General features: G+C 76.3%; 87 protein-coding genes, 1 other RNA gene and 1 pseudogene. 44 read left to right on the plus strand and 45 right to left on the minus strand.

The window, feature by feature from the left end; all coding sequences use genetic code 11:
• The 7 genes from ACYVOF_RS05300 to ACYVOF_RS05330 all read right to left on the minus strand — a co-directional run.
• A partial coding sequence (locus ACYVOF_RS05300) for a hypothetical protein (protein WP_460864489.1) occupies positions 1 to 575 on the minus strand: 575 nt, incomplete at its 3' end.
• Positions 572 to 1,549, minus strand: a complete 978-nt coding sequence (gene rsmH, locus ACYVOF_RS05305) for a 16S rRNA (cytosine(1402)-N(4))-methyltransferase RsmH (protein WP_460864490.1) — start codon at positions 1,547 to 1,549, stop codon at positions 572 to 574. The genes ACYVOF_RS05300 and rsmH, both read right to left, overlap by 4 nt.
• A gap of 236 nt (positions 1,550 to 1,785) precedes the next feature.
• Positions 1,786 to 2,223: a division/cell wall cluster transcriptional repressor MraZ gene (mraZ, locus tag ACYVOF_RS05310; RefSeq protein WP_460864491.1), complete on the minus strand. Its 438-nt coding sequence runs from the start codon at positions 2,221 to 2,223 to the stop codon at positions 1,786 to 1,788.
• 500 nt (positions 2,224 to 2,723) lie between these two features.
• Complete coding sequence (locus ACYVOF_RS05315) at positions 2,724 to 3,128, minus strand: DUF3040 domain-containing protein (RefSeq protein ID WP_460864492.1); 405 nt, start codon at positions 3,126 to 3,128, stop codon at positions 2,724 to 2,726.
• 152 nt (positions 3,129 to 3,280) lie between these two features.
• Complete coding sequence (dinB, locus tag ACYVOF_RS05320; protein ID WP_460864493.1) at positions 3,281 to 4,603, minus strand: DNA polymerase IV; 1,323 nt, start codon at positions 4,601 to 4,603, stop codon at positions 3,281 to 3,283.
• A gap of 7 nt (positions 4,604 to 4,610) precedes the next feature.
• The gene (locus tag ACYVOF_RS05325; protein WP_460864494.1) at positions 4,611 to 5,333 is read right to left on the minus strand and encodes a methyltransferase; all 723 of its coding nucleotides are present in this window, start codon (positions 5,331 to 5,333) and stop codon (positions 4,611 to 4,613) included.
• Complete coding sequence (locus ACYVOF_RS05330) at positions 5,330 to 5,860, minus strand: SAV_6107 family HEPN domain-containing protein (RefSeq protein ID WP_460864495.1); 531 nt, start codon at positions 5,858 to 5,860, stop codon at positions 5,330 to 5,332. Before ACYVOF_RS05330 ends, ACYVOF_RS05325 begins: the two co-directional genes overlap by 4 nt.
• Before the next feature lie 213 nt (positions 5,861 to 6,073).
• Between ACYVOF_RS05330 and ACYVOF_RS05335 the strand changes: the two genes are divergently transcribed.
• The 4 genes from ACYVOF_RS05335 to ACYVOF_RS05350 are packed head-to-tail and all read left to right on the plus strand — an operon-like array spanning position 6,074 to position 10,141.
• A complete protein-coding gene (locus ACYVOF_RS05335; RefSeq protein WP_460864664.1) occupies positions 6,074 to 6,604 on the plus strand; it encodes a GNAT family N-acetyltransferase in 531 nt (176 codons plus the stop codon).
• Positions 6,601 to 8,223 carry a phytoene desaturase family protein gene (locus tag ACYVOF_RS05340; protein WP_460864496.1) on the plus strand — a complete coding sequence of 541 codons (1,623 nt, stop codon included), beginning with the start codon at positions 6,601 to 6,603 and terminating at the stop codon, positions 8,221 to 8,223. The genes ACYVOF_RS05335 and ACYVOF_RS05340 overlap by 4 nt, the downstream gene beginning before the upstream one ends.
• Positions 8,220 to 9,020 carry a carotenoid biosynthesis protein gene (locus tag ACYVOF_RS05345; protein ID WP_460864497.1) on the plus strand — a complete coding sequence of 267 codons (801 nt, stop codon included), beginning with the start codon at positions 8,220 to 8,222 and terminating at the stop codon, positions 9,018 to 9,020. The genes ACYVOF_RS05340 and ACYVOF_RS05345 overlap by 4 nt, the downstream gene beginning before the upstream one ends.
• Positions 9,017 to 10,141 (plus strand): glycosyltransferase family 2 protein, encoded by a 1,125-nt coding sequence (locus ACYVOF_RS05350; RefSeq protein ID WP_460864498.1) that lies wholly within the window; start codon positions 9,017 to 9,019, stop codon positions 10,139 to 10,141. The genes ACYVOF_RS05345 and ACYVOF_RS05350 overlap by 4 nt, the downstream gene beginning before the upstream one ends.
• Here the strand turns inward: ACYVOF_RS05350 and ACYVOF_RS05355 are convergent.
• Together ACYVOF_RS05355 and ACYVOF_RS05360 are read right to left on the minus strand one after the other, a co-directional pair.
• The gene (locus tag ACYVOF_RS05355) at positions 10,074 to 10,739 is read right to left on the minus strand and encodes a CDP-alcohol phosphatidyltransferase family protein (protein ID WP_460864499.1); all 666 of its coding nucleotides are present in this window, start codon (positions 10,737 to 10,739) and stop codon (positions 10,074 to 10,076) included. The genes ACYVOF_RS05350 and ACYVOF_RS05355 overlap by 68 nt on opposite strands.
• Positions 10,732 to 11,661, minus strand: coding sequence for a methylenetetrahydrofolate reductase (locus ACYVOF_RS05360; protein ID WP_460864666.1), 930 nt, complete (start codon positions 11,659 to 11,661; stop codon positions 10,732 to 10,734). Before ACYVOF_RS05360 ends, ACYVOF_RS05355 begins: the two co-directional genes overlap by 8 nt.
• Before the next feature lie 225 nt (positions 11,662 to 11,886).
• Between ACYVOF_RS05360 and ACYVOF_RS05365 the strand changes: the two genes are divergently transcribed.
• The 4 genes from ACYVOF_RS05365 (at position 11,887) to ACYVOF_RS05380 (ending at position 17,327) form a co-directional block, all read left to right on the plus strand.
• Complete coding sequence (locus tag ACYVOF_RS05365; protein WP_460864500.1) at positions 11,887 to 13,017, plus strand: polyprenyl synthetase family protein; 1,131 nt, start codon at positions 11,887 to 11,889, stop codon at positions 13,015 to 13,017.
• Between the two features lie 4 nt (positions 13,018 to 13,021).
• A complete protein-coding gene (crtI, locus tag ACYVOF_RS05370) occupies positions 13,022 to 14,575 on the plus strand; it encodes a phytoene desaturase family protein (protein ID WP_460864501.1) in 1,554 nt (517 codons plus the stop codon).
• Positions 14,576 to 14,688: 113 nt separating this feature from the next.
• On the plus strand, positions 14,689 to 16,365 hold the full coding sequence (locus ACYVOF_RS05375) for an alpha-(1->6)-mannopyranosyltransferase A (protein WP_460864502.1): 1,677 nt from the start codon (positions 14,689 to 14,691) through the stop codon (positions 16,363 to 16,365).
• Positions 16,362 to 17,327 (plus strand): phytoene/squalene synthase family protein, encoded by a 966-nt coding sequence (locus ACYVOF_RS05380; protein ID WP_460864503.1) that lies wholly within the window; start codon positions 16,362 to 16,364, stop codon positions 17,325 to 17,327. Before ACYVOF_RS05375 ends, ACYVOF_RS05380 begins: the two co-directional genes overlap by 4 nt.
• A gap of 35 nt (positions 17,328 to 17,362) precedes the next feature.
• On the opposite strand, the gene ACYVOF_RS05385 is transcribed toward ACYVOF_RS05380, so the two are convergent.
• A complete protein-coding gene (locus ACYVOF_RS05385) occupies positions 17,363 to 17,734 on the minus strand; it encodes an Rv2175c family DNA-binding protein (protein WP_460864504.1) in 372 nt (123 codons plus the stop codon).
• Between the two features lie 125 nt (positions 17,735 to 17,859).
• On the opposite strand from ACYVOF_RS05385, the gene pknB reads away from it, so the two are divergent.
• Entirely contained in the window at positions 17,860 to 19,815 is a 1,956-nt protein-coding gene (gene pknB, locus ACYVOF_RS05390; protein ID WP_460864505.1) for a Stk1 family PASTA domain-containing Ser/Thr kinase, read from the plus strand.
• 10 nt (positions 19,816 to 19,825) lie between these two features.
• Here the strand turns inward: pknB and ACYVOF_RS05395 are convergent, their stop codons facing one another.
• Together ACYVOF_RS05395 and ACYVOF_RS05400 are read right to left on the minus strand one after the other, a co-directional pair.
• Positions 19,826 to 21,211, minus strand: coding sequence for a class II 3-deoxy-7-phosphoheptulonate synthase (locus tag ACYVOF_RS05395; protein ID WP_460864506.1), 1,386 nt, complete (start codon positions 21,209 to 21,211; stop codon positions 19,826 to 19,828).
• Positions 21,212 to 21,254: 43 nt separating this feature from the next.
• On the minus strand, positions 21,255 to 21,749 hold the full coding sequence (locus ACYVOF_RS05400; RefSeq protein WP_460864508.1) for a polyadenylate-specific 3'-exoribonuclease AS: 495 nt from the start codon (positions 21,747 to 21,749) through the stop codon (positions 21,255 to 21,257).
• A gap of 92 nt (positions 21,750 to 21,841) precedes the next feature.
• Between ACYVOF_RS05400 and ACYVOF_RS05405 the strand changes: the two genes are divergently transcribed.
• Complete coding sequence (locus ACYVOF_RS05405; RefSeq protein WP_460864667.1) at positions 21,842 to 22,633, plus strand: alpha/beta hydrolase; 792 nt, start codon at positions 21,842 to 21,844, stop codon at positions 22,631 to 22,633.
• Positions 22,630 to 23,133 carry a hypothetical protein gene (locus ACYVOF_RS05410; RefSeq protein ID WP_460864509.1) on the plus strand — a complete coding sequence of 168 codons (504 nt, stop codon included), beginning with the start codon at positions 22,630 to 22,632 and terminating at the stop codon, positions 23,131 to 23,133. The genes ACYVOF_RS05405 and ACYVOF_RS05410 overlap by 4 nt, the downstream gene beginning before the upstream one ends.
• Before the next feature lie 11 nt (positions 23,134 to 23,144).
• Here the strand turns inward: ACYVOF_RS05410 and ACYVOF_RS05415 are convergent, their stop codons facing one another.
• The 5 genes from ACYVOF_RS05415 to ACYVOF_RS05435 all read right to left on the minus strand — a co-directional run bounded on the left by ACYVOF_RS05415 (position 23,145) and on the right by ACYVOF_RS05435 (position 26,652).
• Positions 23,145 to 24,110 (minus strand): ROK family protein, encoded by a 966-nt coding sequence (locus ACYVOF_RS05415; RefSeq protein WP_460864511.1) that lies wholly within the window; start codon positions 24,108 to 24,110, stop codon positions 23,145 to 23,147.
• Positions 24,107 to 24,529 (minus strand): hypothetical protein, encoded by a 423-nt coding sequence (locus ACYVOF_RS05420; protein WP_460864512.1) that lies wholly within the window; start codon positions 24,527 to 24,529, stop codon positions 24,107 to 24,109. The genes ACYVOF_RS05415 and ACYVOF_RS05420 overlap by 4 nt, the downstream gene beginning before the upstream one ends.
• Positions 24,526 to 25,734, minus strand: a complete 1,209-nt coding sequence (locus tag ACYVOF_RS05425) for an ArsA family ATPase (RefSeq protein ID WP_460864513.1) — start codon at positions 25,732 to 25,734, stop codon at positions 24,526 to 24,528. The genes ACYVOF_RS05420 and ACYVOF_RS05425 overlap by 4 nt, the downstream gene beginning before the upstream one ends.
• A 99-nt stretch (positions 25,735 to 25,833) precedes the next feature.
• Positions 25,834 to 26,268, minus strand: a complete 435-nt coding sequence (locus ACYVOF_RS05430) for an SRPBCC family protein (RefSeq protein ID WP_460864515.1) — start codon at positions 26,266 to 26,268, stop codon at positions 25,834 to 25,836.
• A gap of 9 nt (positions 26,269 to 26,277) precedes the next feature.
• Positions 26,278 to 26,652, minus strand: a complete 375-nt coding sequence (locus ACYVOF_RS05435; RefSeq protein WP_460864517.1) for a polyketide cyclase / dehydrase and lipid transport — start codon at positions 26,650 to 26,652, stop codon at positions 26,278 to 26,280.
• A 148-nt stretch (positions 26,653 to 26,800) separates the two neighbouring features.
• On the opposite strand from ACYVOF_RS05435, the gene ACYVOF_RS05440 reads away from it, so the two are divergent.
• Complete coding sequence (locus ACYVOF_RS05440) at positions 26,801 to 28,597, plus strand: AMP-dependent synthetase/ligase (RefSeq protein ID WP_460864669.1); 1,797 nt, start codon at positions 26,801 to 26,803, stop codon at positions 28,595 to 28,597.
• Positions 28,598 to 28,644: 47 nt separating this feature from the next.
• On the opposite strand, the gene ACYVOF_RS05445 is transcribed toward ACYVOF_RS05440, so the two are convergent.
• The 4 genes from ACYVOF_RS05445 to ACYVOF_RS05460 all read right to left on the minus strand — a co-directional run bounded on the left by ACYVOF_RS05445 (position 28,645) and on the right by ACYVOF_RS05460 (position 32,631).
• The gene (locus tag ACYVOF_RS05445) at positions 28,645 to 29,775 is read right to left on the minus strand and encodes a glycosyltransferase family 4 protein (protein WP_460864519.1); all 1,131 of its coding nucleotides are present in this window, start codon (positions 29,773 to 29,775) and stop codon (positions 28,645 to 28,647) included.
• A 9-nt stretch (positions 29,776 to 29,784) separates the two neighbouring features.
• Positions 29,785 to 31,083: a hypothetical protein gene (locus tag ACYVOF_RS05450; RefSeq protein ID WP_460864521.1), complete on the minus strand. Its 1,299-nt coding sequence runs from the start codon at positions 31,081 to 31,083 to the stop codon at positions 29,785 to 29,787.
• A 68-nt stretch (positions 31,084 to 31,151) separates the two neighbouring features.
• A complete protein-coding gene (locus tag ACYVOF_RS05455) occupies positions 31,152 to 32,255 on the minus strand; it encodes an NlpC/P60 family protein (protein ID WP_460864522.1) in 1,104 nt (367 codons plus the stop codon).
• A 118-nt stretch (positions 32,256 to 32,373) separates the two neighbouring features.
• Positions 32,374 to 32,631 (minus strand): hypothetical protein, encoded by a 258-nt coding sequence (locus ACYVOF_RS05460; protein WP_460864524.1) that lies wholly within the window; start codon positions 32,629 to 32,631, stop codon positions 32,374 to 32,376.
• A gap of 205 nt (positions 32,632 to 32,836) precedes the next feature.
• Between ACYVOF_RS05460 and ACYVOF_RS05465 the strand changes: the two genes are divergently transcribed.
• Together ACYVOF_RS05465 and ACYVOF_RS05470 are read left to right on the plus strand one after the other, a co-directional pair.
• The gene (locus tag ACYVOF_RS05465) at positions 32,837 to 34,609 is read left to right on the plus strand and encodes a DEDD exonuclease domain-containing protein (protein ID WP_460864671.1); all 1,773 of its coding nucleotides are present in this window, start codon (positions 32,837 to 32,839) and stop codon (positions 34,607 to 34,609) included.
• 73 nt (positions 34,610 to 34,682) lie between these two features.
• Positions 34,683 to 34,964 carry an Lrp/AsnC family transcriptional regulator gene (locus tag ACYVOF_RS05470; protein ID WP_460864526.1) on the plus strand — a complete coding sequence of 94 codons (282 nt, stop codon included), beginning with the start codon at positions 34,683 to 34,685 and terminating at the stop codon, positions 34,962 to 34,964.
• Here the strand turns inward: ACYVOF_RS05470 and trpD are convergent.
• The 3 genes from trpD to ACYVOF_RS05485 form a co-directional block, all read right to left on the minus strand.
• Entirely contained in the window at positions 34,961 to 36,046 is a 1,086-nt protein-coding gene (trpD, locus tag ACYVOF_RS05475; protein WP_460864527.1) for an anthranilate phosphoribosyltransferase, read from the minus strand. The genes ACYVOF_RS05470 and trpD overlap by 4 nt on opposite strands.
• Positions 36,039 to 36,467: a hypothetical protein gene (locus ACYVOF_RS05480; protein ID WP_460864529.1), complete on the minus strand. Its 429-nt coding sequence runs from the start codon at positions 36,465 to 36,467 to the stop codon at positions 36,039 to 36,041. The genes trpD and ACYVOF_RS05480 overlap by 8 nt, the downstream gene beginning before the upstream one ends.
• Before the next feature lie 74 nt (positions 36,468 to 36,541).
• The gene (locus ACYVOF_RS05485; protein WP_460864531.1) at positions 36,542 to 36,994 is read right to left on the minus strand and encodes a hypothetical protein; all 453 of its coding nucleotides are present in this window, start codon (positions 36,992 to 36,994) and stop codon (positions 36,542 to 36,544) included.
• Positions 36,995 to 37,103: 109 nt separating this feature from the next.
• On the opposite strand from ACYVOF_RS05485, the gene ctaE reads away from it, so the two are divergent.
• From ctaE to ACYVOF_RS05510, 5 genes are all read left to right on the plus strand, one after another.
• Entirely contained in the window at positions 37,104 to 37,724 is a 621-nt protein-coding gene (gene ctaE / locus ACYVOF_RS05490) for an aa3-type cytochrome oxidase subunit III (RefSeq protein WP_460864533.1), read from the plus strand.
• Positions 37,725 to 37,788: 64 nt separating this feature from the next.
• Positions 37,789 to 38,658, plus strand: a complete 870-nt coding sequence (gene qcrC / locus ACYVOF_RS05495; RefSeq protein WP_460864535.1) for a cytochrome bc1 complex diheme cytochrome c subunit — start codon at positions 37,789 to 37,791, stop codon at positions 38,656 to 38,658.
• Positions 38,655 to 39,785: a cytochrome bc1 complex Rieske iron-sulfur subunit gene (qcrA, locus tag ACYVOF_RS05500; protein WP_460864537.1), complete on the plus strand. Its 1,131-nt coding sequence runs from the start codon at positions 38,655 to 38,657 to the stop codon at positions 39,783 to 39,785. Before qcrC ends, qcrA begins: the two co-directional genes overlap by 4 nt.
• Positions 39,782 to 41,419 (plus strand): cytochrome bc1 complex cytochrome b subunit, encoded by a 1,638-nt coding sequence (gene qcrB / locus ACYVOF_RS05505; RefSeq protein WP_460864539.1) that lies wholly within the window; start codon positions 39,782 to 39,784, stop codon positions 41,417 to 41,419. The genes qcrA and qcrB overlap by 4 nt, the downstream gene beginning before the upstream one ends.
• Before the next feature lie 515 nt (positions 41,420 to 41,934).
• Complete coding sequence (locus ACYVOF_RS05510; RefSeq protein ID WP_460864541.1) at positions 41,935 to 42,681, plus strand: maleylpyruvate isomerase N-terminal domain-containing protein; 747 nt, start codon at positions 41,935 to 41,937, stop codon at positions 42,679 to 42,681.
• A 136-nt stretch (positions 42,682 to 42,817) separates the two neighbouring features.
• Here the strand turns inward: ACYVOF_RS05510 and ACYVOF_RS05515 are convergent, their stop codons facing one another.
• Positions 42,818 to 43,216 carry a cytochrome c oxidase subunit 4 gene (locus ACYVOF_RS05515; protein WP_460864543.1) on the minus strand — a complete coding sequence of 133 codons (399 nt, stop codon included), beginning with the start codon at positions 43,214 to 43,216 and terminating at the stop codon, positions 42,818 to 42,820.
• 34 nt (positions 43,217 to 43,250) lie between these two features.
• Complete coding sequence (ctaC, locus tag ACYVOF_RS05520) at positions 43,251 to 44,366, minus strand: aa3-type cytochrome oxidase subunit II (RefSeq protein ID WP_460864673.1); 1,116 nt, start codon at positions 44,364 to 44,366, stop codon at positions 43,251 to 43,253.
• Between the two features lie 58 nt (positions 44,367 to 44,424).
• Between ctaC and asnB the strand changes: the two genes are divergently transcribed.
• Positions 44,425 to 46,347 (plus strand): asparagine synthase (glutamine-hydrolyzing), encoded by a 1,923-nt coding sequence (asnB, locus tag ACYVOF_RS05525; protein WP_460864546.1) that lies wholly within the window; start codon positions 44,425 to 44,427, stop codon positions 46,345 to 46,347.
• A 30-nt stretch (positions 46,348 to 46,377) separates the two neighbouring features.
• On the opposite strand, the gene ACYVOF_RS05530 is transcribed toward asnB, so the two are convergent.
• Both ACYVOF_RS05530 and ACYVOF_RS05535 read right to left on the minus strand, forming a co-directional pair.
• On the minus strand, positions 46,378 to 47,355 hold the full coding sequence (locus ACYVOF_RS05530; RefSeq protein ID WP_460864548.1) for a carbohydrate kinase family protein: 978 nt from the start codon (positions 47,353 to 47,355) through the stop codon (positions 46,378 to 46,380).
• A gap of 237 nt (positions 47,356 to 47,592) precedes the next feature.
• The gene (locus ACYVOF_RS05535; protein ID WP_460864549.1) at positions 47,593 to 47,973 is read right to left on the minus strand and encodes a HesB/IscA family protein; all 381 of its coding nucleotides are present in this window, start codon (positions 47,971 to 47,973) and stop codon (positions 47,593 to 47,595) included.
• Between the two features lie 166 nt (positions 47,974 to 48,139).
• Between ACYVOF_RS05535 and ACYVOF_RS05540 the strand changes: the two genes are divergently transcribed.
• Positions 48,140 to 48,754, plus strand: a complete 615-nt coding sequence (locus tag ACYVOF_RS05540) for a DUF3043 domain-containing protein (protein WP_460864550.1) — start codon at positions 48,140 to 48,142, stop codon at positions 48,752 to 48,754.
• Here the strand turns inward: ACYVOF_RS05540 and ACYVOF_RS05545 are convergent.
• A complete protein-coding gene (locus ACYVOF_RS05545; protein ID WP_460864552.1) occupies positions 48,751 to 48,948 on the minus strand; it encodes a hypothetical protein in 198 nt (65 codons plus the stop codon). The two genes, ACYVOF_RS05540 and ACYVOF_RS05545, sit on opposite strands and share 4 nt — an antisense overlap.
• 67 nt (positions 48,949 to 49,015) lie before the next feature.
• On the opposite strand from ACYVOF_RS05545, the gene ACYVOF_RS05550 reads away from it, so the two are divergent.
• Genes ACYVOF_RS05550 through ACYVOF_RS05560 form a run of 3 tightly spaced genes read left to right on the plus strand, consistent with a single transcriptional unit; the run spans position 49,016 to position 51,452 of the window.
• A complete protein-coding gene (locus ACYVOF_RS05550; RefSeq protein ID WP_460864553.1) occupies positions 49,016 to 49,543 on the plus strand; it encodes a bifunctional adenosylcobinamide kinase/adenosylcobinamide-phosphate guanylyltransferase in 528 nt (175 codons plus the stop codon).
• Between the two features lie 44 nt (positions 49,544 to 49,587).
• Positions 49,588 to 50,700 carry a nicotinate-nucleotide--dimethylbenzimidazole phosphoribosyltransferase gene (cobT, locus tag ACYVOF_RS05555; protein WP_460864554.1) on the plus strand — a complete coding sequence of 371 codons (1,113 nt, stop codon included), beginning with the start codon at positions 49,588 to 49,590 and terminating at the stop codon, positions 50,698 to 50,700.
• Positions 50,697 to 51,452, plus strand: a complete 756-nt coding sequence (locus tag ACYVOF_RS05560) for an adenosylcobinamide-GDP ribazoletransferase (RefSeq protein ID WP_460864556.1) — start codon at positions 50,697 to 50,699, stop codon at positions 51,450 to 51,452. The genes cobT and ACYVOF_RS05560 overlap by 4 nt, the downstream gene beginning before the upstream one ends.
• Positions 51,453 to 51,465: 13 nt before the next feature.
• On the opposite strand, the gene ACYVOF_RS05565 is transcribed toward ACYVOF_RS05560, so the two are convergent.
• Positions 51,466 to 52,575, minus strand: coding sequence for a branched-chain amino acid aminotransferase (locus ACYVOF_RS05565; RefSeq protein WP_460864558.1), 1,110 nt, complete (start codon positions 52,573 to 52,575; stop codon positions 51,466 to 51,468).
• Between the two features lie 64 nt (positions 52,576 to 52,639).
• Positions 52,640 to 53,749: a glycine cleavage system aminomethyltransferase GcvT gene (gene gcvT / locus ACYVOF_RS05570; RefSeq protein WP_460864560.1), complete on the minus strand. Its 1,110-nt coding sequence runs from the start codon at positions 53,747 to 53,749 to the stop codon at positions 52,640 to 52,642.
• Positions 53,750 to 53,845: 96 nt separating this feature from the next.
• Between gcvT and ACYVOF_RS05575 the strand changes: the two genes are divergently transcribed.
• Positions 53,846 to 55,357, plus strand: a complete 1,512-nt coding sequence (locus ACYVOF_RS05575) for a leucyl aminopeptidase (protein ID WP_460864561.1) — start codon at positions 53,846 to 53,848, stop codon at positions 55,355 to 55,357.
• A gap of 22 nt (positions 55,358 to 55,379) precedes the next feature.
• On the opposite strand, the gene ACYVOF_RS05580 is transcribed toward ACYVOF_RS05575, so the two are convergent.
• Positions 55,380 to 55,715, minus strand: a complete 336-nt coding sequence (locus ACYVOF_RS05580) for an oxidoreductase (RefSeq protein ID WP_460864674.1) — start codon at positions 55,713 to 55,715, stop codon at positions 55,380 to 55,382.
• Between the two features lie 263 nt (positions 55,716 to 55,978).
• On the opposite strand from ACYVOF_RS05580, the gene lpdA reads away from it, so the two are divergent.
• The 7 genes from lpdA (at position 55,979) to ACYVOF_RS05615 (ending at position 64,407) form a co-directional block, all read left to right on the plus strand.
• Positions 55,979 to 57,361, plus strand: a complete 1,383-nt coding sequence (lpdA, locus tag ACYVOF_RS05585; RefSeq protein WP_460864675.1) for a dihydrolipoyl dehydrogenase — start codon at positions 55,979 to 55,981, stop codon at positions 57,359 to 57,361.
• Positions 57,362 to 57,447: 86 nt separating this feature from the next.
• Positions 57,448 to 59,502, plus strand: coding sequence for a 2-oxoglutarate dehydrogenase, E2 component, dihydrolipoamide succinyltransferase (sucB, locus tag ACYVOF_RS05590; protein ID WP_460864563.1), 2,055 nt, complete (start codon positions 57,448 to 57,450; stop codon positions 59,500 to 59,502).
• A 110-nt stretch (positions 59,503 to 59,612) separates the two neighbouring features.
• On the plus strand, positions 59,613 to 60,500 hold the full coding sequence (locus ACYVOF_RS05595) for a TIGR01777 family oxidoreductase (RefSeq protein WP_460864566.1): 888 nt from the start codon (positions 59,613 to 59,615) through the stop codon (positions 60,498 to 60,500).
• A 1-nt stretch (position 60,501) separates the two neighbouring features.
• Entirely contained in the window at positions 60,502 to 61,767 is a 1,266-nt protein-coding gene (locus ACYVOF_RS05600) for an NAD(P)/FAD-dependent oxidoreductase (RefSeq protein WP_460864569.1), read from the plus strand.
• Between the two features lie 10 nt (positions 61,768 to 61,777).
• Entirely contained in the window at positions 61,778 to 62,533 is a 756-nt protein-coding gene (gene lipB / locus ACYVOF_RS05605) for a lipoyl(octanoyl) transferase LipB (protein ID WP_460864571.1), read from the plus strand.
• Positions 62,534 to 62,595: 62 nt separating this feature from the next.
• Complete coding sequence (lipA, locus tag ACYVOF_RS05610) at positions 62,596 to 63,600, plus strand: lipoyl synthase (protein ID WP_460864573.1); 1,005 nt, start codon at positions 62,596 to 62,598, stop codon at positions 63,598 to 63,600.
• A 69-nt stretch (positions 63,601 to 63,669) separates the two neighbouring features.
• On the plus strand, positions 63,670 to 64,407 hold the full coding sequence (locus ACYVOF_RS05615) for a DUF4191 domain-containing protein (protein WP_460864575.1): 738 nt from the start codon (positions 63,670 to 63,672) through the stop codon (positions 64,405 to 64,407).
• Between the two features lie 6 nt (positions 64,408 to 64,413).
• Here the strand turns inward: ACYVOF_RS05615 and ACYVOF_RS05620 are convergent, their stop codons facing one another.
• Positions 64,414 to 64,893: an RDD family protein gene (locus ACYVOF_RS05620; protein ID WP_460864677.1), complete on the minus strand. Its 480-nt coding sequence runs from the start codon at positions 64,891 to 64,893 to the stop codon at positions 64,414 to 64,416.
• A 249-nt stretch (positions 64,894 to 65,142) separates the two neighbouring features.
• Here ACYVOF_RS05620 and glnA point away from each other — a divergent pair, with 249 nt between their 5' ends.
• The 4 genes from glnA to ACYVOF_RS05640 all read left to right on the plus strand — a co-directional run bounded on the left by glnA (position 65,143) and on the right by ACYVOF_RS05640 (position 69,292).
• Complete coding sequence (gene glnA / locus ACYVOF_RS05625; RefSeq protein WP_460864679.1) at positions 65,143 to 66,552, plus strand: type I glutamate--ammonia ligase; 1,410 nt, start codon at positions 65,143 to 65,145, stop codon at positions 66,550 to 66,552.
• A 240-nt stretch (positions 66,553 to 66,792) separates the two neighbouring features.
• Positions 66,793 to 67,416, plus strand: a complete 624-nt coding sequence (locus ACYVOF_RS05630; RefSeq protein WP_460864578.1) for a TetR/AcrR family transcriptional regulator — start codon at positions 66,793 to 66,795, stop codon at positions 67,414 to 67,416.
• Positions 67,413 to 68,762: a molybdopterin-dependent oxidoreductase gene (locus ACYVOF_RS05635; protein WP_460864580.1), complete on the plus strand. Its 1,350-nt coding sequence runs from the start codon at positions 67,413 to 67,415 to the stop codon at positions 68,760 to 68,762. Before ACYVOF_RS05630 ends, ACYVOF_RS05635 begins: the two co-directional genes overlap by 4 nt.
• Positions 68,759 to 69,292, plus strand: a complete 534-nt coding sequence (locus ACYVOF_RS05640) for a hypothetical protein (RefSeq protein ID WP_460864582.1) — start codon at positions 68,759 to 68,761, stop codon at positions 69,290 to 69,292. Before ACYVOF_RS05635 ends, ACYVOF_RS05640 begins: the two co-directional genes overlap by 4 nt.
• On the opposite strand, the gene ACYVOF_RS05645 is transcribed toward ACYVOF_RS05640, so the two are convergent.
• The 4 genes from ACYVOF_RS05645 to ACYVOF_RS05660 all read right to left on the minus strand — a co-directional run bounded on the left by ACYVOF_RS05645 (position 69,262) and on the right by ACYVOF_RS05660 (position 76,276).
• Positions 69,262 to 72,252, minus strand: a complete 2,991-nt coding sequence (locus ACYVOF_RS05645; RefSeq protein WP_460864584.1) for a bifunctional [glutamine synthetase] adenylyltransferase/[glutamine synthetase]-adenylyl-L-tyrosine phosphorylase — start codon at positions 72,250 to 72,252, stop codon at positions 69,262 to 69,264. The two genes, ACYVOF_RS05640 and ACYVOF_RS05645, sit on opposite strands and share 31 nt — an antisense overlap.
• 37 nt (positions 72,253 to 72,289) lie before the next feature.
• Positions 72,290 to 73,036 (minus strand): type 1 glutamine amidotransferase, encoded by a 747-nt coding sequence (locus tag ACYVOF_RS05650; protein ID WP_460864586.1) that lies wholly within the window; start codon positions 73,034 to 73,036, stop codon positions 72,290 to 72,292.
• A gap of 194 nt (positions 73,037 to 73,230) precedes the next feature.
• Positions 73,231 to 74,571 (minus strand): glutamine synthetase family protein, encoded by a 1,341-nt coding sequence (locus ACYVOF_RS05655; protein WP_460864587.1) that lies wholly within the window; start codon positions 74,569 to 74,571, stop codon positions 73,231 to 73,233.
• 61 nt (positions 74,572 to 74,632) lie between these two features.
• A complete protein-coding gene (locus ACYVOF_RS05660; protein WP_460864589.1) occupies positions 74,633 to 76,276 on the minus strand; it encodes an alpha/beta fold hydrolase in 1,644 nt (547 codons plus the stop codon).
• Positions 76,277 to 76,430: 154 nt separating this feature from the next.
• Between ACYVOF_RS05660 and panB the strand changes: the two genes are divergently transcribed.
• Positions 76,431 to 77,324, plus strand: a complete 894-nt coding sequence (gene panB / locus ACYVOF_RS05665; protein ID WP_460864590.1) for a 3-methyl-2-oxobutanoate hydroxymethyltransferase — start codon at positions 76,431 to 76,433, stop codon at positions 77,322 to 77,324.
• Between the two features lies 1 nt (position 77,325).
• Here the strand turns inward: panB and ACYVOF_RS05670 are convergent, their stop codons facing one another.
• The gene (locus ACYVOF_RS05670; RefSeq protein ID WP_460864592.1) at positions 77,326 to 78,885 is read right to left on the minus strand and encodes an LCP family protein; all 1,560 of its coding nucleotides are present in this window, start codon (positions 78,883 to 78,885) and stop codon (positions 77,326 to 77,328) included.
• 79 nt (positions 78,886 to 78,964) lie between these two features.
• On the opposite strand from ACYVOF_RS05670, the gene pip reads away from it, so the two are divergent.
• A complete protein-coding gene (gene pip, locus ACYVOF_RS05675) occupies positions 78,965 to 79,930 on the plus strand; it encodes a prolyl aminopeptidase (RefSeq protein ID WP_460864593.1) in 966 nt (321 codons plus the stop codon).
• A 3-nt stretch (positions 79,931 to 79,933) separates the two neighbouring features.
• Here pip and ACYVOF_RS05680 read toward each other — a convergent pair whose 3' ends face one another.
• Complete coding sequence (locus ACYVOF_RS05680) at positions 79,934 to 80,107, minus strand: SPOR domain-containing protein (protein WP_460864595.1); 174 nt, start codon at positions 80,105 to 80,107, stop codon at positions 79,934 to 79,936.
• A gap of 43 nt (positions 80,108 to 80,150) precedes the next feature.
• Complete coding sequence (locus tag ACYVOF_RS05685) at positions 80,151 to 80,474, minus strand: putative quinol monooxygenase (RefSeq protein WP_460864596.1); 324 nt, start codon at positions 80,472 to 80,474, stop codon at positions 80,151 to 80,153.
• Between the two features lie 85 nt (positions 80,475 to 80,559).
• On the opposite strand from ACYVOF_RS05685, the gene ACYVOF_RS05690 reads away from it, so the two are divergent.
• From ACYVOF_RS05690 to ACYVOF_RS05700, 3 genes are read left to right on the plus strand one after another with little or no spacing between them, the layout of a single operon-like run.
• Positions 80,560 to 81,090, plus strand: coding sequence for a GNAT family N-acetyltransferase (locus ACYVOF_RS05690; protein ID WP_460864597.1), 531 nt, complete (start codon positions 80,560 to 80,562; stop codon positions 81,088 to 81,090).
• The gene (locus ACYVOF_RS05695) at positions 81,087 to 81,404 is read left to right on the plus strand and encodes an antibiotic biosynthesis monooxygenase family protein (protein WP_460864599.1); all 318 of its coding nucleotides are present in this window, start codon (positions 81,087 to 81,089) and stop codon (positions 81,402 to 81,404) included. Before ACYVOF_RS05690 ends, ACYVOF_RS05695 begins: the two co-directional genes overlap by 4 nt.
• Before the next feature lie 21 nt (positions 81,405 to 81,425).
• Positions 81,426 to 81,641 carry a hypothetical protein gene (locus ACYVOF_RS05700; RefSeq protein WP_460864600.1) on the plus strand — a complete coding sequence of 72 codons (216 nt, stop codon included), beginning with the start codon at positions 81,426 to 81,428 and terminating at the stop codon, positions 81,639 to 81,641.
• Between the two features lie 168 nt (positions 81,642 to 81,809).
• On the opposite strand, the gene rnpB is transcribed toward ACYVOF_RS05700, so the two are convergent.
• Positions 81,810 to 82,219: RNase P RNA component class A (gene rnpB, locus ACYVOF_RS05705), an RNA gene on the minus strand.
• A gap of 247 nt (positions 82,220 to 82,466) precedes the next feature.
• Between rnpB and ACYVOF_RS05710 the strand changes: the two genes are divergently transcribed.
• The 3 genes from ACYVOF_RS05710 to ACYVOF_RS05720 are packed head-to-tail and all read left to right on the plus strand — an operon-like array spanning position 82,467 to position 85,748.
• The gene (locus tag ACYVOF_RS05710) at positions 82,467 to 83,684 is read left to right on the plus strand and encodes an MFS transporter (protein WP_460864601.1); all 1,218 of its coding nucleotides are present in this window, start codon (positions 82,467 to 82,469) and stop codon (positions 83,682 to 83,684) included.
• Between the two features lie 11 nt (positions 83,685 to 83,695).
• Positions 83,696 to 84,451 (plus strand): sulfite exporter TauE/SafE family protein, encoded by a 756-nt coding sequence (locus ACYVOF_RS05715; RefSeq protein WP_460864603.1) that lies wholly within the window; start codon positions 83,696 to 83,698, stop codon positions 84,449 to 84,451.
• 4 nt (positions 84,452 to 84,455) lie between these two features.
• Positions 84,456 to 85,748 carry an ArsB/NhaD family transporter gene (locus ACYVOF_RS05720; protein ID WP_460864604.1) on the plus strand — a complete coding sequence of 431 codons (1,293 nt, stop codon included), beginning with the start codon at positions 84,456 to 84,458 and terminating at the stop codon, positions 85,746 to 85,748.
• A 6-nt stretch (positions 85,749 to 85,754) separates the two neighbouring features.
• Here the strand turns inward: ACYVOF_RS05720 and ACYVOF_RS05725 are convergent, their stop codons facing one another.
• The 4 genes and pseudogenes from ACYVOF_RS05725 to ACYVOF_RS05740 all read right to left on the minus strand — a co-directional run.
• Complete coding sequence (locus tag ACYVOF_RS05725; protein ID WP_460864606.1) at positions 85,755 to 86,879, minus strand: bifunctional RNase H/acid phosphatase; 1,125 nt, start codon at positions 86,877 to 86,879, stop codon at positions 85,755 to 85,757.
• A complete protein-coding gene (locus tag ACYVOF_RS05730) occupies positions 86,876 to 87,634 on the minus strand; it encodes a zinc ribbon domain-containing protein (protein WP_460864608.1) in 759 nt (252 codons plus the stop codon). The genes ACYVOF_RS05725 and ACYVOF_RS05730 overlap by 4 nt, the downstream gene beginning before the upstream one ends.
• A 67-nt stretch (positions 87,635 to 87,701) precedes the next feature.
• Positions 87,702 to 88,844, minus strand: coding sequence for a Nif3-like dinuclear metal center hexameric protein (locus ACYVOF_RS05735; RefSeq protein WP_460864609.1), 1,143 nt, complete (start codon positions 88,842 to 88,844; stop codon positions 87,702 to 87,704).
• Positions 88,841 to 89,110 (minus strand): annotated as a pseudogene (locus ACYVOF_RS05740) (Rv2231c family pyridoxal phosphate-dependent protein CobC); the annotation flags it as partial. The pseudogene ACYVOF_RS05740 and the gene ACYVOF_RS05735, both read right to left, overlap by 4 nt.

Below are 89,110 nucleotides of genomic sequence, written 5' to 3' on the forward strand. Positions count from 1 at the left end.
GGGGCGGCGCTGGGCGTGCCGGGGCCGACCGCGACGGGGGCGGGCGCCGGCGCCGCCGTGGGGGCGGGCACCGGCAGCGGGACCGCCGCGGTGGGCTTGCCGACGACGGTCACGGCGCCGTCGGGGGCGACGACGAGGTGGGCGACGGTGCCGCTGGGCACCATCCCCAGCGAGGTCGCGCGCTGCGCCAGGGCGGGGGCGGCGTCGAGGGAGGCGACGTCGCGCCGCAGCGCCTCGGCCTGCTCGTCGAGCTGCTGGGCGGTGGACCGGGCCGCCCCGAGCGCGTAGGAGTCCTCGGCGGCCCGGGTCGAGAGCCACAGCGTGCTCACCAGCCCCGCGGCGAGCAGCCCGATGACCAGCGCCACGAACGGCACCCGCGACACCACCGAGCCCGTCGGCGCCGTCCGGGCCCGGTCGGCCCAGCGCTGCGTGCGCTGGGTGCGCCGGGTGTAGGCCCGCGACGCCGCGGTCGCCGTGCCCGCCCGTGCGCCGGGGCCGGTGCGCGGGGCGACGCGTCCCCCCCGGGCGGGGGTCTCGGGGCGGGGCCGGGTGCGGGTGCGGACCGGTGCGCTCAACTCGTCCTCCAGGAGACGCGGGCCGCAGCCCGCAGCCGGACCGGTGCGGCCCGGGGGTTGTCGTCGATCTCGGCGTCGGTGGCGCGCTCGGCGCCCCGGGTCAGGGGGGCCAGCTCGGGCCCGAGTCCGGGCAGCTCCACCGGCAGGTCGGCGGGGGTGCGCGAGGAGGTGCGCGCCGCGAGCTCGCGCTTGACGATGCGGTCCTCGAGGGACTGGTAGGCCAGCACGACCAGCCGCCCGCCCACCGCGAGGGCGTCGACCGCCGCGGGCAGGGCCCGCTCGAGGGCGGCCAGCTCGCCGTTGACCTCGATGCGCAGGGCCTGGAAGGTGCGCTTGGCCGGGTGGCCACCGGTGCGGCGGGTCGCGGCGGGCACGCTGCGGTAGATGACCTCGACGAGGCGGGCGCTGGTGGTGAAGGGCTCCTTCTCCCGCTCGCGCAGCACCTCCGAGGCGATGCGGCCGGCGAACCGCTCGTCGCCGTAGCTGCGCAGCACCCGGGCCAGCGCGCCGTGCGGGTAGGTGTTGAGCACGTCCGCGGCGGTGGGACCGGTCGTGGGGTCCATCCGCATGTCCAGCGGGGCGTCCTGGGAGTAGGCGAAGCCGCGCTCGGCCCGGTCGAGCTGCATGGAGGAGACCCCGAGGTCGAACAGCACGCCGGCGAGGCTGCCGGTGCCGGCCAGCCCCGCGGTGTCCAGCGCGTCGGCGATGCCGTCGTAGACGGTGTGGACCAGGGTGACCCGGTCGGCGTGCGGGGCCAGCCGCTCCCGGGCGGCGGCGAGGGCGTCGGGGTCGGTGTCGAGGCCGACCAGGCGCAGCCCGGGGAAGCGTCCCAGCAGGTGCGCGGCGTGCCCGCCGAGGCCGAGCGTCGCGTCGAGGACCACGGCCCCCGGCGCGTCGAGCGCGGGCTCCAGCAGCGCGGTGACCCGCTCGAGCATCACGGGCACGTGGCGGGGACCGCTCACCGTCGGTGACACCCCCTGCTCCTGCGTCCGGTGGGCCCCGCGGGGCGGTGGTCGGTGGTGGCCCGACCTGCTGGTGGTCGTGCTGGTGGCGGTCGTGCCGGTGGTGCGGTCGGGGGCGGGGACGGTGTCGTCCGGTCCCCGCCCGGTGGGGGACCTGGCGCAGGGGAAGTGCGTCAGGGCCCTCCTCGGACGGAGGCCGCACGGCACCGGGTGGTCGCCCGGGCGTGGTCGTGGTGGTCGTGGGCCGGCTACAGCAGCCCCTCGAAGGCCCCTTCCTGCGCGGTGGAGAACGTCTCGCCGGTCTCGCTGAGGTAGGTCTCCCAGGTCCGCTGGTCCCAGATCTCGAAGAAGTCGAACGCACCGCTGACGACGCACTCGCGGTCGATGCCGGCGTAGCTGCGCAGCAGCGGGTTGATCGACACGCGACCCTGGCTGTCCACGCTCTGCGGGTCCGCCCCGGAGGCGATCTGGCGGCGCACGATGCGTGCCGTCTGCGTGCCGGGGGCTGCGGTGACGCGGGCGACGATCCGCTCGAACTCGGCCTCGGGGTACACCGCGATGCTGTTCTCCTGCCCTCGGGTGAGCACCACGTCCCCCTCCAGGTTGGACCGGAACCGGGCCGGCAGCGTCAGCCGGCCCTTGTCGTCGAGGCGGGGCGTGAAGGTGCCGATGAACGGGCTCGCCACCGGTCACCTCCTGCCCGGTCGCGGCGGGCCCCGTGCCCGGTCACGACCTCGGGGCTCCACTCTGCCCCACTGCGCCCCACCATACCCCACCCAGCCCCACATGGAAGCCCCTCGACCCGTGTCGCAGCCGGGTGTCGTGCCGCGTCGTCGCAGGTCAACGTCACGGGGGTGAGGGTGGGGGACGGTGGGGGATGCAGCCCGGAGCGAGCCCGGGACGAGCCCGGCACGGCCCCACCAGACCGGCGCACCGCCGTCCACGGGCGCGGTGCGGGGCGGGTGTGCGGCAGGTGGGCCCGGTCGGAGCACCCCCGGGGTCCCGGACGACGGCGCCCCACCGGGCCGAGGGGCCGGGTGGGGCGCGGTGGGGGGAGGTCGGGAGGTGGGGCGCGAGCCGGGTGGGGCGCGGTGGGGAGAGGTGCCCGGACGGACCTCAGGCCGCCGACGCGGTGCGTCGACGGCCTGGGGACGTCCGGTGGGCCGAGCTGCGGCCCGGGGACCAGCTACTCCTGGTCGAAGCGCTTCTTGAAGCGCTCCTCCATGCGGGACGACAGACCGCCGGGCTTGGGCTCGCCGCGGCCGGGGCCACCCTTGCCGCCGCCACCGCCGTCGGAGCCGGGGGCCGCGGGGCCACCGCGGCCGAGGACGGCCAGCACCCCGCCGCCGAACATGACCAGGAAGCCGAGCACGCTGACCACCGGGAAGCCGCCCGGGCGCAGCGGCAGCGCGATGCCGACGATGAGCAGGACGAGACCGAGGATGAAGATCGCCGCGGCTTGCACCCGCCGGCGGCGGGTCGCCGAGCGCATCCGGGCGCCGCGCACGTTGGACGCGAACTTCGGGTCCTCCGCGTAGAGCGCGCTCTCGATCTGGTCGAGCAGACGCTGCTCGTGCTCGGAGAGTGGCATCGTCCCTCCCCCGGCACTGGGTCATGGTCGACCGGCCCGCGGACAGCGGGCCGGCGGACGCGCGGTCGTCGTGCGTCTGCGTCGATAGTACGAGTCCGGCGGGTGCGGGACCACCCGTGGCACGGGCGGGTCCCCCGGGCGTGGTGGGTGGCTCAGCCGCGGGGCTCGCCGGGGCGGCCGTCGGGGCCCCGCCGCCCGTCCCGGACGGCCCCGGGCCGGGGCGCACCGGGCAGCAGCGCGGCCGGGGCCACGGCCGCTGCGCCGAACCGCGCGCGGAGCCGGTCGGCCGCGCGCTCGGCGTCGCGCCAGCCGTGCTCCGGCTCGTCGAGGCGCAGCTGGGTGGCGACCTCGTCGCCCGCCACGAGCTGCTCCGCCCGCACCCCGAGCAGCCGCACCGCCTGCGGGAAGGGGTGCAGCGCGGTCAGCAGCTCCCCGGCGGTGGCGTAGACGAGCTGGGCGACGTCCGTCGGGTCGGTCAGCGTGCGGGACCGGGTGATGGTGGTGAAGTCCGCCCACCGCACCTTGATCGAGACGGTCCGGGCCAGCAGGCCCTTGCGGCGCAGCCCGGCGGTCACCCGCTCCGACAGCCGCAGCAGCTCGCGGCGCAGCGCCACGCCGTCGGCCGAGTCGGTGGCGAACGTCTCCTCCGCCCCCACCGACTTCTCCCCCACCCCGGCGACGACCGGGCGCGGGTCGTGGCCGTGGGCCAGCGCGTGCAGGTGCGCCCCGCTCGACCGCCCGACCCAGGACTGCAGCACGGCCAGGTCCGTCCCCGCGAGGTCGCCCACGCTGCGGAGCCCCTTCTCGGCCAGGCGCTCCCCGGTGCGGGCCCCCACCCCCCAGAGCGCGGAGACGGGCAGCGCGTGCAGGATCTCCCGCTCCCGGGCCAGCGGCACCAGCGCGACCCCGTCCGGCTTGCCCAGCCCGGAGGCGATCTTGGCCATCGACTTCGTCCGGGCCAGGCCGACGGAGCAGGTGATGCCCTCGGCGGCGACGACGTCCGCCCGGATGCGGTGGGCCACCTCGAGCGGGGTCGCGCCGAGGCGGCGCAGCGCGCCCGCCACGTCGAGGAACGCCTCGTCGAGGCTGAGCGGCTCCACCAGCGGCGTCACGTCGCGGAAGACGGCCATGACGGCCCGCGACGCGGCGGTGTAGAGCGGGAACTGGGGCGGCACGAACACCGCGTGCGGGCACAGCCGCCGCGCCCGCGCCCCGGGCATGGCCGCCCGGATGCCGTAGCGGCGCGCCTCGTAGGTGGCCGAGAGCACGACCCCGCGCCCGCCCGCGCCCCCGACGACGACCGGCAGCCCGCGCAGGTGGGGGGCCTGGCGGACCTCGACGCTGGCGTAGAAGGCGTCCATGTCGACGTGGAGCACGGTGGCCCCGGTGTCGTCGCCGGTGGCGAGCGCGGCCAGGTCGAGCCCGTGCCGGGTGCGGCCGGAGCCGCCCCCGGCGAGGTCGCTGCTGCGTCCCACCCGCGCCTCAGCCGCCGGCGGCGCGGCGGGCGAGGACGTGCAACCGGCTGGCCACGGCCCCGAGCGCCTGCGACGCGGCGGCCGTCTGCTCCAGCTCGGCCAGCTCGCCCGCCGAGCTGGCCTCCCGGACCAGCCCGGGCAGCAGGTCGGCCAGCACGCCGTCGCCGGTGGTGCGCTCCACCGCGAGCCCGGCCGCGGTCAGCTGCTCGTGCAGGTCGGCGGCGTCGAACCGGCGCAGCAGGACGTCCGTGGGCCCGGACCGGCCGTCGGGGTCGTCCAGGATGTGGCGGGACTCGGCGATCCGGCCCGACACGGCGCGCTGCAGCGCGGTGCCCGCGCGGCAGGAGACGAGCACCGACAGCACGCCGCCGGGCTCGAGCAGGCCGGCCAGCGCCCGCAGCGCGGTGGGCACGTCGTCGACGACCTCGAGCACGCCGTGGGCCAGCACGAGGTCCGCACCGCGCCCGGCCACGCTGTGGTGCGGCTCGGGGCCCAGCAGGCTGTCCACGTCGCCCTGCACGCCGGAGACCCGGTCGGCCACGCCGGCCTCGGCCGCGCGCCGGGCCAGGGCCGCGAGCGAGTTCGGGCTGGGGTCGACGACGACGACCTCGCAGCCCGCCTGGGCGAGCGGGACGGCCCACACCCCGGTGCCGCCCCCGACGTCGACGACCCGGCACGGGGCCACCCGCAGCAGCGCGCCGATCACGCCGAGCCCGGTCGACTGGCTCACGTGCGTCCCCCCGTCGTCCCCGGCCGGCGCGGGTCGCCACCGGGCCTGCCGTGCGCGTCCACAGTAGTGCGCACCGCTGCAGCGCTCAGGTCCCGGCAGGCCCGCCGCAGCGGGGCGGCGAGCAGGTCGAGGAACTGCGCCACCTGGCGCAGCAGGTCGTCGGCGTCGCGCTCCCCCACGTGGCCGCGGCCCGTCGTGGCCAGGGTGAGCGGGGCCGTGCTGGCGAGGAACCACGCCCACTCGGTGAGCTCCGGTGCGCGCTCGGCGAGCAGCGACCACACCGTGCGCTGCGGCGCGGGCGCGGCAGTGGGCCGCGCGAGCAGGCCCGTGGCGGCGACCGCGCCGCGCACCGCGGCCAGGTGCGCCCGGTGGTAGCGGGCCACCGGGTCGGCCAGCCCGTGGGCCTCGGCCAGGGTCCGCCGCGCGCCGTCCAGCACGTCCCCCGGCCCGTCCGGGCGGCCCGCCGGGCCCGGTGCTGCGCCCGTGGTCGCCGCCGCGCCCGTGACCGCTCCTGCGCTCGTGTGCACCGCGTCCTCCTCCCGCTGCGACCGGCGGCCCCGGTGGTGCACGCTTCCCTCGCCCACCACCGGGACCCCGGCTCGTCGAACACCTGTTCGAACGACGCCACGCTAACCCCGACCGGGCCGCGGCGCCAGCCCCGCACCGCGGGCGCAGCCGTCGGTGCGCGGTGGTGTGATGGGACCGTGCCGATCGCCGTGGAGCCGCTGTCCCGCGCGGACATGACCGGCCGGCTGCCGGAGGCGCTCGCGATCTACGTCGCGGCCATGGGCTACCCCCGCGGCACGGAGGCGCAGCGCAGCCCGGTGTGGGAGTCGCACACCCTGCGCCCCGGCTGGTCCGCGGTGGCCGCGGTGGAGACCGGGCCCGGCCCGCGGACCCTGCGCGGCATCGCCTACGGCTACCGCGGCTCGGCCCAGCAGTGGTGGGGCGGGCAGGTCCGGGCCGGGCTCGTCGCGTCGGGCCGCTCCCCCGCGCAGGCCGACGCGGTGATGGACGACTACTTCGAGCTGACCGAGCTGCACGTCTCGCCCGACGCGCAGGGCCGGGGCCTGGGCGACGCGCTGCTCGCCGCGCTGCTCGACGGGTGCGACGGGGGCCGCGTCCTGCTCTCCACCCCGGAGGTGCGCGGCGAGGCCAACCGCGCCTGGCGGCTCTACCGCCGCCGCGGGTTCACCGACCTGCTGCGCGGCTTCACCTTCGCGGGCGACCCCCGCCCGTTCGCGGTGCTGGCCCGCGACCTGCCGCTGTGAGCCCCCGCGCGGCGGCCGGGCCGGACGCGGTCGTCGTCGGGTCCGGGCACAACGGCCTCGTCGCCGCGGCCTACCTGGCCCGGGCCGGGTGGGACGTCGTGGTGCTGGAGGGCGACACGGTCGCCGGCGGCGCGGTCTCCACCGTCGAGCGGTTCCCCGGCCACCGGGTCGACCGGGGCTCCTCGGCCCACCTCATGGTCCGCCACACCGGCGTCGTCGAGGAGCTCGACCTCGCCGCGCACGGCCTGCGCTACCTCGACGCCGACCCGTGGGCGGTGGCCCCCGCCCCCGCCGGCTCCGACGCCCCGGCGATCGTCTTCCACGCCGACCTCGCGCGGACGTGCGCCTCGATCGCCGCGGCGTGCGGGCAGCGCGACGCCGACGCCTACGGCCGGTTCGTCGCCGAGTGGGGCCCACGCAGCGCGCGGGTGCTGCGCGCCTTCGGGTCCGCGCCCACCGGAGCGTCGCTGCTGCGCGCGTTCTGGGGCATGCCGACCCCCCACGGCCCGGGCGCGCTGAGCCGGTCGTTCCTCACCTCCGGCGACGCCCTGCTCGACGAGTGGTTCGACGACGAGCGGCTCAAGGCCGCGCTGGCCTGGTTCGGGGCGCAGTCGGGGCCGCCGACCTCCGAGCCCGGGACCGCCCCGATGGTGGGCTTCGCCGCCGCGATGCACGACGTGGGCCCCGGCCGCGCGGTGGGCGGCTCCGGCGCGCTGACCGAGGCCCTGGTGGCCCGGCTGCGCGCCGCCGGGTCCGCGGTGGACCTCGGCGACGCGGTCACCGCGCTGCACCGCGGCCCGTCGGGGTGGACGGTGCGCACCGCGGCCGGCCGCGCGCTGCGCACCCCCGTCGTCGTCGCGGGCTGCCACGTGCTGACCACCGTGGGCCTGCTGCGCGCCGGCGGGCACGACTCGGCGGCGCTGCGGCGCTGGGAGCGGGGGGTCCGGGTGGGCCCGGGCATCGGGATGGCCGTGCGGCTCGCGACCACCGCGCTGCCGGAGTACCCCAGCGCCGCCGGCCAGGGCCCGGTCGCCACGGGGCTGCAGCTGCTGGTGGCCGACCGCGCCCAGCTGCGCGCGGCCCACGGCGCGGCCCTGGCCGGGGACCTGCCGCCCCGCCCCGCCGTGCTCGCCATGAGCTTCTCCGCGCTGGGGGACGGCACCACGCCCGACGGCGAGCACGGGCTGACGCTGTGGGCGCAGTGGCACCCCTACCGGCTGCGGGACGGCCGCAGCTGGGACGACGTGGGGCAGGCCGAGGCGGACCGGGTCGTGGCCGAGCTCGAGGCCCTCGCCCCGGGGGTCGCCGCCACGGTGCGCCACCGGCACGTGCAGACCCCGCTGGACCTCGAGCGCGAGCTGGGCCTGCTGGGCGGCAACGTCATGCACGTGGAGATGAGCCTCGACCAGATGTTCTCCTTCCGGCCGGTCCCCGAGCTGGGGGGCTACCGCGTGCCCGACGCCCCCGGGCTGTACCTCACCGGGGCCTCGACGCACCCCGGGGGCGGGGTGTCGGGCGCCAGCGGGCGGACCTCCGCCCGGCTGGTGCTGCGCGACGCCTCGGGCGGGGTGCTGCGCCGCGCGGGCGCACGGGTGCGGGTCCCGCTGCGGCCGCGGTGAGCCCGACCGCACCCGCGCGGGTGCTGCTCGCCGCCGGGGTCGCGGCCCAGGTGGCGTACCCGCTGACCCAGGGCGCGGCCCGGGACCGGGTCAGCGTCGCCGTCGTCGTGCTGCTCGCCGCCGCCTGCACGGCGCACGCCGGCGCCACCCGCGGGGCCCGGGCGGCCGTCGGGCTGCTCGCCGTCACCGCCGGGGTGGGCCTGCTGGTCGAGCTGGTGGGCACCCGCACGGGGGTGCCGTTCGGCTGCTACGCCTACGCCCCCGGCCGGCTCGGCCCGGAGGTGGCCGGGGTGCCGCTGGTCATCGCGGCCGCGTGGACCACGGGGGCGTGGCCGGCGTGGTGCGCCGCCCGCCGGGTCGTGGCCCGGCGGGGTCCCCGGGTGCTGCTGGCTGCGACCGGGCTGGCGGCGTGGGACCTCTACCTCGACCCGCAGATGGTGGCCGACGGCCGGTGGCGGTTCTGCGGCGGCGGGGCCACCCTGCCCGGCCCGGCCGGGGTGCCGCTGACCAACCTCGCCGGGTGGGTGGTCGTGGCCCTGGTCATGGCGGCCGGGCTCGCCGCGCTCGACCACCACCGGCCCACCCCGCCCGCCGACGCGGTCCCCGTCGCGCTGCTGCTGTGGACCTGGCTCGGCTCCGGCCTGGCGCACCTGGTGTTCCTGGACCTGCCCGTCTCCGGGGTCCTCGGCCTGCTCGGCATGGGTGTGCTGGGCGTGCCCCTGCTGGTGGCGCTGCGCCGCGAGCGCGTCGCCCGCGCGGAGCCCGCCGGCCCCCCGGTGACGGCGCGGGCCCCGTGAGGGCCGTGCTGGCGCTGACGCTGGCCGGTGCGGCGGGGGTGGGCGCCGGGCTGGGCTTCGCGCTGGTGAACCGGCGCGCCCTGCTGCGCCCGCCGGACCCGGTGCCGCCCACGGCCGAGCGGGTGGCGGTGTGCGTCCCGGCCCGCGACGAGGCCCGCCGGCTGCCGGGGCTGCTGGCCGACCTGCGCGCCCAGGTCGGGGTCGACGTCCTGCGGGTGTGGGTGCTCGACGACGGGTCGACCGACGCGACGGCCGCCGCGGCGCAGCACGCCGCCGGGGACGACCCCCGCGTGGTCGTCGTCCGGGGCGACGGGGTGCTCCCCGCGGGCCGGCTGGGCAAGCCCACCGCGTGCGCCCGGCTCGCCGGGCTGGCCGGGGACGCCGAGGTGCTCGTGTTCGTCGACGCCGACGTGCGGCTGGCCCCCACCGCCGTGGCCGCCGGGGTGGCGCTGCTGCGCGGCCACCACCTGGACCTGGTGTGCCCGTGGCCCCGCCAGGTCGCCGTCACCCCCGTCGAGCGGCTGGTGCAGCCGCTGCAGCAGTGGTCGTGGTTCGCCAGCCTGCCGCTGCCCGTCGCCCAGCGCTCCCGGCGGCCGAGCATGGCCGCGGCGTGCGGGCAGCTGCTGGTGCTCGACGCCGCCGCGTACCACCGCGCCGGCGGGCACGACGCGGTGGCGGGCGAGGTGCTGGAGGACCTGGCGCTCACCCGCGCGGTGCGCCGCGCCGGGGCCCTCGCGGCCCCCGCGGCCGGTGCGGGGCTCGCGGCGTGCCGGATGTGCGCCGCCGCGGCCGCGCTGCGGGCCGGCCTCGGCCGCTCGCTGTGGGCGGCCTTCGGCTCCCCCGCCCAGGCGCTGTCCCTCGGCGCCGCGCTGCTCGTGGTCGGCCTGCTGGCCGAGCTGGCCGCGGCGGCGGGGCGGGGCCCGGTGCGGCGCTGGGGCCTGCTGGGGGCGGGGGCGTCGCTGGCGGGCCGGGTGGTGGCGGCCGGGGCCACCGGGGACCGGGCGTGGCCCGACGCGCTGGCCCACCCGTTCGGGGTGCTCGCCGTGCTGGGCCTCACCGTGGACTCCCACCGCAGCCGCCGTCGGGGGACGCTGCGGTGGAGGGGGCGCGCGGTCGGCTGACCCCGAGCACGCCGGCCGCGGCGAGGCCGACGCCGACGACGCCGGTGGCGCGCCCGGTCGTCCGCCGCGCGCCCGGGGCGGCCGCGGCCGCGGTCAGGCCCACCACCGCGAGCACGACCCGCGACGGCCGCTCCCAGGCGGTCAGCCGGACGTGCCCGCCCGCGCGGCGGCGGGTCAGCTCGAGCACCGCGGTCAGCCCGAGCAGCGCGGCCCCGGGCACGGTGCCCACCCCGACGTGGCGCAGCGCGGCCAGGTGGGCGAGCTCGGACACCCGGTCGCAGGACGAGTCCAGCGCCCGGCCGTGGCCGGACACCCGGCCGGCTGCGGCGGCCACGGCACCGTCCACGCCGTCGAGCACGCCCGAGACGACGACCAGGGCGGCGGCCGTCCCGGGGCGCCCCGCGCGGGCCACCCGGCCCGCGGCCACGGCGGCGGCCACCCGGGCCGCGCTCACCGCGTCGGGTGGCACCCGCCGCAGCGGCCGGGCCAGTGCCTCGACGAGGCGCAGCCAGGGCGTGAGCAGCAGCACCCCGGCGGGGTCGATCCCCCCGTGGCGGGCCGACCAGTCGACGGCCCCGGCTGGGGAGGGGTCAGCCACGCGCCCCGGCGAGCGCGTCCGACCGGGCCGGGGCCATGCCCAGCCCGGCGAGCACCTCGCGCGTCGCCCGGGCGAAGTTCAGCGTGTAGTAGTGCAGGCACGGCACGCCCTCGTCGAGCAGGCGCTGCGAGAGCTCGACCGCGATCGCCACCCCCTCGGCGCGCACCGCGGCGCGGTCCTCCTCCGGGCCGGTGCCCGCGGCGCGCTCGAGCCGCTCGAGCACCTCGGGGGGCACGGTGCCGCCGGAGAGCTCGGCCATCCGGCGCACGCCGCGCAGCGAGGTGACCGGCATGATCCCGGGGACGATCTCCTTGTGCGCCTGGTCCGGCGCCACGCGGGCCACCGAGTCGCGCATCCGCAGGAAGTCCTCGGCCCGGAAGAACAGCTGGGTGATGGCGTAGTCGGCCCCGGCGCGGAGCTTGCCGACGAAGTGGCGGACGTCGTGGTCGAGGTCCGGCGAGCGGTGGTGGCCCTCGGGGAAGGCGGCCACCCCGACGGTGAAGTCGCCCAGCGAGCGCAGCAGCCGCACCAGCTCGTCGGCGTGGGTGACGCCCTCGGGGTGCGCCGTCCAGTCCCCCAGCGGGTCGCCCGGCGGGTCGCCGCGCAGCGCGAGCACGTTGCGGATGCCGGCGTCGGCGAACGCCCCGGCGACCGCGCGGATCTCGGCCACCGAGTGGTTGACCGCCGTGAAGTGCGCGACCGGCAGCAGCGTCGTCTCCCGCGCCAGCTGCCCGGTGATGCGCACGGTCCGGTCGCGGGTGGACCCGCCCGCGCCGTAGGTCATGGACGCGAAGGCGGGGTCGAGGGCTTCCAGCTCGCGCACCGTGCGCCACAGCTGGGCCTCGCCCGCCTCGTCGCGGGGCGGGGAGAACTCGACCGAGAAGCGGGGCCGCCCACCGTGGCCGGAGGTGATGCGGTCCACCACCGACGGCGCGGCCGGCGGCGCGGCGACCGGCTCGTCGCCGGGGCCGGCCGGGGCGGTCTCGTCACGGGGGGTCACGCCCACGAGCATAGGCAGCCGCACCCGGGCGCACCCGGTGGTCCCGCCCTAGGCTCGGGGCCGACGTGGCACCACGCCACCCCCCGCCGGCGCCCGTGCCGGCCCGGCCCCCGCGCTCGTCCCCGGCCCACCCTGGAGGCTCCCCGCGTGACCGCCCAGCAGCCCGCTCCGACCCAGGTCGCCGGCCGCACCGACCTGCGCCCGGCCGCCCGGGTGGACCTCCCGAGCGCGGTCACCGCCGAGCTCGTGGGGTTCTTCGCGCGCCGCCGGCCCGACGCGGTGCGCGTCTCCCCGCGCTACGCCGAGGCGGTCGACGCCCTGGAGACGTTCGTCACCGACGGTGGCAAGCGGGTGCGGCCCGCGTTCGCCTGGTGGGGCTGGGTCGGGGCCGGCGGCGACCCGGGCGGCGAGACCGCCCCCGCCGCGCTGCGGGCCTTCGCCGCCCTCGAGCTCATCCAGGCCTGCGCGCTGGTCCACGACGACCTGATGGACGACTCCGACACCCGGCGGGGCAACCCCACGGTGCACGTCGCCTTCGCCGACCGGCACCGCGCGCACGGCTGGCGCGGTGACCCGGTGCGCTTCGGCACGGCCGCCGCGCTGCTGCTCGGCGACGTCGCGATGGCGTGGGCGGACGACCTGCTGCGCGCCTCGGGGCTGCCCGCGGCCGCGCTGGCCCGGGCCGAGCCGGTGTGGGAGGCGATGCGCCTGGAGGTGCTGGGAGGGCAGTACCTCGACGTGCTGGCCGACGCGGCCGGGGACGAGAGCCCCGAGGCGGCGCTGCGGATCGACCGGTTCAAGACCGCCGCCTACACCGTGGAGCGCCCGCTGCACCTCGGCGCGGCCGTCGCGGGGGCGGACGCGGACCTCGTGGCCGCCTACCGCAGCTTCGGCACCGACATCGGCACCGCGTTCCAGCTCCGCGACGACTTGCTCGGCGTGTTCGGCGACCCGGCCGTCACCGGCAAGCCCGCAGGCGACGACCTGCGCGAGGGCAAGCACACCCTGCTCGTCGCCCTGGCCCTGCAGCGCGCCGACGCGGCCGACCCCGCCGCGGCGCGGCTGCTGCGCTCGGGCCTGGGCACCGCCCTCGACGCCGCCGGGATCGACCGGCTCCGCGCGGCCCTGCTCGACCTCGGCGCCGTCGACGAGGTGGAGGCCAGGATCACCGAGCTGGCCGACCGCGCGGCGGCGACGCTGGCCGTGGCCCCCGTCACCGAGCCGGCGCGCGACGCGCTCGCCCGGATGGCGCGCTCGGCGACCAGCCGCACACACTGACCGGGTGCCCACTCCCCGCACCACCACCGGACCCTCGGACCACGTCGTCGTCGTCGGGGCCGGGCTGGCCGGCCTGAGCACCGCGCTGCACCTGCTCGGCGCCGGGCGGCGCGTCACGCTGCTCGACCGGGCGGAGCACCCGGGCGGGCGGATGGGCCTGCTGGAGCGCGACGGGTACCGCATCGACACCGGCCCGACCGTGCTGACGATGCCCGACCTGGTCGACGAGGCCCTGGGGGCGGTCGGCGAGACGCTGGCCGACCGGGTCGTGCTGCACCGGCTCGACCCCGCCTACCGGGCCCGCTTCGCCGACGGCTCCACCCTCGAGGTGCACGCCGACCCCGAGGCGATGGAGACCGAGCTGCGCGAGCAGGCCGGGGCGGCGACGGCCGACGGCTACCGCCGGCTGCGCCGCTGGCTGACCAACCTCTACGACACCGAGATCGGCCGCTTCATCGGCTCCAACTACGACTCCCCGCTCGACCTCGTCACCTCCGCCGCCGCCCGCGCGGACGTCGCCCGCCTGGTGCGCCTGGGCGGGGTCGGCTCGCTGGGCCGGGCCGTGGCCGCCCGGATCCCCGACGAGCGCGCGCAGCGGCTGTTCTCCTTCCAGGCGCTCTACGCCGGCGTCGCCCCGCAGCGCGCGCTGGCCGCGTACGGCGTCATCCCCTACATGGACACCATCGCCGGGGTCTACTTCCCGGAGGGCGGCATGCACGCGGTGGCCCGCGCGCTGTGGGACGCCGCGGTGGCGGCGGGGGCCGACGGCCGCCTCGGCACCGAGGTCACCGCGCTCGAGCGGTCCGGGGACCGCGTCGTCGCCGTCCGCACCGCCGACGGCGAGCGGCTGGCGTGCGACCAGGTGGTGCTGACCCCCGACCTGCCGCTGGTCGACGGGCTGCTGGGCCACCCGCACCGCCGCCGCGCCGGGACCCGGTGGTCCCCCTCCGCGGTGGTCCTGCACGGCGGGGTCGACGCCGCGGTGGCCGCCCGCTGGCCGGCCACCACCCACCACACGATCGACTTCGGCGAGGCGTGGGACGAGACGTTCCGCGAGATCATCCCGACCGGCCGCAACCGCCGCGGCGCGGGCCGGCTGATGAGCGACCCGTCGCTGCTCATCACCCGTCCCACCGTCACCGACCCGTCCCTGGCCCCCGAGGGCAAGGACCTCTGCTACGTCCTCGCGCCGTGCCCCAACCTGGAGTCGGCCCCGCTGGACTGGGACACCGTCGGCCCGGCCTACCGCGACGAGCTGCTCGGGGTGCTCGAGGCCCGCGGCTACACCGGCATCGCCGACGGCCTGACCGTGCACGAGCTGGTCACCCCCGCGGACTGGGCCGCCCAGGGCATGGGGGCGGGCACCCCCTTCTCCGCGTCGCACACCGTCGCCCAGACCGGTCCGTTCCGGCGCGGCAACCTCGTCCCCGGGCTGGCCAACGCGGTGCTCGCGGGCTGCGGCACCACCCCCGGGGTCGGCATCCCCCCGGTGCTCATCTCCGGCCGGCTGGCCGCGGAGCGGGTCGTCGGGGCCGCCGCGCTGCGCCGCAGCGCCTGACCACACCGCACCGCCCCTGACCAGAAGCGCCTGACCACCAGCGCGGGACCGGGCCCGCGCCGCACGGGCCCGGTCGCCCGTGCCCGTCCCGGGGATGGGGGATGATGGCCCGGATGGCCGCTCCCACCACGCCGCACGTCGGCACGACCCCCGCCGGGCGCCGAGGCGACGCGGGTCGCGGCCCCGTGCGCGCGGACGCCGCCACCCCGTGGCCCGGTGGCCTGCTGCGGCGGGCCCGGGACTTCTCCCGCACCCGGGCCGGGGCCGCCGCCCGGCTCGGCCTGCTCGGCTCCGGGGCGGTCCTGCTCGGCGGGCTCGGCGCGGGCAGCGTCCGGGTCCGCGACCCGTTGCTCGAGGCGGGCCACCTGTCGTGGCTGCGCTACGGCCACGGCCACGACCTGTCGGTGGCGCTGGTCTACCTCGGCGTCGGGCTGATGCTCCTGGCCTGGGTGCGGCTGGGCCGGCTGGTGCTCACCGGGCGGGTGGACGCCGCCGGGCTGCGGCTCACCGTGGCCGCGTGGGTGGTGCCGCTGCTGGCCGCACCGCCGATGTTCAGCCGCGACGCCTACTCCTACCTCGCGCAGGGGGCGCTGCTGCGCGACGGCTTCGACCCCTACGCGGTGGGACCCGTCGCCAACCCCGGGGTGCTGCTGGACAACGTCAGCAACGTCTGGACCACCACCACCGCCCCGTACGGCCCGGTGTTCCTGCTCATGGCCGACGGCGTGACCTCGCTGACCGGCGACGACGTCGTCACCGGCACCATCCTGCTGCGGCTGCTCATGCTCCCCGGGCTGCTGATGCTGCTGTGGGCGCTGCCGCGGCTCACCGCGCACCTCGGCGGGCAGCACACCGTCGCGCTGTGGGTGGCCGTGCTCAACCCGCTGGTGCTGGTGCACCTGGTGGGCGGGGTGCACAACGAGATGCTCATGGTCGGCCTGCTCGCCGCCGGGCTGGCCCTGGCGCTGGACCGCCACCACGCCGCGGGGATCGCCGTCATCGCGGTGGGCGCGGCCGTCAAGGCGACCGCGGGGGTCGCGCTGCCGTTCGTGGTGTGGATCTGGATGGCCCACCGGGCGCAGGACCGCCGCCGGCTCCGCCAGGGCGAGGCCGTCGGGCAGGCCGCCCCGGTGCCGTCCACGGGGTCGCGGCGCACCCTCGCCGAGTTCGCCCGCACCGCCGGTCCGGGGGCCGCGGTCGTCGTCGCCGTGTTCGGGGCCGCCTCGCTCGTCGCCGGGGTGGGCGTGGGCTGGCTGGGCGCGCTCTCCGGCTCCGCGAAGATCATCAACTGGCTCTCGGTCCCCACCATCCTCGGCCACCTCGTCACCCTCGCGTTCGGCTGGCTCACCGGGGTGCGGCTGGAGACGGTGCTGCCGCCGCTGCGCGCGCTGTGCGGCGCGGTGCTCGGGCTGGTGCTGCTGGCGGTGTGGTGGCGCAGCCGGGGCAGCGCGCTGCGGGCCGCCCGGGCGATCCCCGTCGCGCTCGTGGCGATCGTCGTGCTGAGCCCGGCCGCGCTGCCGTGGTACTACGCCTGGCCGCTGGCGATGGCGGCCGGGATGCCGTGGCGCACCAGCTCGCTGGTGTGGGTCGCCGGGCTCTCGACCTGGCTGGTGCTCGTCTTCCGCCCGGCCGGCGACATCGGGATGTACACCTGGTTCGACGTGGTGGTCGCCACGGCGCTGGCGGTCCTCGCGGCCCGCTCGCTGACCCGCGTCGACCCCCTCGACCTGCGCCGCCGCGTGCTGGGCCGCCCCGCCCGGGACGACGCGGGCGTCGGGTCGGGCCCGTGAGCGGGGCCGCCGAGCTCGACGCGGCCGGCGTCACCGACCCCGTCGCCCGGGCCGGCTACACCACCGCCCGCGAGCTCAACGCCGCCCACGGGCGCACCTACTTCCTCGCCACCCGGCTGCTGCCCGCCTCCCGGCGCCCCGCGGTGCACGCCCTCTACGGCTTCGCCCGGCTGGCCGACGAGGTCGTCGACGACCTGGCCGACACCCGCCCCGCCGCCGAGCGGCTCGCCGAGCTGGCCGGGCTCCGCGACCAGCTGCGCACCGCCCTGGCCGGGCCCCCCGCACCCGGCACCCACCCGGTGCTGCTGGCGCTGGCCGACACCGTGGGCCGGTTCGGCATCGACCCCGGGCTGTTCGACGAGTTCTGCGCCTCGATGCTCATGGACGCCCCCGGCTCGCCCACGGCGGTGGCGGAGTACGCGAGCCTCGCGCACCTGCGGACCTACACGCGCGGCTCGGCCGAGGTCATCGGGCTGCAGATGGTGCCCGTGCTGGGCGTCGTCGGAGACCCGGAGCAGGCCCGGGACTGCGCCGCGGCGCTCGGCCTGGCCTTCCAGCTGACCAACTTCCTGCGCGACGTGGGCGAGGACCTCGACCGGGGCCGGGTCTACCTGCCCGCGGACGAGCTGGCCGCGTTCGGCGTCGACCGCGCGCGGCTGGAGGCGAACCGGGCCGCGGGCCGCACCGACGCCCGGACCCGCGCCGCGCTGGCCCACCTGGTGGCGCTGACCCGGGCGGTGTACCGCCGGGCCGAGCCCGGGGTGGCCCTGCTGGCGCCGGAGTCCCGGCCGTGCGTGCGCACCGCGCAGGTGCTCTACGCCGAGATCCTCGACCGGATCGAGGACGCCGACTTCGCCGTCCTCGAGCGCCGGGTGAGCGTCCCCCCCGCGCGCCGGGCCGCGGTGGCCGGGCCCGGCCTGGCGCGCGCCGTGTGGGCCCGCCGGGGAGCCCGGGCCCGCTAGGGAGCCCGGCCAGGGACCCCCGCTGGATACCCCGGCTAGAAGGCCAGGGCCTGCGCGCGGCGGGTGATCTCCTTGCCGCGGTTGCCCGCGAGGGCGTCGACCGGCGTGCCGGGCAGGCTCTCGTCCGGGGTGAACAGCCAGCCCAGCACCTCCGCGCGGGACCAGCCGCCGTCGAGCAGCACCTTGATCGTGCCGGGCAGGCCCTTGAGGACCCGCTTCTCGGTGCCGTCGAGGAACACCGCGGGCACCACGACGGCCCGGTCCCGGCGCACCGCGAGCAGGTCGTCGTCACGGACGTGCTGGGCGACGCGGCTCTGCGCGACCCCCAGCACCCGTCCGGCGGCGGGCAGGGTCAGGGTGGGGACGGACGGGTCGAGCACGTCGTCGACAGCGGGAACCGGGCTCACGGCGGTCACGATAACGCCACACCCCGCCCGCACCGACCGCTGCGCCCGGCCCGGGGGGTCACCCGCCGCTACCATCGGGGGTCGGCCCGCAGGGGGCACGGGCGTGGCGACGAGAGGGGACCCGGGTGGTCGGCAGCGGCACCGACGTCCTCGGCGCGCTCGTCGACGGCCGCTACCGCGTCGAGCACCACCTGGCCCGCGGGGGCACGTCCACGGTCTACCGGGGCACCGACACCCGGCTGGACCGCCCCGTCGCGATCAAGGTGATGGACGCCCGCTTCGCCGACGACCCGGAATTCCTGGCCCGCTTCGAGCGCGAGGCGCGCTCGGTGGCCCGGCTCTCGCACCCCGGCCTGGTGGCCGTGCACGACCAGGGCAGCGACCGCCACGGCACGCCGTTCCTGGTCATGGAGCTCGTCGAGGGCGGCACGCTGCGCGAGCTGCTGCGCGAGCGCGGCCGCACCGGGGTGCCGATGGCCCTGGCCGTGCTGGAGCCGGTGCTCGAGGCCCTGGCCGTGGCCCACCACGCCGGGCTGGTGCACCGAGACGTGAAGCCGGAGAACGTGCTGGTCTCCGACGACGGGGCCGTCAAGGTCGCGGACTTCGGCCTGGTGCGGGCGGTCGCCGCCGCCGGGGCCACGGCCAGCGGGATGATCCTGGGCACCGCGGCCTACCTCTCCCCCGAGCAGGTCACCACCGGGGACGCCGACCCGCGCAGCGACGTCTACTCCGTCGGCGTGCTGGCCTTCGAGCTGCTGACCGGGGGCCCGCCGTTCCGCGGCGACAACGCCCTCGCCGTGGCCTACCAGCACGTCCACCACGACGTCCCCGCGCCGGGCACCTGGGTGCCGGGGGTGCCGCCGGAGCTCGACGAGCTGGTGCTGCGCGCCACCCACCGCGACCCTGCGGAGCGCTTCGCCGACGCCACCGAGATGGCCGAGGCTCTGGCCGTGCTGCGCCGCCGCCTCGGGGTGCCGCACGTGCGGGTGCCCGCACCGACCCGCTCCGCGACCCACCCCGCGCCCGGGTACCGCACCCCCCGGGCGGTCGGGCGCGGCGAGACCATGGTCGAGCCCCGCGCCACGGGGACCGCGGTGCTGCGGCCCGTCCACCACGACCCCCGCCCCGGGGGCCCGGCGGCCGGCGCCGAGGTGGACACCGGGGTCGGCCCCCGGGGCGGCCAGCCCTGGCACGACGCCCGGCGGCGCGGCCGCCGCACCGCCGCGGTGTGGCTGGTGGTGATCGCCGTGCTCGCGGCCGCCGTCGGCGTCGGGGCCTGGGTGCTCGGCACCGCCACGGTGGCGGCCGTGCCCGCGGTCGCGGGGCTCGACCGGGACGCGGCCACCCGGGTGCTGGCCGACGCGCGCCTGGCCCCCGTGGTGGCCACCGGCTACGACGACACCACCCCGGCCGGCGCGGCCCTGGGCACCGAGCCCGCGGCCGGGTCCCGGGTGGACGAGGGAACCCGGGTGACGCTGCGGGTCTCCGCCGGGCGCCCGGCCGTCCCCGTGGCCCCGGTCGGCACCCCGCTGGACGCCGTCGAGCAGCAGCTGCGCGAGGCCACGCTGGTGCCGGTGGCCGGGCGCGACGACTACAGCGACACCGCCCCGCTGGGCACCGTCATCGGGCTCGACCCGCCGGCGGGCACGACCGTGGCGGTGGGCAGCACGGTCGCCGTCGCCCGCAGCCTCGGCAGTCGGCCGGTCGTGCTGCCGGAGGTGGCCGGGTCGTCGGCCGACGCGGCGACCGCGACGCTCACCGCGGCCGGGCTCGTCGTCACCGGGCAGGACGAGGTCTTCGACGCCGGCGTGCCCGCGGGTGGGGTCGTCGGCACGGTCCCGGCGCAGGGCACCGCGGTGCCCGCGGGCAGCCAGGTCCGGCTGCAGGTGTCGGACGCCGTCACGGTGCCGCAGGTGCGCGGGATGTCGGTGGGCCGGGCGCGGTCCGTGCTGGCCGCGGCCGGCCTGGAGGTCACCGTGTCCCAGCTGTTCCCCACCGACGCCGGCCTGGTCGTCGGGCAGACGCCGTCGGGCACCCGGGTCGCCCCGGGCACGACCGTCCGGCTCACCGCGCTGCCCTGAGCGCCGGGGCTCAGTCGCGCAGCATCTCCGCGACGAGGAACGCCAGCTCCAGGGACTGCTGGGTGTTCAGCCGCGGGTCGCACGCCGTCTCGTAGCGGCCCGCGAGGTCGGTGTCGGAGATGTCCTGGGCGCCGCCGAGGCACTCCGTGACGTCGTCGCCGGTGATCTCGACGTGGATGCCGCCGGGGTGGGTGCCCAGGGCGTTGTGCACCTCGAAGAAGCCCTGCACCTCGTCGACGATGCGGTCGAAGTGCCGCGTCTTGTACCCGGTGGTCGACTCGTGGGTGTTGCCGTGCATCGGGTCGCACTGCCAGATCACCTGGTGCCCGGTGGCCTGCACCTTCTCGATGATCGGCGGCAGCAGCTCGCGCACCCGGTGGTTGCCCATCCGCGCGACCAGCGTCAGCCGGCCCGGCTCGTTGGCCGCGTCGAGGCGCTCGACGTACTCCACCGCCATCTCCGGGGTGGTCGAGGGGCCGATCTTCAGCCCGATCGGGTTGGCGATCATCTCCGCGAACGCCACGTGCGCGCCGTCGAGCTGGCGGGTGCGGTCCCCGATCCACAGGAAGTGGGCCGAGAGGTCGTGCAGCCGCGGCACGTCGCCGGAGGTGTCCAGGCGCAGCATGGCGCGCTCGTAGTCCAGGACCAGCGCCTCGTGGCTGGCGAAGATCTCCGAGGTGCGCAGCGACGGGTCGGAGACCCCGCAGGCGCTCATGAACCGCAGGCCGCGGTCGATCTCCCCGGCCAGCTCCTCGTAGCGGGCGCCGGCGGGCGAGGCGGCCACGAACTCGCGGTTCCAGTCGTGGACCTTGTGCAGGTCCGCCATCCCGGCCCCGGTCAGGGCGCGCACCAGGTTCATCGCGGCCGAGGAGTTCGCGTAGGCGCGCACCAGCCGGGACGGGTCGTGGAAGCGGACGGCCTCGTCGGCGACGAGCGAGTTGACCATGTCGCCGCGGTACGAGGGCAGGCCCAGCGCGTCGGTGCCTGCGCTGCGGGGCTTGGCGTACTGCCCGGCGATGCGCGCGACCTTGACCACGGGCACGGAGGCGCCGTAGGTCAGCACGACGGCCATCTGCAGCAGGGTGCGGATGTTGCCCTTGATGTGCGGCTCGGTGTTGTCGGCGAAGGTCTCGGCGCAGTCCCCGCCCTGCAGCAGGAAGGCCTGGCCGGTCGCGACGAGGGCGAGCCGCTCGCGCAGCGCGTCGACCTCGGAGGCCACGGTGATGGGGGGCACGCTCTCCAGCACGGTGCGCATCGCGGCGGCCTGGTCGGCGTCCCACTCCGGTTGCTGCGCGGCCGGGCGGGCCAGGGCGTCGGCCAGCCGCTCGCTCATCTCACCCGGCAGCGGCGGCAGCTCGGGCAGCGTGTCGATGGGCACGTCGACGGTCCAGTTCACGGCGTCCAGCGTAGGCGGTGGGCGGTGCGTCCCGAGCCGCCGGTCAGGCCCCCGCGAGGTGGCGGGCGACGACGTCGTAGCGGTCGCGGTTGTAGCGGGCGTCGGCGAGCGCGTCGTGGGTGTCGGCGGGCTTGGGCGGCAGGGCGGGGCTGCCCGCGTCCTCCCAGTGCTGGCGCAGCTCGCGGGTGAAGCGCGGGACCACCCGCGGCAGGTCCGGCATCGCCCCCCACAGCTGGCACAGGGCCACGTGGTCGTAGGCCGCGATCCACGCCCACAGCTGCACCGGGGTGCCGTCGTCGACCTCGGTGAGGAAGGCGAGCAGGTCCTCCCGGATGCGGGCCCGGCTGCGCCACGCCTGCGACGCCGGGCCGGGCAGCCGGGGCAGCACGTGGGCCCGGACCCACGGCCCGGCCCGCTCCGGGTCGAACTCGGTGGACACCGCGTAGAGCTCGCGACCGTCCTGCGCTACGACCCCGATGGAGACCAGCTCGATGGTGGTCCCGTCCTCGATGAACTCGCAGTCGTAGAAGAAGCGCACGGCGAGACCCTAGGCGCCGCACCGCCCCGGGCCCGGCCCGCGCCCACTCCCCCGGCGGCGGCCGCCGTGCCACCATGGACCGCGTGGCAGTGATGGACGGGGCGGGCCCCTTCACCCACGCCGGCGACGCGGGCGCGCCCGGGGTGCTGCTGTGCCACGGCTTCACCGGCTCCCCGCAGAGCATGCGGCCCTGGGGGGAGCACCTGGCCCGCGAGGGGTTCGCCGTCCGCTGCCCGCGGCTGCCCGGCCACGGCACGCGCTGGCAGGAGCTGAACACCACCCGCTGGCCGGACTGGTACGGCTGGGTGGAGGCCGAGCTGGCGGTCCTGGCCGAGCGGGGGGCGCCCGTCCTCGTCTTCGGCCTCTCGGTGGGCGGGGCCCTCGCGCTGCGGTTGGCGGCCCGCCACCCCGAGGTCGCCGGGGTGTGCGTGGTCAACACCTCGCTGGCCACCCGGCGCCGCGACGCGCCCCTGCTGCCGCTGCTCTCCCGCCTGGTCCCGTCGCTGCCCGGGGTGGTCGGCGACATCGCCAGGCCCGGGGTGACCGAGCTGGGCTACGACCGGCTGCCGCTGCGGGCGGCGCGGTCGCTGACCGAGCTGTGGCGGGAGGTGCGGGCCGACCTGCCGCGGGTGGTGCAGCCGCTGCTGGTGTACCGCTCGGCCGTCGACCACGTGGTCGAGCCGGTCAGCGGGGAGGTCCTGCTCGCCGGGGTGGGGTCCACCGACGTCACCGAGGTCGTGCTGCAGGACAGCTACCACGTGGCCACGCTGGACAACGACGCCCCGACGATCTTCGCGGGCAGCGTCGAGCACGCCCGCCGCGTGGTGGCGGGAGCGGGCGCCGCGCGCACCGGCGGGCGCGGCGAGCTGGCGGTGGACCCGTGAGCGTGGCCGGCGCACCACCGCCGGAGGACGAGCCCACCGGGGCGGCGCGCGACGGGGCCCGGCCGGAGCCGGGGCAGGCCGAGGTCGACGCCGCGTTCGCGGCCCTCGTCGCGGGCTGGGACACCCCCGCCCCGGTGCGCCCGGAGCGCAGCACCGACGACCACCGGCCCCGCCCGGCCCCGCCCCCGGCCGCACCGCCCCCGGCCCCCGCGACGGTCGGGGACGAGGCCGACGCCGCGGAGGAGGACGAGGACGAGGGGCACTTCGAGCCGCCGGAACCCCCGGCGCTGCCCCGGCTCTCGGCCCGGGCGCTGGGTGGGCTGGTGCTGCTGCTGGCGGGCGTCACCCTGCTGGTCACCCCCGGGGTGCTGGGCCTGACCGACGGGGTCGGCCTGCCGCTGGGCCTGCTGGTGGCCGCGGCCGGGCTGGGCGTGCTGCTCTCGCGGCTGCGCCCCGGCCCGGACCCGGACTCCGGCTGGGACGACGGCGCGCGGCTGTAGCCCCGGCCCCGTCAGGGCAGCGCGGCGCGGGCCAGGTCGCCGGCGCCGACGAGGCCGGCGCCCTCGCCGAGCTGCGCGGTCCGGATGCGGGCCAGCGGTCGGTGCCCGGCCCCGGTGACGGCCCGGGCGTACTGCTCGCGGGCGTCGTCGAGGAACAGCGGGGCCGACTCGCCCACCCCGCCGCCGACCACCACGAGGTCCGGGTCGAACACGTCGGCCACGATCGCCAGGCCCTCGCCGAGCCAGTGGGCGAGGTCGGCCACCGCGGCCAGGGCGACCGGGTCGCCGTCGCGCGCGGCCCCGGTGACGCGGCGCCCGGTCAGCGAGCCGGGGTCGGCCGCCGTCTCCGCCCGCAGCACGCTGCGCCGACGCGGCTCGGCGGCCAACAGCTCCAGCGCGGTCGCGGCGAGCGCGGTGCCGCTGCAGTAGCGCTCCAGGCAGCCCGACTTCCCGCACGGGCACGGCCGCCCACCGGGCACGACGCTCAGGTGCCCGAGCTCGGGGGCGGTGCCGTGGGCGCCGCGGAACAGCGCGCCGTCGACGAGCAGCCCGGCCCCGATGCCCGTGCCCAGCGAGACGAACGCGACGACGCGCCCGCGGGTGGCGGCCCCGAAGCGGCGCTCCGCCCAGGCCGCGGCGTTGGCGTCGTGCTCGACGACCACCGGCAGCTCGAGCCGGGCGGCGAGCAGCTTGGCCACCGGGGCGTCGCGCCAGGCGAGGTGCGGGGCGAAGCGGACCTTCTGCCTGCCGCGGGTGACGAACCCGGCCACGGCCAGCCCCACCGCGGCGACGGGGTGCCGGGCGGCCAGCTCGCGCACGCAGCCGACGAGGACGTCCTCCAGCGCGGCCGCGGACGCCGGGGTCGGCGCGGAGACGGAGTCGAGAACCGCGCCCCCGTCGTCGACCACCCCGGCCCGCACCGAGGTGCCGCCGACGTCGATCCCGACGGTGAGCGCCTCCCGGCGGGCGCGGCTCACCGGGGCGGACCCTCGGACACCCGGACCGGGATCCGTTGCACGCGAGCTGCTCCCGCGCTCCGGCCGGGGCCGGCGGCGGACCCGGACGGGTCGTCGGGGGCCGGGGCGCCCCCGTGCTCGTGGTCCTCCAGCAGCGCGCGCAGGGCGGCAGCGAGCCCGGCACCCTGCTCGCCGAGGCGGCGGGTCAGCTCGGGGCGCTCGCCGCGCAGCGCGGCCACGACGGCGCACACCGGGCACCAGCCGCAGTCCGGGGCGCGGCCGTCGCGGGCGCCCTCCCCCGCCGTGCCCGCGGTGCCGGTCGCCGGCACCGCGGTGCCCGCCCGGTCGACGACGGCGTCGAGCAGGCGGCGCAGCTCCTCGGCGAGCGGGCCCGTGGTGTCGCCCGCCGGTCGGGACCCGGGCTCGTCGGTGCTCGTCACCGCATCCACAGCGTCTCGTCGGGGGTGAAGCGCACCAGCAGGCTGCCCGCGCTGACCTCGGCGTCGGTGACCGTGCAGCGGCGCAGGACGGGCGGCAGGCTCAGCCGCCGGCGCAGCCCGACGGCGCCGACGAGCAGGTCGTCACCCACGCGGCTCAGCTCGACCCCGGCGTCGTGGGCCAGGGGCAGCGCCAGCCGCCACAGGTACACCGAGTCCAGCCCGCTGCCCGACTCCAGGGTCACCGTGGGCCCGGTCGAGCCCGGCGCGACGGGCTCGGTGTCGGCGGCGAGGTGGCGGCCCAGCTCCGCCAGCGCCTCGAGCCCCACCGGCTCCGCGGCCCGGTGCTCCACCGTGGTCAGCGCGAGCTCGGCGGGGAGCTCCGCGGCCAGCCGGGCCAGCACCTCGCGCTGCTCGCCGACGCGCGTCGCCAGCCACGCCAGCCCGGGGTGCTCCGGGGCCCCGGGCGCCCCGGGGACGTCCGGCAGCACCCGGTTGGCGACGACGCCGTCGACCCGCAGGCCGTGCAGGGCGAGCGAGGTCAGGGTGCGCCGCGTCTCGGCCAGCACCACCCGCTCGGGGGTCAGGACGAGCCGGACCGAGGTGGTGGCCGGGTCGGAGAGCAGCGTGCGCAGCCCGCGGGCGGACTCGTCGACCCGCTCCAGGGCGTCGGCCAGGCGGGCGACGCGGGCGCCCTGGCGGCCCAGGGCGCCGTGCACGATCCGCCGGTGCCGCGGCCACGCCTGCTCGAGGTAGCCGGAGACCGCCTCGGGCAGCGCGAGCATCCGCACCGTCTCGGCGGTCGGCCCGCAGTCCAGCACCAGGGTGTCCCACACCCCGGCCTCGACGAGCCGGCGCACCTCGCCCAGGGCCAGGAGCTCCTCCACCCCGGGCAGCACCGTCAGCTCGTCGGTGGCCACGTCGGCCAGCCCGGAGTCGGGGCCCAGCACGTCACCGAGGGCGGCGGTGACCTCCGCCCACCGGTCCTCGAGCAGCCGACGGGTCGCCAGCTGCACCCCGGCCAGCCCCGTGTCGAGCTCGGTGGGGCGGTCGGTGAGCGGCTGGCCCAGGGCGTCCGCCAGCGAGTGGGCCGGGTCGGTGCTGACGACGAGGACCTTGCGGCCCAGGCCGGCCAGGTGGACGGCCGTCGCCGCGGCGAGCGTCGTCTTGCCGACGCCGCCCTTGCCCGTGAACAGCTGGACCCGCACCTGGTCAGACCCCTCCCGTGCGCCCCCGACGCCGGTCGCGACGGAGCGCCGACCCTACCCGCGACGCGGGGCCGGGCGGGCGGGGGCGGGGGCGGTCGCTCAGCGCTCGACGCGCCGCTTGAGCTCCTTGAGCGCGGTGTCGGTGATGATCTTCTGCGCCCGGCGCTTGAACATCCCGATCATGGGGATGGCGAGGTCCACGGCGAGGGAGTACGTCACCTCGGTGCGCCCGTCGCGCTCGACCACCCGGTAGGACCCCTGCTGGCTGCGCTGGATCTGCCCGGACACCAGCTCCCAGCTCACCCCCGAGCCGTCGTCGGCCCAGTCGTAGCGCAGCTCGTAGGAGTCCTTGACCATGCCGGCGTCGAGCACGAAGGCCACCCGCGCGGCGCGGCCGTCGGGCCCGTCCTCGACGACGGTCGCGGACTTCACCGCCCCGGCCCACTCGGGGTAGGCGTCGAAGTCGGCGATCACGGCCATGACGGTCGCCGCGGACGCGTCGACGACGATCGACTGGGTGGTCTGGTCGGGCATGCGGGCAACCTACCGCCGGTCGGGCGGCTCGCCGGGAGCCCGCCCCGCCTCGAGCTCGCGCTTGAGCTCGCGGGCGACCTGCTTGCCGGTGACGCGGCGGCGGTGGGTCTCGGCGGCGGCGGCCGCGGGGGACGCGTCCAGCTCGCCGCGCAGGAAGTAGTGCAGCACCGTGCCGTCGAGCACCGGCTCCAGCCAGACCTCGGCGCTGCCGGTCAGCGCCCCGGTGACCCGCCAGCGCAGCCCCTCGGGGCCCCGGTCGTGGTGCACGGTGAGCTGCAGGTCCGGCCACCACCGCCGCCAGCGCTCCGGCCGGGCCACCGCGGCGGCCACCTGCTCCGGGGCCACGGCCAGGAAGGTCTCGTCCGCCACGTCCACGCTCGCCACCCGGGCACGGTCGCACACCTGCGCCCCGGCCGGGCGCGGGCCTGGTGCGGCACCCGGTCGGCGCGTCACGATAGATTGATCCTGAGTGACCCAGGTCGCAGGCCGGGCCGGGTCCGTCCCCGTTCCCACCCCGAGCCCGGAGGTCACCGTGCGCGAGTTCACCGCCCCCACCAGCGTCGAGGTCGGGGAGGACGACCGGCTCACCGACACCCCCGCGGGCTTCGCGGGCAGCGGCGGCTCGGCGACGCTGTTCCGCCGCCGCGAGTACGGCCGGTGGCAGGACGTCAGCGCCGGCGACTTCCTCGACGACGTGCGCGGCGTGGCCAAGGGCCTCCTCGCGGCGGGCGTCGCCCACGGCGACCGGGTGGGCCTGCTGTGCGCCACCCGCTACGAGTGGACCGTCGTCGACTACGCCATCTGGTGGGTCGGCGCGGCGACCGTGCCCATCTACGAGTCGTCCTCCGCCGGCCAGCTGCAGTGGATCCTCAGCGACTCCGGCGCGGTCGGCCTGGTCGTGGAGAACGACACCCACCGCGGGAAGCTCGACAAGGTCCGCGACGAGTGCCCCGACCTGGCCCACGTGTGGCAGGTCGACGACGGTGACGACTCCGCCGTGGCCGTGCTCACCGCCGCGGGCGCCGACGTCAGCGACGACGACCTCGAGGCGCGCCGCACCGCCGTCGGCCGCGACGACCTGGCCACCCTCATCTACACCTCGGGCACGACCGGGCGCCCCAAGGGCTGCGAGCTGACCCACGAGAGCCTCATCGCCGAGGCGCGGGCCTGCCAGCAGGCGTTCGACGACTTCTTCGCCGCCGGGGAGTCGACGCTGATGTTCCTGCCGCTGGCGCACGTGTTCGCCCGGGCCATCGCGGTCGGCTCCATCGAGGCCGGCGTCGTCGTCGGGCACACCGCGGACGTGAAGAACCTGCTCTCCGACCTCGGGGAGTTCCAGCCCAGCTTCATCCTGTCCGTGCCCCGGGTGTTCGAGAAGGTCTACAACGGCGCCCGGCAGAAGGCGCACAGCGACGGCAAGGGCGCCATCTTCGACCGCGCCGAGGCCACGGCCGTGGCGTGGAGCAAGGCGCAGGACACCGGCGGGCCCGGCCTGCTGCTCAAGGCCCAGCACGCCGTGTTCGACAAGCTGGTCTACGGCAAGCTGCGCGGCGCCCTGGGCGGGCGCTGCCACTCCGCGGTGGCCGGTGGTGCCCCGCTGGGCGAGCGGCTCGGGCACTTCTTCCGCGGCATCGGGGTGCCGGTGTTCGAGGGCTACGGCCTGACCGAGACCAGCGCGGCCGCCACCGCGAACACCCCGCAGCACAACCGGGTGGGCACGGTGGGCCGGGCCATCCCGGGCATGGCGATCCGCATCGGCGACGACTCCGAGGTGCTCATCAAGGGCCCCGTGGTGTTCCGGCGCTACTGGAAGAACGAGGACGCGACCGCCGAGGCGCTGACCGACGGCTGGTTCCACACCGGCGACCTCGGCTCGCTCGACGAGGACGGCTTCCTGCGGATCACGGGCCGCAAGAAGGAGATCATCGTGACCGCCGGCGGCAAGAACGTCGCCCCCGCGGTCATGGAGGACAAGATGCGTGCCCACGCCCTGATCAGCCAGTGCATGGTGGTCGGCGACCAGAAGCCGTTCATCGCCGCGCTCGTCACCATCGACGAGGAGGCCCTGCCGGGCTGGCTGGAGCGCGCGGGCAAGCCGAAGGACACCGCGATGGCCGACCTCGTCGACGACGACGACCTGCGCGCCGAGGTGGAGAAGGCCGTCGCCGAGGCCAACGACCTGGTCTCCAAGGCGGAGGGCATCAAGAAGTTCCGCATCCTGGCCGACGACTTCACCGAGGACACCGGCGAGCTGACCCCGACCATGAAGCTCAAGCGGAACGTGGTCAAGGACAACCACTCCGGCGACATCGAGGCGCTCTACGCCTAGCCCCGCACACCCGCGGCCGAGGCCCGTCCCGCTCGCCGGGGCGGGCCTCAGCCGTCGAGCAGGTGACGCAGCCGCGCCCCGAGGGTGTCCCAGCGCCACTCCCGGCACGCCCACTCCCGCCCGGCGCGGCCCATCGCCGCGGCCCGCTCGGGGTCGGCGAGCAGGTCGGCGACCCGGCCGGCGACCTCGGTGACGTCCGTGCCGTCCACGACGTGCCCGGTGGTGCCGTCGAGCACCGTCTCCGGCGCCCCGCCCGAGCGGCCCGCGACGACGGGCACCCCGGTCGCGGACGCCTCGAGGAAGACGATGCCCAGGCCCTCCACGTCCAGCCCGGCCCCGCGGGTGCGGCACGGCATCGCGAACACGTCGGGCACCGCGTGGTGCGCGGGCAGCTCGTCACCGGGCACGCCCCCGGTGAGCACCACGTGCTCGGCCACCCCGACCTCGGCGACGAGGCGGCGCAGCCGCTCCGCGTCGGGCCCCCCGCCGACCACCAGCAGCGCAGCGCCGGGGACGCGACGGCGGATCTCGGGCAGCGCCCGCACCAGCACGTCCTGGCCCTTGCGCGGCACCAGCCGGGAGATGCAGCCGACGACGGGGCGCTCGCCCAGGCCGTAGCGGGCCCGCAGCGCCGCCCGGCCGGCGGGGTCCGGGGCGAAGCGCTCGGTGTCGACCCCCGAGGGCAGCCGCTCCAGGGCGGCGCGCGGGCCGAAGGCGGCCGCGAACCGGTGCCGGGTGTAGGTGCTCACGTGGGTCACCACGTCGGCGTCCTCGCCGATGCGCCGCAGCGCCGAGCGGGCCACGGGCAGCATCGACCAGCCCACCTCGTGGCCGTGCGTGCTGGCCACCACCCGCTGGGCGCCGGCGCGGCGGGCGACCGGGCCGAGCAGGGCCAGCGGCGCGGCGGCGCCGAACCACACCGTCCCCACCTCGTGCTCGCGGACGAGCCGGGCCACCCGCCGGGCGACGGCCGGGGTGGGCAGCATCAGCGTGCTCGGGTGGCGGACCACCTGGTAGGGCTGGTGGGCGTCGAAGACGGTGTGGCTGTCCCCCCGCCAGCGCGGCGCGTGGACCACCAGGTCACCCGGGGGCAGCTCGGCCGCGAAGCGGTGCAGGTAGGACTGGATGCCCCCGGTGCGCGGCGGGAAGTCGTTGGTCACCAGCAGGGTCCGTCGCACCCCGCGACGCTAGCCGAGCCGGGCGGCCAGCCAGCCTCCCCACTCGGCTCGGGCCGGGGCGAGCGGCGCGCCCAGCACCGGGGTCACCGCCGCGTCGAGCTCGGCCTCCGTGGGGGTGACGAGCACCCCGACCGCGGCCTGCAGCCGGCGCAGCGCGTCCTCGCCGCGGGTGTCGGCGACGAACGCCCCGAACGTCCAGGCCAGCTGGTAGGCCACGTCCACCCCGGGGCCCGAGGCGAAGTCGACGTCGGTCGGCAGCTGGTCGGGCGGCCCGTACTCGGCGACGAGGGCCGCGACGCGGGGGGCGCCGACGGCCACGGTCGTGCCGGTGCCGCGGTAGCCGACGTACTGCGCCACCCCCTCGAGCAGCCACAGCGGTGCCTGCTCGCTGGTCCGGGCGCGGGTGGCGGCGTGGCTCAGCTCGTGGCGCAGCAGCACCCCGGCCGTCACCGGGGTCAGCCGGTCGAGCGCCGCCGGGCTGATCACGACGCGCTGCCCGGTCGCGGTGCCCGCGGCGCGGTCCACCGAGTCGGCTGTGGTCACCGCGGCGGAGGCGTTGGACACGGGGCCGCCGACCAGGGCGCGCAGCTCGTCGGGGCTGCCGGCGACCCACACCGCGGCCTGCTGCGACCAGCCGGGGCCCCAGAACCCGGTGACCGCCCCGACGGCGGTGTCGAGGGCACCGCCGAGCAGCTCGAGCGCGGCGGCCTGCGCCGGGTGGGCCAGGACGACCCCGCCGGCGGCGCCGCGACGGGTCAGCAGCGGCCCGAAGTCCCACGGCCCACGCCACGTGGCTCGGCCCCGGTCGGCGACGGCGGTGTCGGACACCAGCGCCCAGCTCGCGCCGCGCCGGGCCACCACCAGCCCCACCGGCCGGGTCGTGGGGCGGGGGTCGGCCCCGGCCAGGGCGTAGTGCAGCTCGACCGGCGGGGCCCACACCTCGTCGGCGCCGAGGGCCGCGGTGGTGGCCGGGTCGACCACGGGGGCGAGGCCGTCACCGATCCGGTAGCCGAGGTCGGTGAGCTCGAGGGTGCCCAGCACCTGCGTCCGGGCCCGCTCGGAGGCGGCGAAGGCCGGGTCGGCCCGCGGGTCCAGCAGCGCGGCGACGGCGTCGACGTCCCCGGCCCGTGCCGCCGCACCCCACCGGTCGAGCAGCGCGGTGACGGCCGTGGCGCGCGCCGTGGCGGCGTCCGCGGCGGGGGCCGGGGCGGTGACGGGGGCGGGCGCGCTCGTACCGGGTGGGTCCGCGGCCGGCGCCGGGGTGGTGCACCCGGCGAGGGGGGCGAGGAGGCCGGCGACGAGCAGCACCGCCGCCCCCCGGGCGGCGCGGCACCGGGGTGCCCGGGTCGCGGCCCGGGCCGTGCTGGGCCCGGGGGTCAGAGCCGCCGCGCGTCGTTGATCGGCTGGTTCCCGATCGGGGCGACCTTGACGGGGATGCCGTAGTCGCTGGCGTGCACGATCATCCCGTCGCCCGCGTAGATGCCGACGTGGGTGGCGCCCGGGTAGAAGGTGACGATGTCGCCGGGCTGCAGGTCGGCGGGGTCGACGTGGGTGCCGACCTGGCCCTGCGCCTGGCTGGTGCGGGGCAGGGAGACCCCGGCCTGCCGGTAGGACCACTGCACCAGGCCCGAGCAGTCGAAGGCGTCGGGGCCGGTCGCACCCCAGGAGTAGGGGGCGCCGAGCCGGGTCAGGGCCGCCTGCAGCGCCGCGTACCCGACGCCGCTGCCGGGCGGAGCGGTGTAGCCGGCCGGGGTGGTGGCCCCGGCGTACGCGCTCTGCTCGCCCGGGCTCAGCGCGGCGAACTGGGCGCGGACCAGGGTGGTGCGCCGGCCCAGGTCGTCGCGGGAGGCGGTGAGCTCCTGCGCCACGCGGGCGGCGTCGGCGGTCGCGGTCGCGGCCTGCGCCGCCGCGGCGGTGGCGTCGTCCCGGGCCCGGGTGGCCGCGGCGGACGCGTCGGCGAACGACCGGACCTGCTGCGTGGTGTCGGCCGCGAGGGCCTGCAGGCCGGTCATCTGGTCGAGGAGCTGCTGCGGCGAGGTGCTCACCAGCACCGCGGTCAGCGGGGTGATCCGGGCGCCCTGGTAGCTGGCCGAGGCCAGGGCGTCGACCGTGGGCTGGAACTGCGCCTGGTCGCGCTCCGCCCCGGCGAGGGCGGCGGTGGCCGCGGCGACCCGGTCGCGGGCCGCGCGCTCGACCCCCTGGGCCTCGGTGAGCGCGTCGGTGGCGCGCAGCACCTGCTCGTTGAGGTCGGACGCCTGGTGGCTGAGCTCGGCCAGCTGCTGCTGGGCCTGGCTCGCGTCCACCGGGAGCACGGGGTCGGCCGCCGCGGTCGGCGCGAGGGCGGCGGGCACCAGGGTCGCGGGCAGCAGGGCGGCGCCGAGGGCGACGACCCCGGCGGCGAGGGCGCGCCGGAGCGCGTGGGACGTCGACACCACGGTGGTCGGGTTCTCCTTCGAGCGGGACGAGCGGGGCAGCCCCACGAGGGACGGCGCACGGTCGGGCCTCGGGCCCGGCCAGGTCTCGGGCAGGTTACGGATCCGCGGGCCCCGGCGTCCACCTGCCGGGCGTGTCCCGCCCCGGCGGGTCCCGGACGGGCGCTCAGCCCGCGCGGCGCGGGGGTGCGAGCCCGTCGCCCGGCCCGGCCGCGTCCGGCCGGGTGCTGACCAGCCGCAGCCGCGGCACCAGCCCCGCCTCGGCCAGCACGTCGATGGCGCGGTGGTCCTCGGCGCCGAGGTCGATCGGCGCCCCGCCGGGTGCACCGGGGCGCGCGGGCGAGGGCACGCCCAGCAGCACCGACACCACGCAGTCCCCGCACGCAGGGCCCCGCACGGCACAGCTGTCGCAGTCGATCACCACGGTGGGCTCCTCCTCGTCGTCGCGCCGCCGGGGGTCCTCCCCCGGGGCTCGACGGCGACGCTAGGAGCACCCCCCGACACTTCCGGCGCCCGCGGCACCCGGGGGTGCTGCGACGGGTGGGGCGCAGGAGGTCGGCGGGACGGACGTGTCGGGGGTCGTCCCTAGGTTGCGCGCCGTGCCCACCCCCGCCGCACCCCACCGCTCCGTGCCCGGTCCCGCCGCACCCCACCGGGCCGCGACCACCCGGGCGTCCACCGTCGAGCAGCTGGCCTTCGACCAGCTCGGCACCCCGCTCGCGGAGACCACGTTCGTGGTGGTCGACCTCGAGACCACCGGGGGCAGCGCGGCGGCGGACGCGGTCACCGAGATCGGCGCGGTCAAGGTCCGCGGCGGCCGGGTGCTCGGCGAGCTGGCCACCCTGGTCGACCCGGGCCGCGGCGTGCCCCCGCAGATCGTCGCGCTCACCGGCATCACCGACGCGATGCTCGTGGACGCGCCACCGATGACGCAGGTCCTGCCCAGCTTCCTCGAGTTCGCCGCCGGCGCGGTCGTCGTGGCCCACAACGCCCGGTTCGACACGGGCTTCCTCCGCGCCGCCTGCGAGCGCCAGGAGCTCGCCTGGCCGCGCCCCACCGTCCTGTGCACCGTCACCCTGGCCCGCCGGGTGCTCACCCGCGACGAGGCCCCCTCGGTCCGCCTGGGGGTGCTGGCCCCGCTGCTGGGGGCCCGGACCACCCCCACCCACCGCGCGCTGGACGACGCGCGCGCCACGGTGGACGTGCTGCACGCGCTGCTCGAGCGGGTCGGCAACCTCGGGGTCCACACCCTCGAGGAGCTCCTGGCCTACCTGCCGCACGTGACGCCCGCCCAGCGGCGCAAGCGCTCGCTCGCGGCCGACCTGCCCCGCTCGCCGGGGGTCTACCTGTTCCGCGGCCCGTCCGACGAGGTGCTCTACGTCGGCACCGCGACCGACCTGCGGCGCCGGGTCCGCAGCTACTTCACCGGCTCGGAGACCCGCGGGCGGGTCCGGGAGATGGTCGGCCTGGCCGAGCGGGTCGACCACGTGGTGTGCGCGCACCCGCTCGAGGCCGGGGTGCGCGAGCTGCGGCTGCTGGGCGCGCACCGCCCGCCCTACAACCGCCGCTCCACCCAGCCGCACCGCGCCTGGTGGGTGGTGGCCACCGACGAGGCGTTCCCCCGGTTGTCGGTCGTGCGCACGGCACGCGACGGCGCGCTGGGGCCCTTCACCCGCCGGGCGGCCGCGACCGAGGCGGCGGCGACCCTGGCCGAGGCCTGCGGGCTGCGCACCTGCACCAGCCGCATCCCCCGCCGGGCGCCGCGGGCGCAGCCGTGCTCGCTGCACGAGATGGGGCGGTGCGCCGCCCCGTGCGCGGGGCTGCAGGCCGTCGAGCACTACGCGGGCGCCGCGGTGCGCTTCGCCGGCCTCGTCGCGGGCACCGACGGCGCCGTGCTGGCCACGCTGCTCGCGCGGGTGGAGCGGCGCGGGGCGGCGGGCCGCTACGCCGGGGCCGCGGACCTGCGCGACCGCACCGCCGCCCTGGTCACCGCCCTGCGGCGCGCCCAGCGGCTGGCCCGGCTCGCGGCCGTGGACGAGCTGGTGGCCGCCCGGCCCGACGGCGAGGGGGGCTGGCAGCTGGCGGTGCTGCGGTGCGGCCGGCTGGCCGCCGCGGGCACGGCTCCGCGCGGGGTGCCGCCGATGCCGGTGGTCGCCGCGCTCGTGGCGGGGGCGGAGACGGTCGAGCCCGGCCCGGGTCCGCTGCGGGGCGCCCCGGCGGAGGAGACGGCGCTGCTGGCGCGGTGGCTGGAGCAGCCCGGCACGCGCCTGGTCGCGACGAGCTCGCCGTGGTCGGAGCCGGCCCGGGGGGCGGGGCCGTGGCTGGCGTGGCGGGACCGCGCCGTGGCGGCCGCCCGGTGGCACACCCACCCCGACCCGCGCACGGCCGTGCGGGCCGGGTGAGGCGGGCGCTGGCTACGCTCGGCCCGGGTCGGTGCGCGCCGAGCCGTCCGCAGCGCCCGAGGAGGGGTCACCCGTGATCACCGCGTTCGTGCTCGTGCACACCGCCGCCGACCAGATCCCCGACGCCGCGCAGGCGATCGCCGACGTGCCGGGGGTGGCCGAGGTGTACTCGTGCGCCGGCGACGTCGACCTCATCGCCGTCGTCCGGGTGCGCACCCACGAGGAGATCGCCGACGTCGTCACCGGTGGGGTGAACCGGGTCACCGGGGTGGTGCGCACCGTCACCCACATCGCCTTCCGCTCCTACTCCCACGCCGACACCGACGCGGGGTTCGAGATCGGCGCCGACTCCTAGCCCGGCTCCCCGCGCCCCGCGAGCTCCCGGGTCAGCCGGGCCCACCGCTCGAGCAGGTCCAGCGCCGCCCCCGAGTCGACGGCCCGGGCCGCCCGCCCCAGGTTGGCCCCGACCGCCGCGGTCAGCCCGCCCGGCTCCGGCGCCCCGGCGGTGACGGCGTCGTGGGCCAGAAGGGCCGCGGCCACGTTGAGCAGCACCGCGTCCCGGACGGGCCCGTGCTCGCCGCCCAGCACCGCGCGGGCCACCCGGGCGTTCTCCGCCCCGTCGCCGCCCTGCAGGGCGGCCAGCGGCACCCGGTCCAGGCCCAGCTGCGTCGGGTCGACCTGCTCGGTGCGGACGGTGCCGCCGTGGACCACCTGCACGGTCGACGTGGCGGTGGTGGTCAGCTCGTCGAGCCCGTCGTCGCCGCGGACCACCAGGGCGGACGTGCCCCGCCCGGCGAGGACGGCGGCCAGCACCGGGGCCATCCGGGCGTCCGCACAGCCGATCAGCCCTGCCGCGGGCCGCGCCGGGTTGGTCAGCGGGCCGAGCACGTTGAACGCCGTCGGGATGCCGATCTCGCGGCGCGGGGCCGCGGCGTGGCGCAGCGCCGGGTGGAAGACGGGGGCGAAGCAGAAGCCGATGCCCACCTCGGCGACGCACGCGGCCACCTGCTCGGGGCCGAGGTCGGGCACCACGCCGAGCGCCTCGAGGACGTCGGTCGCCCCGCTGCGCGAGGAGGCGGCCCGGTTGCCGTGCTTGACCACCCGGGCCCCCGCCGCGGCGACCACGACGGCGGACATGGTGGAGATGTTGACCGTGCCCGACCGGTCGCCCCCGGTGCCCACGACGTCGACGGCGGGCGCGGCGACCGTCACCGGCCGGGCGTGGGCGAGCATCGCCTCGGCGAGGCCGGACACCTCGGCCGCGGTCTCGCCCTTCGTCCGCAGCGCCACGCCGAACGCGGCGATCTGGGCCGGCGTGGCGGCGCCGGACATGATCTCGTCCATCGCCCACGCGGCCTCCGCCGCCGCGAGGTCCTCGCCGGCGACCAGGGCGCCGAGCACGGCGGGCCAGGCGCGCCGCCCGGCCGGCTCAGCCACGGACGACGGGCAGCGCCGAGCCCCGCAGCACCTCGGCGACGGTCTCGGCCGCGGTCAGCGGGTCCAGCGGGTGGACGAGCACGGCGTCGGCCATCGACCACGTCGCCAGCCACCGGTCGTCGGGCCGGCGGACGACCACCACGACCGGCGGGCACCCGGTCACCTCGTGCTTGACCTGCCGGCACAGCCCCATGCCGCCGGTCGGCTGGGCCTCCCCGTCGAGCACGGCCACGTCCACCCCGCCCTCGTCGAGCGCGGCCAGCACCTCGGCGATGGTGCCCACCTCGAGGAAGCGGACCCGGCCGACGTCGGCGGACGGGCGGGTGCCCACGGCGGAGGTGATCTGCTCGCGCACGTGCGGCAGGTGGCTGAACACCAGCACGGTGCGTCGGCTCGCGGGGCTGCTCGCTGTGGGGCTCATCGCGGGGTGGTCCTCAGCTCGTCAGTGGGTGGCGGCGGCCCGGTCGCGCGGCCGCCCGCGGGCGTGCGGCGATGCTATCGAGCCCCGCCCGGGTCCGGGGCCACCGGCTGCAGGGCGTCCCACCCCGTCACCCGCCCGTCGAGGCGCTGGGCCAGCCCGGCCATCCGCGAGCGCTCCTGCGAGCAGTGCAGCGCGTCGAGCAGCTGCACCCGCTGCAGGGTCAGCCGCTCGAGCCCGGCGACCCCGGCCCCGGGCAGCCCGGGTGCGTCGGCCGGCGCCGGGGCGTAGCCGTCCTGCGCCGCCGTCTCCGCCGCGCCCCCCGCCGCCCCGGCCGGCAGCAGGAGGTGGTGGCGCAGCAGCACCTCGCGCCCCGCGACGAACCCCGGCGAGCGCTCGAGCGCCGCCGAGCAGGCCTCGGCGGCGTCGTCGGAGGTGACGACCACCACCAGGTCCGGGTCGGCCGGGTCCAGGGGTGGCTCCCCGGCCCCTCCCAGCGCCGCACGCACCCGCGCGACCAGCCTCGACACCGCTCCCACGACCGTCCTCCCGTCCCCACCTCACGACACGTTCACGCGACGCGCCAGCACGTGCGACCCCGGCAGGACGCCCGGGCACGCACAGGTCATACTCAGACTCGTGACGACCGCAGCAGCGAACTCCGGAACGGCCATCACCCAGCGGGTGCACTCGCTGAACCGGCCGAACATGGTCAGCGTGGGCACCATCGTGTGGCTGTCCAGCGAGCTCATGTTCTTCGCCGGGCTGTTCGCCATGTACTTCGTGGCCCGCGCCCAGATCGCTCCGGTCGAGGGCTGGCCGACCGAGCCCACCGAGCTCGACCTGCCGTACTCGTTGTTCTTCACGGTGATCCTCGTCGCCTCCTCGTTCACCTGCCAGCTGGGGGTGTTCGCGGCGGAGCGCGGCGACGTGTTCGGCCTGCGCCGCTGGTACCTGGTGACCCTCGGGATGGGCGCGCTGTTCGTCGCCGGCCAGGCGAACGAGTACCACACCCTGGTCACCGAGCACGCGACGACGATCTCCAGCAGCGCCTACGGGACCGTCTACTACATGACGACCGGCTTCCACGGGCTGCACGTCATCGGCGGCCTCGTCGCCTTCGTCTTCCTCATCACCCGCACCCGGCTGAGCAAGTTCACCCCCGCCCAGGCCACCGCCGCCATCGTCGTGTCCTACTACTGGCACTTCGTGGACATCGTCTGGATCGCCCTGTTCGCCACCATCTACTTCGTCCGTTGACCGGCAGCCCCGGCCACACCACCGACAGCGCGGCCCACCGGCCCCCTGGCACCGAAGGACACCGATGACGACCTCCCCCACCACCCCGGACCCCGTGGGCGGTCCGGACCGTCGACCCGGACGGGTCACCAGCTCCCGCGGCGGCCGCAGCAAGCTGCGCCGTCGCGTCTCGGGCTTCCTCGTGCTCGTCATGGCGCTCGTCGGTGCCGGGTTCCTCGCCGCGGTGGTGACCCCGACCCCGCAGGTCGCCGTGGCCCAGACCGACCCCGCGCAGGTCCGCGACGGCCAGCAGATCTACAACAACGGCTGCATCACCTGCCACGGCCAGAACCTGCAGGGCGTCGAGGGTCGCGGGCCGAGCCTGATCGGCGTCGGCGAGGCCGCGGTGTACTTCCAGGTCTCCACCGGCCGCATGCCCGCCGTCCGCGGCGAGGCGCAGGTCGAGCGCAAGCCCGCCAAGTACGACGCGGCGGAGGTCGACGCGCTCGGCGCCTACATCCAGGCCAACGGCGGCGGCCCCGAGGTCGTGCGCAACCCGGACGGGTCCATCGCGCAGGCCTCGCTGGTCGGCAACGACCCGGCCCGCGGCGGTGAGCTGTACCGGCTCAACTGCGCGTCCTGCCACAACTTCACCGGCAAGGGCGGCGCGCTGGCCTCCGGGCAGTACGCCCCCGCGCTGAACCAGGCCAACGAGCAGACCATCCTCACCGCGATGCTCACCGGCCCGCAGAACATGCCGAAGTTCTCCGACCGGCAGCTCTCGCCGGAGGAGAAGGCCGACATCATCGCCTACGTCAACACCGCGACGAACTCGACCGACCCCGGCGGCTACGGCCTCGGCGGCATCGGCCCGGTGTCCGAGGGCCTGTTCATCTGGATCGTCGGCATCGTCGCCGTCGTCGGCGCCACCCTGTGGATCGGAGCGCGTTCATGACCACCAGCCACGACGGCGGTCCCCGCACCCCCTCGGACGACGAGCTGGCCGAGATGACGCCGGAGCAGCTGGTCCGGCTCGGCACCTCGCTCGACGGCGTCGAGGTCGTGCACCGCCCCGTCCGGTGGCCGGTGCCCGGCACCAAGGCGGAGAAGCGCGCCGAGCGCTCGGTGGCCCTGTGGTTCACCATCGCCGGCGTCGCGGCCATCGCGTTCGTCGGGGTGTACCTGTTCTGGCCCTGGGAGTACGTCCCGGTCGGCGGCGAGGGCAACACCCTGTTCTCGCTGTACACCCCGATGCTGGGGCTCACGATGGGCATCGCCATCACCGCGGTCGGCGTCGGCGCCGTGATCTACACCAAGAAGTTCATCCCCGACGAGGTCGCCGTGCAGGACCGCCACGACGGCGGCTCGAGCGAGGTCGACAAGAAGACCGTGGTCGCCGAGCTCGGGGACGCGTTCACCTCCTCGACCATCGCCCGGCGCAGCATGATCAAGCGCACCCTCGGGTTCGGCGCCGGGGCCCTCGGCCTCATGGCGCTGATGCCGCTGGGCGGGCTGATCCGCAACCCGTGGGAGGGCGGCGACGACGCCCCGCTGTGGGTGTCCGGCTGGACCCCGGCGGACTACGAGAAGACCTACCTGCGCCGCGAGACCGGCGACCCCGAGGACGTCGTGCTCGTCCGGGCCGAGGACCTCGAGGCCGGCGCGCTGGAGACGGTGTTCCCGTTCCGCGAGTCGATGCGCGACAACCCGGAGGAGCTCTCGAGCACCCTGCGGGCGTCGGACAACCCTGTCATGCTCATCAGGCTCCGTCCTGACGACGGGGCACGGGTGGTCAAGCGGGCCGGTCAGGAGGACTTCAACTATGGCGACCTCTACGCGTACTCGAAGATCTGCACGCACCTCGGCTGCCCCGTGTCGCTCTACCAGCAGCAGAGCAACATCATCCTCTGTCCCTGCCACCAGTCGCAGTTCGACGTGCTGACCTACGCGAAGCCGGTGTTCGGGCCCGCGGCCCGGGCCCTGCCGCAGCTGCCGATCACCGTCGACGAGAACGGCTACCTCGTCGCCAAGGGGAACTTCATCGAGCCCGTCGGCCCGGCATTCTGGGAGCGCAAGTCATGACAACGCAGACCAAGCTCAACAAGGTGGCGGCCGGAGCGGCGACCGACGTCGACGACCGCTACCACCTGTCGTCGGGCCTCCGGCGCCAGATCAACAAGGTCTTCCCGACGCACTGGTCGTTCCTGCTCGGTGAGATCGCGCTGTACAGCTTCGTCGTCCTGCTCATCTCCGGCGTGTACCTGACGCTGTTCTTCGACCCCTCCATGGAGGAGGTCACCTACAACGGTGCCTACTCCGTGCTCCGCGGGGTGGAGATGTCGCGGGCGTACGAGACCTCGCTGGACCTGTCCTTCGAGGTCCGCGGCGGGCTGTTCATGCGCCAGATGCACCACTGGTCGGCGCTGCTGTTCATGGCCGCGATCGTGGTGCACATGTTCCGCACCTTCTTCACCGGTGCGTTCCGCCGCCCGCGCGAGGCCAACTGGATCATCGGCGTGCTGCTGCTGGTGCTGGGCATCGTCGAGGGCTTCATCGGCTACTCGATGCCCGACGACCTGCTCTCCGGCACCGGCGTCCGGATCATGTCCGCGATCATCATGTCGATCCCCGTCGCCGGCACCTGGCTGCACTGGGCGATCTTCGGCGGCGAGTTCCCGGGCACGCTGTTCATCCCCCGCTTCTACATCGCCCACGTGCTGCTGATCCCCGCGATCCTGCTGGGGCTGATCGGGGCGCACCTGGCCCTGGTCTGGTACCAGAAGCACACCCAGTTCCCCGGGCCGGGCCGCACCGAGAACAACGTGGTCGGCGTCCGCATCCTCCCGGTGTTCGCGGTCAAGTCCGGCGCCTTCTTCGCCATCACCTTCGGCGTCCTGGCCCTGATGAGCGGGCTCTTCCAGATCAACCCGGTCTGGCAGCTCGGCCCGTACAACCCGGCCAAGGTCTCGGCGGGCTCGCAGCCGGACTGGTACATGGGCTTCACCGACGGCATCGCGCGCATCTACCCCGCCTGGGAGATGTACATCTTCGGCCACACCATCCCCAGCATCGTGGTGCCGGTCATCTTCATCATCTCGCCGGTGTTCGTGCTCCTGATGGCCTACCCGTTCATCGAGCGGAAGTTCACCGGGGACACGGCGCACCACAACCTGCTGCAGCGTCCGCGCGACGTGCCGGTGCGCACCTCGCTGGGGTCGATGGCCGTGGCGTTCTACGTCGTGCTGCTGATCTCGGGCGGCAACGACCTGATCGCGTTCCACTTCAACATCTCGCTCAACGCGATGACCTGGGCCGGCCGCGTCGCCATCCTGGTCGTCCCGCCGATCGCCTACTGGGTCAGCTACCGCTTCTGCCTGGCCCTGCAGCGCTCGGACCGCGAGGTGCTGGAGCACGGCATCGAGACCGGCATCATCAAGCGTCTCCCCCACGGCCAGTTCGTGGAGGTGCACCAGCCGCTCGGTGGCGTCGACTCCCACGGCCACGCGATCCCGCTCGAGTACCAGGGTGCGTCCGTGCCCAAGAAGATGAACAAGCTCGGGTCGGCCGGCACCGCGGCCCGCGGTGGCCTGCTGCGACCGGACCCCGAGGAGGAGACCCGCGCCCTGCAGGAGGCCGAGCACCACGAGGAGACCCAGGGCCGTCGTGCCCTGTCGGGTCGCCCCGACGCCGGCCGCCCGCGCGACGAGCGCGAGTAGCCGCACCGCACCTCCTCCGGAGCCCCGCACCCCACCAGGTGCGGGGCTCCGGTGCGTCCGGGGTGTGGTCGGCCCCCTTGGGATGCGGGTCCGCCGGGCTCCGGTTCCGGGCCGAAGCGGCAGCACCCGTCGTCACCACGACCCCTCCCGCCGCCCGATCGCGCCCACCGGCAGGACCGCCGGCCCCGCTCGCCTGCGGCCCTCAGCGCCCCCAGCACCGACCGATCCGGCAGCATCCGTCGTCACCACGACCACTCCTGCTGCCCGATCACGCCGCCAGCGAGAACACCTGCCACCCTCGGCGGGCCCAATGCCCCCGGCGTCGCCCGATCCGGCACCACCCGTCGTCACAACGACCACTCCTGCTGCCCGATCACGCCGCCAGCGAGACCACCTGTCACCCGCGGCAGCCCCATGCCTTGGGAATCGACCGATCCGGCAGCACCCGTCGTCACCACGACCACCCCCGCTGCCCGATCACCCCGCGAGGCGCACTCCGCCTAGCCTCCGTGCTCGTGAGCGGCCTGCAGATCGACCACGGCACCGGCCGAGACGCGTTCGTGGCCCAGCTCGAACGCTTCCAGGAGGCCGTCGAGGCACTCGACGACCGGCAGCTCCTCACCGCGAGCCGGTGCCACGGGTGGACCGCCCTCGAGGTGCTCGTGCACGTGCGCACCGGGTTGCAGGAGATGGTCGGCGGCGCGGTCTCCCCCACCACAGCCACCCCGGACCGGGACGCGGCCAGCTACTGGGGGGCGTTCGCTCCCGGCGCGAGCAGCAGCGGGGCGAAGGTGGACGACGTCCCCGCGATCCTGTGGACCCGGCGCACCGCATCGGCGTACGGCCGGCCCCGCGGTGCGCTCGAGCACCTCGGGATGGCCGCTGAGACGGCCGCAGCCGCCGTCCGGGCGATGTCCGAGGCCCCGGTGGCGTTCCAGGGGCACGTGCTGCGCAGCGGCGACTTCCTCGCCACCTGGGCCGTCGAGCTGGCCGTGCACCACCTCGACCTCGGGCCCGACCTCGACGTCACGCCCCCGGTGCCCGGAGCGCTGCGCCTGGCTCGGCGCACCGTGGAGGCACTGCACGGCACTGCCCTGCCCGCGTCGTGGACGGACGAGCGGTGCGTCCTGCTCGGGACGGGACGGTCGACACCGACCGCCGCGGAGGCGGCCGAGGCGGGCACCGGCAGCCTCGGCCGTCCTCGGCTGACCACGCCCCACGGACCGCACACTGCCCGCAGTGTGGCCCCCGACGGCCCGTAGGACCGCACACTGCCTGCAGTGTGGCCCCTGACGGCCCGCAGGAGCGCACACTGCCCGCAGTGTGCGAGAGCAGGACGCGCCTCGGGCACCACGACGCCCCCGGACCCTGGGGGGTGCGGGGGCGTCGGCGGAGCGGTCAGTGCTTCTCGGGGCCCACGTGGTACTCGAAGACCAGGCCGGCGGCGACGACGATGACGACGACCGCGGCGATGGAGATGAGCCAGATCTGGAAGAACGCGACCGCGACGGCCATGAGGCCCGCGGACGCGGCCAGCCCGATCGGCCAGTAGCTGCCCGGGGAGAAGAACCCGAGGTCACCGGCACCGTCGGACACCTCGGCGTCGCCGTAGTCCTCCGGGCGCAGCTCAAGGCGCCGGGCGACGAACCGGAAGTACGTCCCGACGATGAGCGTGAGGCCCGCCGAGAGCGCGATGGCCGTGATGCCCACCGGCTCCCGCGAGAAGATCGCGTAGATGATCGCCACGATGATGAAGAACACCGTGAGCAGCTCGAAGATGCGTGCTTCGACCTTCATGTCCCAGCCCTCCTGGTCCGGACCGCCGGGGCGGTCAGTTGCCCTCGGCCACGGCGAGACCGGCGTCCCGGTTGGCCGTCCGGCTCGTGTCGAAGGGCTTCGTCGTCACCGAGGTGGGCGTGCACAGCTCGCCGCAGCCCATCTGCGACAGCGCCTCGGCCGCGGTGTACGGCGCACCCGTCGCCTGGTTCACCTGCTGCCGCAGGTCCATGTACTGGCCGAACAGCTCGGGGCTCAGCGCGCGGACCTCGAAGTTCATCATCGAGTGGTACGTGCCGCACATCTCGGTGCAGCGCCCGACGAAGGCACCCTCGCGGTCGATCGAGGAGATCTGGAAGTTCTTCTGCGTGTCGTTGTTGTCCGGGTACGGGAACACGTCGCGCTTGAACAGGAACTCCGGCACCCAGAACGAGTGGATGACGTCGCGGGAGGCGAGCGTGAACTGGATGCGCTTGCCGGTCGGCAGGACGAGCAGCGGCACCTCGGTGGACGACCCGGTGGTGGTGACCTGGTCACCGGTCGGGGTCTGCGCGCCCTCGTAGCCGAACTGCCAGTTCCACTGGAACGCGGTCACGTCGACCTTGACGTCCGGGTTCGCCTCGTTCGTCGTCACGTAGTTCTGCGTGGTGGTGGTGAAGTAGAACAGCACCGCCACGATGATGAACGGGATGACCGTGTAGACGACCTCGAGCGGGTTGTTGTACTGCGTCTGCCGCGGCAGCTCGGAGTCCGTCTTCTTCTTGCGGTGGAACGCGGTGGTCCAGAAGATCAGGCCCCACACGATGACCCCGACCGCGAGCGCGGCGATGACCGAGTAGGTCCACAGGTCCCGCATGCGCGTGGCCTGCGGGGTGATGCCCTCGGGCCACCCGAAGCGCAGCACCTCGCTGGTGGAGCAGCCCGAGACCAGGACCGCGGTGACGGCCAGCAGCCCCACCAGTCCTGCTCGCCGGGTCGTCCGACTCCGAGCCACGGTCACGTCCTCCCGCTCGCTGGACCCGCGCCAGGCGGCTCGGGACGCCTCGAAGGGTAGCCCAGCACCCCACCGCCCGCCCCGCGGCCCCGCGGCCCCGCGCCGCCCCGGGCACGTGTCCTCGCCCACCCCGCCGGGCCCCCTCGGGTGCGCCGCCGCGGGCCCGCCGGCGGGCATGATGGGCGCCACCGCGTCGCCCGCCCGGCGACCGGCGACGAGAGGTGCGGACGAGACCGTGTGTGGACTGCTGGGCCTGCTGACCCCCGACGGCTCCGCGGCGCGCTGCGCCGAGGCGGTCGGGGCCGCGCTGCACTGCCAGCGCCACCGGGGCCCGGACGAGTCGGGCACCTGGTCCGACGACGACGTCGTGCACGGCTTCAACCGGCTCTCCATCATCGACGTCGAGCACTCCCACCAGCCGCTGCGCTGGGGGCCGCCGGAGCAGCCCGAGCGCTACGCCCTCGTCTTCAACGGCGAGATCTACAACTACCTCGAGCTGCGGGCCGAGCTCGTCGAGACCGTCGGGGCGCAGTTCGCCACCGAGGGCGACTCCGAGGTCATCGTCGCCGCCTACCACCACTGGGGCGAGGCGGCGGTGCCGCGGCTGCGCGGGATGTTCGCGTTCGCCGTGTGGGACACGGTGGAGCGCTCGCTGTTCCTGGCCCGCGACCCGTTCGGCATCAAGCCGCTCTTCCTGGCCACCGGCCCGGGCGGCACCGCCTTCGCCAGCGAGAAGAAGAGCCTGCTCGAGCTGGCCGACGTGCTCGGCGTCAGCACCGAGGTCGACCCGCGCGCGGTGCAGCACTACACGGTGCTGCAGTACGTGCCGGAGCCCGAGACGCTGCACCGCGGCATCACCCGGCTGGAGTCCGGCACCACGGCCCGGGTGTTCCCCGGCGGGGCGCCCCAGCTGCACCGCTACTTCCGGCCCACGTTCCCCGCGCGGCCGTTCCGCGCCGGCGAGGCGCAGGCCCGCTACCGGGAGATCACCGAGGCCCTCGAGGACTCGGTGGCCAAGCACATGCGGGCCGACGTGACGGTGGGGGCGTTCCTCTCCGGCGGCATCGACTCCACCGCGATCGCCGCGCTGGCCAAGCGGCACAACCCCGACCTGATCACCTTCACCACCGGGTTCGAGCGCGAGGGGTACTCCGAGGTCGACGTGGCCGCGGAGTCCGCCGAGGCCATCGGGGTGCGCCACGTCGTCCGCACCGTCGGCCCGGAGGAGTTCGCGGCCGCCATCCCGGAGATCGTCTGGTACCTCGACGACCCGGTGGCCGACCCGGCGCTGGTGCCGCTGTGGTTCGTCGCCCGGGAGGCGCGCCGCCACGTCAAGGTCGTGCTGTCCGGCGAGGGCGCCGACGAGCTCTTCGGCGGGTACACCATCTACCGCGAGCCGCTCTCGCTGGCCCCGTTCGACAGGCTGCCGCCCCGGCTGCGCCGCGGGGTGGGTCGGCTGGAGAAGCTCGTCCCCGAGGGTCGCCGCGGCAAGGACCTGCTGCGCCGCGGGTCCAAGCCGCTCGAGGAGCGCTACTACGGCAACGCCCGCAGCTTCCGCGACGAGCAGCTGCGCGCAGTGCTGCGCGACTTCCGGCCCGAGTGGGGCCACACCGACGTCACCGCCCCGATCTACGCGCAGTCCCGCGACTGGGACCCGGTGGCCCGCATGCAGCACCTGGACCTGTTCACCTGGCTGCGCGGGGACATCCTCGTCAAGGCCGACAAGATGACGATGGCCAACTCGCTCGAGCTGCGGGTGCCGTTCCTCGACCAGGAGGTCCTCGAGGTGGCACGGACGCTGCCGCAGGAGGAGAAGATCACCCCCGCGACGACCAAGCACGCGCTGCGCCGCGCCCTGGACGGGATCGTCCCCGAGCACGTGCTCAACCGGGCGAAGCTCGGCTTCCCGGTGCCGATCCGGCTGTGGCTGCGCGACGAGCTGCACGACTGGGCGCACCAGGTGGTCTCGGAGTCCCAGACCGACCACCTGGTCGACCGGTCCGCGGTGCTGCGGATGCTCGACGAGCACCGGGCGGGCACCGCGGACCACAGCCGGCGCATCTGGACGGTGCTCGTGCTCATGATCTGGCACGGGATCTTCGTCGAGGAGCGCATCCGTCCCGAGATCGCGGAGCCGGCCTACCCCGTCGTGCTGTAGGCCGGGCCCGCGGTCGCGGTCAAGTCGGGGTCAGCCCGGGAGCACCGCGCCGAGCTCGTCGGCCGCCTCGTCGCCGTAGGCGCCGCGCAGCCGCTCCAGGGCGGTGGTGCGGTCCAGCGTCCACTCCTGGGTGCCGACGGTCTCGAGCACGAGCACGGCCACGAACGAGCCGAGCTGGGCCGCGCGCTCGAGGGACAACCCGGCCGTCCGCGCCGTGAGGAAGCCGGCGCGGAACGCGTCGCCCACCCCGGTGGGGTCGGTCTTGTGGTCGTCGGGGACCACCGGCACGTGCAGCGACGTCCCGTCGGCGGCCACGATCTCCACGCCCTTGGCCCCCAGGGTGGTCACCCGCATGCCTACCTGGCCCAGCACCTCGGCCTCGCTCAGCCCCGTCTTCTGCAGCAGCAGGTCCCACTCGTAGTCGTTGGTGAACAGGTACTCGGCGCCGCGGATGAGCTCGCGGGCCTGGTCGCCGTCCATCCGGGCGAGCTGCTGGGAGGGGTCGGCGGCGAACGCCCGGCCCACCGAGCGGCAGGCCTCGCTGTGCCGCGTCATGGCGGCCGGGTCGTCGGCGCCGATGATGACCACCTCGACGTCGCTGCGCTCGGCCAGCAGCGCGGCGAGGTCGATGTCGGCGGCCTCGGCCATGGCGCCGGAGTAGAACGACGCGATCTGGGCCATGTCCTGGTCCGTGGTGCACACGAACCGGGCGGTGTGCCGCTCCTCGGACGTGTGCACCCCGGAGCAGTCGACGCCGTGGTCGGACAGCCAGGCCCGGTACTCGGCGAAGTCGGCCCCCACCGCGCCGACCAGCAGCGGCGCACCACCCAGCACCCCGAGGCCGAAGGCGATGTTGCCGCCGACGCCGCCGCGACGGACCACCAGCTCGTCGACGAGGAAGCTCAGCGAGACCCGGTCGAGCCGGTCGGAGAGCAGCTGCTCGGAGAACTTGCCGGGGAAGTGCATGAGGTGGTCGGTCGCGATGGATCCGGTGACGGCGATGGTCACGTGGCGGGCCCTTCCTGGTGCGGGTGCGTCGGGTGCGGCTGTCGCCCCGGGTCGTCGTGGTGCTGACGGTCGTGGCGCTGACGAGCCACGACCACCCACCGTAGTGGCGGACGCCGGGCCGGGGCCCGGTGAGCCGGGCCCGGGGCACCCCCGGACGCGGCCGAGGCCGCCACCCGGGTGGGGTGGCGGCCTCGGCAGGTCACACGTCACGGCCCCGGCCGCAGCCGGGTCGGCGGCTCAGTTGAAGGAGTCGCCGCAGGCGCAGGAGCCCGTCGCGTTGGGGTTGTCGATCGTGAAGCCCTGCTTCTCGATGGTGTCGACGAAGTCGATCGAGGCGCCCTGCACGTAGGGCGCGCTCATCCGGTCCACGGCGAGGGTGATCCCGCCGAAGTCCTTGACCAGGTCGCCGTCGAGGCTGCGGTCGTCGAAGAACAGCTGGTAGCGCAGGCCCGCGCACCCGCCGGGCTGCACCGCGATGCGCAGCGCCAGGTCGTCGCGACCCTCCTGGTCGAGCAGCGCCTTCGCCTTGGACGACGCCGTCTCGGTCATGATCACGCCGTGGGTCTCGGTGTCGGCCTGCCCGGTGGCCGCGGTGGCGGTCTCGTCCTGGACGGTCATGGGATCTCCCTACTCGTGCCGGCTGCCGCGGGACGCTCGTCGCGCACCCGTGGCCGTGCTGGGAGCAACGGTACCCCCGGACCGGTTGTTCCCCCCGCGCGAGCGGCCCGGCCCGGCGCGGGCCGGCGTGACTCGCCCCACCTGCGGCTCGCCTACCCTGGCGGGCGTGAAGCTCCCGGGACGCCGCAGCACCGCCGACACCGCCCCCGCGCCGCAGGCCGTGGTGGAGACCGCCCCCGCGGACGGGCGCAAGGGCAGGCCCACCCCGAAGCGCCGTGACGCCGAGGCCCGCCGCCGCGGGCCCGTCGCGCCGCCGCCGACCACCCAGCGCGAGGCCTACAAGCGCTCCAAGGCGACCGGCGGGACGAAGCAGGACCGCAAGCGCGCCTCCGCGGAGCGCCGCGAGCGGATGATGTCCGGCGACGACCGCTACGTCCTGGCCCGCGACCGGGGCCCGGCCAAGGCGCTGGCCCGCGACGTCGTCGACGCCCGCCGCAACCTCATCGGCCTGTTCATGCCGCTGGCGCTGCTGGTGGTCGTCTCCTACATCGCCGCCCCGCAGGTCCAGGCGACGATCTCGCTGGCCATGCTGGTGATGCTGCTGTTCATGGTGGCCGAGGGCGTCTTCCTGGCCCGCCTGGTGAGCAAGCGGGTCCACGAGCGCTACCCCGAGGAGCAGGCCGGGGCGGTCAAGCTCGGCTGGTACTCCTTCGTCCGCGCCTCCCAGCTGCGCCGGCTGCGGGCCCCCCGCCCGCGCGTGAAGCCCGGCGACGCGGTCTAGGCCTCGTCCAGACCCATGGGCCCGTAGACGCGGGCCTCGCCGTCGAGCAGCACCACCTGGGCCACGCCGGCCGCCCGCAGGTCGGGCCAGACGTCGGAGAACCACCCCTCGGCCTCGGCCTGGTCGTCGAACTCCTCGGCCGGGCCGTCGACGGCCGCCCCGTCCGCGTCCTCGTAGCGCCACCGGAAGGCCACTGCCCGCTCCCCTGCTCGCACCCGGCGGCCCGGTCGGACCGCCGGGTGGACGGTAGCGTCACCGCCCGTGCGGACGCTGGTGCTCGGTGGGGCTCGCTCGGGCAAGTCCGCGCACGCGGAGGGCCTGCTCGACGACACCGACCCGGCCGACGTCGACTACGTCGCCACCGCCCGGCCCGACCCGGCCGACACCGACTTCGCCGCCCGCGTCGCGGAGCACCGCCGCCGCCGGCCCGCGCCGTGGCGCACCGTCGAGGACGTCGACCTCGTGGCCCTGCTGGGCACCCCGGCCGCGGGACGCACCCGGCTGGTCGACGACCTCGGCACCTGGCTGACCCACGAGATCGACGACGCGGCCGCCTGGGACGCCCCCCGCGGCACGGTCGGCCCCCGGTGCACGGCGCTGGTCGACGCGGTGGCCGCGAGCCGGGACGACCTGGTGCTCGTCAGCCCCGAGGTGGGCCTGGGCGTGGTGCCGGCCACCCGCTCGGGCCGGCTGTTCCGCGACGAGCTCGGCCGCCTCAACGCCCGGCTCGCCCAGGAGTGCGACGCGGTGCTGCTGCTCGTCGCGGGCATCCCGCTGCGGCTGCACTGACGCACCGCCCCGACCCCGCCCGCCCCCACCCGAGACGAGGACCCGTGCCCGAGCAGAGCGACGACCCGACCGCACCCCGGTTCGACCCGGTGACCGCCCCGGACGGCGGTGCGCTGCGCGAGGCGCTGGCCCGGCACCGCACCCTGGTCAAGCCCGCGGGCTCGCTGGGCCGGCTCGAGGAGCTCGGCGCCTGGGTCGCCGCGTGCCAGGGCCAGTGCCCGCCGCACCCGTTCGCCCGGCCGCGTGTGGTCGTCGTGGCCGGGGACCACGGGGTGGCCGCGCACGGGGTGTCCGCGTACCCGCCGGCCGTGACCCGCCAGGTGGTGGGGGCGGTGCTCGCGGGCGGGGCGGCGGTCAACGTCCTGGCCGGTCTCGCCGGGGCGTCGGTGCGGGTGCTCGACGTCGCGGTCGACCACGCGGGCACGCCGGGCGAGGACCTCCCCGAGCTGGTCCGCGCCCTCAAGGTGCGCGACGGGTCCGGCTCGATCGACCGGGAGGACGCGCTGAGCCAGGTGGAGGTGGCCGCCGCCGTGGCCGCGGGCCGGGTGGCGGCCGAGGAGGAGGTCGACGCGGGGGCCGACCTGCTCGTGCTGGGCGACCTGGGCATCGGGAACACCACCGTGGCCGCCGTCCTGGTCGCCGCGCTCACCGACACCGAGCCCGTCGCCGTGGTCGGCCGCGGCACCGGCATCGACGACGACGCCTGGATGCGCAAGGCCGCCGCGATCCGGGACGCGCTGCGCCGGGCCCGCCCCGTGGTCGCCGACCCGCTGGCCCTGCTCCGCACGGTCGGGGGCGCCGACCTGGCCGCGATGGTGGGCTTCCTCGCCCAGGCCGCGGTGCGCCGCACCCCCGTCGTCCTGGACGGTGTCGTCGTCGCCGCGGCGGCCATGCTGGCCGAGCGGCTGGCGCCGGGGGCGAGCGACTGGTGGGTGGCCGGGCACCTCTCCGCCGAGCCCGCCCACGTGCTGGCCCTGGCCGACCTCGGCCTGGTGCCGCTGCTCGACCTCGACCTGCGCCTCGGCGAGGGCACCGGCGCGCTGCTCGCGCTGCCGCTGCTCACGGCTGCGGTGCACGTGCTCGGCGAGATGGCCACGTTCGACGAGGCCGGGGTGGCGGGCCCGGACGCCGACCCCGCCTCGCCGCCCCCGACGTGAGCGCGCTCGACGGCGCCCGGCTGGCCACGTCCTGGTTGACGGTGCTGCCGGTGCGCGGCCCGGCGGAGGTCGACCGGGCCGCGGGGGGCGCGGCGGTCGGCTGGGCCCCGCTGGTCGGGGTCGGCCTCGGTGCGGGGGCGGCCGCGCTGGCGGCGCTGCTCACCGCGGCCGGGGCGGCGCCGCTGCTGGTGGGGCTGCTGACCGTGGGCGCCCTGGGCCTGCTGACCCGCGGCATGCACCTCGACGGGCTCGCGGACACCGTCGACGGCCTGGGCTGCTACGGCGCGCCCGAGCGCGCGCTGGCCGTGATGCGCTCCGGCGGGGCCGGGCCGTTCGCGGTGGCCGTGCTGCTGCTCGTGCTCGGCGCGCAGGCCGTCGCGGTGGGCGGGGGGGCCGCCTGGGGCCGCTGGGCCGCGGTGGTGCTCGCGGTGGCCGCCGGACGTGTCGCGGTGGTCTGGGCGTGCGTGCGCGGCGTGCCCGCCGCCACCCCGACGGGGCTCGGTGCGACCGTGGCCGGCACCCAGCCGGGGTGGCGGCCGGCGGCCTGGACCGCGGCGCTGCTGCTGGCCTCGGTGGCGGCCGTGCCCGGGCGCTGGTGGGTGGGCCCGGCGGGGGTGGTGCTGGCCGCCGCGCTGCTGGCGCCGGCGCTGCGCCACGTGGTGCGCCGCCTCGGCGGGGTCACCGGGGACGTGCTGGGCGCCGCCTGCGAGGTCGCGGTGACGGCCGTGCTGGTGGTGTCCTCGCTGCGCTGAGGACCCCGGGGGCTCAGCCGTGCAGCGTCGTCATCCAGCCGTGGGGGTCGGCGACGCTCCCGCGCTGGATGCCGGTCAGCGTCTCGCGCAGCCCCAGGGTCACCGGGCCCGCCTGCCCGCCGGCGACCTCGAACTCGCCCTCGGCGTGCTTGACCCGTCCGACGGGGGTGATGACGGCGGCGGTGCCGCAGGCGAACACCTCGGTGATCTCGCCGGACTCCGCGCCCTTCTCCCACTCCTCCGTGGAGATGCGGCGCTCCTCGACGGCCATGCCCCGGTCGCGGGCGAGGGTGAGCAGCGAGTCGCGGGTGATGCCGGGCAGCAGCGAGCCGGAGAGCTCGGGGGTGACCAGCCGGGCGTCGTCGCCGTCGCCGAGGACGAAGAACAGGTTCATCCCGCCCATCTCCTCGACCCACCGCCGCTCGAGGGCGTCGAGCCAGACCACCTGGTCGCAGCCCTCGTCGGCGGCCTGGGCCTGGGCCAGCAGCGAGGCAGCGTAGTTGCCGGCGAACTTCGCCGCGCCGGTGCCGCCCGGGGCCGCCCGGACGTACTCGGTGGACAGCCACACGCTGACCGGGCTCACCCCGCCCTGGGCGAAGTAGGCCCCGGCGGGCGAGGCGATGAGCAGGTAGCGGTAGTCGCGGGCCGGCCGCACGCCGAGGCCGGCCTCGGTGGCGAACAGGTACGGCCGCAGGTACAGCGAGGACTCCCCCCCGGACTCGGGCACCCATCCCTCGTCGGCCTCGAGCAGGGCGCGCAGCGACCCCAGGAACCACTCGTCGGGCATCTCCGGCATGGCCAGGCGACGGGCGGAGGTGCGGAACCGCTCGGCGTTGGCGCCAGGCCGGAACGACGCGATCGTCCCGTCGGGCTGCCGGTAGGCCTTGAGGCCCTCGAAGATGGCCTGCCCGTAGTGCAGCACGCTGGCCGCGGGGTCGAGCTCGACCGGCCCGTAGGGCTCCACGGACGCGTCGTGCCACCCGGCGTCGGCGCTCCACGACGCGCTCACCATGTGGTCGGTGAAGTACCGGCCGAAGCCGGGGGCCAGCAGCAGCTCGCCCCGCTCGGCCACCGCCATCGGGGCCGGGTGCTGGGCGCGGGTGAAGGTCGGCGCGGCGGTCATGGGGGCATCGTAGGCCCGCACCCCGGCCGGGTCCGAGCCGGTTTCCCAGCCCGCCGCGGCCTGCTCAGCGGGTGCGGGAGGGCACGAACGGCGGTGCCACGACCTCGGCCCGCACGGTGCGGCCGCGCACGTCGAGGGCGACCTCGTCGCCCTTCCCGATCCCGGCCGCGGTGTCGAGCAGGGCCAGCGCGATGCCGACCTTGAGCGTCGGGGAGAACGTGCCCGAGGTGGTCGTCCCCACGGCCGCGCCGTCGCGCAGCACGGTCATCCCCTCCCGGGCCACGCCCCGGTCGAGCAGCCGCAGGCCCCACATCCGGCGCGCGGGGCCCGCCGCCCGCTCGGCGAGCAGCGCCTCCCGGCCGAAGAACTCCGGCTTGTCCCAGCCGACCGCCCACGCCGAGCGGGCCTGCACGGGGCTGGTGGCGGGGGTGAGCTCGTGGCCGTGCAGCGGGTAGCCCATCTCGGTGCGCAGGGTGTCGCGGGCGCCGAGGCCGCACGGCTGCCCCCCGCGGGGCACGGCGAGGTCGAGCAGGGCACGGAACAGGTCGGGGGCGTCGTCCCACGCGGGCAGCAGCTCGTAGCCGAGCTCGCCGGTGTAGCCGGTGCGGCACACGCGGACCGGGCGGCCGTCCCAGGTGGCGTCGCGCCAGGCCATGTAGTCGACGTCGGTGGGCAGGCCGAGCGCGTCGAGGACCTCGGCCGAGCGGGGACCCTGCACGGCGAGGACCCCGTAGGAGGTGTGCAGGTCGGTCACCTCGACGCCGCCGGGGGCGACGGCCGCGAGCGCGGCCACCACCGCGGCGGTGTTGGCGGCGTTGGGCACGAGGAACACCTCGTCGGCGGAGACGAGGTAGGCGATGAGGTCGTCCACCACGCCGCCGGAGGGGGTGCAGCACAAGGTGTACTGCGCCTGGCCGGGGGCGATGCGGCCCAGGCTCGCCGTCAGGCAGCGGTCGACGAACGCGGCCGCACCGGGTCCGCGCACCAGCGCCTTGCCCAGGTGACCCACGTCGAACACGCCGACCGCCTGCCGCACCGAGAGGTGCTCGGACACCGTGCCCGCGTAGGACACCGGCATCTCCCAGCCGCCGAAGGGCGCGAGCACCGCGCCCAGCTCGACGTGCTGGGCGTGCACCGAGGTGCGACGCAGGGCGGGGGCAGCAGGGTCCGTCACGCGCCCGACCGTAGTCACCCGGTGGTCGATAGCATCGACAACGACCTGGCCACCCCGGGTCGTCACCGCCACCGACCACCAGGGAGCCCGCCGACCGTGAGCCCGAAGACCACCGTCACCACCCCCGCCCTGCCGCAGCTGCGGCTCGTCGCCTCCCCCGGCCGGGGCACCGACGTGGTGGTGGTCGCGCTCGCCCCGGACGGCGACCGCCCCCGCGTCGTCGGCACCGACCTGCTCGACGGCACCACGCTGCTCGACGAGCTCGTCGAGCTCGGCGCCACCGGGAAGGCGGGCACCACGACGACGCTGCCCACCCGCGGCGACCTCGTCGCGCCCCGGCTGCTCGCCGTCGGCCTGGGCGAGGTCGAGGGCGACGCCCCCACCGCCGAGCAGGTCCGCCGGGCCAGCGGGGTGGCGGCCCGGGCGCTCGCCGGCACCACCCGCGCGGCCACCACCCTCGCCGGCCTGGACCTCGGCGCGGCGGCCGAGGGCACCGTCCTCGGCGCGCACGTCTTCCGCACCTACCGCTCCGAGGCGGGCACCGCGCCGCTGGCCGAGGTCGACCTCGTCGTCGACAGCCCGCGCGGCGCTCCTGCGAAAGCCGCGCTGGCCCGGGCGGTCGTGGTCGGGCGTGCGGTGCTCACCGCACGCGAGCTGGTCGACACCCCGCCCAACGACCTCTACCCCGCCTCGTTCGCCGACCGGGCGGCCGCGCTGGGCCGTGCCGCCGGACTCGACGTCGAGGTGCTCGACGAGAAGGCCCTGGCCAAGGGCGGCTACGGCGGCATCACCGGCGTCGGGCAGGGCTCGTCGCGCCCGCCCCGGCTGGTGCGGCTGACCTGGAAGGGGGCCGGGCGCAAGGCCCGCCGGAACCCGACGGTGGCGCTGGTGGGCAAGGGCATCACGTTCGACACCGGCGGCATCTCGCTCAAGCCGGGCCCGGGCATGGAGGCCATGACCTCCGACATGGCCGGCGCGGCGGCCGTCGTGGCCACCGTCGTCGCCGCGGCGGAGCTCGCGCTGCCCGTCGCCGTGACCGCCACCGTGCCGATGGCGGAGAACATGCCGTCCGCGACGGCGCAGCGCCCCGGCGACGTGCTGACCCAGTACGGCGGCACCACCGTCGAGGTCCTCAACACCGACGCCGAGGGCCGGCTGATCCTGGCCGACGCCATCGTCCGGGCCTGCGAGGACGACCCCGACTACCTCGTCGACACCGCCACGCTCACCGGGGCGCAGGTGGTGGGCCTGGGCAACCGGACCCCCGGCGTCATGGGCACCGACGACTTCCGCGACCGGGTCGCCCGCCTCTCCCGCGAGGTCGGCGAGGGCGGCTGGGCCATGCCGCTGCCGGACGAGCTGCGCGAGGGGCTGGACTCCCGGGTGGCGGACCTGGCCAACATCGCGGGCGACCGGGCAGCCGGGATGCTCGTGGCCGGGGTCTTCCTGCGCGAGTTCGTCGCCGAGGACGTGCAGTGGGCGCACGTCGACGTGGCGGGCCCGGCGTTCAACACCGGCAGCCCGCACGGCTACACCGGCAAGGGCGGCACCGGCGTGCCGGTGCGCACCCTGCTGGCCGTGCTGGAGGACGTCGCCGCGCACGGCTGAGCCGGGCGGGCGGCGGGTCGGGTCAGGTGTCCCGCTCCCGCCGCTCCCGGCGGCGCAGGACCCGCTCGCGGGCGTCGTGGTCGCGCATCCGCTGCGGGTAGCCGACCTTGCCGACGTCGTAGACGGGGATGGCCAGCTCCTCCCCCAGGCGTCGGGCGCTGCGGGCGTCGCCGATGCGCCGGCGGGTCCACTCGCCGTCGTGCGCGACGAGGCAGACCGTCAGCTCGGTGACCGTGGTGGGCGGCTCGACGAAGGCCTCGACGCCGTGCCGCGCCCGGGTCCACTCCGCGAGGTGGCGGGCCGCCTCCGGCGTCACGGCCGGGCCCCGGCCCAGCACGCGGCGCGCCCGCCGGCGCAGCCCACCCGTCCGCCACCTGCTCAGCAGGGCCACGTCGCACCTCGTCCCGGTCGGGGCGCGGTCCGGGTGACCGCCCCGCCCTCGATGGTGCCAGCGCGGCGCACCGGGGCGGGCGGGTCGCGACCCGCCCCCGGGCTCCGCACACCACGCGGGGTCACAAGTGGAAGGATGGGTTCACCAGCAGCACTCGCGCCCGTGACCGCGAGACCCGGGGCCCACCGGCCCGGGCGTCGCGCGGCCGGGACACAGAGATGGAGACGACGTTGACCGACAGCACCGACCTCGTGATCCTGGGCGGCGGCTCGGGCGGCTACGCGGCAGCGTTCCGCGCCTCGCAGCTCGGCCTGTCCGTGACCCTCATCGAGCACGACAAGGTCGGCGGGACGTGCCTGCACCGCGGGTGCATCCCCACCAAGGCGCTGCTGCACGCGGCGGAGATCGCCGACGGCGCGCGCGAGGGCGCGAGCTTCGGCGTCAAGTCCACCTTCGACGGCATCGACATGCCCGGGGTGAACAAGTACAAGGACGGCGTCGTCAGCAAGCTCTACAAGGGACTGCAGGGCCTGGTGAAGGCCAACAAGGTCACCTACGTCGAGGGAACAGGCACGTTCGTCGGTGACCGCACGGTCGAGGTCGACGGGACCCGGTACGTCGCGGACAAGGCCGTCGTCCTGGCCACCGGCTCCTACGCCAAGACGCTGCCCGGCCTGGAGATCGGCGGCCGGATCATGACCAGCGAGCAGGCCCTGGGCCTGGACCACGTCCCGGAGCGGGTCGTCGTGCTCGGCGGCGGCGTCATCGGCGTCGAGTTCGCCAGCGTGTGGGCCTCCTTCGGCGCCCAGGTGACCGTGGTGGAGGGCCTGCCCCGGCTGGTCGCGGCCGAGGACGAGTGGGCCTCCAAGCAGCTCGAGCGGGCCTTCCGCAAGCGCAAGATCAAGTTCACCACCGGCGTGAAGTTCGCGAGCGCCGAGCAGACCGACGACACCGTCACGGTCACCCTCGAGGACGACACCACCATCGAGGCCGACCTGCTGCTCGTCGCCGTCGGCCGCGGGCCCAGCACGCAGGGCACCGGCTTCGAGGAGGCAGGCGTGGAGATGGACCGCGGCTTCGTCCTCACCGACGAGCGGCTGCGGACCAACCTCGACGGGGTCTACGCCGTCGGTGACATCGTCCCCGGTCTGCAGCTGGCCCACCGCGGCTTCCAGCAGGGCATCTTCGTCGCCGAGGACGTGGCCGGGCTGAACCCGCCCGTCATCGACGAGACCGGCATCCCCCGCGTCACCTACTCCAACCCCGAGGTGGCCTCCGTGGGGCTCAGCGAGGCCCAGGCCGAGGAGAAGTACGGCAAGGTCACCAGCCTCGTCTACGACCTCGCGGGCAACGGCAAGAGCCAGATCCTCAAGACCGCCGGCGGGGTCAAGGTGGTGCGCCAGGGCGCGGCCGACGAGCAGGGCCCCGTGGTCGGGGTCGTCATGGTCGGCGAGCGGGTCGGCGAGCTCGTCGCCGAGGCCCAGCTCATCGTCGGCTGGGAGGCCTACGCCGACGACGTCGCCCCCCTGGTGCACGCCCACCCGACGCAGACCGAGGCCATCGGCGAGGCCTTCCTGGCCCTCGCCGGCAAGCCCCTGCACTCGCACGGCTGAGCACCCACGGCTGAGCTCGACCCGTTCCACCTGCTCGACCCGGACCACCCGACACACCACGACCGCGCCACGAGGAGTCGAAGGACATGGCCTTCTCCGTAGAGATGCCCGCACTGGGCGAGAGCGTCACCGAGGGCACCGTGACCCGGTGGCTCAAGCAGGAGGGGGACACGGTCGAAGTCGACGAGCCGTTGCTCGAGGTCTCCACGGACAAGGTCGACACCGAGATCCCGTCCCCCGCCGCGGGCGTGCTGCAGAAGATCGTGGCGCAGGAGGACGACACCGTGGAGGTCGGCGGCGAGCTCGCCGTCATCGGGGACGGTGACGACGGCGGGTCCGACGACAGCGGGTCCGGCGACAGCAGCAGCTCGGCCGGGGACGACGCGGCCGACAGCGGGGACGCCGAGGACCCGGACGAGCCCAGCGGGGGCAGCAGCGACTCCGCCGACGGCGACGCCGAGCCGCAGGAGACCGTCGAGGCCGACGCCGAGCCCACCGGCGGCAGCTCGGGTGGCAGCAGCTCGGGCGGGTCCGGTGGTGGCTCGGGCACGACGGTCGAGATGCCCGCCCTGGGCGAGAGCGTCACCGAGGGCACCGTCACCCGGTGGCTCAAGTCCGTCGGTGACACCGTCGAGGTCGACGAGCCCCTGCTCGAGGTCTCCACGGACAAGGTCGACACCGAGATCCCCTCGCCGGTCGCGGGCACCCTGCTCTCCATCGCGGCGGAGGAGGACGAGACGGTCGAGGTCGGCGGCGCGCTGGCCACGATCGGCGACCCCGACGGCGACGGGTCCTCGGGCTCCGGTGACTCGGGCGACAGCGCGGACAGCACGGAGGGCTCCGCCTCCGACTCCGACGAGACCCCGCTGGAGGCCGAGGAGAAGGACGACGAGGCCGCCCGCGCCGAGGCCTCGGACAAGGACGCCAGCAAGGACTCCAGCAAGGACTCCTCCGGGGACGGGAGCGGGGACAGCGGCGCCGGCTCGGGCGCGACGGCCAAGCACGCCGCCCCCGACGACTCCGACGATGCCGGCTCGAGCTCGGGCTCGAGCGCCAAGCAGACCGAGAAGGCCGACGCCGAGGCGTCCGGGTCCGCCACCTCCGGGCACGCCCCGGCCACCGCGGCCAAGGCGGCCGACGACGCGGCGGAGAAGAACCGGCCCAGCGGCGACGCCTCGCCCTACGTGACGCCCCTGGTGCGCAAGCTCGCCGCGGAGAACGACGTCGACCTGTCCACGGTGTCCGGCACCGGGGTCGGCGGGCGCATCCGCAAGCAGGACGTGCTGGCCGCGGCGGAGGACGCCAAGGCCGCGCAGCAGACGCCGGCCCAGGAGGAGGTCGCGACGTCCTCGGCCCCGGCCGCCCAGGCCCCGGCCAAGGCCTCCCCCGCCCCGCAGCCCAGCCCCGAGCTGGCCGCGCTGCGCGGCACGGTGAAGAAGGCGAGCCGCATCCGACAGATCACCGCGACCAAGACCCGGGAGTCGCTGCAGACCACCGCGCAGCTCACCCAGGTCCACGAGGTCGACATGACCCGCGTGGTCGCGCTCCGGGCGCGGGCCAAGAAGTCGTTCGCCGAGCGGGAGGGCGTGAACCTCACCTACCTGCCGTTCTTCGCGAAGGCCGTCGTCGAGGCGCTCAAGGCGCACCCGAACGTCAACGCCTCCTACGACGAGGGCTCGAAGGAGATCACCTACCACGCCGCCGAGCACCTGGGCATCGCCGTGGACACCGAGCGGGGCCTGCTCTCGCCCGTCATCCACAACGCCGGCGACCTGTCGATCGGTGGCCTTGCCCGGGCCATCGCCGACATCGCCGACAAGGCGCGGACCAACAAGCTCACCCCGGAGCAGCTCTCCGGCGGCACGTTCACCATCACCAACATCGGCAGCCAGGGGGCGCTCATCGACACCCCCATCCTGGTCCCGCCGCAGTCGGCGATGCTGGGCACCGGGGCGATCGTCAAGCGCCCGGTCGTGGTCACCGACGAGCTGGGTGGCGACACCATCGCCGTGCGCTCGGTGGTCTACCTGCCGCTGACCTACGACCACCGGCTGGTCGACGGCGCCGACGCGGGTCGCTTCCTCTCCACCATCAAGCGCCGCCTCGAGGAGGCCGCGTTCGAGGGTGACCTGGGCCTGTAGTCCGCCGCACGCGACCGACGGCCGCCACCCCGCACCCGGGGTGGCGGCCGTCGGTCGGTCAGGGCCCGGCCGGTTGGCGGGGCGCAGCCCGGCGGACGAGGATCACCGCCATGCGCGTCCTCGTCGCCGGCTCCTCCGGCCTCATCGGTACCGAGCTCGTCACCACCCTGCGCGGCGCCGGGCACGAGGTGACCCGCATGGTGCGCCGCGACCCGACGGGCGGGGACGAGGTGCGGTGGGACCCCACCGCGGGGCGCGTGCCCGAGGACGCGCTCGACGCCACCGACGCCGTGGTCAACCTGTGCGGGGTCGGCGTCGGGGACAAGCGCTGGTCGGGCTCGTACAAGCAGGCCATCCGGGACAGCCGGCTCGACCCCACCGAGACCATCGCCAAGGCCGTCGCCGCCCGGGGGGTGCGCACGCTGGTCAACGCCAGCGCGGTGGGCTACTACGGCGACACCGGCTCGACGGAGGTCACCGAGTCCCACCCCGCCGGCGAGGGCTTCCTCGCGCAGGTGTGCGTGGACTGGGAGCGCGCCACGCAGGCCGCGGACACCGCCGGGGTGCGGGTGGTGCACCTGCGCACCGGCCTGGTGCTCAGCGCCCACGGCGGCCTGATGGACAAGCTGCGGCCGCTCTACAAGCTCGCCCTCGGCGGCCGGCTCGGCGACGGCAGGCAGTACTTCCCCTGGATCTCGCTGCGCGACGAGGTCGACGCCATCGTCTTCGCCCTGACCACCGACGCGGTGTCGGGCCCGCTGAACCTGACCGGGCCGGAGCCCGTCACCAACCGGGAGTTCAACTCCGTCCTCGCCTCGGCCTACAGCCGGCCCGCGCCGTGGGTGGTCCCCGGCGTCGCGCTCAAGGCCGTGCTGGGCGAGTTCGCCGAGGAGGGGGTGCTCGCCGGGCAGAACGCGGTGCCCCGGGCGCTGCTCGACGCCGGGTTCACCTTCACCCACCGCACGCTCGGGCAGGCCATGTCCGCCATCGCGGTCTGACGTGACCGGCTCACCCGGGAGCGGCGGGACGGTCGACGCCGACGTCGTCGTGGTGGGCGCCGGGATGGCCGGGCTGGTGTGCGCCCGCCACCTCGCCGACGCCGGGCGCCACGTGGTGGTCGTCGAGGCCGCGGACCGGGTCGGCGGCCGGGTCGCGACCGACGAGGTCGACGGGTTCCACTGCGACCGCGGCTTCCAGGTGCTCAACACCGACTACCCGGCGCTGCGCCGGGAGGCCGACCTCGACGCGCTCGACCTGCGCGCGTTCTCGACCGGCGCGGCGGTGCGCACCGACGACGGTGCGCTGCACGTGCTGCGCCACCCCCTGCGGGCCCCGCTGAGCGCGCCGCGGACCGCGGTGGACCGGTTGCTCACCCTGCGGGAGAAGCTCGCGCTGGTCGCGTTCTCCGCCCCGATCTTCCTGCACCCCGGGCACGAGGCCGTGGACCGCGAGGACGTCGACGTCGCCGCGATGCTGGAGCGCGCGGGGCTGGGCGGTGGGGCCACCGAGCGCTTCTTCCGGCCGTTCCTGGCGGGGGTGCTGCTGGAGGACCGGCTCGAGACCTCCGCCCGCTACGCCGCCCTGGTGTGGCGCACCTTCCTGCGCGGCACCGTCACCGTGCCCTCCCGCGGCATCGCCGCGCTGCCCACCCAGCTCGCCGCGCGGCTGCCGGCGGGCACCGTGCGGCTGCGCACCCCGGCGCGCTCGGTCACCGGGACCCGGGTGGGCACCGACTCGGGCCCGCTGACCGCGCGCGCGGTCGTCGTGGCCGTCGACCCCGACCGGGTGACCGACCTGCTGCCCGACCTGCCCGCCCCGGCCGTCCGGTCCGTCACCACCTACTACCACGTGGCCGACGAGGCCCCGACCGACGAGCCGCTGCTGCACCTCGACGCGGCGGGCGGCCCGGTCGTCAACACCGTGGTCATGACCGCGGCCGCGCCCAGCTACTCCCCCGACCACCGGGCCCTGGTGTCGAGCTCCGTGCTCGGCACCGGCACGGCCACCGAGGCGCAGGTGCGCCGCCACGCCGGCCGGCTGCTGGGCACCGACCCGCGCGGCTGGACCCACCTGCACACCGCCGAGGTCCCCGTGGCGCTGCCCGTGCTGACCCCGCCCACCCCCGCCGGGCTGCGGCGCGACGTCGACCTCGGCGACGGCCTGTTCGTCACCGGCGACCACCGGGACTCGCCCTCGCTGCAGGGGGCCATGGCGGGTGGGCGGCGCACCGCCGCGGCCGTGCTGGCGCGGCTCGCCCGGGCGTAGCGTCGCAGCCATGCCTCGCCGGGGATCCGCACGCGCCCGCTCCGACGCCGCGCTCGACGTCCGCGTCCTGGGCACCGTCGACTACGAGCAGGCGTGGGCGCAGCAGCGCGAGCTCGCGGCCGCGTGCGCCGACGGCACCGGGCCCGACACGCTGCTGCTGCTCGAGCACCCGCCCGTCTACACCGCGGGCCGGCGCACCACCGACGCGGAGCGCCCCGTCGACGGCACCCCGGTGGTCGACGTCGACCGGGGCGGCAAGATCACCTGGCACGGGCCCGGCCAGCTGGTCGGGTACCCCATCCTCAAGCTCGCCGACCCCATCGACGTCGTCGACCACGTGCGCCGCCTGGAGCAGGCCCTGATCAGCGTGTGCGACGACCTCGGCCTGGTCACCGGCCGCGTCGAGGGCCGCACCGGGGTGTGGCTGGCCGCCACCGCCGAGCGCCCCGAGCGCAAGGTCGCCGCCATCGGGGTCCGCGTCGCCCGCGGCGTCACGCTGCACGGCTTCGCGCTGAACTGCGACCCCGACCTGACGGCCTTCGGCGCGATCGTCCCCTGCGGCATCACCGACGCCGGCGTCACCTCGCTGTCCGTGGAGCTCGGCCGCGACGTCACCGTGGCCGAGGTCCGGGAGCGCACCACCGCCGCCGTGGTCGCCGCGCTGGAGGGGGTGCTGGCGGTGACCGAGCGGGACCTGGTCCGGACGCCGGTGCCGGCCGTCCCCGGGCTGCGCCTCGAGCTCGACGAGCGGCTCAGCCGGGCGTGAGACCGGCCCGGGCCCCCTGCCGGGCCTGAGCCCGTGGCGATCACCCGGCGTAGGCTCGACCGGTGACCGCGCAGCCTGACGGACGCAAGCTCCTGCGACTGGAGATCCGCAACTCCGAGACCCCGATCGAGCGCAAGCCGTCGTGGATCAAGACCCGGGCGACGATGGGCCCGGAGTACACCGAGCTCAAGGGCCTGGTGAAGCGCGAGGGCCTGCACACGGTGTGCGAGGAGGCCGGGTGCCCCAACATCTTCGAGTGCTGGGAGGACCGCGAGGCCACCTTCCTCATCGGCGGTGAGCAGTGCACGCGGCGCTGCGACTTCTGCCAGATCGACACCGGCAAGCCCGCCGACCTCGACCGCGACGAGCCGCGCCGGGTCGCCGAGTCGGTCCAGGCCATGGGCCTGCGCTACTCGACCATCACCGGCGTCGCCCGCGACGACCTCGACGACGGCGGGGCGTGGCTCTACGCCGAGACGGTCCGCCGCATCAAGGCGCTCAACCCCGGCACCGGCGTCGAGCTGCTCATCCCCGACTTCAACGCGGTGCCCGAGCAGCTGGCCGAGGTCTTCTCCTCCCGGCCCGAGGTGCTGGCGCACAACGTGGAGACCGTGCCGCGCATCTTCAAGCGCATCCGGCCGGCCTTCCGCTACGAGCGCAGCCTCGACGTCATCACCGCCGCGCGCGAGGACGGCCTCATCACCAAGTCCAACCTGATCCTGGGCATGGGCGAGACCCCCGACGAGGTGGACGAGGCGCTCGCCGACCTGCACGACGCGGGCTGCGAGATCATCACCATCACCCAGTACCTGCGTCCCAGCCCGCGCCACCACCCGGTGGACCGCTGGGTCAAGCCCGAGGAGTTCGTCGCCCACTCCGACGTGGCGACCGAGCTCGGCTTCGCCGGGGTCATGGCCGGGCCGCTGGTGCGCTCGTCCTACCGCGCGGGCCGGCTCTACACCCAGGCCGTCGCGCACCGCGGCGAGCAGGTGCCCGAGAACCTCACCCACCTCGCGGGGGCCGGCACCGCCTCGCAGGAGGCCAGCGCGGTCCTCGCCCGCCAGTAGCCCGGGGCGGGCCGCGCCGCCGGTCCCGCGGGGCGCGGGCGGTCCGCACCGCGCCGTATCGTGGCGCCCATGGCGAAGGCAGGCAGCGGGGACAAGGCCGACAAGAAGGCGGCGAGGTCGGCCAAGCGGGCGGCGTCGAAGGCGCGTCGTGCCCAGATGTGGCAGGCGTTCCAGATGCAGCGCCGCGAGGACAAGGCGCTCGTGCCGATCCTGCTCGGCGTGCTCGTCGGGTCCATCGCCCTGTTCGCGCTGGTCGGCTTCCTCGTCGGTGCGCCCACCATCCTCATCCCGCTCGGCGTGGTCGTCGGAATCCTGGTCGGCGTCATCGTCTTCGGCCGCCGGCTGCAGCGCAGCGTCTACGCCAAGGCCGACGGGCAGCCCGGCGCGGCCGGGTGGGCGCTGGACAACCTGCGCGGCAGCTGGCGGGTCAACCAGGCCGTGGCCGGCACCACCCAGCTCGACGCGGTGCACCGCGTGCTCGGCCGTCCCGGGGTGATCCTCGTGGCCGAGGGTGCGCCGCACCGGGTCAAGGGCCTGCTCGCCCAGGAGAAGAAGCGCATCGCCCGGATCGTCGGGGACACCCCCATCTACTCGGTGGTGGTCGGCGACGACGAGGGCCAGGTGCCCCTGAGCAAGCTGCAGCGCCACATAACCAAGCTGCCCCGCAACATCGACGTCAAGGCGATGGACGGCCTCGAGGCCCGGCTGGCGGCGCTCGGCGCCCGCGGCGGCGCGGCCATGCCCAAGGGGCCGATGCCGGCCGGGGCGAAGATGCGCAACGTGCAGCGGACCGTCCGGCGCCGCTGAGGCGGACTAGCGGGAGCGGACCAGGGCGGTGCTGCTGAGCCGGTCCTGCAGCCCGCGGCCGTCGCGGTCCATGATGATCGCCGGCAGGACCACGGCCAGCAGCAGGGAGCGCACCAGCGCCCGCCGCCACCCCACGGCCACCGCCGGGGAGACGACGTCGCCCCGGGCGGCCTCCGCCGGGGTGGGCACCGCGACGACCCGGATGCCCATCACCAGCTGGCCGGGGGTGAAGGCGAACAGCGCCACGGCCACCACCCCCACCGCGGCCCAGACGAGCAGCGTCGTGGTCGAGCGACCGCCCGGGAGCAGACCGGCGACGGCGAGGGCCATCAGCCAGTCCAGGGTGACCGCCGCGGCGCGGCGCCCCAGCCCGGGCAGTGAGCCGGGACCGTGGGCGGGCAGGCCCAGCAGCTCACCGGGGTGGGACTGGGGCTCGTCGGAGGTCGGCGGCAGGCTGGCGTCGCCACCGAGCCACGACCCGGTCATCCTGGGCACTCCCCCAGGGTAGGCGGCCCGGGCGGGTCCGCACCCGGACCGTCCGGCCCCCACCGGGGCGGGTGACGCGTAACACTGCGGAAACACACGAGTGACGGGTGGGCAACACCGCCTTCCTACCGTCGCGACAACGCGGTCGCCCCGGCCGCCGGTGAACCGAGCGAGACGAGCCGCAGCCCTCGGTGCTGCGACGCGACGACGAAGGAGCCCACCACGGTGTTCAGCACACCCGACGAGGTCATGAAGTTCATCGCCGACGAGGGGGTGGAGTACGTCGACATCCGGTTCTGCGACCTGCCGGGCGTGATGCAGCACTTCACGCTGCCCGCCAAGGCCTTCACACAGGACGTGTTCGACGACGGGCTGGCCTTCGACGGCAGCTCGGTGCGCGGCTTCCAGTCCATCCACGAGTCGGACATGATGCTGCTGCCCGACGTCGCCACGGCGCACCTCGACCCGTTCCGGGCCGCGAAGACGCTGAACATGAGCTTCTTCGTGCACGACCCGTTCACCCGCGAGTCCTACAGCCGCGACCCCCGCAACGTCGCCCGCAAGGCCGAGGAGTTCCTCAAGGCCTCCGGCGTGGCCGACACCTGCTTCTTCGGCGCCGAGGCCGAGTTCTACATCTTCGACTCGGTGCGCTTCGACTCCCAGGCCAACGGCACCTTCTACGAGGTCGACTCCGAGGCCGGCTGGTGGAACACCGGGGCCGAGGCGGAGGCCGACGGCAGCCCCAACCTGGGCTACAAGGTCCGCTACAAGGGCGGCTACTTCCCCGTCGCGCCCTACGACCACTACGTCGACCTGCGCGACCAGATGTCGACCAACCTGCAGAACGCGGGCTTCGAGCTCGAGCGCGCGCACCACGAGGTCGGCACCGGCGGCCAGCAGGAGATCAACTACAAGTTCAACACCCTGCTGCACGCGGCCGACGACGTGATGCTGTTCAAGTACATCATCAAGAACACCGCGTGGCAGGCGGGCAAGTCGGTCACCTTCATGCCCAAGCCGCTCTTCGGCGACAACGGCTCCGGCATGCACTGCCACCAGTCGCTGTGGAAGGACGGCTCGCCGCTGTTCTACGACGAGAACGGCTACGCCGGGCTGTCGGACATGGCGCGGCACTACATCGGCGGCATCCTGCACCACGCCCCGAGCCTGCTGGCCTTCACCAACCCGACCATCAACAGCTACCACCGCCTGGTGCCCGGCTACGAGGCCCCCATCAACCTCGTCTACTCCCAGCGCAACCGCTCGGCCTCGGTCCGCATCCCGATCACGGGCAACAACCCCAAGGCCAAGCGCCTCGAGTTCCGCGCGCCGGACTCCTCGGGCAACCCGTACCTGGCGTTCGCCGCGATGATGATGGCCGGCCTGGACGGCATCAAGAACCGCCGCGAGCCCGGTGCCCCGGTGGACAAGGACCTCTACGAGCTCCCGCCGGAGGAGGCCAAGGACATCGCGCAGGCGCCGACCTCGCTGTCCGCGGTCATCGACAAGCTCGAGGAGGACCACGACTACCTGCTCGAGGGCGGGGTGTTCACCTCGGACCTCATCGAGAAGTGGATCGACCTCAAGCGCACCGACGAGATCGACCCCGTCCGGCTGCGCCCGCACCCGTACGAGTTCAACCTGTACTACGACTGCTGAGCGCACCCGCAGCCGCGACCGGCCCGCACCCCACCCGGGGTGCGGGCCGGCCCGCGTCCCGGGCCGGCACCGCGTTCCGCCCACTGAGCGCGGTCCCGGCGGGCCCCGCACCGCGTTCCGCCTACTCAGCGCGGTCCCGGCCGTCCCCGCACCGCGTCCCGCCCACCCAGCGCAGTCCCGGACGACGCCGGCCGAGGATGATCAGTGGACCGGACGGTCCAGTCGTGACACCCTGCGGGGGTGACGACCCACGGCGTGACCACCCCGCCCGCGACGGCCCGGGGCCGGGCGACCCGCGACCGCATCGTGGCCGCGGCCGCGGCGCTCGCGCAGCGTCGCGGGGTCCTGGCCACCAGCCTCGACGACGTCCGGCGGGCCACCTCGACCAGCAAGTCGCAGCTCTACCACTACTTCCCGGACAAGTCGGGGCTGGTCGGCACGGTCGTCGACGCCCAGGCCGACCACGTGCTCGCCACCCAGCAGCCCGCGCTCGGCGAGGTCGGGTCGATGGCGGGGCTGCGCGCCTGGCGCGACCACGTCATCGCGCTCTGCCGCGGCGAGGGCCCGCAGGGCGGCTGCCCGCTGGGACGGCTGGGGGCCGAGCTCGCCGAGGTCGACGACGCCGCCCGCGCCCGCGTCGCGGCCGGGTTCGACCGCTGGCGCGCCGCCCTCACGGCCGGGCTGGCGACCATGCAGCGCCGCGGCGAGCTGGCCGCTGATGCCGACGCCGAGCACCTGGCCCTGGGCCTGCTCGCCGCCGTGCAGGGCGGCCTGCTGCTCGCGCAGGTCCACCGCAGCACCACCCCGCTCGAGGCGGCGCTCGACCTCGCGCTCGCCGGCATCGCCGAGCAGGTCGGGGCGTGAGCGCGCCCGAGCAGGTCCCGCCCTCCCGCGCCGCCGACCCGGCCACCGCCGACGAGCACCTCGGCGAGCCGCGGGCGCTGTGGCGCCGGCTGCGCGACACCCCTCCCCCGGGCGTGGACCGGGTCCGCTTCCGCAGCCCGCTGCGCGGTCCGTGGCTCACCTCGGTGCTGGGCGCGGTGCTGCTGGTCAGCCTGCCGCTGGTCATCGTGACGGGCCTGCTCGACTGGGTCGCCTACGGCCCCCAGTACGGCCAGGCCAACCCGGGCACGGTCGGCTTCCTGCACCTGCCGGTGTTCGACTGGCCCACGCGGCCGTCGTGGCTGTTCCGGCTCACCGAGGGCCTGCACGTCGGGCTGGGCCTGGTGCTGGCCCCGGTCGTGCTGGCCAAGCTGTGGTCGGTGGTGCCCAAGCTGTTCGCGTGGCCGCCGTCGCGCTCGGTCGGCGAGGTGCTCGAGCGGGTCTCGCTGCTGCTGCTCGTCGGCGGGATCCTGTTCGAGATGGCCACCGGCATCCTGAACATCCAGTACGACTACGTCTTCGGGTTCAGCTTCTACACCGCGCACTACTTCGGGGCCTGGGTCTTCATCGCCGGCTTCGTCTCCCACGTGGTGCTCAAGCTGCCGACGATGGTGCGCAGCCTGCGGTCCCGCTCGCTGCGCGCCGAGCTGCGCACCTCCCGCGCGGACACCGTGCCCGAGCCGCTCGACGAGACGGGCCTGGTCTCGCGGGACCCGGCCGCCCCCACGCTGTCCCGGCGCGGGGCGCTCGGCCTCGTGGCCGGGGGTGCGGGCCTCGTCGCCGTGCTCAGCGTCGGGCAGACCCTGGGCGGCCCGCTGCGCCCGCTGGCGCTCCTGCTGCCCCGGGGACGGTCGTACGGCGACGGCCCCAACGACTTCCAGGTCAACAAGACGGCCGAGGCCGCCGGGGTGACCACGGACATGACCCAGGGGTGGACGCTCACCCTCACCGGCGGCCCGTCGCCGGTCCGGCTCAGCCGCGACGACCTGCTCGGGATGGACCTGCACACCGCGGAGCTGCCCATCGCCTGCGTCGAGGGCTGGTCGACCGTGCAGACCTGGACGGGGGTGCGGCTGCGCGACCTCGCCGCGCTGGCCGGTGTGCCGCAGCCGACCTCGCAGGTGACGACGTCGCTGCAGCCCGGCGGCCCGTTCACCCGTGTGCAGCTCAACGCCGGGCAGGTGGCCGATCCCGACTCGCTGCTCGCCCTGCGGGTCAACGGGGCCGACCTGTCCATGGACCACGGGTTCCCGGCGCGGGTGATCGTCCCCGCGATGCCCGGGGTCAACAACACCAAGTGGGTCGCCGGCCTGGAGTTCCTGTCGTGAGCGGGTTCCGCCGCGCCGTCGGCACCGGCCCGCTCGGCCTGCTCGTGCTCGTCGCCGCGTTCGCCCTCACCGGCTACGTCGTCAGCCTGCTCGGGGTGGCCGGGCTCACCGGCGGCGCGACCTGGTGGCAGACGATCCTGGTGTGGTTCGTCGGGGCCGTCATCCTGCACGACCTGCTGCTGTTCCCCGCCTACGCGCTCGCCGACCGGTCCCTGCGGGCCGGGCTCGACGCGGTGCGCCGCCGGGTGCCCGAGCGGGCGGCGCCGGCCGTCCCGGTGGTGAACTTCGTCCGCGTCCCCGCCCTGGCCACGGGGTTGACGTTCCTGCTGTTCTGGCCGGGGATCGTCAGCCAGGGCGCCGAGACCTTCCGCACGGCCACGGGTCTCACCCAGGACCCGTACCTCGGGCGGTGGCTGGCGCTGGTGGCGGTGTTCTGGGTGCTCAGCGCCGCGGCCTACGCGGTCCGCCTGGGGGCCGCCCGCCGCGGGCGGCAGGCCGCTCAGGCCCCGAAGGACGCCTCGACGACCTGACGGGCGCGGCGGGTGACGCGACGGTAGTGGTCCTGGAACGCCCCGCTGTCCCCCGCCGGCCACCCGGTGGCCACGGCGACCGCGTCGAGCAGCCGGCCCTGCGGCGGCAGCTGGTCGGCCGCCTTCCCCCGCACCAGCACCACGGCGTTGCGGGCCCGGGTGACCTCCAGCCACGCGTCGACGAGCACGTCGGCGTCCCCGGCGGGCAGCAGCTCGGCCGCCCCGGCGACCCGCAGCGCGTCCAACGTGGACGGGGTGCGCAGCGCCGGCAGCCGGTGGGCGTGGCGCAGCTGCAGCAGCTGGGCGGTCCACTCGATGTCGGCCAGCCCGCCGCGGCCCAGCTTGGTGTGGGTGGTGGGGTCCGCGCCGCGGGGCAGCCGCTCCGCGTCCACCCGGGCCTTGATGCGCCGCACCTCACGCACCCCGTCGCGGTCGAGCCCGCCCTCGGGGTAGCGCAGCGGGTCGACGACGGCCAGGAAGCGCTCGCCGAGCTCGGCGTCCCCGGCGACGGGGCGGGCGCGCACCAGGGCCTGACGCTCCCAGGTGGCGCCCCACTGCCGGTAGTAGGCCTCGTAGGAGGCGACGGTGCGCACCAGCGCCCCGCTGCGGCCCTCGGGGCGCAGCCCGGAGTCCACCCCCAGCGCCGGGTCGGGGCTGGGCGCGCCGAGCAGCGTGGTCACCCGCTCGGCCACCGTGCTCGCCCACCGGGTCGCGGTCCGCTCGTCCACCCCGGGCAGCGGCTCGCAGACGAACAGGACGTCCGCGTCGGAGCCGTAGCCGAGCTCGGAGCCCCCGAGCCGACCCATCCCGATGACCGCCAGCCGCGCCCGGGGCTCGGGGCCCGCCGCGCGGGTGGCCGCGACGAGGGCGGCGTCGAGCGCCGCGTCGGCCACGGCGGACAGCGCCTCGCACACCTGCCGGGTGTCGAGCAGCCCCAGGACGTCCGCGGAGGACACCCGGACCAGCTCGGCCCGGCGCAGCGAGCGGGCCACCTGCGCGGCGCGGACGGGCTCGTCGTGGCGCTCGGCGGCGGCGCGCAGGCTGCGGGCCACCTCGGCGGGCTCCGGGTCGAGCAGGCGCGGACCGACCGCGCCGTCGGCGTAGAGCCGCACCACCTCCGGGGAGCGCAGCAGCAGCTCCGCGGTGTAGGCCGAGGTCCCCAGCACCCGCACCAGCCGGGAGGCGACCACGCCCTCGTCGCGCAGCATCCGCAGGAACCACTGCTGCTCGCGCACCTCGGCGGACAGCCGCGTGTAGGCGAGCAGGCCGGCGTCGGGGTTCGGCGTCTCGGCCAACCACTCCAGCAGCGTCGGCAGCAGCACGGCCTGCACCCGCGGGGTGCGGCCCACCCCGGCGGTGAGGCTCGTCAGGTGCTGCAGCGCGCTGTCCGGCGAGAGGTAGCCCAGCGCGGCGAGCTGGCGGCGGGCGGCGTCGGTCGACAGCCGCATCGGGGCGGCGTCGATCTTGGCCACCGAGTCGAGCAGCGGTCGGTAGAACAGCTTCTCGTGCAGCCGGCGGATGCGCTGGGCGTGCCGGCGCACCTCGGCGGCCAGCGCGGTGACCGGGTCGGTGCCGTCGGTGCGCAGGTGCGCCGCGCGGGCCAGCCACCGGCGGTTCCGCTCGTCGTCGGCCGCGGGCAGGGTGTGGGTGCGGCGCAGGTGCTGCAGCTGCAGGCGGTGCTCGAGCAGGCGGAGGAACTCGTAGGAGGCGATGAGGTTGGCGGCGTCGTCGCGACCCACGTAGCCGAGCACGCCCATCGCGGCGAGCACGTCGACCGTGGCGGCGACGCGGAGCGAGGCGTCGGCGCGGCCGTGGACGAGCTGGATGAGCTGCACGGCGAACTCCACGTCGCGCAGCCCGCCGCGGCCGAGCTTGAGCTCGCGCTCGCGCAGCTCGGGCGGGACGGAGTCCTCCACCCGGCGGCGCATGGCCTGCACGTCGCCGACGAAGTCCTCCCGCTCGGCCGCCGACCACACCAGGGGGGTCACCGCGTCGAGGTACGCCGCGCCCAGGGCCAGGTCCCCGGTCATGGGGCGGGCCTTGAGCAGCGCCTGGAACTCCCAGGTGCGCGCCCACCGGTCGTAGTAGGCGAGGTGGGACTCGAGGGTGCGCACCAACGCCCCGTTGCGGCCCTCGGGGCGCAGGTTGGGGTCCACCTCGAAGAACGCGGCGCCACCGATGCGGACCAGGGCGCCGGCGAGTCGGGCGGCGACCGCGTCGGCGGGCTCGGCGACGAAGATGACGTCGACGTCGCTGACGTAGTTGAGCTCCCGCGCCCCGCACTTGCCCATGGCGATCACGGCGAGGCGCACCGGGGGCGGACCGTCGGGGCACACCTCGGCCACGGCCACCGCCAGCGCGGCGGTGAGCGCGGCGTCGGCCAGCGTCGTGAGCTGCTCGCCGACCTCGCGGAACGGGGCCACGGGCACGTCCTCGACGACCGACCCGGTGTCGACGGCGGCGACGAGCAGCAGCTCGTGGCGGTAGGCCACCCGCAGCGCGGCCACGGCCTCGGGGCCGGTCACCGCCGCGCGGTGGTAGGTGCCGTCCCCCTCCGGCCGGGCGTCCACGGCCGCGAGCAGCAGGGCGCGCACCTCGTCGGGGCCGGGGAGGTGCTCGGTGGTGTCGAGCCGGCGCCAGCTCGCCGGGTGGGCGACGAGGTGGTCGCCCAGGGTGGTCGAGGCGCCGAGGACGCCGAAGAGGCGGCCGCGCAGCCGGGCCGAGCCGGCCAGCCGGGTCTCGAGCTCGGCCCAGCCCGCGTCGCCGAGCGCGTCGGCGAGCCGGCACAGCGCGGCCAGGGCCAGGTCCGGGTCCCCGGCGCGGGACAGCGACCACAGCAGCGGTACGCGCTCCTCGGTCGTCCAGCCGAGGCGCTCCAGGCGGGTGTCGGCGTCGTCCTCGACGAGGCCGAGCCGGCCGGGCCCGGGGACCCGGCGGCGGCCGGGCGGTGGGGGCGTCACCGCAGCGTCCCCCCGCCCACCACGCCGTGGGCGGGCATCACCGGGCACCCAGCAGTGGCAGGTCGGCCGGCGGCGGGCCCGCGGCGGCGATCTCGACGAAGCGGGCCGCGACCGGGGCCCACGTCTCGGCGAGGTCGACGTGCAGGGCCTCGATCGTGCCCGGCTCGTGCTGCGAGCGCGGAACCCGCGCCGCGGCCACCGGGTCGCCCTCGATCCAGGTGCGCAGCAGGGCCGGGTCGGTCTCGACGTGGAACTGGAAACCCCAGGCGCAGCCGCCGACCCGGAACGCCTGGTTGGTGCAGTGCGGTGACACGGCGAGCAGCTCGGCCCCGGCGGGCAGCACGCTCACCTCGTCGTGGTGGAACTGCACGACGTCGGGGGTGAAGGGCAGCGTGGCCAGCAGCGGGTCGTTCGCGGCGGCGTCGCGGCGGGCGACGAGGCGGAACCCGGCCTCGGGGCCGTCGGGCATCCGCCGGGTCACCCCGCCGGCGGCCAGGGCCAACATCTGCGCGCCCAGGCACACCGCCAGCGTCGGGACCCGCTCGGCGACGGCCCGGGCCAGCAGGGCGCGGACGTCGGCGAGGAACGGGTGCCCGGCGTCGTCGTCGGCGTCCATCTCCCCGCCCAGGACGACGAGGCCCCGGGCGTCGCCGAGGTCCGCGGGCACCGGGTCCCCGGCGTGGGGCCGCACCACCCGCAGCTGGGCGCCCGCGTCGGCGAGCCAGCCGCCGAGCGGACCGAGCGGGTCGATCGCCGACGGCTCGACCACCAGCAGCTGCGTCACGCGCCCCACCCTAGGGTCCGCCGCCGCACGCACCGCTCACCCCCGGGCCGGTCCCCGGTGCAGCCGCGTCGAGCGGGTTCGCGGGCGAGCGTGGCTGCACCGGGTCCGGGCGCTGACGCGGGATCCCACGCGGCGTCCCGGATCCGGTGCAGCACGGGCCAGCCACCCCGGATCCGGTGCAGCGCGGGGCGTTCCTACAGCGAGAGGTAGGTGCGCAGCTCGTGCGGGGTCACGTTGCGGCGGTAGGCGTCCCACTCCTCGCGCTTGTTGCGCAGGAAGTAGTCGAACACGTGCTCGCCGAGCGCCTCGGCCACCAGCTCCGAGCCCTCCATCGCGTCGAGCGCCTCGCTGAGGTTCTGCGGCAGCTCCTCGTAGCCCATGGCGCGGCGCTCGGACTCCGAGAGCGACCACACGTCGTCCTCCGACGCGGGCGGCAGCTCGTAGCCCTTCTCCACCCCGTTGAGCCCGGCGGCCAGCATGACCGCGAACGCCAGGTACGGGTTGCACGCCGAGTCCGGGGTGCGGATCTCGACGCGCCGCGACGAGGCCTTGCCGGGGGTGTACATCGGCACCCGCACCAGGGCGCTGCGGTTGGCCGCCCCCCAGGACACCGCGGTAGGCGCCTCGCCCCCGGTGATGAGGCGCTTGTAGGAGTTCACCCACTGGTTGGTGACGGCGCTGATCTCGCGGGCGTGGGTGAGGATGCCGGCGATGAACGCCTTGCCGGTCGGCGAGAGCTGGGTGTCGTCGGCCGCGTCGTGGAAGGCGTTGGTGTCGCCCTCGAACAGGCTCATGTGGGTGTGCATCGCGGAGCCGGCCTGCTCGGAGAACGGCTTGGGCATGAAGGTGGCCCGCACCTGCTCGTTGATGGCCACCTCCTTCACGATGTACCGGAAGGTCATGACGTTGTCCGCCATGCTCAGCGCGTCGGCGTAGCGCAGGTCGATCTCCTGCTGGCCCGGCGCCGTCTCGTGGTGGCTGAACTCGACGGAGATGCCCATCGACTCGAGCGCGTCGATGGCGTGGCGGCGGAAGTTGGGGGCGCGCTCGTGCACGGCCTGGTCGAAGTAGCCGCCCGAGTCGGCGGGCACCGGCGCCCGGCCGTCCTGCGGGCCGTCCTCGATGAGGAAGAACTCGATCTCCGGGTGCACGTAGCAGGAGAAGCCGAGGTCCTTGGCCCGGTTGAGCTGGCGGCGCAGCACGTGGCGGGGGTCGGCCCAGGACGGGGAGCCGTCGGGCATCGCGATGTCGCAGAACATGCGGGCCGAGTGGTGGTGGCCGTCGCCGTCGGACCAGGGCAGCACCTGGAACGTCGACGGGTCGGGCTTGGCGACGGTGTCGGCCTCGGACACCCGCGAGAACCCCTCGATGGAGGAGCCGTCGAAGCCGATGCCCTCCGCGAACGCGCCCTCGAGCTCGGCCGGGGCGATCGCGACCGACTTGAGGAAGCCGAGGACGTCGGTGAACCACAGCCGCACGAAGCGGATGTCGCGCTCCTCGAGGGTGCGGAGCACGAACTCTCGCTGCCGATCCATGCGCGCACCCTAGGGACGTCGGGTTACATCCATGTTTCGCAGCCGGTGCTACGGGCCGGGCTCAGCAGCGGGCCCCGGCGGCCGGGAGCGTGCCCGCCACGAGGTAGGCGGTGACGGCGTCGTCGACGCAGGTGTCGCCCTGCAGGGCCACGGTGTGCTGGGTGCCCTCGAAGGTGAGCAGGGCGGCGTCGAGCTGGCGGGCCAGGTCCACCCCCGCCTGGTAGGGCGTCGCGGGGTCCCCGGTGGTGGAGACGACCAGCGTCGTGGTCAGCCCGCGGGGGTCGACCTCGCCCACCGTGCCCGTGGGCGGCACCGGCCAGAACGCGCACACGTCCAGCGCGGCGTTGCCGGTGCCCAGGCCGTCGTCGAGGAAGGGGGCCGCCTGCCGGTAGCGGGTGTCGGCCACCCCGGTCGCGGCCCGGTCGGTCACCGGCGGGTCGTCCACGCAGCGGATGGCGGTGAACGCGTCGGACTGGTTGGTGTAGCTGCCGTCGGCGGCGCGGTCCTCGTACAGGTCGGCCAGCCGCAGCAGCGTGTCCCCGCGCCCCTGGGCGAGCTCGCCCAGGCCCCGGGTCAGGCTCGGCCACAGCTGCTGGGAGTACAGCGCCTGCAGCACCCCGGTGTTCGCGTCGGCGTAGCTCAGCCCGCGCGGGTCGGTGGTGGCCGCGGGGGTGCGCAGCAGCGGGTCGACCAGCGCCCGGTAGCGGGCGGTGACCCCGGCGGGGTCGGTGCCCAGCGGGCACGTCGGCTGGGTCGCGCACCGTGCGGCGTAGGCGGTGAAGGCCTGCTGGAACCCCGCGCCCTGGCGCACCAGGTCGTCGATCGGGTCGGCCCCCGGGTCCACGGCGCCGTCGAGCACCATGGCGCGCACCTGGGTGGGGAACGCGGCGGCGTACTCGGTGCCCAGCCGGGTGCCGTAGGAGTACCCCAGGTAGCTCAGCTGCTCGTCGCCCAGCACGCTGCGGGCCACGTCCAGGTCGCGGGCGTTCTCCCGGGTGCCGACGTGGGCGAGGACGTCGGTGCCGGTGCGTGCGACGCAGCGGTCGACGAACTGCTGCTCCTCGGCCTCCGTCTGCGCGATGCCCGCGGGGCTCTCGTCGACGTCGTCGTCCGCGCGCTGCGCGTCGGCCTCGGGCCCGGTGTTGCAGGTGATGGCGGGCTCGGTCGCGGCGACCCCCCGCGGGTCGAGCCCGACGAGGTCGAAGCGGCGGCCCACCTCGGTGTCGGCCAGCGCCCCCGCCTCGCTCGCCGCGAAGCTGGTGCCCGAGGCGCCCGGGCCCCCGGGGTTGAGGAACAGCGAGCCGACCCGCTGCCCGCTCGCGCGGTGGCGCAGCACGGCCACCGACGCCGTGGGCCCGCCCGGGTCGGCGTAGTCCAGCGGCACGGTCAGCCGGCCGCAGTCCAGCGACGGGTCGGCGAACGCCTGCTCGTCGGCGGGGCTGCGGACGAACGGGACGCACGAGCCCCACGTCAAGGTCTGGCCGTAGAACGCCTCCAGCCCGGCGGGGACGGCGCCCGTGGGGCCCTGCGACGTCAGCGGCGCGGACGTGGCGGGCGCGGTAGTGCCCGCGGCCGCGCTGCCGCCCTCGACCGTGGTGGCCCCGCAGCCGGCCAGCGCCAGCGCACCGACGACGAGCAGTGCGGCGGGGACGAGAGGCCGACGGGCGGCGGGGACGAGAGGCCGACGGGCGGCGGGGCGTCTCACCCCACGATGCTGCCACGGCCCCGGCGGACGGGCCGTGCTGTGACGTGGGGCGCACGCCCGCGACGACCCGGGCGGCGAGTGGCACCCTGTCGGGGTCAGCACCCTGCTACTCCCGGGGACCCGCGAGCGGGCCTCGAGGAAAGGACGGACGACGATGTCCGAGACGACCCCCGCGACCGGGACGACCCCCGCGACGATCCCCGCCCCCGAGGCGAACCCCTACGGCGGCGCGGCAGCCCCGGCGAGCAAGCCCCGGGTGCGCACCCGCACCCACCACCTCGCGGCGAAGAAGAACGCCGGCGAGAAGTGGGCGATGCTCACCGCCTACGACTACTCCACGGCGCGGGTCCTCGACGACGCCGGCATCCCCGTGCTCCTCGTCGGCGACTCCGCCGCGAACGTGGTCTACGGCTACGACACCACCGTCCCGGTGACGGTCGACGAGCTGCTGCCCCTGGTCCGCGGCGTGGTGCGCGGCGCCCCGCACGCCCTCGTCGTCGCCGACCTGCCGTTCGGCACCTACGAGACCAGCCCGGAGCAGGCCGTGGCGACCGCCGTCCGCTTCCTCAAGGAGGGGCTGGCCCACGCGGTCAAGCTCGAGGGCGGCGAGCGCATCGCCCCGCAGATCCGGGCGCTGACCGCCGCGGGGATCCCGGTCATGGGCCACGTCGGGTTCACCCCGCAGAGCGTCAACTCCCTGGGTGGGTTCCGCGTGCAGGGCCGCGGCGACGGGGCCGAGCAGCTCGTCGCGGACGCGACCGCGGTGCAGGAGGCCGGCGCCTTCTCGGTGGTCATGGAGATGGTGCCGGCCGAGGTCGCCGGCCAGGTCACCCACAAGCTGACCATCCCCACCGTCGGCATCGGCGCCGGGGCGGAGTGCGACGCCCAGGTGCTGGTGTGGCAGGACATGGCCGGGCTCAGCCAGGGCAAGGGCGCCCGCTTCGTCCGGCGGTTCGGCGACGTCGGCGGGGAGCTGCACCGCGCCGCCACCGCCTACGCCGACGAGGTCCGCCGCGGCACCTTCCCGGGGCCCGAGCACAGCTTCTGAGCTAGTTGACGCAGGGGATCCCGCCGGCCAGCACCGGGGCACCGGAGTCGGGGGCACCGTCCGCCGGCGCCGGGGTGGCGGTGGTGCTCGTCGCGGCAGGGGCGGCCGAGCCCGTCCGGGCCTGCTCCAGCCGGGTGGTCGCGGCCTGCGCCAGGTCGGTGGGCTCGGTGAACCCGTCGCCGAGGGTCACCTCGACGTGGCCGGCGGGGACGGCCGGGTCGGCGGTGGGGGCGGGCGCGCCCAGCAGGCTCGCCGCGGCCGCCGCGTCGACGTCGGCCCCGGTGCCGTAGCGGACCCCGGTGGTCGCGTCGGGCGTGCCGTTGCCGACCGTGCCCGCGGTGAACCCGCCGCCGACGAGTGCGTCGGACACCGCGCGGCCCAGCCCGGTGGTGCCGGTCGCGTTGCGGACGTCGACCGTGCTCGTGGGCACGGTGGGGGCCGGGGCTGGCGCGGCGGGCGCGGGGGCCGGCTCGAGGCCGAAGGCGACCTTGACCTGGGTCTGCAGCGCGGCCTGGTCGACGATGTTCACGTCCTGGCCGTCGATGGTCTGGTAGCTCTGCACCGGCAGCGTCTGGAACTCGACGTCGCCGCTGGTGAGGTTGGTGGCCTCGGCGGCGTACCCGACGACGTCCCACCCGGCGGAGAGCACCACGTCCTGCTCGGCCGCGGACACCAGTGCCGCCAGCTTCGTCGGGTCGGTGAACGTGCCCGCGCTGGAGAGCTTGGCCGTCACCCCGGCCAGGAACGCCTGCTGGCGGTGGGTGCGGTCCAGGTCGCCGTTGGGCAGGCCGTGGCGCTGGCGGACGAACGCGAGCGACTGGGCGGCGTCGAGGGTCTGCAGCCCGGCGGGGAAGTCGGCCCCGGAGTAGGAGTCCTTCACCGGGTTGTTCAGGCACACCTGCACCCCGCCCAGGGCCTGGGCGAGGTCGTAGAACCCGACCAGGTTGACCTCGGCGAACCGGTCGATGCCGACGCCGAGGAAGTTCTGCACCGTCTGCAGCGTCTCCTGCCGGCCCGCCTCCCGGCCCCGCGACTCCAGGGTCGCCGGGTCGGTGACGCCCTGGGCGGCCAGGTCCTGCTCCGTGTAGTACTTCTTCAGCCCGTAGGCCTCCTTGATCTTGGCGTGGTCGTAGCCGGGGATCCCGCTGACGGCCACGTAGTCGTCGCGGGGGATGGAGAACGCGGTGGCGCGGCTGCCGTCGTCCGGCACGTGGATCAGGATCAAGCTGTTGGTGTTGTAGCCGCCGTCGTCGCTGCTGCCCGCGTCGAGCTGGTCGAGCACCGCCTGCGGCAGGTCGTTGCCCTGCTGGTCCTTCCGCGAGTCCAGGCCGATGAGCAGGATGTTCGTCGACCCGTCCCGGGAGGTCGTCGTCCCCGCGGTCCCCACCGCGGACAGCGCGTCGGAGGTGGTGACGCCGTCGCGCAGGTCCCGCACGGTGGACCACGCCACCCCGGTGCCGACGAGCACCAGGGCGGAGGCGGTGGCCGCGGCGACGGCGACCGCGGTGCGCGCACGGTGCAGCGGGCCGCGTCGGGGCCGGTGGCGGGCAGGTCTCGGCACGGCGCCCGACGGTAGTGACGGTGCCTGTGGGGACGCTGTGAGCGTCGGCCGCGTCACAGGTCCCGGTGCGGGGCGCAGGATGGCGCGGGTGCGCACCCTCTACCCGCCCGTCGCCGCCCACGCCTCCGGCCTGCTGCCCGTCGGCGACGGCCAGCACGTGTACTGGGAGGTCAGCGGCAACCCCGACGGCGCGCCCGTCGTCGTGCTGCACGGCGGGCCCGGCGGCGGCTTGAACCCGGAGACGCGCCGCGCCTTCGACCCCGCCGCCTACCGGGTGGTGCAGCTCGACCAGCGCGGCTGCGGCTACTCCCAGCCCCACGTGGCCGACGGCGCCGACCTCGCGGTGAACACCACGGCGCACCTGCTGGCCGACGTCGAGGCGGTGCGCGAGCACCTGGGCGTCGAGCGCTGGCAGGTCTTCGGCGGCTCCTGGGGGTCCACCCTCGCGCTGGCCTACGCCCAGACCCACCCCGAGCGCGTCACCGCGCTGGTGCTGCGCGGCATCTTCCTGCTGCGCCGCAGCGAGATCGACTGGTACTACCGGGGCGTGGCGGCGAACCTGTTCCCCGAGCGGTGGGAGCACTTCCTCGCCCCGGTGCCCGCCGCGGAGCGCGACGGCGACCTCGTCGAGGCCTACCACCGGCTGCTGCACCACGACGACCCCGAGGTGGCCCGGCGCGCGGCCGTGGCGTGGTCGACGTGGGAGGGCGCGACCAGCTCGCTGCTGCCGCGGCCGGGCCGGGTGGCGCAGACCGCCGAGCCCCGCTTCGCGCTGGCCTTCGCCCGCATCGAGAACCACTACTTCCGCCACGGCGGGTTCCTGGACGAGGAGCAGCTGCTCCGCGACGCCGACCGCCTGGCCGGGATCCCCGGGGTGATCGTGCAGGGCCGCTACGACGTGGTGTGCCCGGCCCGCTCCGCGTGGGACCTGCACCGCGCCTGGCCCGGGTCCGAGCTGGTCGTCGTCGACGACGCCGGGCACTCCTTCGCCGAGCCGGGCATCACCGACGCGCTCGTCGGGGCCACGGACCGCTTCCGGCCCTGAGCGTCAGTCCCGGTCGGCCGCGTCGGCGGCCTCGTTGCGGGCCCGGGCCGTCTCCAGCGCGCGCTCGGCGGCCTCCCGCGTCGGGTAGGGCCCCATCCGGTTCTGGAAGCCCTTCTGCTTGCCCTGCACGGCCTGGTGGGTGGCGGTGTCGAAGTACCACTGCTCGTCGTCGCTCATGCGCCGATCGTGCCACCGCACCGGCCGCGGCAGGGGTCCGCGCTCAGCGCGGGGAGACCTCGCCCATCTCGCCCCAGTCGGGCTGGTCGACCGAGGTGCTCACGATCTTCGGGGTGGCGGACACGGCCTCGGACATGGTGTCGATGGCGGCCGCGAAGTGCGGCGCCTCGACGTGGGCCTTGCCGGCGGCGTCGTCGACGAAGCCCTCGGTGAGCCAGTACTCGTTGGGGTCGTCGGTGCTGCGGGCCCAGTCGAAGAAGACGTTGCCCGGCTCGGCGCGCACCGCGGTGGTGAAGTCGGCGACGCGGTCGAGCCAGGTGTCGGCGTGCTCGGGCTTGACGGGGAACTTGACGACGATGAAGATCACGGGGACTCCTCCTGTGCGGGTGCGGGTGTCGGCGACCACCGTGCCAGACGCGGCGCGCGGCGGGGCGGTGCGCCACGATCGTCGGGTGCCCGTGCTGATCCGTCCCCGCCGCCCCGAGGACGTGCCCGTCCTGGCCGAGGTGCTCGCCGAGCAGCAGCCGCGCTCCCGCTACCCGTACCGGTGGCCGTTCCCGACGGGGGCGCAGGACTTCCTGGTCCGCAGCTACGAGCAGGTCGCCTGGGTCGCGGAGCGCGACGGCGAGGTCGTCGGGCACGTCATGGTCGGCCGGGTGGACCGCGGCGGCCCGGGCGACGCCTTCCGCCGCGGCACCGGCTGCGACGACCCGGCCATCGTCTCGGTGCTGTTCGTGGGGACCTCGGCGCGGGGCACCGGGGTCGGCGGCCTGCTGCTCGACACGGCCGTGGCGTGGGCGCGGGCGGCGGGGCGGGTGCCGGTGCTCGACGTGGTGCCGCTGCACGGCAGCGCGCTGGCCGTCTACGAGCACCGGGGCTGGGTGCGCATCGGCACCACCCGCTTCGACTGGCTCTCCGACGAGGAGCCCGACGTGGTGCTCATGGCGCTGCCGCCGTTCCCGGCGCTAGGTTCGCCCGCGTGATCCGCAACGTCGTCGTCGGCCGGCTGCGCCCCACCGAGGACCCGGAGCAGGCCGCGGCCGACTCCGCCCGGCTCGACGCGGCGCTCGCCGGGATCGAGGCCCTCCCGTGCCCCGGCCGCCTGGCCAGCCGGGTCGGCCGCGACGCACGGCTGCGCGAGGGCGGCTGGGACTTCGCCATCACCAACGACTGGGTCGACGCGGAGGCCTACCGCGGGTACGACGTCGACGAGGAGCACAACCGGCTGCGTCGCGAGGAGTTCGCCCCGGTGTGCGCGGAGATCGTCCGGGTGCAGCTGGACCTGCCCGGGGCCTGAGCGCGACCTAGCATCCCGGGGGTGTCGCACCCGCACCTGCTCGTCTCCGCCCCCAGCGCCACCGTCGAGCGCCACGACGACGGCACCCGGCTGGTGCGCTGCCCGGTGTGCGAGGCGGCGCTCGAGGTGGACGAGACGGCCGAGGAGGCGTGGGGCCCGGACGACCTGGTGCACGTCTACGCGGTCGCCCGGCCGGACGTCGCGTGCGAGCACTGGCAGCCCGCGTTCCCCCGATGAGGTCACAGTCGACCTACCCGGCGTGACCAGGGGCTACGGTGTGCAGGCGGGCCGGGGCTCGCCCGCGGACGCGTGCCGGCTCCCCCCCAAGCCGCGCGCACGCAGCTGCCGCGAGTCCCGGTCCGCGCCCAGCCCCGGAGCACGGGGGCGGGTGGGGCCGGTGAGGTGCGGACGAGCCGGCCTGTAAGCCGGATCCTGTCCCCGGTGCGAGCACCGGGTGGCGACCATCCATCTGGACGCACCGTCGCCGGGCGCCTCGAGCGGTCCACCCGCAGGCTCGGGCGAGCAGCCCTCGAGCGCCTGCGCAGCCGCACCGCGAGCGGTGCGACCTTCGACCTTGCTCCGGGTGGGGTTTACCGAGCCACCCCGGTCACCCGGGGTGCTGGTGCGCTCTTGCCGCACCGTTTCACCCTTGCCAGGGCACGCCCTGGCGGTCTGTTCTCTGTGGCACTGTCCCGCGGGTCACCCCGGGTTGGTGTTGCCAACCACCCTGCTCTGTGGAGTCCGGACTTTCCTCGGCCCCGGGCGCGGCAGCAGGTGCTGCCCGTCCCCCGGGCCGCGGCCGCCCGGCCAGCTCGTCCGCCCGCTGATCGTAGCGGGCCCACCGCCCCGTCCCCGCCACCACGACGGGTGGGCGCCTCGCGGGCTGACCGCCCCGGCCGGCGCGCGATGTGGGCGAATCGCGGGCTGATCGCCCCGGCCGGCGCGCGATGTGGGCGAAACGCGGGCTGACCGACCCAGCGGGCGCGCGATGTGGGCGAAACGCGGTACCAGGATGTGGGACATGCCTCCCGGTGGGCGGGACGACGGGGCAGGGTGGGACGGGTGGACGAGGACGCGGCGAGCCCGTACCGGTGGGTGGTGCTGGGCGCGGGCACCCTGGCGCAGGGCGCGACGGCCGCGGTCTTCCTCGGCCTGGCCTCGGTCACCCCGCTGCTGCGGGACACCTTCGCGCTCCCCCTGCCCGGGGTCGGGGTGCTGCTGGGCCTGGTCTCGCTGGGCATCCTGGCCACGCTGCTGCCCTGGGGTGCGCTGACCGACCGCGTCGGGGAGCGACCGGTCATGGTCACCAGCCTGCTCGGTGCGGCCGCGACGCTGGGCCTGCTCACCCTCGTCACCTCGGCCACGGCCGCCGGGGCGCTGCTGCTGGCCACCGGGGCCCTGGGGGCGGGGGTCAACGCGGCCAGCGGGCGGGCCGTGCTCACCTGGTTCCCGCGGCGGGGCCGGGGGGTGGCCATGGGGGTGCGCCAGTCCGCCACCCCGCTCGGCGCCGCCGCCGGGGCTGCCGCCCTGCCCGCCCTCGGCGCCCGGGCCGACACCGACGCGGTGTTCACCGCACTGGCGCTCGCGTGCCTGCTCGCCGCGGTGGGCGTCGCGGCCACGGTCCACGACCCGCCCGGGCACCGCGCCGGCACCACCCCCCGCGCGGGCCTGCGCGCCGTCGTCGCCGACCGCCCGCTGCGCCGCCTCTCCGTCGCGGCCGCGCTGCTCGTGGTGCCGCAGTTCACCGCGGGCACCCTGCTGGTGGAGTACCTGCACGACGACCGGGGCGTCGCGACGACCACGGCCGCCGCGGTGCTCGCAGTCGCGCAGGTCGGCTCGGCCGTGTCCCGGCTCGTCGTGGGCGCGTGGTCGGACCGGGTCGGCTCCCGGCTGGGCCCGCTGCGGGCGGTCGCCGTCGCCACCGCCGTCGCCTTCGGCGTGCTCGTCGCCGCCGACCTGCTGACCACCGGGCCGCGGCTGCTCGTGCTGGCCCCGGTGCTGGTCGCGGCCACCGTGCTCGCCACCTGCTGGAACGGCCTCGCCTTCACCCTGGCCGGGGAGATCGCCCCGCCGGGGCAGGCCGCGGCCGCGATGAGCCTGGAGAACTCGGCCAACTACCTCGTCGCCGCCCTGACCCCGGCCGCGGTGGGCGCGCTCGCCGGCGGGGTGGCGTGGTCGGTCGGCTTCGGCGCCGCCGGGCTGGCCGCGGTCGCCGCCGCGGTGCGGCTGGGCCTCGCCCGGGAGCCTGCTGCGGGCCGGGCCGCCGCGCCCGCGCGGTAGCGTCGCCCGTCGTGTCCACCCCCCTGCAGCTGCTGCTGCTCGCGGGCGCCGGGCTGGTCGCCGGGGCCGTCAACGCGGTGGCCGGGGGCGGCTCGCTCCTGGTCTTCCCCGCGCTGCTCGCCGTCGGCCTGCCCCCGCTCGACGCGAACGTGACGAACTCCGTCGCCCAGTGGCCCAGCTACCTCGGGGCGGCCACGGGCCAGCGCAAGGACCTGGTGGGCCAGGGGCCGCGGCTGCGGCGCGTGGTCCCCGTGGCCGCGGCCGGCGCGCTCGTCGGCGCCCTGCTGCTGCTGGTGGTGCCCGCCGGGGTGTTCGACGCGATCGTCCCGGCCCTGGTCATCGGGGCCAGCCTGCTCATGGCCGTGCAGCCGTGGCTGAAGTCCAAGGTCGGCACCCCGGACCCGGGCGCCCCCGACCGTCCCGTCCCGCTGCTGGTCGCGGTGTTCGCCGCGTGCGTCTACGGCGGCTACTTCGGCGGCGCGCTCGGGGTGATCCTCGTGGTGCTGCTGGCGCTGACCGCCAGCGACACCCTGCGCCGGCTCAACGCGACCAAGGCGGTCCTGTCGCTGACCGCGGCCACGGTGACGATCGTGGTGTTCAGCCTGGGCGCCCCGGTGCACTGGGCCTACGTCGCCACCCTCGCCCCGGCGACCCTCGTGGGCGGGTTCCTCGGCGGGCGGCTCGCGGGCCGGCTCGACGAGCGTGTGCTGCGCTGGCTCGTGGTCGTGCTGGGGCTGGTGGTCGGCGTCCTCCTGGTCGTGACGTGAGCGGGTGGTGACGCACGCGCGGGAGGTCGTCGCGCTGCTCGCCCTCGTGGTGGTCCTGGCCGTCGCCGTGGTCCGTCCCCGCGGGCTGCCCGAGGCGGCGGGGGCGGTCCCCGCGGCCGTGCTGCTGCTGCTCGTCGGCGCGCTGACGCCGGCGGCCGCGCTGGACGAGGTGGCCCGGCTCGGTCCGACGGTCGGGTTCCTGGCCGCGATCCTCGTGCTCTCCCACCTCGCGGACGCCGCGGGGGTGTTCCGCTGGCTGGCCGGGGTGCTGGTCCGCGGGTCCCGCGGCGAGCCCACCCGGCTGCTGGCGCTGGTGGTCGTGGCCTCGGCGGTGACGACGGCGGTGCTGAGCCTGGACGCGACGGTGGTGCTGCTCGTGCCCGCGGTGGTGGCGTCGGCCCGGGCGCTGCGGACCCGCCCCCGGCCACACGTGCACGCCGCCGGCCACCTCGCGAACTCCGCGTCCACGCTGCTGCCCGTGTCCAACCTGACGAACCTGCTGGCCTTCACCGCCTCCGGGGTCAGCTTCCTGGGGTTCGCGGCGCTCATGGCCCTGCCGTGGCTGACCGCGGTCGCCGTGGAGCACGCGGTGCTGCGGTGGTGGTTCCGCCGCGACCTCGTCGTCGAGCCCGACCCCGCCGGGCAGGACCCCGGCGCGGCCCCCGGGCCCGCCGCCGCCCCCGTCGACGACCTGCCGGCACCGCGGCTGGCGCTGGCCGTGCTGGCGCTGACGCTGGCCGGGTTCGCCGTGTCCGGGTTCGTCGGGCTGGAGCCGGTGTGGGTGGCGCTGGCCGGGGCGGTGGTGCTCGCGGTGACCGAGCTGCGGGCGCGCACCACCACCCCGGTGCGGGTGGTGCTGGCCTCGTCCCCGCTGTTCTGCCTGTTCGTGCTCGCCCTGGGCGTCGTCGTCGCCGCCGTGACCACCGGCCCGCTCGGCACCCTGGTGGGCCGGGTGCTGCCGAGGACGGCCGACCTGGCCGGCCTGGCGGTGGCTGCGGTGGTGGCCGCGGTGCTGGCCAACGTGGTGAACAACCTGCCCGCGACGCTGCTGCTGCTCGGCGTGCTGGGCGCGGGCGCCCCCACCGGGCTGGTGCTCGCCGTGCTGCTCGGGGTCAACCTGGGGCCGAACCTGACCTACGTCGGCTCGCTGGCGACCCTGCTGTGGCGCCAGGTGCTCACCGAGCGCGGCGACCCGCCGTCGGTGGCCGTGTTCACCCGCCTGGGCCTCGTCACCGTCCCCGCCACGCTGGTGGTGTCGGTGCTGACGCTGTGGCTGGGCCTGCGGGTGCTCGGCTAGCCGGGCTCAGCCCAGGTGCGCGGTGTCGTTGACCAGCCGCACCGAGGCCCCGCCGTCGGGGTAGAAGTCGGCCGCGCACAGCGACGCCAGGTCCAGGTGCAGCCGGAAGAGCAGGCCCGGGCCGACGTCGAGCGCCATCCGCAGCAGCGTCTTGATCGGCGTCACGTGGCTGACGACGAGCACCCGGGCCCCGCCGTGGGCGGCGATGAGCTCGTCGCGGGCCCGGCGGACGCGGCGGTGCACCGCGTCGAAGCTCTCCCCGCCCGGCGGGGCCACGGACGTGTCACCCAGCCAGCGGGCGTGCACCTCGGGGTCGCGCTCGGCCGCCTCGCGGAAGGTGAGCCCCTCCCACTCGCCGAAGTCGGTCTCGGTCAGCCCGTCGTGGACCACCACCGGCAGGCCCAGCGCGTCCGCCGCGGCCTGCGCGGTGTCCCGGGCGCGCCCCAGCGGGGAGCTCACCACCGCCGCGAAGGGGTCGGCGGTGGCCAGCCGGGCCACGCGCCGGGCCGCGGCCGCGGCCTGGTCGCGACCCAGCTCGGTCAGCTCGGGGTTGCCGCGGCCGGAGTAGCGGCGCTCGACCGAGAGCGCGGTCTGCCCGTGGCGCAGCAGCACCAGCCGGGTGGGCTCCCCCACCGGCGCGGTCCAGCCCGTCCCGGGCGCCGGGGCGGGGGCGGCGGCGGACGCGGCGGGGGCGGTCTTGCGGCGCGGGGTGCCCGCGGCGTCGTCCATGGCGTCGTTGGCGAGCCGGTCGGCGTGGGAGTTCTGGGCGCGCGGGATCCAGGTGAACCCGACGCGGGAGAAGCTGCCCAGCAGCCGCCCCGCCTGCCGGGCCAGCGGCACCATGTCGGGGTGCTTGACCTTCCAGCGGCCGGACATCTGCTCGACGACGAGCTTGGAGTCCATCCGGACGTCGACCTCGTCGGCACCCAGCTCGGCCGCGGCCTCGAGGCCGGCGATGAGGCCCCGGTACTCGGCGACGTTGTTGGTCGCCCGGCCGATGCCCTCGCCGCGCTCGGCGAGGACCTCGGAGTGGTCGGCGGAGAACACCACGGCGCCGTAGCCGGCGGGGCCCGGGTTGCCCCGCGACCCCCCGTCGGCCTCGACGACGACGTGGCTGTGCCCGGCGCTCACTGCCCGGACTCGGCCGTGCGGAGCCCGGACTCCTTCGTGCGCACCAGGATCGCGCCGCACTCCTCGCACCGCACCACCGTCTCCGGTGCGGTGGCGGCGATGCGGGCGATGATCCCGCGGTCGAGCTCGATGCGGCAGGCCCCGCAGCGGCGCGCCTGCAGCAGGGCCGCGCCGGTGCCCCGGGCGGCGCGCTGGCGCTCGTAGAGGGCGAGCAGGTCCGCCGGGAAGCGGGGCAGCACCGCCTCCCGGTCCGCGGTGAGCCGGGTCTCGGTGGTGGCCAGGTCGGCCAGCGCGTCCTCGGCGCGGCGGCGCGCGTCGACCAGCTCGTCGGTGACCTGGCTGAGGTTCGCCCCGGCGTGGTCCCGGTCGGCCTCGGAGGCCTCGCGCTGCTCCATCACCTCGAGCAGCTCGTCCTCGAGCACGCCCTGGCGGCGCTGCAGGGTCTCCAGCTCGTGCTGCAGCTCGGTCATCTGCTTGGCGCCGACGGTGCCCCCGGCGAGCAGCGCCTTGTCGCGCTCCTCGCGGGCCCGCACCCCGTCGACCTCGGTCTCGAGCTTGCGGACGTCGCGGTCCAGGTCGTCGACGGCGGTCTGCGCGCCGACGGCGGCGTCGCGCCGGGCGACCTCCTCGGCCTCGAGCCGCTCGACCTCCGCGGCCTCGGGCAGGGTGCGGCGGCGGTGGGCGGTGCGGGAGAGCTGCGCGTCGACCTCGGCCAGCTCGAGCAGCGCCGCCTGCACGCCCGGGTCCGCGTTCACCGCGCCACCCCCGCGGTCGTGGCGGTCCGGGCTGCGGGGTGTGTCACTGCGGCGCGCTCCTCGTGGCTCATCGTCCGTGGTCCGCCCCGGCGCCGACGGTCCACGGGTCGGTCCGCCGCGGCGAGACGCGAGTCACCACCGTACCGCCGAGGGCGGCCTCGACGACCCGGGCGGCCTGAGCGCACCAGGGCTGCTCGCTGGCCCAGTGCGCGACGTCGACCAGCGCGGGCCCGCCGAGGCGCACGTGCTCGTCGACGGGGTGGTGGCGCAGGTCGGCGGTGACGAAGGCGTCCACCCCGAGCGCGCCGACCCGCCCGAGCAGGGAGTCCCCGGAGCCGCCGCTGACGGCGACGGTGCGCACCGGGCGCTCCGGGTCCCCCGCGGCGCGCACCCCCCAGACGGTGGACGGCAGCCCCGCGGCGACGCGGGCGGTGAACGCGCGCAGCGGCTCCGGCTCGGCCAGCTCGCCGACCCGGCCCAGGCCGCGCGGGCCCGGCCGCGGCGCGAGGGCGAGCACGTCGTAGGCGACCTCCTCGTAGGGGTGGGCGGCGACGACGGCGGCGACGACGGCCGCGGTGGACCCCCGGGGGCAGACCACCTCGACCTTCTCCTCGGTCACGTGCTCGAGGGCGCCGGGGGTGCCGACGGCCGGGTGGGTGCCGGGCCCGGGCAGGAACTGCCCCTGCCCGACGACGCCGAACGCGACCCGGGCGTAGTCGCCCACCTGCCCGGCCCCGGCGGCGTGGGCGGCGTCGCGCACGCGGTCGGCGTCCGGGCCCACGGGCACCGTGACCGCGACCTTGTCCCAGGCCAGCTGCTCGGGCTCGACCGGGCCCAGCACCCGCAGCCCCAGCGCGGCGGCCAGCGCGTCGGACACGCCCGGGTCGGCGCGGTCGGCGTTGGTGTGGGCGGTGAACAGCGCGCAGCCGCCGCGGACCAGCCGGTGCAGCAGCGCCCCCTTGGCGGTGTCGGCCCCGACCCCGTGCACGCCGCGCAACAGCAGCGGGTGGTGCACCACCAGGGCCTGGGCGCCGTCGGCCAGGGCGTCGTCGACCACGGCCTCGGTGGCGTCCACCGCGAGGTGCACGCGGGTGACCTCGTCGGCCGGGTCGCCGCACACCAGGCCGACGGCGTCCCAGTCCTCGGCCAGCTCCGGGGGGTAGGCGGCCTCGAGCGCGCCGACGAGGTCGGCCAGCCGCGGCCCGCTCACGCCGCCACCGCCAGTGCGTCGCGGACCGCCACCACCAGCTGCGCGGCCGCCGCACCACCGCGGACGGCGACGCGCAGGTGGTCCGGGCCCAGCCCGGGGAACGTGTCGCAGCGGCGCACGGCGATGCCGGCGTCGCGCAGCCGGGCCCGCAGCGCGCGGCCGTCCGGGTGGTGCAGCAGCAGGAACCCCGCGGCCGGGGTGCCCAGCAGCGGGAGCCCGGCCGCGGCGAGCGCGGCGGCGGTGGTGGTGCGCTCGGCGGCCACCGC

The sequence above is a fragment of the Rhodococcus aerolatus genome, from assembly GCF_054783215.1.

What these genes read in the sequence shown, in the direction of transcription:
- pip (WP_460864593.1), top strand. Translation starts at nt 78,965, where the DNA reads ATGGCGCGGGTGCGCACCCTCTACCCGCCCGTCGCCGCCCACGCCTCC.
- ACYVOF_RS05655 (WP_460864587.1), bottom strand. Translation starts at nt 74,571, where the DNA reads ATGGATCGGCAGCGAGAGTTCGTGCTCCGCACCCTCGAGGAGCGCGAC.
- ACYVOF_RS05480 (WP_460864529.1), bottom strand. Translation starts at nt 36,467, where the DNA reads ATGAGCCCCACAGCGAGCAGCCCCGCGAGCCGACGCACCGTGCTGGTG.
- ACYVOF_RS05565 (WP_460864558.1), bottom strand. Translation starts at nt 52,575, where the DNA reads ATGACCGCCGCGCCGACCTTCACCCGCGCCCAGCACCCGGCCCCGATG.
- panB (WP_460864590.1), top strand. Translation starts at nt 76,431, where the DNA reads ATGTCCGAGACGACCCCCGCGACCGGGACGACCCCCGCGACGATCCCC.
- ACYVOF_RS05430 (WP_460864515.1), bottom strand. Translation starts at nt 26,268, where the DNA reads ATGCCCGACCAGACCACCCAGTCGATCGTCGTCGACGCGTCCGCGGCG.
- glnA (WP_460864679.1), top strand. Translation starts at nt 65,143, where the DNA reads ATGAAGTTCATCGCCGACGAGGGGGTGGAGTACGTCGACATCCGGTTC.
- ctaC (WP_460864673.1), bottom strand. Translation starts at nt 44,366, where the DNA reads ATGCCCGCCGGCGGGCCCGCGGCGGCGCACCCGAGGGGGCCCGGCGGG.
- ACYVOF_RS05620 (WP_460864677.1), bottom strand. Translation starts at nt 64,893, where the DNA reads ATGACCGGGTCGTGGCTCGGTGGCGACGCCAGCCTGCCGCCGACCTCC.
- sucB (WP_460864563.1), top strand. Translation starts at nt 57,448, where the DNA reads ATGGCCTTCTCCGTAGAGATGCCCGCACTGGGCGAGAGCGTCACCGAG.
- ACYVOF_RS05405 (WP_460864667.1), top strand. Translation starts at nt 21,842, where the DNA reads ATGGACGGGGCGGGCCCCTTCACCCACGCCGGCGACGCGGGCGCGCCC.
- lipB (WP_460864571.1), top strand. Translation starts at nt 61,778, where the DNA reads ATGCCTCGCCGGGGATCCGCACGCGCCCGCTCCGACGCCGCGCTCGAC.
- ACYVOF_RS05615 (WP_460864575.1), top strand. Translation starts at nt 63,670, where the DNA reads ATGGCGAAGGCAGGCAGCGGGGACAAGGCCGACAAGAAGGCGGCGAGG.
- ACYVOF_RS05375 (WP_460864502.1), top strand. Translation starts at nt 14,689, where the DNA reads ATGGCCGCTCCCACCACGCCGCACGTCGGCACGACCCCCGCCGGGCGC.
- qcrA (WP_460864537.1), top strand. Translation starts at nt 38,655, where the DNA reads ATGACCACCAGCCACGACGGCGGTCCCCGCACCCCCTCGGACGACGAG.
- ACYVOF_RS05535 (WP_460864549.1), bottom strand. Translation starts at nt 47,973, where the DNA reads ATGACCGTCCAGGACGAGACCGCCACCGCGGCCACCGGGCAGGCCGAC.
- qcrC (WP_460864535.1), top strand. Translation starts at nt 37,789, where the DNA reads ATGACGACCTCCCCCACCACCCCGGACCCCGTGGGCGGTCCGGACCGT.
- ACYVOF_RS05335 (WP_460864664.1), top strand. Translation starts at nt 6,074, where the DNA reads ATGACCGGCCGGCTGCCGGAGGCGCTCGCGATCTACGTCGCGGCCATG.
- ACYVOF_RS05515 (WP_460864543.1), bottom strand. Translation starts at nt 43,216, where the DNA reads ATGAAGGTCGAAGCACGCATCTTCGAGCTGCTCACGGTGTTCTTCATC.
- ACYVOF_RS05595 (WP_460864566.1), top strand. Translation starts at nt 59,613, where the DNA reads ATGCGCGTCCTCGTCGCCGGCTCCTCCGGCCTCATCGGTACCGAGCTC.
- qcrB (WP_460864539.1), top strand. Translation starts at nt 39,782, where the DNA reads ATGACAACGCAGACCAAGCTCAACAAGGTGGCGGCCGGAGCGGCGACC.
- ACYVOF_RS05680 (WP_460864595.1), bottom strand. Translation starts at nt 80,107, where the DNA reads ATGAGCGACGACGAGCAGTGGTACTTCGACACCGCCACCCACCAGGCC.
- ACYVOF_RS05315 (WP_460864492.1), bottom strand. Translation starts at nt 3,128, where the DNA reads ATGCCACTCTCCGAGCACGAGCAGCGTCTGCTCGACCAGATCGAGAGC.